This window comes from Kitasatospora sp. NPDC002522, from assembly GCF_053595195.1.
In genome coordinates, this window is record NZ_JBSFXE010000019.1 from 1 (window position 1) to 115,343 (window position 115,343).

90 protein-coding genes, 1 tRNA gene, 2 rRNA genes and 1 pseudogene (1 of these 94 running past the window's edge) are annotated in these 115,343 nt (G+C 73.3%); 44 read left to right on the forward strand and 50 right to left on the reverse strand.

The genetic code is table 11. The features are described from left to right. The 8 genes from ACWD4U_RS17930 to ACWD4U_RS17965 all read left to right on the forward strand — a co-directional run. A 23S ribosomal RNA gene (locus ACWD4U_RS17930) occupies positions 1-93 on the forward strand; the annotation flags it as partial. 78 nt (positions 94-171) lie between these two features. After that, positions 172-288: ribosomal RNA gene (gene rrf / locus ACWD4U_RS17935) — 5S ribosomal RNA — on the forward strand. Positions 289-466: 178 nt separating this feature from the next. Continuing rightward, positions 467-3,712, forward strand: coding sequence for an ABC transporter permease (locus tag ACWD4U_RS17940; RefSeq protein ID WP_363452894.1), 3,246 nt, complete (start codon positions 467-469; stop codon positions 3,710-3,712). Continuing rightward, positions 3,709-4,677 (forward strand): hypothetical protein, encoded by a 969-nt coding sequence (locus ACWD4U_RS17945; protein ID WP_363452892.1) that lies wholly within the window; start codon positions 3,709-3,711, stop codon positions 4,675-4,677. Before ACWD4U_RS17940 ends, ACWD4U_RS17945 begins: the two co-directional genes overlap by 4 nt. Then, positions 4,599-6,650, forward strand: coding sequence for an FtsX-like permease family protein (locus tag ACWD4U_RS17950; protein WP_363452890.1), 2,052 nt, complete (start codon positions 4,599-4,601; stop codon positions 6,648-6,650). Before ACWD4U_RS17945 ends, ACWD4U_RS17950 begins: the two co-directional genes overlap by 79 nt. A gap of 136 nt (positions 6,651-6,786) precedes the next feature. Then, positions 6,787-8,985 carry an SF1B family DNA helicase RecD2 gene (recD2, locus tag ACWD4U_RS17955; RefSeq protein WP_363452888.1) on the forward strand — a complete coding sequence of 733 codons (2,199 nt, stop codon included), beginning with the start codon at positions 6,787-6,789 and terminating at the stop codon, positions 8,983-8,985. A gap of 225 nt (positions 8,986-9,210) precedes the next feature. Continuing rightward, a complete protein-coding gene (locus ACWD4U_RS17960) occupies positions 9,211-10,500 on the forward strand; it encodes a citrate synthase (protein WP_363452886.1) in 1,290 nt (429 codons plus the stop codon). Positions 10,501-10,954: 454 nt separating this feature from the next. Then, positions 10,955-11,674: an SDR family NAD(P)-dependent oxidoreductase gene (locus ACWD4U_RS17965; RefSeq protein ID WP_363452884.1), complete on the forward strand. Its 720-nt coding sequence runs from the start codon at positions 10,955-10,957 to the stop codon at positions 11,672-11,674. 7 nt (positions 11,675-11,681) lie between these two features. Here the strand turns inward: ACWD4U_RS17965 and ACWD4U_RS17970 are convergent, their stop codons facing one another. Together ACWD4U_RS17970 and ACWD4U_RS17975 are read right to left on the reverse strand one after the other, a co-directional pair. Further along, positions 11,682-13,961, reverse strand: coding sequence for a heavy metal translocating P-type ATPase (locus ACWD4U_RS17970; RefSeq protein WP_363452882.1), 2,280 nt, complete (start codon positions 13,959-13,961; stop codon positions 11,682-11,684). Positions 13,962-14,022: 61 nt separating this feature from the next. Beyond that, positions 14,023-14,241, reverse strand: coding sequence for a heavy-metal-associated domain-containing protein (locus tag ACWD4U_RS17975; protein WP_363452880.1), 219 nt, complete (start codon positions 14,239-14,241; stop codon positions 14,023-14,025). Positions 14,242-14,519: 278 nt separating this feature from the next. On the opposite strand from ACWD4U_RS17975, the gene ACWD4U_RS17980 reads away from it, so the two are divergent. Then, positions 14,520-15,692 carry a PP2C family protein-serine/threonine phosphatase gene (locus ACWD4U_RS17980; RefSeq protein WP_363452878.1) on the forward strand — a complete coding sequence of 391 codons (1,173 nt, stop codon included), beginning with the start codon at positions 14,520-14,522 and terminating at the stop codon, positions 15,690-15,692. A 75-nt stretch (positions 15,693-15,767) separates the two neighbouring features. Here the strand turns inward: ACWD4U_RS17980 and ACWD4U_RS17985 are convergent, their stop codons facing one another. Then, the gene (locus ACWD4U_RS17985) at positions 15,768-17,456 is read right to left on the reverse strand and encodes a bifunctional 3'-5' exonuclease/DNA polymerase (RefSeq protein WP_363452876.1); all 1,689 of its coding nucleotides are present in this window, start codon (positions 17,454-17,456) and stop codon (positions 15,768-15,770) included. A gap of 173 nt (positions 17,457-17,629) precedes the next feature. On the opposite strand from ACWD4U_RS17985, the gene ACWD4U_RS17990 reads away from it, so the two are divergent. Both ACWD4U_RS17990 and ACWD4U_RS17995 read left to right on the forward strand, forming a co-directional pair. Continuing rightward, entirely contained in the window at positions 17,630-18,109 is a 480-nt protein-coding gene (locus ACWD4U_RS17990) for a macro domain-containing protein (protein WP_363452874.1), read from the forward strand. A 151-nt stretch (positions 18,110-18,260) separates the two neighbouring features. Beyond that, positions 18,261-20,288: a M3 family metallopeptidase gene (locus ACWD4U_RS17995; protein ID WP_363452872.1), complete on the forward strand. Its 2,028-nt coding sequence runs from the start codon at positions 18,261-18,263 to the stop codon at positions 20,286-20,288. Positions 20,289-20,343: 55 nt separating this feature from the next. Here ACWD4U_RS17995 and ACWD4U_RS18000 read toward each other — a convergent pair whose 3' ends face one another. Both ACWD4U_RS18000 and ACWD4U_RS18005 read right to left on the reverse strand, forming a co-directional pair. Next, positions 20,344-21,849, reverse strand: a complete 1,506-nt coding sequence (locus ACWD4U_RS18000) for a glycoside hydrolase family 5 protein (RefSeq protein ID WP_363452870.1) — start codon at positions 21,847-21,849, stop codon at positions 20,344-20,346. A gap of 22 nt (positions 21,850-21,871) precedes the next feature. Further along, positions 21,872-22,486: a TetR family transcriptional regulator gene (locus ACWD4U_RS18005; protein ID WP_363452868.1), complete on the reverse strand. Its 615-nt coding sequence runs from the start codon at positions 22,484-22,486 to the stop codon at positions 21,872-21,874. A 146-nt stretch (positions 22,487-22,632) separates the two neighbouring features. On the opposite strand from ACWD4U_RS18005, the gene ACWD4U_RS18010 reads away from it, so the two are divergent. Next, entirely contained in the window at positions 22,633-23,850 is a 1,218-nt protein-coding gene (locus ACWD4U_RS18010; protein WP_363452866.1) for an acyl-CoA dehydrogenase family protein, read from the forward strand. Between the two features lie 67 nt (positions 23,851-23,917). On the opposite strand, the gene ACWD4U_RS18015 is transcribed toward ACWD4U_RS18010, so the two are convergent. From ACWD4U_RS18015 to ACWD4U_RS18025, 3 genes are all read right to left on the reverse strand, one after another. Next, positions 23,918-24,508 (reverse strand): hypothetical protein, encoded by a 591-nt coding sequence (locus ACWD4U_RS18015; RefSeq protein ID WP_363452864.1) that lies wholly within the window; start codon positions 24,506-24,508, stop codon positions 23,918-23,920. Positions 24,509-24,669: 161 nt separating this feature from the next. Then, entirely contained in the window at positions 24,670-25,512 is an 843-nt protein-coding gene (locus tag ACWD4U_RS18020; RefSeq protein WP_363452862.1) for an enoyl-CoA hydratase/isomerase family protein, read from the reverse strand. A gap of 69 nt (positions 25,513-25,581) precedes the next feature. Continuing rightward, positions 25,582-26,178 (reverse strand): GNAT family N-acetyltransferase, encoded by a 597-nt coding sequence (locus ACWD4U_RS18025; protein WP_363452860.1) that lies wholly within the window; start codon positions 26,176-26,178, stop codon positions 25,582-25,584. A gap of 52 nt (positions 26,179-26,230) precedes the next feature. On the opposite strand from ACWD4U_RS18025, the gene ACWD4U_RS18030 reads away from it, so the two are divergent. Then, on the forward strand, positions 26,231-26,842 hold the full coding sequence (locus ACWD4U_RS18030; RefSeq protein WP_363452858.1) for a TetR/AcrR family transcriptional regulator: 612 nt from the start codon (positions 26,231-26,233) through the stop codon (positions 26,840-26,842). Positions 26,843-27,001: 159 nt separating this feature from the next. Here the strand turns inward: ACWD4U_RS18030 and ACWD4U_RS18035 are convergent. Continuing rightward, positions 27,002-27,074 (reverse strand) — tRNA-Arg (locus ACWD4U_RS18035). 649 nt (positions 27,075-27,723) lie between these two features. Here ACWD4U_RS18035 and ACWD4U_RS18040 point away from each other — a divergent pair. The 5 genes from ACWD4U_RS18040 to ACWD4U_RS18060 all read left to right on the forward strand — a co-directional run bounded on the left by ACWD4U_RS18040 (position 27,724) and on the right by ACWD4U_RS18060 (position 33,186). Continuing rightward, the gene (locus ACWD4U_RS18040) at positions 27,724-28,263 is read left to right on the forward strand and encodes a single-stranded DNA-binding protein (RefSeq protein ID WP_363452856.1); all 540 of its coding nucleotides are present in this window, start codon (positions 27,724-27,726) and stop codon (positions 28,261-28,263) included. A gap of 273 nt (positions 28,264-28,536) precedes the next feature. Continuing rightward, positions 28,537-29,961: a Cys-Gln thioester bond-forming surface protein gene (locus tag ACWD4U_RS18045; protein WP_363452854.1), complete on the forward strand. Its 1,425-nt coding sequence runs from the start codon at positions 28,537-28,539 to the stop codon at positions 29,959-29,961. A 213-nt stretch (positions 29,962-30,174) separates the two neighbouring features. After that, a complete protein-coding gene (gene ettA / locus ACWD4U_RS18050; RefSeq protein ID WP_363452852.1) occupies positions 30,175-31,839 on the forward strand; it encodes an energy-dependent translational throttle protein EttA in 1,665 nt (554 codons plus the stop codon). 113 nt (positions 31,840-31,952) lie between these two features. Then, positions 31,953-32,396, forward strand: coding sequence for an acyl-CoA thioesterase (locus ACWD4U_RS18055; protein ID WP_363452850.1), 444 nt, complete (start codon positions 31,953-31,955; stop codon positions 32,394-32,396). 97 nt (positions 32,397-32,493) lie between these two features. Continuing rightward, positions 32,494-33,186 carry a hypothetical protein gene (locus ACWD4U_RS18060; protein WP_363452848.1) on the forward strand — a complete coding sequence of 231 codons (693 nt, stop codon included), beginning with the start codon at positions 32,494-32,496 and terminating at the stop codon, positions 33,184-33,186. 74 nt (positions 33,187-33,260) lie between these two features. Here the strand turns inward: ACWD4U_RS18060 and ACWD4U_RS18065 are convergent, their stop codons facing one another. The 10 genes from ACWD4U_RS18065 to ACWD4U_RS18110 all read right to left on the reverse strand — a co-directional run bounded on the left by ACWD4U_RS18065 (position 33,261) and on the right by ACWD4U_RS18110 (position 45,974). Further along, positions 33,261-33,665: a globin gene (locus ACWD4U_RS18065; RefSeq protein ID WP_363452846.1), complete on the reverse strand. Its 405-nt coding sequence runs from the start codon at positions 33,663-33,665 to the stop codon at positions 33,261-33,263. An 89-nt stretch (positions 33,666-33,754) separates the two neighbouring features. Continuing rightward, on the reverse strand, positions 33,755-34,888 hold the full coding sequence (locus ACWD4U_RS18070; RefSeq protein WP_363452844.1) for an ABC transporter permease: 1,134 nt from the start codon (positions 34,886-34,888) through the stop codon (positions 33,755-33,757). Further along, positions 34,885-35,802 carry an ABC transporter ATP-binding protein gene (locus tag ACWD4U_RS18075; RefSeq protein WP_363452842.1) on the reverse strand — a complete coding sequence of 306 codons (918 nt, stop codon included), beginning with the start codon at positions 35,800-35,802 and terminating at the stop codon, positions 34,885-34,887. Before ACWD4U_RS18075 ends, ACWD4U_RS18070 begins: the two co-directional genes overlap by 4 nt. A gap of 154 nt (positions 35,803-35,956) precedes the next feature. Beyond that, positions 35,957-37,150 carry an FHA domain-containing protein gene (locus ACWD4U_RS18080; protein ID WP_363452840.1) on the reverse strand — a complete coding sequence of 398 codons (1,194 nt, stop codon included), beginning with the start codon at positions 37,148-37,150 and terminating at the stop codon, positions 35,957-35,959. Between the two features lie 109 nt (positions 37,151-37,259). Then, on the reverse strand, positions 37,260-38,594 hold the full coding sequence (locus ACWD4U_RS18085) for a vWA domain-containing protein (protein ID WP_363452838.1): 1,335 nt from the start codon (positions 38,592-38,594) through the stop codon (positions 37,260-37,262). 32 nt (positions 38,595-38,626) lie between these two features. Continuing rightward, positions 38,627-39,754, reverse strand: a complete 1,128-nt coding sequence (locus ACWD4U_RS18090; protein ID WP_363452836.1) for a PP2C family serine/threonine-protein phosphatase — start codon at positions 39,752-39,754, stop codon at positions 38,627-38,629. A 3-nt stretch (positions 39,755-39,757) separates the two neighbouring features. After that, on the reverse strand, positions 39,758-42,172 hold the full coding sequence (locus ACWD4U_RS18095; RefSeq protein WP_363452834.1) for a serine/threonine-protein kinase: 2,415 nt from the start codon (positions 42,170-42,172) through the stop codon (positions 39,758-39,760). Next, the gene (locus ACWD4U_RS18100) at positions 42,165-43,514 is read right to left on the reverse strand and encodes a hypothetical protein (protein WP_363452832.1); all 1,350 of its coding nucleotides are present in this window, start codon (positions 43,512-43,514) and stop codon (positions 42,165-42,167) included. Before ACWD4U_RS18100 ends, ACWD4U_RS18095 begins: the two co-directional genes overlap by 8 nt. Positions 43,515-43,665: 151 nt before the next feature. After that, complete coding sequence (locus ACWD4U_RS18105; RefSeq protein WP_363452830.1) at positions 43,666-44,595, reverse strand: glutamate ABC transporter substrate-binding protein; 930 nt, start codon at positions 44,593-44,595, stop codon at positions 43,666-43,668. A 26-nt stretch (positions 44,596-44,621) separates the two neighbouring features. Further along, positions 44,622-45,974 (reverse strand): hypothetical protein, encoded by a 1,353-nt coding sequence (locus ACWD4U_RS18110; RefSeq protein ID WP_363452828.1) that lies wholly within the window; start codon positions 45,972-45,974, stop codon positions 44,622-44,624. Positions 45,975-46,207: 233 nt separating this feature from the next. Between ACWD4U_RS18110 and ACWD4U_RS18115 the strand changes: the two genes are divergently transcribed. Beyond that, positions 46,208-46,780 carry a nucleosidase gene (locus ACWD4U_RS18115; RefSeq protein WP_363452826.1) on the forward strand — a complete coding sequence of 191 codons (573 nt, stop codon included), beginning with the start codon at positions 46,208-46,210 and terminating at the stop codon, positions 46,778-46,780. A gap of 67 nt (positions 46,781-46,847) precedes the next feature. Here ACWD4U_RS18115 and ACWD4U_RS18120 read toward each other — a convergent pair whose 3' ends face one another. Next, positions 46,848-47,312, reverse strand: coding sequence for a hypothetical protein (locus ACWD4U_RS18120; RefSeq protein ID WP_363452824.1), 465 nt, complete (start codon positions 47,310-47,312; stop codon positions 46,848-46,850). A 374-nt stretch (positions 47,313-47,686) separates the two neighbouring features. On the opposite strand from ACWD4U_RS18120, the gene ACWD4U_RS18125 reads away from it, so the two are divergent. The 3 genes from ACWD4U_RS18125 (at position 47,687) to ACWD4U_RS18135 (ending at position 49,415) form a co-directional block, all read left to right on the forward strand. Beyond that, positions 47,687-48,415: a MarR family transcriptional regulator gene (locus tag ACWD4U_RS18125; protein ID WP_363452822.1), complete on the forward strand. Its 729-nt coding sequence runs from the start codon at positions 47,687-47,689 to the stop codon at positions 48,413-48,415. 134 nt (positions 48,416-48,549) lie between these two features. Then, on the forward strand, positions 48,550-48,981 hold the full coding sequence (locus ACWD4U_RS18130) for a roadblock/LC7 domain-containing protein (protein WP_363452820.1): 432 nt from the start codon (positions 48,550-48,552) through the stop codon (positions 48,979-48,981). After that, the gene (locus ACWD4U_RS18135; protein ID WP_449787224.1) at positions 48,978-49,415 is read left to right on the forward strand and encodes a hypothetical protein; all 438 of its coding nucleotides are present in this window, start codon (positions 48,978-48,980) and stop codon (positions 49,413-49,415) included. Before ACWD4U_RS18130 ends, ACWD4U_RS18135 begins: the two co-directional genes overlap by 4 nt. Positions 49,416-49,510: 95 nt before the next feature. Here ACWD4U_RS18135 and ACWD4U_RS18140 read toward each other — a convergent pair whose 3' ends face one another. The 7 genes from ACWD4U_RS18140 to ACWD4U_RS18170 form a co-directional block, all read right to left on the reverse strand. Next, on the reverse strand, positions 49,511-50,536 hold the full coding sequence (locus ACWD4U_RS18140) for an N-acetylglucosamine kinase (protein ID WP_363452818.1): 1,026 nt from the start codon (positions 50,534-50,536) through the stop codon (positions 49,511-49,513). 59 nt (positions 50,537-50,595) lie between these two features. Beyond that, on the reverse strand, positions 50,596-51,885 hold the full coding sequence (locus ACWD4U_RS18145; protein WP_363452816.1) for a 6-phospho-beta-glucosidase: 1,290 nt from the start codon (positions 51,883-51,885) through the stop codon (positions 50,596-50,598). Continuing rightward, positions 51,885-52,784 carry a carbohydrate ABC transporter permease gene (locus ACWD4U_RS18150; protein ID WP_363452814.1) on the reverse strand — a complete coding sequence of 300 codons (900 nt, stop codon included), beginning with the start codon at positions 52,782-52,784 and terminating at the stop codon, positions 51,885-51,887. The genes ACWD4U_RS18145 and ACWD4U_RS18150 overlap by 1 nt, the downstream gene beginning before the upstream one ends. 6 nt (positions 52,785-52,790) lie before the next feature. Next, entirely contained in the window at positions 52,791-53,747 is a 957-nt protein-coding gene (locus tag ACWD4U_RS18155; protein ID WP_363452812.1) for a carbohydrate ABC transporter permease, read from the reverse strand. Between the two features lie 10 nt (positions 53,748-53,757). Continuing rightward, the gene (locus tag ACWD4U_RS18160; RefSeq protein WP_363452909.1) at positions 53,758-55,101 is read right to left on the reverse strand and encodes an extracellular solute-binding protein; all 1,344 of its coding nucleotides are present in this window, start codon (positions 55,099-55,101) and stop codon (positions 53,758-53,760) included. Positions 55,102-55,203: 102 nt separating this feature from the next. Next, the gene (locus tag ACWD4U_RS18165) at positions 55,204-56,394 is read right to left on the reverse strand and encodes an ROK family transcriptional regulator (RefSeq protein WP_363452810.1); all 1,191 of its coding nucleotides are present in this window, start codon (positions 56,392-56,394) and stop codon (positions 55,204-55,206) included. Between the two features lie 153 nt (positions 56,395-56,547). Continuing rightward, positions 56,548-57,621, reverse strand: a complete 1,074-nt coding sequence (locus tag ACWD4U_RS18170; protein WP_363452808.1) for a mechanosensitive ion channel family protein — start codon at positions 57,619-57,621, stop codon at positions 56,548-56,550. 288 nt (positions 57,622-57,909) lie between these two features. Between ACWD4U_RS18170 and ACWD4U_RS18175 the strand changes: the two genes are divergently transcribed. Then, a complete protein-coding gene (locus ACWD4U_RS18175) occupies positions 57,910-58,527 on the forward strand; it encodes an HNH endonuclease (protein WP_363452806.1) in 618 nt (205 codons plus the stop codon). A gap of 109 nt (positions 58,528-58,636) precedes the next feature. Here ACWD4U_RS18175 and ACWD4U_RS18180 read toward each other — a convergent pair whose 3' ends face one another. Then, on the reverse strand, positions 58,637-62,458 hold the full coding sequence (locus ACWD4U_RS18180) for a beta-N-acetylglucosaminidase domain-containing protein (protein ID WP_449787225.1): 3,822 nt from the start codon (positions 62,456-62,458) through the stop codon (positions 58,637-58,639). Between the two features lie 371 nt (positions 62,459-62,829). On the opposite strand from ACWD4U_RS18180, the gene malQ reads away from it, so the two are divergent. Further along, positions 62,830-64,998 carry a 4-alpha-glucanotransferase gene (gene malQ / locus ACWD4U_RS18185; protein ID WP_449787226.1) on the forward strand — a complete coding sequence of 723 codons (2,169 nt, stop codon included), beginning with the start codon at positions 62,830-62,832 and terminating at the stop codon, positions 64,996-64,998. A 21-nt stretch (positions 64,999-65,019) separates the two neighbouring features. After that, entirely contained in the window at positions 65,020-65,241 is a 222-nt protein-coding gene (locus ACWD4U_RS18190) for a hypothetical protein (RefSeq protein WP_363452802.1), read from the forward strand. A gap of 212 nt (positions 65,242-65,453) precedes the next feature. On the opposite strand, the gene ACWD4U_RS18195 is transcribed toward ACWD4U_RS18190, so the two are convergent. Genes ACWD4U_RS18195 through ACWD4U_RS18205 form a run of 3 tightly spaced genes read right to left on the reverse strand, consistent with a single transcriptional unit; the run spans position 65,454 to position 68,054 of the window. Then, positions 65,454-66,182: an FAD:protein FMN transferase gene (locus tag ACWD4U_RS18195; RefSeq protein ID WP_363452905.1), complete on the reverse strand. Its 729-nt coding sequence runs from the start codon at positions 66,180-66,182 to the stop codon at positions 65,454-65,456. A 32-nt stretch (positions 66,183-66,214) separates the two neighbouring features. Next, positions 66,215-66,685 (reverse strand): FMN-binding protein, encoded by a 471-nt coding sequence (locus ACWD4U_RS18200; protein WP_363452800.1) that lies wholly within the window; start codon positions 66,683-66,685, stop codon positions 66,215-66,217. Positions 66,686-66,698: 13 nt separating this feature from the next. Next, a complete protein-coding gene (locus ACWD4U_RS18205; RefSeq protein WP_363452798.1) occupies positions 66,699-68,054 on the reverse strand; it encodes a ferredoxin reductase family protein in 1,356 nt (451 codons plus the stop codon). Positions 68,055-68,235: 181 nt separating this feature from the next. Here ACWD4U_RS18205 and ACWD4U_RS18210 point away from each other — a divergent pair, with 181 nt between their 5' ends. Both ACWD4U_RS18210 and ACWD4U_RS18215 read left to right on the forward strand, forming a co-directional pair. Next, entirely contained in the window at positions 68,236-68,937 is a 702-nt protein-coding gene (locus ACWD4U_RS18210; RefSeq protein ID WP_363452796.1) for a response regulator transcription factor, read from the forward strand. Then, positions 68,934-70,460, forward strand: a complete 1,527-nt coding sequence (locus ACWD4U_RS18215) for a sensor histidine kinase (RefSeq protein WP_363452794.1) — start codon at positions 68,934-68,936, stop codon at positions 70,458-70,460. Before ACWD4U_RS18210 ends, ACWD4U_RS18215 begins: the two co-directional genes overlap by 4 nt. 123 nt (positions 70,461-70,583) lie before the next feature. Here the strand turns inward: ACWD4U_RS18215 and pepN are convergent, their stop codons facing one another. Continuing rightward, positions 70,584-73,157 (reverse strand): aminopeptidase N, encoded by a 2,574-nt coding sequence (gene pepN, locus ACWD4U_RS18220; RefSeq protein WP_363452792.1) that lies wholly within the window; start codon positions 73,155-73,157, stop codon positions 70,584-70,586. Between the two features lie 167 nt (positions 73,158-73,324). On the opposite strand from pepN, the gene ACWD4U_RS18225 reads away from it, so the two are divergent. From ACWD4U_RS18225 to ACWD4U_RS18255, 7 genes are all read left to right on the forward strand, one after another. Further along, a complete protein-coding gene (locus ACWD4U_RS18225; protein WP_363452790.1) occupies positions 73,325-74,494 on the forward strand; it encodes an ROK family transcriptional regulator in 1,170 nt (389 codons plus the stop codon). A 179-nt stretch (positions 74,495-74,673) separates the two neighbouring features. Further along, on the forward strand, positions 74,674-75,768 hold the full coding sequence (locus ACWD4U_RS18230; RefSeq protein ID WP_363452788.1) for a sugar ABC transporter substrate-binding protein: 1,095 nt from the start codon (positions 74,674-74,676) through the stop codon (positions 75,766-75,768). A gap of 155 nt (positions 75,769-75,923) precedes the next feature. Continuing rightward, positions 75,924-76,712: an ATP-binding cassette domain-containing protein gene (locus ACWD4U_RS18235; RefSeq protein ID WP_363452786.1), complete on the forward strand. Its 789-nt coding sequence runs from the start codon at positions 75,924-75,926 to the stop codon at positions 76,710-76,712. Next, on the forward strand, positions 76,709-77,977 hold the full coding sequence (locus ACWD4U_RS18240) for a sugar ABC transporter permease (RefSeq protein WP_363452784.1): 1,269 nt from the start codon (positions 76,709-76,711) through the stop codon (positions 77,975-77,977). The genes ACWD4U_RS18235 and ACWD4U_RS18240 overlap by 4 nt, the downstream gene beginning before the upstream one ends. Before the next feature lie 206 nt (positions 77,978-78,183). After that, on the forward strand, positions 78,184-80,085 hold the full coding sequence (dxs, locus tag ACWD4U_RS18245) for a 1-deoxy-D-xylulose-5-phosphate synthase (protein WP_363452782.1): 1,902 nt from the start codon (positions 78,184-78,186) through the stop codon (positions 80,083-80,085). Between the two features lie 134 nt (positions 80,086-80,219). Next, positions 80,220-81,737: an ArnT family glycosyltransferase gene (locus ACWD4U_RS18250; RefSeq protein ID WP_363452780.1), complete on the forward strand. Its 1,518-nt coding sequence runs from the start codon at positions 80,220-80,222 to the stop codon at positions 81,735-81,737. A gap of 136 nt (positions 81,738-81,873) precedes the next feature. Then, a complete protein-coding gene (locus tag ACWD4U_RS18255) occupies positions 81,874-83,151 on the forward strand; it encodes an alpha/beta hydrolase family protein (protein WP_363452778.1) in 1,278 nt (425 codons plus the stop codon). A gap of 73 nt (positions 83,152-83,224) precedes the next feature. Here the strand turns inward: ACWD4U_RS18255 and ACWD4U_RS18260 are convergent, their stop codons facing one another. From ACWD4U_RS18260 to ACWD4U_RS18280, 5 genes are all read right to left on the reverse strand, one after another. Next, entirely contained in the window at positions 83,225-85,351 is a 2,127-nt protein-coding gene (locus tag ACWD4U_RS18260; protein WP_363452776.1) for a 3-hydroxyacyl-CoA dehydrogenase NAD-binding domain-containing protein, read from the reverse strand. A 2-nt stretch (positions 85,352-85,353) separates the two neighbouring features. Beyond that, positions 85,354-86,571, reverse strand: a complete 1,218-nt coding sequence (locus tag ACWD4U_RS18265) for a thiolase family protein (protein WP_363452774.1) — start codon at positions 86,569-86,571, stop codon at positions 85,354-85,356. Positions 86,572-86,751: 180 nt separating this feature from the next. Then, positions 86,752-87,987, reverse strand: coding sequence for a ribonuclease D (locus tag ACWD4U_RS18270; protein WP_363452772.1), 1,236 nt, complete (start codon positions 87,985-87,987; stop codon positions 86,752-86,754). 221 nt (positions 87,988-88,208) lie between these two features. Further along, the gene (locus ACWD4U_RS18275) at positions 88,209-88,934 is read right to left on the reverse strand and encodes a response regulator transcription factor (protein WP_363452770.1); all 726 of its coding nucleotides are present in this window, start codon (positions 88,932-88,934) and stop codon (positions 88,209-88,211) included. 357 nt (positions 88,935-89,291) lie between these two features. After that, positions 89,292-89,939: a DUF3000 domain-containing protein gene (locus ACWD4U_RS18280; RefSeq protein WP_363452768.1), complete on the reverse strand. Its 648-nt coding sequence runs from the start codon at positions 89,937-89,939 to the stop codon at positions 89,292-89,294. A gap of 205 nt (positions 89,940-90,144) precedes the next feature. On the opposite strand from ACWD4U_RS18280, the gene hemE reads away from it, so the two are divergent. After that, positions 90,145-91,236 (forward strand): uroporphyrinogen decarboxylase, encoded by a 1,092-nt coding sequence (gene hemE, locus ACWD4U_RS18285; RefSeq protein ID WP_449787227.1) that lies wholly within the window; start codon positions 90,145-90,147, stop codon positions 91,234-91,236. 206 nt (positions 91,237-91,442) lie between these two features. Here hemE and ACWD4U_RS18290 read toward each other — a convergent pair whose 3' ends face one another. Next, complete coding sequence (locus ACWD4U_RS18290) at positions 91,443-92,420, reverse strand: DUF4349 domain-containing protein (RefSeq protein ID WP_363452764.1); 978 nt, start codon at positions 92,418-92,420, stop codon at positions 91,443-91,445. A gap of 205 nt (positions 92,421-92,625) precedes the next feature. Here ACWD4U_RS18290 and hemG point away from each other — a divergent pair, with 205 nt between their 5' ends. After that, on the forward strand, positions 92,626-94,044 hold the full coding sequence (gene hemG / locus ACWD4U_RS18295; protein ID WP_363452762.1) for a protoporphyrinogen oxidase: 1,419 nt from the start codon (positions 92,626-92,628) through the stop codon (positions 94,042-94,044). Continuing rightward, positions 94,041-94,751 (forward strand): hydrogen peroxide-dependent heme synthase, encoded by a 711-nt coding sequence (gene hemQ, locus ACWD4U_RS18300; protein ID WP_363452760.1) that lies wholly within the window; start codon positions 94,041-94,043, stop codon positions 94,749-94,751. The genes hemG and hemQ overlap by 4 nt, the downstream gene beginning before the upstream one ends. Positions 94,752-94,921: 170 nt before the next feature. Here hemQ and ACWD4U_RS18305 read toward each other — a convergent pair whose 3' ends face one another. From ACWD4U_RS18305 to ACWD4U_RS18315, 3 genes and pseudogenes are all read right to left on the reverse strand, one after another. Then, positions 94,922-95,683 (reverse strand): TIGR04222 domain-containing membrane protein, encoded by a 762-nt coding sequence (locus ACWD4U_RS18305; RefSeq protein ID WP_363452758.1) that lies wholly within the window; start codon positions 95,681-95,683, stop codon positions 94,922-94,924. Between the two features lie 80 nt (positions 95,684-95,763). Continuing rightward, positions 95,764-96,819, reverse strand: a complete 1,056-nt coding sequence (locus ACWD4U_RS18310; RefSeq protein WP_363452756.1) for a TIGR04222 domain-containing membrane protein — start codon at positions 96,817-96,819, stop codon at positions 95,764-95,766. A 55-nt stretch (positions 96,820-96,874) separates the two neighbouring features. Then, positions 96,875-98,153: pseudogene (locus ACWD4U_RS18315) on the reverse strand (DUF692 domain-containing protein). A gap of 215 nt (positions 98,154-98,368) precedes the next feature. Between ACWD4U_RS18315 and ACWD4U_RS18320 the strand changes: the two are divergent. Then, positions 98,369-99,280 (forward strand): GNAT family N-acetyltransferase, encoded by a 912-nt coding sequence (locus ACWD4U_RS18320; protein ID WP_363452754.1) that lies wholly within the window; start codon positions 98,369-98,371, stop codon positions 99,278-99,280. A gap of 40 nt (positions 99,281-99,320) precedes the next feature. Here the strand turns inward: ACWD4U_RS18320 and ACWD4U_RS18325 are convergent, their stop codons facing one another. Further along, positions 99,321-99,905 carry a PadR family transcriptional regulator gene (locus ACWD4U_RS18325; protein WP_363452752.1) on the reverse strand — a complete coding sequence of 195 codons (585 nt, stop codon included), beginning with the start codon at positions 99,903-99,905 and terminating at the stop codon, positions 99,321-99,323. A 74-nt stretch (positions 99,906-99,979) separates the two neighbouring features. Between ACWD4U_RS18325 and ACWD4U_RS18330 the strand changes: the two genes are divergently transcribed. Further along, entirely contained in the window at positions 99,980-101,167 is a 1,188-nt protein-coding gene (locus tag ACWD4U_RS18330) for an FAD-dependent oxidoreductase (protein ID WP_363452750.1), read from the forward strand. A gap of 32 nt (positions 101,168-101,199) precedes the next feature. Here ACWD4U_RS18330 and ACWD4U_RS18335 read toward each other — a convergent pair whose 3' ends face one another. The 6 genes from ACWD4U_RS18335 to ACWD4U_RS18360 form a co-directional block, all read right to left on the reverse strand. Further along, a complete protein-coding gene (locus ACWD4U_RS18335) occupies positions 101,200-102,036 on the reverse strand; it encodes a methyltransferase domain-containing protein (RefSeq protein WP_449787228.1) in 837 nt (278 codons plus the stop codon). A gap of 16 nt (positions 102,037-102,052) precedes the next feature. After that, positions 102,053-104,134, reverse strand: coding sequence for a restriction endonuclease (locus ACWD4U_RS18340; RefSeq protein ID WP_363452748.1), 2,082 nt, complete (start codon positions 104,132-104,134; stop codon positions 102,053-102,055). Positions 104,135-104,246: 112 nt separating this feature from the next. After that, positions 104,247-104,651: a peptide-methionine (R)-S-oxide reductase MsrB gene (msrB, locus tag ACWD4U_RS18345; RefSeq protein WP_363452746.1), complete on the reverse strand. Its 405-nt coding sequence runs from the start codon at positions 104,649-104,651 to the stop codon at positions 104,247-104,249. Between the two features lie 25 nt (positions 104,652-104,676). After that, positions 104,677-106,083 carry a UDP-N-acetylmuramate--L-alanine ligase gene (gene murC, locus ACWD4U_RS18350; protein WP_363452744.1) on the reverse strand — a complete coding sequence of 469 codons (1,407 nt, stop codon included), beginning with the start codon at positions 106,081-106,083 and terminating at the stop codon, positions 104,677-104,679. A 109-nt stretch (positions 106,084-106,192) separates the two neighbouring features. Further along, positions 106,193-106,657, reverse strand: coding sequence for an indole-3-glycerol phosphate synthase (locus tag ACWD4U_RS18355; protein ID WP_363452742.1), 465 nt, complete (start codon positions 106,655-106,657; stop codon positions 106,193-106,195). Between the two features lie 103 nt (positions 106,658-106,760). Continuing rightward, complete coding sequence (locus ACWD4U_RS18360) at positions 106,761-107,537, reverse strand: pyrimidine reductase family protein (protein ID WP_363452740.1); 777 nt, start codon at positions 107,535-107,537, stop codon at positions 106,761-106,763. Between the two features lie 102 nt (positions 107,538-107,639). Between ACWD4U_RS18360 and zapE the strand changes: the two genes are divergently transcribed. From zapE to ACWD4U_RS18380, 4 genes are all read left to right on the forward strand, one after another. After that, complete coding sequence (gene zapE, locus ACWD4U_RS18365) at positions 107,640-108,689, forward strand: cell division protein ZapE (protein ID WP_363452738.1); 1,050 nt, start codon at positions 107,640-107,642, stop codon at positions 108,687-108,689. 57 nt (positions 108,690-108,746) lie between these two features. Beyond that, positions 108,747-110,837 (forward strand): excinuclease ABC subunit UvrB, encoded by a 2,091-nt coding sequence (gene uvrB, locus ACWD4U_RS18370; RefSeq protein WP_363452736.1) that lies wholly within the window; start codon positions 108,747-108,749, stop codon positions 110,835-110,837. Positions 110,838-110,998: 161 nt separating this feature from the next. Continuing rightward, positions 110,999-111,580 (forward strand): TerD family protein, encoded by a 582-nt coding sequence (locus ACWD4U_RS18375; protein ID WP_363452734.1) that lies wholly within the window; start codon positions 110,999-111,001, stop codon positions 111,578-111,580. Between the two features lie 243 nt (positions 111,581-111,823). After that, positions 111,824-112,804 (forward strand): TerC family protein, encoded by a 981-nt coding sequence (locus tag ACWD4U_RS18380; RefSeq protein WP_363452732.1) that lies wholly within the window; start codon positions 111,824-111,826, stop codon positions 112,802-112,804. A gap of 52 nt (positions 112,805-112,856) precedes the next feature. Here the strand turns inward: ACWD4U_RS18380 and ACWD4U_RS18385 are convergent, their stop codons facing one another. Together ACWD4U_RS18385 and ACWD4U_RS18390 are read right to left on the reverse strand one after the other, a co-directional pair. Continuing rightward, a complete protein-coding gene (locus ACWD4U_RS18385; RefSeq protein WP_363452730.1) occupies positions 112,857-113,510 on the reverse strand; it encodes an MBL fold metallo-hydrolase in 654 nt (217 codons plus the stop codon). Positions 113,511-113,562: 52 nt separating this feature from the next. After that, on the reverse strand, positions 113,563-114,315 hold the full coding sequence (locus tag ACWD4U_RS18390) for a maleylpyruvate isomerase family mycothiol-dependent enzyme (protein ID WP_363452728.1): 753 nt from the start codon (positions 114,313-114,315) through the stop codon (positions 113,563-113,565). Positions 114,316-114,551: 236 nt separating this feature from the next. Here ACWD4U_RS18390 and uvrA point away from each other — a divergent pair, with 236 nt between their 5' ends. Further along, a protein-coding gene (uvrA, locus tag ACWD4U_RS18395; protein WP_363452726.1) for an excinuclease ABC subunit UvrA crosses the window boundary here: on the forward strand, positions 114,552-115,343 show its beginning. Its footprint extends 2,085 nt past the window's final position; the window shows 792 of its 2,877 coding nt (coding positions 1-792); it begins with the start codon at positions 114,552-114,554; the stop codon falls past the right edge of the window.

Genomic DNA, 115,343 nt, shown 5'->3' on the forward strand with positions numbered 1-115,343 from the left:
GGCTCCCAGTAGACGACTGGGTTGATAGGCCGGGTATGGAAGCCCTGTGAGGGGTGGAGTTGACCGGTACTAATAGGCCGAGGGCTTGTCCTCAGTTGCTCGCGTCCACTGTGTTGTTCTGAAACAACGACCCCCATCGATACGGGTGGGTGGCGGATGGTTTCATAGTGTTTCGGTGGTCATAGCGTGAGGGAAACGCCCGGTTACATTCCGAACCCGGAAGCTAAGCCTCATAGCGCCGATGGTACTGCAGGGGGGACCCTGTGGGAGAGTAGGACGCCGCCGAACTCCTTTTGAGAAAGGGCCCCAGCCATTTGGCTGGGGCCCTTTCTGCGTTGTGCCGCTTGTCTTCGGTGCCGGCCGGCGGGCAGACTCTCCGATCACTGATTGGTCCAGACCACCTGGTGAACGGGGGCACGGAGTGCGGCGGGCGGGGCGGTACGGGGTGGTGTTGGGGGCGGCCTCGGTGACGGTGTTGGTGGCGGTGGCGGTGCTGGCCGCGCTGACGGCGTTGACGGGGAGTTCGGTGGCGCAGGGGATGCGGCACCGGTTGGCGGGGGATCCGCGGGTGTCGGTGTCGGTGCAGGGGCGGTACGCGGAGGGGGCGGACGTCCGGTCGGATGCGGCGGTGCGGGGGGCGTTGCACCGGGCGTTGCCGGGGATGCCGGCGCGGATCGAGGCGGTGTTGCACGGGTCGGTGCCGTTCGAGGTGGGTGTTCCGGCGGTGGCGGGGGCGGCGGCGGAGTCGTTGAAGGTGGTGCCGCTGGGGGTGGGGGAGCCCGGGCGGTTCGCGGAGTTGGTGCGGGGGGCGTGGCCGATGGGGGCGGACCAGGTGGCGGTGTCGGAGACGGTGGCGCGGCGGTTGGGGGTGGTGCCGGGTGGGGTGGTGCCGGTGGCGTTGCCGACCGGTGTGGTGTGGCGGGTGACGGTGAGTGGGGTGTACCGGCCGGCGGTGGGGGCGGAGCCGTGGTGGCGGGCGTGGGGGAGTGGGGCGGCGTTGGGGTCGCCGGAAAGGTTGTTGGTGGCGGCGCCGGAGTTGTTGCGGGGGCAGCCGGTGATGCGGGATCAGGTGGTGGCGCAGTGGACGGCGTTGCCGGATCCGGGGCGGTTGCGGCCGGAGGGGGTGGGGCTGCTGCGGGACCGGGTGGAGCGGTTGACGGGGGGTGACGCGGTACGGGCGGTGTTCCGGGGGGCGGAGCCGTCGATGGAGGGGGTTCGGGCGTCGAGTGACCTGCCGGTGGTGCTGGACGGGTTGCGGGCGCCGATGCTGGTGGCGCGGTCGGGGATGTTGGTGCCGGTGACGATGTTGGCGGTGCTGTCGGCGGTGACGATGATGCTGACGGCGCGTCAACTGGCCGATCTGCGGCGGGCGGAGCTGGCGCTGCAGTTGGCCAGGGGGGCCGGTCGGTGGCGGTTGGTCCGGGCAGCAGTGGTGGAGTGGGCGCTGTGTACGGTGCCGGCGGCGTTGCTGGGGGTGTGGGCGGCGGGGCCGTTGCTGGGGGTGCTGGGGTGGCTGGGGCTGCCGGTCGAGGGGGCCGCGGCTGAGGCGGCCGGGCCGGCGGCGTGGGCGGTGGCGGGGGTGGCGTTGGTGCTGCACGGGTGTGCGGCGGTGCTGCCGGTGGTGTGGACGGCGGACGGGGGCGAGCGGGAGGGTTCCTCGCGTTCGGCGCGGCGGTCGGCGGTGCAGCGGGCCGGGGCGGACCTGGTGCCGGTCGTCGCAGCGGTCCTGGCGTACCTGCAACTGCGGCGCTACCAGGGGTTGTTGTCGCCGGCGTCGGGTGCGGCGGGGTTCGATCCGGTGCTGGTGGCGGCGCCGGTGGTGATGACGGTGGCGGCGGCGTTGCTGTTGTTGCGGTTGCTGCCGCCGCTGGGGCGGGGGTTGGAGGCGTTGGCGCGGCGGGGCCGGGGGTTGGTGGCGCCGCTGAGCGGGTGGCAGGTGAGCCGGGGGCGGGCCGGGCAGGCGGCGCCGGTGTTGCTGATGGCGTTGGCGCTGGCGGTGGGGGCGTTGACCACGGCGGCGATCGCGGGGGAGGGGCCGAGCGATCGGGACCGGGCGGCGTTCGAGGTGGGTGCGGACCTGCGCGTGTCGGGTGGTGAACTGCCTGGCGGGGTGCGGCGGTCGGCGTTGACGGCGGTGCCGGGGGTGGCGGCGCTGACACCGGTGGCGGTGGACCGGGGGCAGGTGCAGGGCGTCCAGGTCGAGGTGTCGGGAGTGAACACCGCGGCGGTGCAGTCGGTGGCGACAGCGGGGCGGATGGCGTCGGGGGCGCGGGTGCACGCGGTGCCGGCGGTCCGGTCGGATCTCGAACGGGGCTCGCTGGCGGCGCAGTTGGCTCAGCTGCGGGAGGGCACTCCGGTGCACGGGGTGGCGGTGTCGGGGCGGCCGGGGGAGGTCCGGGTGCGGGCGACGTTGGCGGCGGCGGATGCGGTGGGGCCGGTGTGGCTGGCTGCGCGGGTGGAGGACGCGGACGGTCTGGCGGTGGAGGTGCAGGCGCCGTTGCCGGCGGACGGCGTGGAGCACGCGGTGGTGTTGCCGTTGGCGGCGGGGGAGTTGAGCTATCCGCTGCAGGTCACGGGGTTGGCGTTGCGGAGTGATCCGAAGGGGTGGCCGCGGGCGACGTTCACCCTGTCGGTGGCGGCGATCGAGGGGTCGGTGCGTCCGGTCGGGTCGGTGTGGGCGGATGTGACGGCGGGGCCGGGCGGGGTGGTCGGTCTGGGGTGTCCGGGTCGGGGTGAGGACGGGGCGGGGCGGCGGTCGTCGGCGGGGGTGTGCGAGCTGCGGCAGTCGGCGGGCGGGGTGTTGTCGGCGGTGGTGCGCGGGGGTGATCCGTTCGCGGGGGAGGGGACGGCGGGGGTGTCGTTCGGGTTGCTGCCGGCGGGGTCGCCGAAGCGGGTGGCGGGGGTGCCGGTGGCGGGCCGGGCGGTGCCGGCCCTGGTGAACAGCGCGTTCCTGCGGGAGACGGGCTTCCAGGTGGGCCGCGAGGTGCGGCTGATGGAGGGTCAGGACGACCGGTACGGGCTGCGGATCGTCGGGTTGCTGCCGGAGGTGCCGGGGGCGGCGGATCGGGAGGTGCCGCGGGCGCTGGTGGATCTGCCGGCGCTGGCGGCGACCAGGGCGGGGCTGGGGCTCGCGCCGTTGGCGGACGACCACTGGCTGGTGGCGGCGGATTCGGCGGCGGGTGCGGTGGCGGCGGAGCGGGCGATCGGGGCGGATCCGCGGCTGGGCCGGGTGGAGAGTGCGCGGGCGCGGGCGGCCGAGTTGGCGGCGGATCCGTTCCGGGCGGGGCGGCGCAGCGCGTTGGTGTTGTCGCTGGCGTTGTCTCCGGTGTTCGCGGTGGCCGGGTTCACGGTGCACGCGGTGGGGTCGGCGCGGGCGCGGCGGCGGGAGTTCGCGGTGCTGCGTGCGCTGGGGGTGCGGCGGCGGCAGTTGGCGGGGGTGCTGCGGTTGGAGCAGTTGGCGGTGGTGGGGTTCTCGGTGCTGGCAGGCGGGTTGCTGGGGGTGGCGTTGGCAGCCGTGGTGCTGCCGTTGATCGTGGTGGACGGGGGCGGGCAGGCGGTGTTCCCGGCGTTGCGGCTGACGGTGGGGTGGGGGTGGACGGCGCTGGTGGTGCTGGTGACCGGGCTGGGGGTCGGGGCGGTGGTGCTGGTGCTGTCGCGGGTGTTGGCGCGGGTGGACCTGGCGCGTGAGCTGCGGGCGGGGGAGAGCGGATGAGCGGGAGGTTCGGCGGGTTCGGCGGCTGGGTGCTCGCGGTGCGGGAGGCGCGGACGGGCTGGCCGGTGCCGGTGGTGCTGGGGGTGCTGTCGGCGGTGCTGGCGGTGGTGTCGCTGCTGTGGCCGCCGGTGTACGACGGGCTGGCCACCCGGGAGTTGGACCGGCGGCTGCAACTGGCCCAGGCGGACGGGCCGTTGGTGACGGCGCGGGCGACGCTGTACGGGCCGCGGGACCGGGAGGGGCAGTCGGCGGCGCCGAGGTTCGGCTCGTTGGACGAGGACCTGAGCCGGGTCGGCGAGGGGATGCGGCAGGGGTCGTCGGGGGAGTTGGCGCGGACCCTGGTGCGGGTGTCGGGCTGGGCGCAGAGCGAGGGCCTGGAGCTGGACGGCGCGGGGGTGGCCCGGCCGCGGGGCAATCCGGGGGTGGTGTCGCTGGTGTACGCGCAGGACGCCGCGGACCGGGTGCGCTGGGTGGCGGGCCGGGCTCCGGCGCTGCCGGGCGGGGACCCGCGGCGGGCGCCGCTGGAACTGGCGGTGTCCCGGCCGGTGTCGGAACGCTTCCAGCTGCGGGTGGGTCAGGAGTTGCAGCTGGCGCAGGGGACGGTGGACACCGGGGCGGTGCTGGTCGGGGTGTTCGAGCCGCTGGCCGGCTCGGACGATCTGTGGCGGGAACTGCCGTTGCTGAACGCTCCGTTGGAGGCGGCGACGCCGAACGGTTTCGTGCTGTACGGGCAGGCGCTGGTGGCTCCGGCCGGTCTGGAGGCGTTGGAGGCGCGGGGTTCGCTGTCACTGTCGGCGAGTTGGGTGTTCGGCACCGCGCAGCAGCCGTGGGGGACCGGCGGCACCGCCCGGGGGTGCGTGAACTGTCCTCCGGGGCGCGGGCGTTCGTGGCGGACGCACCCGCGCGGCTGTGCGGCCCGGTGCAGGATTCCTCGCTGGGCTGTTCGGCGGGGCAGCGGGCGGTGACGCCGCCGGCGGTGCAGCAGCGGCTGGCGGAGCTGGTCGACCGGTTCGCGGAGCAGCGGGCCAGGACGGTGTCGTTGCAGTCCTTCGCGCTGGCCGGACTGCTGGCGATCGGGGTGTGCACGGCGGTGGCGGCGGCCCGGCTCGGGGCGCGGCGCAGGGAGGCCGCGCTGGGGCTCCAGCGGGCCCGTGGCGCGGCGGAGTGGGCGCTGGCGGCGGCCCGGCTGGCGGAGGCCGTTCCGGCGGTCCTGGCGGGCCTCCTGGCGGGCTGGGTGGTGGCGGAGCGGCTGGCCGGGGAGCGGGCGACGGGTGCGTGGTGGCCGGCGTTGACGGCGGGCGTGCTGGTGGCGTCCGCGCCGGCGGTGGCGGTGTGGTGGCAGGGCCGGGCGGTGCGGCGGGCAGGGCGGGAGCCGGTGCGGCGGCGGGGTCTGCGGTGGGTGGCCGGGGCGTCCGGGTTCGCCGGGCGGGTGGCGTGGGAGGGGGCGGTGCTGGTGGTGGCCGCGGCCGGGGTGCTGGTGCTGCGGTTGCGCGGCGCGGTGCCGTCGGGGACCGCGGCGGTTGCTGATCCGGATCCGCAACTGGCGCTGGTTCCGGTGCTGTTGGGGTTGGCGGCGGTGGTCGTGGTGCTGCGGGTGTATCCCCTGCCGCTACGGGTGCTGACCCGGTGGGCGGGGCGGCGGCGCGGTCCGGTGGCCCTGGTCGGGTTGGCGCAGGCCGGTCGGCGTTCGGGGGCGGCGGCGACCGCGCTGCTGGTGCTGGTACCCGCGCTGGCCTGTGCGGTGTTCGGGGCGCTGGTCTCCGGCACGGTGCAGCACGGGCGGCTGGCGGCGGCCGAGTGGCGCACCGGTGGTGACGCGGTGGTCCTCGGTCCGGCCCAACGGTCGCTGCCGGTGGACGAGTTGGCGAAGGTGCCGGGCGCCGGCGGGGTGCTGACGGTGCGCGGCGCGGTGGCCTCGCTGACCTCGGACGAGGACGGCGCGGTGGTGAAGCGGGCCGGGCTGGTCGGAGTCGACCCGGTGGCCTTGGCGAAGCTGGAGCCGGGGTCGGCGGTGGCCGCCGCACTGACCGGTGCGGGCCTCGCGGCACCGCTCGGCGAGGGCGCCGAACTGCCCGCGCTGGCCGATCCGTTGACGGCGGCGCGGTTCCCGGACGGCTCGTTCGACGCGGACGCCGGGTCGAGCCGGTTCCGGGTGCGGATCGTGGGCGTGCTGCCGACGGGCGCCGCCCGGGACCGGGCGCTCGGGCCGGTGCTCGGGGACCAGGGGGACGGCCCGTTGCTGGTCTTCGGTGGGCCGGGCGCGGAGCGGTTGCCGAAGCAGACCGGGCAGCGGCACGCGGCGGTGCTCTTCGCCGAGCCGGGGCGGGCCGGGTCGGTGGCGGGGGCGGAGCGGATCGACCTGCGGCGGCTGCGGGAGGTGGTGGCGGCCTCGGTCGCGACGGCCGGGGCGGGCAGTGCGGGGGCGGCCGGCGGCGCGGTGCTGCGCGGTGCGCCGGTCGAGGTCCGGGACCTGGCCGGGGAGTTGCGGATCTCCGCGGGCGACGGGCTGGTGGCGGCGCTGCAGTTGGCGTTCCGGGGCGCGGCCGGGGTGGGGCTGGTGCTGGGGCTGGTGGCGGTGGTGCTGGAGCTGCTGCTGAGCGCGGGCGAACGGGGGCGGATGCTGGCGTACCTGCGGACGCTGGGTCTGGGGCCGCGGGCCGCGGCGGGCGTCCAACTGGTGCAGTTGCTGCCGGTGATGGCGGCGGCGGTGCTCGGCGGGACGGCGCTGGGCATGGGGCTGCCGTGGCTGCTCGGACCGGCGCTGGAGCTGCGGGCGTTCACCGGCGGGCCGGGCGCGCCGGCGCTGTCGCCCGACTGGGCGTCGCTCGTGGTGGCGGCGGTGGTGCTGCTGGTGGTGGTGCCGGGGGCCGCGGCGGTCGAGGGCCTGGTGGGGCGGGGGCGGGTGCCGCAGGTGCTTCGCCTGGGGGAGGGGGCGTAGTGATCCCGCGGTGGTGCGACGGGGTCGTGCGCGGGGGGCGTGCGAGGGGGAGTCGACCGGCCCGGTGAGTGGTGTCGGTGGGCGGGGGTACGGTCGGGGCGTCAGGGGTGTGGTGGCTAGGTCGTGAGGTGTCCCGGTGCAGCTGGCGCAGGTGGAGGGTGTGCTGGAGCGGATCACCTATGCCAATGAGCAGACCGGGTACACCGTGGCCCGGGTGGATACCGGTCGGGGTGCCCACGACCTGCTGACCGTGGTGGGGGCGCTGCTGGGGGCGCAGCCGGGGGAGAGCCTGCGGATGTTCGGGCGGTGGGGCTCGCATCCGCAGTACGGGCGGCAGTTCACGGTGGAGAACTACACGACGGTGCTGCCGGCCACCGTGCAGGGGATCCAGCGGTACCTGGGGTCGGGGCTGATCAAGGGGATCGGGCCGCGGTTCGCGGAGCGGATCGTGGAGCGCTTCGGGGTGGAGACCCTGGAGGTGATCGAGCACGAGCCTGGGCGGCTGATCGAGGTGCCCGGGCTGGGGCCGAAGCGGACCAAGAAGATCGCGGCGGCGTGGGAGGAGCAGAAGTCCATCAAGGAGGTGATGGTCTTCCTGCAGGGCGTGGGGGTGTCGACCTCGCTGGCGGTGCGGATCTTCAAGGAGTACGGCGACGGTTCGATCGGGGTGGTGAAGAACCAGCCGTACCGGTTGGCCTCGGACGTGTGGGGCATCGGCTTCCTGACCGCGGACCGGATCGCGCAGGCGGTGGGCATCCCGCACGACTCGCCGGAGCGGGTGAAGGCGGGCCTGCAGTACGCGCTGTCGCAGAGCAGCGACCAGGGGCACTGCTACCTGCCGGAGGAGCGGCTGATCGCGGACGGGGTGAAGCTGCTGCAGGTGGACGTCGGGCTGGTGATCGACTGCCTGGCGGAGCTGGTGGCCGCGGAGGGCCTGGTGCGGGAGCGGCTGCCGGGCGCGGAGGGCCAGGAGATCACGGCGGTGTACCTGGTGCCGTTCCACCGGGCGGAGCTCTCGCTGGCCAACCAGCTGCTGCGGCTGCTGCGCGCGGACGGCGACCGGATGCCGGGGTTCCGGGACGTCGACTGGACGGCGGCGCTGGGCTGGCTCGCGCAGCGGACGGGCGCCCGACTCGCCCCGGAGCAGGAGCAGTCGGTGCGGCTCGCGCTGACCGAGAAGGTGGCGGTGCTGACCGGCGGGCCGGGCTGCGGCAAGTCGTTCACGGTGAAGTCGATCGTGACGCTGGCGCTGGCCAAGCGGGCGAAGGTGGTGCTGGCCGCGCCGACCGGGCGGGCGGCGAAGCGGCTGGCGGAGCTGACCGGGGCGGAGGCGTCCACGGTGCACCGGCTGCTGGAGCTGAAACCGGGCGGGGACGCCGCGTACGACCGGGACCGGCCGCTGGACGCCGACCTGGTGGTGGTCGACGAGGCGTCGATGCTCGACCTGATCCTGGCGAACAAGCTGGTCAAGGCGGTCGCGCCGGGCGCGCACCTGCTGTTCGTCGGGGACGTGGACCAGTTGCCGTCGGTGGGTGCCGGCGAGGTGCTGCGGGACATGCTGTCGGCGGGCAGCCCGGTGCCGTCGGTGCGGCTGACCCGGATCTTCCGGCAGGCCCAGCAGTCCGGGGTGGTGACCAACGCGCACCGGATCAACGAGGGCCTGCCGCCGCTCACCGAGGGCCTGCCGGACTTCTTCCTGTTCGCCGAGGACGACGCCGAGCGGGCGGCCGGCGTGACGGTGGACGTGGTGGCGCGCCGCATCCCGCAGCGCTTCGGCCTGGACGCCCGCCGCGACGTCCAGGTGCTGGCCCCGATGCACCGCGGCCCGGCCGGCGCGGGCGCGCTGAACACGCTGCTCCAGGCGGCCGTCACCCCGGCCCGGGACGGCCTGCCCGAGCGGCGGTTCGGCGGGCGGACGTTCCGGGTCGGCGACAAGGTCACCCAGATCCGCAACAACTACGAGAAGGGCGCCAACGGCGTCTTCAACGGCACGGTCGGGGTGGTGACCGCGCTGAGCGTGGACGACCAGCGGCTGACGGTGGTCACCGACGAGGACGAGGAGATCGGCTACGACTTCGACGAGCTCGACGAGTTGGCGCACGCCTACGCGGTGACCATCCACCGTTCGCAGGGCAGCGAGTACCCGGCGGTGGTGATTCCCGTCACGACCTCGGCGTGGACCATGCTGCAGCGCAACCTGCTGTACACGGCGGTGACCCGGGCGAAGAAGCTGGTGGTCCTGGTGGGTTCACGCAAGGCCATCGCCCAGGCGGTGCGGGCCGTCAGCGCCGGTCGGCGGCACTCCGCGCTCGACCACAGGTTGGCTACCGGCTGACGATCAGGGGGTACGGTACGTTCAGAGGTTGTCTTGACGTGAAGAGATTTAGGGCGGAACCTGGTCTGTGCCGATCTTGTCCGGTTCACACCGGCATCGGCAGGAGAGTTTGTAGGTCCCGGTCCTTTCCGGGGCCACCCCGGGTGCGCCGCCGTCCTTCGGGTGGGGGATCGTTGAGACAGTCAGGGCAGTCGGAAGAGGATCCATACCGTCGGTGAGGAAGACGTGAGCGACAAATCGGTAGTACTGCGGTACCAGGACGGCGAGTACGAGTACCCCGTCGTCGAGAGCACTGCGGGCAACGCCGGCTTCGACATCTCGAAGCTGCTCCCGCAGACCGGCCTGGTCACCCTGGACAACGGCTTCGGCAACACCGCCGCCAACAAGTCCGCGATCACCTTCATTGACGGTGACGCCGGCATCCTGCGGTACCGCGGCTACCCGATCGAGCAGCTGGCCGCCGAGGCCAACTTCATCGAGACGGCCTACCTGCTGATCAACGGCGAGCTCCCGAACGCGGACCAGCTGGCCGAGTTCAACACCGAGATCACCCAGCACACCCTGCTGCACGAGGACGTCAAGCGCTTCTACCAGGGCTTCCCCCGGGACGCGCACCCGATGGCGATGCTGTCCTCGGTGGTCGGCGGGCTCGCCACGTTCTACCCGGAGAGCCACAACCCGTTCGACGCGGCGCAGCGCCACCTGTCGACGGTCCGGCTGCTGGCGAAGCTGCCGACCATCGCGGCGTACGCGTACAAGAAGGCGATGGGCCAGCCCTTCGTCTACCCGCGCAACGACCTCGGCTACGTCGAGAACTTCCTGCGGATGACCTTCGCGGTGCCGGCCGAGGACTACGAGCTCAACCCGGTCGTGGTCAACGCGCTGGACAAGCTGCTCATCCTGCACGCCGACCACGAGCAGAACTGCTCCACCTCGACGGTGCGCCTGGTCGGCTCCAGCCACGCCAACCTGTTCGCCTCGATCTCGGCGGGCATCTCGGCGCTGTGGGGCCCGCTGCACGGCGGCGCCAACCAGGCCGTGCTGGAGATGCTGGAGCAGATCCAGAAGGACGGCGGCGACGTCGACGCGTTCATCCGCAAGGTGAAGAACCGCGAGGACGGCGTGAAGCTCATGGGCTTCGGTCACCGCGTCTACAAGGCCTTCGACCCGCGCGCCGCGCAGGTCAAGGTGCTCGCCCACGAGGTGCTGGAGCAGCTCGGCAAGGACGACGCGCTGCTGGACATCGCGCTCAAGCTGGAGGAGCACGCGCTCAAGGACGACTTCTTCGTCTCGCGCAAGCTCTACCCGAACGTGGACTTCTACACCGGCCTGATCTACCGGGCCATGGGCTTCCCGACCAGCATGTTCACCGTGCTGTTCGCGCTCGGCCGGCTGCCCGGCTGGATCGCCCACTGGCACGAGATGATCAAGGACCCGACCAGCCGCATCGGCCGTCCGCGCCAGGTCTACACCGGCATCGAGATCCGCGACTACGTGCCGCTCGACGCGCGCTGACGCAGGCTCATGGGCCCGGTTCCGCCTCCCGCACGAGGGGTGGGGCCGGGCCCCTTCGCGTGCGCGGGAGTGGGTGGCGCACGACGCCCGGGACGGTCCTCGGGTGGAAACGGCCGCTCAAAGCGTTCCCAGGATCCGCGTCCCGTCCCGGCGTCGTGCGCGAGGACCGTCGACGAGTCGACGGCCATCCGGGGCCCGCCGGAGCCCCGCTCTACAAAAGGTAAGACGTGTCAGGGGGCGCAAAGTTACGTCGACGGGGTGTGAGTTGGCTCTCTCCACGCTCCGTGTGCACCCGCACACCGGGCGGCCGCCGCCACATACCACACCCCGTCGGGGCGGGGCGTGGTCACCCACCCCGCAGTCATCGCAACCCAGCGTGATAGGAATCGTGGCAATCCGGTACGGACCGCCTGCCTTCCGCTGCGCGGTGAACGGTCAGGGAGGGAGCGCGCAGATGGCCAGGAACGTCGTCGTCACCGGTGGTGGCACCGGCATCGGGTTGGAGGTGGCCCGGCGCTTCACCGAGGCCGGCGAGCGGGTGGTGATCGTCGGCCGCCGTCGCGCCGTGCTGGAGGAGGCCGCCGCCGAGCTCGGCCCGAACGTGATCCCGCTGGTCTGCGACCTGGCCGACCCGGACGCCGTGGAGGCCGCCCTGGACGGCCTGCCCGCCCGGGTCGACGTGCTGGTCAACAACGCCGGCAGCCGGGAGACCGTGATCGGCGCCGGCCCGCACGCCGTGCTGGCCCGCTGGCGCGGCGACTTCGAGCGCAACGTGCTGACCGCGGTGCTGCTCACGGAGTCGATCCGCGACCGGCTCACCCCCGGCTCCGGCCGGGTCGTCACCGTCTCCTCGATCGCCGCGCTGCGCGGCGCCGGCTCGTACGGGGCGGCGAAGGCCTCGCTGCACGCCTGGAACCACTTCCTGGCCGCCCAGCTCGGCCCGTCCGGGATCACCGCCAACATCGTCGCCCCCGGCACCGTCTCCGGCACCGAGTTCTTCGGCCCGCGCCTGGACGACGCCGAGGTCTCCCGCCGCGCCGGGCGGACCCTGCTCGGCCGGATCGGCGAGTCCGGCGAGGTCGCCGCCGCCGTCTACTTCCTGGCCTCCGCGGACGCCGGATTCATCACCGGCGAGATCCTGCACTGCAACGGCGGCGAGCTGCTGGGCCGCTGACGGCCCGTCAGGCCGACTGTCGGCTTGCCTGGAAGCTCCGCAGCCGCAGGCTGTTGGTGACCACGAAGACCGAGGAGAAGGCCATCGCCGCCCCGGCGACCACCGGGTTCAGCAGTCCGGCCGCGGCCAGCGGGATCGCCGCCACGTTGTAGGCGAAGGCCCAGAACAGGTTGCCCTTGATGGTGCCGAGGGTGCGGCGGGAGAGCCGGATGGCGTCGGCGGCGGAGCGCAGGTCGCCGCGGACCAGGGTCAGGTCCGCGGCCTCGATCGCGGCGTCGGTGCCGGTGCCGATCGCCAGCCCGAGGTCCGCCTGGGCGAGCGCGGCCGCGTCGTTGACGCCGTCGCCGACCATGGCCACGGTGCGGCCCTCCTGCTGGAGACGGCGGACGGTGGCGACCTTGTCCTCGGGCAGCACCTCGGCGATCACGTCCTGCGCCGGGATGCCGACCTCGGCCGCGACGGATTCGGCGACCAGACGGTTGTCGCCGGTCAGCAGCACCGGACGCAGTCCGAGGGCGCGCAGCTCGGCGATCGCGTCGGCGCTGCTGGGCTTGACCGCGTCGGCGACCTCCAGGACGGCGCGGGCCCGGCCGTCCCAGCCGACCGCGATGGCGGTGTGCCCGGCGCGCTCGGCGGTGGCCTTGGCCTCGGCGAGCGCGGGTGGCAGGTGCTGGGCCCAGTCGGCGAGCAGGGCCTCGCGTCCGGCGACCACCGCGTGGCCGTCGACGACGCCCTGGACGCCGAGGCCGGGCACGTTGGCGAAGTCCTCGACGGCGGGCAGCTCGCCGAGCCGTTCGGCGGCGGCGGTGGCGACGGCCTGGGCGATCGGGTGCTCGGAGGCGTGCTCCAGCGCGCCGGCCAGGCGCAGCGCCTCGTCCTCGGAGGTGCCGTCGGCGGTGTGGACGGCGGTCAGGGCCATCCGGCCGGTGGTGACGGTGCCGGTCTTGTCGAGGAGGACGGTGTCGGCCTTGCGGGTGTTCTCCAGCACCTCGGGGCCCTTGATCAGGATGCCGAGCTGGGCGCCGCGGCCGGTGCCGACCAGCAGCGCGGTCGGGGTGGCCAGGCCGAGGGCGCACGGGCAGGCGATGATCAGCACCGCGACGGCGGCGGTGAACGCCTCGGTGGGGCTTCCGGAGGCCAGCAGCCAGCCGACCAGGGTGCCGAGCGCGATCAGGATGACCACCGGGACGAAGACGGCGGAGATCCGGTCGGCGAGGCGCTGGGCGGCGGCCTTGCCGTTCTGCGCGTCCTCGACCAGCTTGGCCATCCGGGCGAGCTGGGTGTCCGCGCCGACCCGGGTGGCCTCGACCACCAGCCGGCCGCCCGCGTTCACGGTGGCACCGGTGACGGCGTCGCCGACGCCGACCTCGATCGGGACGGACTCGCCGGTGAGCATCGAGGCGTCGACCGCGGAGCCGCCCTCGACCACGGTGCCGTCGGTGGCGATCTTCTCGCCGGGGCGGACCACGAAGCGGGTGCCGACGGTGAGCTGCGCGACCGGGATCCGCACCTCGCGGCCGGCCTGAAGGACCATCACGTCCTTGGCGCCGAGGTCGAGCAGGGCGTGCAGGGCGGCGCCGGCCCGGCGCTTGGAGCGGGCCTCCAGCCAGCGGCCGAGCAGGATCAGGGTGGTGACGGCGGCGGCCGTCTCCAGGTACAGGGTGGAGGAGGCGTCGGCGCCGCCGACGGTGAAGCTGAAGCCGTGCCGCATGCCGGGCATGCCGGCGTGCCCCCAGAACAACGCCCACACCGACCAGCCGAAGGCGGCCAGCGTGCCGAGCGAGACCAGGGTGTCCATGGTGGCGGTGCCGTGCCGGAGGTTGGTCCAGGCGGCCTTGTGGAACGGCCACCCGCCGTACACCACGACCGGGCCGGTCAGTGCGAAGGCCAGCCACTGCCAGTTGTCGAACTGCAGCGCCGGGACCATCGACAGCAGCACCACCGGCAGGCTGAGCGCGGCGCTGATCAGCAGCCGTTCGCGCAGCGGATCGGGCGCGGGCCCGGTCTCGGTCCCGGCGGAGGGTTCCGGTGCGGTGGCGGGCGGCGGGGGGAGTTCGGCGGTGTAGCCGGTCCGCTCCACGGTGGCGATCAGGTCCGCGACGCTGGTGCCGGGGCCGAAGTCCACCCGGGCCTTCTCGGTCGCGAAGTTGACGCTCGCCTCGACGCCGTCCATCCGGTTGAGCTTCTTCTCGATCCGGGCGGCGCAGGAGGCGCAGGTCATCCCGCCGATCGACAGTTCGATGCGGTCGCGCGACCCGGCGGGGGCGGCGGAGTCGGTGGTGGTCATCAGCTCGTCAGCTCCTCGTGTGACCGGGGCGGGGGCGGCGCGGCCGTCCCCGCCCCGCTGCTCAGACGGTCCGGCCGACCAGCGCGTAGCCGGCCTCGTCCACCGCGGCGGCGATCTGCTCGTCGCTCAGCGGGGCCTCGGCGGAGACCGTGACGGTGCCGGCCGCGGAGTCGGCGGCGACCTGGGTGACGCCCGGGAGGGCGGAGACCTCGGCGCTGATCGCCTTCTCGCAGTGGCCGCAGCTCATCCCGCTGACGGTGTAGGTGACGGTGCTGGACATGGGACCTCCAGGGACGGCCGCGCGGATCGGCTCCGCGCCTCACTGATGACAACACCATACCCCCTGGGGGTATTCCGTTCCGAGTCGGGTGACGGATCCGGTGTGCCGACGTGCTGCCTGTACACCGAGCGTAGTCGCCGGGCGGCCGGGACCGGCGGCGGCGGGCGGGTGCGTCAGGGTGCCGTCGGCGGCGGGCGGGTGCGTCAGGGTGCCGTCGGTGGCGACGGGCGCGTCCGTCCACAGCGCGGAGGGCGCGAGAGGTCCGATATGTTCGAAAGATGCCCCTGCGACGCCGCTACGGGACCTCCGCGTCCAGCCCGGGCGGACTGCCGCCCGCCAGGCGGCAGAGCGCGCTGCTCGCCGCCGACCTGCAGGACCTCTCGCTGCTGCGCCGCGCCGCGCCGGCGCTGGTGGCGATCGCCGTCGTCGGCCTCGCCGACTACCTGTCCGGGCAGGACCGCTACCTCGCCCCGCTGATGGTGGTGGTCCCCTCCATCGCCGGACTGACCCTCAGACCGCGCGAACTCCTGACGGTCTGCTTCCTCGGCTTCCTCGTCCTGCTCGGCCTCAGCCGCTACGACCAGGTCGCCACCTTCGGCGACAACCGCTTCCTGTACGGCGCGCTGGTCAGCTACGTGGCGCTCACCGCGTTCAGCGCCTGGGTCGCCGAGCTGCGGATGCGACGAGCCGCGGCCTTCGCGGCCGTCAGCTCGGTCGCGGAGGCCGCCCAGCGCGCGCTGCTGCGCCAACCCGAGCCGACCGTGGGGCCGCTGCGCCTGGCCGTGCGGTACGTCTCGGCGGCCGACTCGGCGCGGATCGGCGGCGACCTGTACTCCGTGCTGGACACCCCGCACGGCACCCGGGTGCTGGTCGGCGACGTCCGCGGCAAGGGCCTCGGCGCGGTGCAGACCGCCGCCGTGGTGCTCGGCGCGTTCCGGGAGGCCGCCTACGACGAGGCGAAGCTGCCGGCCGTGGCCGCCCGGATCGAGGCCAGCGTGCGGCGGCACGTCCCGGACGGCGAGTTCACCACCGCGCTGTTCGCCGGCTTCGGCCCGCCCGGCTCGGTCGAACTGCTGCACCTCGGCCACGTCCCGCCGATCCGGGTCGGCGCGGACGGCACCGCCGATGTCCTGGAACCCGCCGACCCGTGGCTGCCGCTCGGCCTCGGCCACCTCGCCGCAGGTGAGCCCGCCGGGGTTCCGGTCCCGTTCGGCGAGCGGGACGTCCTGGTGCTGTGCACCGACGGCGTGATCGAGGCGCGCGGCCGGGTCGACGGGACGTTCTACCCCCTGGCGGAGCGCGTCGGGCCGCTGGTCCGCGACGGCTGGCGCTCGCTCGCCGAGCTGGACGCCGCCGTCGGACGCCTCTACGCGGACCTGCTGGCGCACACCGGCGGCGAGCTCGGCGACGACGCGCTGCTGCTGCTGGTCAGCCGGCCGGCCGCGGGGTGACGGCCCGTCGGGCGCGCTGGTGTCGCCGGGCCGGGGGATGGGCCGGTCCGGCGACGGGGTGAGCCTACCCGGCGGTCACTTCGCGTCGCCGTAGCACTCCACCACGGCGGTGGTGAGCGGGAAGCGGACCGGGGTGTCGCCGAACACCAGCCGGCGGGCCTCCTCGCCGGCCTCCGCGACCGCCCGGGCCACCTCGTCGGCGAGGTCGGCGGGGGTGTGCACCATCACCTCGTCGTGCTGGAAGAAGACCAGGTGCGGACGGTCCTCGCCGGAGCGCAGCGTGGCGAGCCGGCGGCGCAGCGCGGCGAGCAGGGCGAGCGCCCAGTCGGCGCCGCTGGCCTGGATGACGAAGTTGCGGGTGAACCGGCCGCGGGCGCGGGCCGAGCGGCCGCCCGCCTCGCCGGACTCGGGCGTTTCGGTGAGGTCCAGCCAGTCGGCGGTCGGCGGCGGGCAGGCCCGGCCGAGCCGGGAGGCGACCACGCCGCCGTCCTCGCCGGTGCGGGCCGCGGCCTCGACGTAGCCCATGGCGGTGGGGTAGCGGCGGCGCAGGGTGTTCAGCAGCGGGCCGATGCCGCCGCCGGTCTGGCCGTACATCGCGCCGAGCAGGCCCAGCTTGGCCTTGTCCCGGTCGCCCTGGAAGGCGCTGGCGGCGAGCGCCTCGTACAGGTCGCCGCCGTCGGCGGTGCGGGCCAGGCCGGTGTCGCCGGAGAGCGCGGCGAGCACCCGCGGCTCCAGTTGTGCGGCGTCCGCGACGACCAGCAGCCAGCCCGGGTCGGCGACCACCGCGCGGCGCAGGATCCGCGGGATCTGCAGCGCGCCGCCGCCGCGGCTGGCCCACCGGCCGGACACCACGCCGCCGACCACGTACTCCGGGCGGAACCGGCCGCCGCGCGCCCAGGCGGCCTGCCAGGCCCAGCCGTGCGCGGCGTACAGCCGGGACAGCTCCTTGTAACGGACCATCAGCCCGGCCGCCGGATGGTCGACGGCCTTCAGCTCCCAGGAGCGGGTGGAGGCGAGGTGGATGCCCTGGTCGGCGAAGGCCTTCAGCACCTGGCCGTGCGAGTCCGGGTTGAACGGCCGCCCGCCGAGCGCCTGCTGGAGTTCCACGGCGAGGTCGGCGAGCTTGCGCGGCTGGGTGCCGGGGATCGCCGGGCGGGGGCCGAGCAGGTCGGTGAGCAGCGCGTCGTGCACGTCCGCGCGCCAGGGCAGGCCGTCGTGCGCCATCTCGCAGGCCAGCAGTGCGCCCGCCGACTCGGCGGCGACCAGCACCCGGAACCGGGAACGGGCGGCCGGGTCGGCGATCGCCTCGATCCGGCGCAGCTGGTCCGCGTGCACCGCCACCGTCGCCGCCAGCGGGTCGGCGCCGGGCGGGAGTTGGAGGCGGTCGGGGGCGAACAGGCCGTCCTCGTCGGGCAGCGCGCCCTCCGGCAGGTCGGCCGGCACCGGGAGGCCGCGCAGCCGGGACCAGGCCGCGCCCAGCGAGCGCGGCGCACCCCAGCGGCCCTCGTGGCCGAGCAGCAGCGCCTCGGTCAGCCGCAGGTCGTGGCAGCGGGCGAGGCGTTCCGGCAGTTTCCCGAGCAGCGGCCCGTACGCGGTGTCGGCGGTGGGCCACACCCAGCGCGGGGCGTGCGCCGCCTCGATCGCCGCGACCGCCTCGGCGAGGCGCGGTGCGTGCTCGGGCGCGCCGGCCGGGGCGCCGTCCTCGGCGAGCGGCTGCAGCCGACCGCCCGCACCGTGCGGGTCGGGCACCAGGGCGTAGCGCACGGGCGGTCTCCTCTCGGGGTCGGTCCGATGATGACGGGCGGTGGACCTGTCGACGGTAGCGGGTGGCACCGACAGCTCCGTGCGAGGCGGATTCGAACGGCGCGGCGCGGACCAGGTGTGATGGTCGGAAAACCGTTCGATGGGTGTCGGTGCGGGCTGCGAGCATGCTCGGCATGGGGGAAGCGATCACCTACGTCCGCGGCGACGCCACGGCGCCGCAGGGCAAGGGCGTGCGGATCATCGCGCACGTCTGCAACGACCTCGGCGGCTGGGGCAAGGGCTTCGTGCTCGCGGTGTCCCGGCGCTGGCCCGAGCCGGAGGCGGCGTACCGGCGCTGGCACCGGGAGCGGGCGGGCAACGACTTCGGGCTGGGCGCGGTGCAGTTGGTGCAGGTCGACCGGTACCTGTGGGTGGCGAACATGGTCGGGCAGCGCGGGATCAGGACCGCCCGGTCGACCGGTGTGCCGGTGCGCTACGAGGCGATCGACACCGCGCTGGCCGCCCTCGGCGGGCACGCGCGGCGGCTCGGCGCGTCCGTGCACATGCCGCGGATCGGCTGCGGCCTGGCCGGCGGCCGGTGGGAGCGGATCGAGCCGCTGGTGGACGCCCGGCTGGCCGCGCGGGGCGTGCCGGTGACGGTGTACGACCGGTGAGGGCGGCGGCAGCCCCCGCCCGGCGGGTGGGCCGCGTCGAGGAGTGCGCGGGCCGGAGAAGTCGACAGGTCGGTACGACGATCTGACGGTATGACAGTGCGCTCGCGTGACAGTGTTCCGCCAGGGCCCGGGGAGCCGTAGGGTCGGCGGAATGAGCGACAACCCCTTCTTCTCGTCCAGCACCCTGGTGTACGAGCTGCCGCCCTTCTCCGAGATCCGGGAAGAGCACTACCGGCCCGCGTTCGAGCGCGGGATGGCCGACCAACTCGCGGAGGCGGCCGCGATCGCCGCCGACCCGGAGCCGCCGAGCTTCGACAACACCGTGGTGGCGCTGGAACGTTCGGGTGCGGTGCTGCGCCGGGTGTCCGCGGTCTTCTTCAACCAGGACTCCTCCGACACCACCCCGGCGGTCCAGGAGCTGGACGCGGAGATCAGCCCGAAGCTGGCCGCGCACGCCGATGCGATCCACCTCGACCCGGCGCTGTTCGCCCGCCTCGACGCGCTGCACCGGGTCCGTCACGAGCTCGGCCTGGACCCGGAGTCGCTGCGCCTGCTGGAGCGCCGGCACACCGCCTTCGTCCGGGCCGGCGCCCGGCTGGACGCCGGGGGACAGGCCCGGCTGCGCCAGATCAACGGCCAACTCGCCGCCGACGCCGCCGCGTTCCGCCGGAACACGCACGAGGCGTCGCTCGCCGGGGCGGTCGCGGTGGACCGCGCCGAGGCGCTCGACGGCCTGAACGCCAGCGCCGTCGCCGCCGCCGCGGAGAACGCCCGCAGCCTCGGCCGGGACGGGCAGTGGGTGCTCAGCCTGAAGAACTTCTCCAACCAGAGCGAACTCGCCGAACTCACCGACCGCGCGCTGCGCGAGCGCCTGCTCACCGCCTCGCTCGAACGCGGCCTGACCGACAACGGCCCGCTCGCCGCCCGGATGGCCGCGCTGCGCGCCGAACGCGCCCGGCTGCTCGGCTACCCCAGCCACGCCGCGTACGTGGTCGCCGACGAGACCGCCGGCACCGTCGAGGCCGTCACCGCGATGCTGCACCGCCTGGTCACCCCCGCCGTCGCCAACGCCGAGCGCGAGGCCGCCGATCTGGCCGCCGCCGCGAGCGCCGACGGCGTCGTCGAACTCGCCGCGCACGACTGGGCGTTCTACGCCGAGAAGGTCCGGGCCGAGCGCTACGAGATCGACACCGCGGCGCTGCGCCCGTACTTCGAGCTGGAGCGGGTGCTGCACGACGGCGTCTTCTTCGCGGCCGGCCTGGCCTACGGGCTGACCTTCACCGAGCGCCCCGACCTGACGGCGTACCACCCCGACGCCCGGGTGTTCGAGGTGTTCGACGGGGACGGCGCACCGGTCGGGCTGTTCATCGGCGACTTCTTCGCCCGGGAGTCCAAGCGCGGCGGCGCCTGGATGAACGAGCTGGTCTCGCAGTCCCGGCTGACCGGCAGCCGGCCCGTGGTGGTCAACAACCTCAACATCGCGCACCCGGCGCCCGGCGAGCCCGCGCTGCTCAGCTGGGACGAGGTGCGCACGCTCTTCCACGAGTTCGGGCACGCGCTGCACGGCCTCTTCTCCGACGTGCAGTACCCGACGTTCGCCGGGACCGAGGTGCCGCGGGACTTCGTCGAGTTCCCGTCGCAGGTCAACGAGATGTGGATGGTCCGCCCCGAGGTGCTGGCCAACTACGCCCGCCACCACCTGACCGGGGAGCCGCTGCCCGCCGAACTGGTCGACCGGATGCTCGCCGCCGAGAACTACGGGCAGGGCTTCCGGACCGTGGAGTACCTGGCGGCCGCGCTGCTGGACTGGGCCTGGCACTCGCTGCCGGCCGACGCCGAGCCGGTGGCGGACGCGGCGGAGTTCGAGCGGCTCGCGCTGGAGACGGCGGGCGTCGCGGTCGCGGCGGTGCCGCCGCGCTACCGCACCGGGTACTTCAACCACGTCTTCTCGAACGGCTACAGCGCCGGGTACTACGCGTACATCTGGTCCGAGGTGCTGGACGCCGAGACGGTGGAGTGGTTCCACGGCAACGGGCGGTCGGCGCGGGAGAGCGGCGACCTGTTCCGCGCGGAGCTGCTGTCGCGCGGCGGGAGCCGGGACGCGATGGAGTGCGTGCGGGCGGTGCTGGGGCGGGAGCCGGAGATCGGGCCGCTGCTGGTGCGGCGCGGGTTGAGCTGACGGTCCGTCCGGCGCGGGGACCCCGAAGGGGAGTGCCCGCGCCGGAGGCGCCTGCTCAGGTGGTCGCGAACGCCACCGTCGTCTCCGGGCTGTGCGGGGGGAGGAGGAAGCGCAGGTGGCCCGGGGTCGATTCGGTCCGGGTGGGGTGTGCTCCGGTGATGGTGGCGGTCGTGCCGGCCGGGAGGGCGAGTTCGGTCCAGCCGCCGGTGCGGGCGGGCCGGAAGCGGAGGGTGCCGGGGGCCGAGGGGAGCGGCGTGCCGGCCAGGGCGGGGGCGTACGGGGCGAAGGCGGGGCCGTCGCCGGGGGCGGGGCGGCCGTCGGGGGTGAGCGCGCAGTAGCCGCCGTTGCCGCGGCACCAGTACCACATGGTCCAGCCGGCGGCGAAGTCTCCCATGGCGGCGACCTGGCGGCGCAGCAGCTCCGCGTTGCCGGGGGTGGCGGCGCTGGGCGGGCCGAACTCGCCGACCAGGACCGGGAGGCGGTTCGCCCGGGGGTAGGCGGTGATCGCGGCGGTGTAGGCCTCGATGAAGCCGCCGTCGGGGTTCCAGTCCTGACCGGCCTCGACGGCGGTGTCGTAGAAGTGCGGGGCGTAGCCGATCCGGTCCGGGCCGGGCCGGGGGTCGGTGAAGGCGGGCAGGCTGGTGGGGACGCCCTGGCCGACCAGGACGGTGGGCTCGACGAACAGCCAGGCGTCGCGGTCGACCTCGCGGACGGCGCTGATCAGCCGGCGGTACATCCCGGCGAGCCGACCCTGTTCGAGCGCGGCGGAGGCGGCGGCGAGCACGGCCGGGTCGGCGGGGTCGCCGTCCACCGGGCCGAACGGCTCGTTGAACAGGTCGTAGCCCAGCAGGGCGCGGTGGCCGCGCAGTTCGCGGGCGACGGTGGTGTAGAAGGCCGCCTGTTCGCGGCGCAGGTCGGCGTCGTCGTAGAGGTGGCGGAAGGCCGCCTGGACGGCGGGTTGGAAGTAGCCGGCGAACCAGTCGTCCGGGTCGGGGACGAACGGCAGGCCGTCGTCGCGGGTGGCCCAGTCGGGGACACCGCGGTCGCCGCCGCCGAAGTGCGGGCCGTAGACGTCCTGGTGGAAGTCGACGACGGCGTACAGGTGGGAGCGCTCGGCCCAGTCCAACAGCTTTTCGACGCGGGCGAGTTCGGCCCGGTCGTAGTGGCCGCGGGCGGGTTCCAGGCGGGTCCAGGAGACCGCGATGCGGACCAGGCCGAAGCCCTGGGCGGCGACCTCGCGCAGGTCGGACTCGGTGGTCTCGGCGTACTTGTCCAGGTTGAAGCCGCGCAGGTCGAGGATCCGGCCGTGGGCGTCGGTGAAGCGGGTCCGGCCGTCGGGCAGCGTGGTGGCGGAGACCTGCCGCGCGTCGAGGGTCCGGGGACCGGTCGGCGGGGCGGCGGGGCGGCGGAGACGGTGCCGAGGACGGCGGCGGCGGTGAGCAGCAGGGCGGCGGCGGAGCGGCGGACGCGCACGGGGGCACCTCGCGACGGTGGGGGTGGGGGGCGGTGCGCCGATCCTGCCCCAGCCGCCCGGGGCGCACAAGAGGTGAGCAGTACTCATGTTCCAGTCGTCGTGGGCGGGCTCATGCCTCCGGGACGGTGGGGGCCGCCATCTGCGGGAGGTCGGCCGCGGCGGCGAGCCGGCCCCACAGCAGGTCGGCGAGGGTCTGCACCATCCGGGCGCGCGGGCAGGGCCGGCTCTCCAGCCACCAGTCGCCGGCCGCCAGCACCATGCCGGTGATCGAGCGCCCCCACGCCTCGGAGACCAGAGCGCTCTCCGCGCCCAGGTCGACCTGCTGCTGGATCGCCCGGGTGATCTCCTCGGCGATCTGCCGCAGCGCCGGCGCCAGCGCGTTGCCCGCGCCGGACGGGTCGCCGGGTTCGGGGTGGGTGAGCAGCCGGTACACCTGCGGCCGGGACTCGATCGCGGCCAGGTAGACGTCCAGGACGTGCTCCACCCGGTCGCGGCGCTCCAGCGGCTCGTTCAGCGCCGCCCGCACCGCGGCCAGCAGACCGCCGGTGTGACGCTCCGTCAGGGCGCCGATCAGCCCGTTCCGGTCGCCGAAGTGCCGGTAGAGGATCGGCTTGGTGATGCCGGCCTCGGCGGCGATCGCGTTCATGCTGGCGCCGGGGCCCTCGCGCTGGATGACCCGGTCGGCGGCGTTCAGCAGCTGCTCGCGGCGGGGCTCTGTCGTCATGCGCTGCTCCTCGTGCGTGGCGGGGCCGTGATGGGACGTTGACACCGGTTACCTATCGGTAGCAGACTCCGCTCCATGTTACCGGAGGTAACAGCGCAGTGGCGCGGACGCTCCGGCCCGCATCCCCGTCTCCTGGAGGCCAGCTCATGACCACCTTCTCGCTCGACCCGGGGCCGGACCAGCTCGCCGTACGCGACTGGCTGCACGGTTTCGCCCGCGACGTGATCCGCCCGGCCGCCGCCGAGTGGGACGAGCGCGAGGAGACCCCCTGGCCGATCATCCAGGAGGCCGCCAAGCTGGGCATCTACTCGCTGGAGTTCTACGCCCAGCAGTTCTTCGACCCGTCCGGCGTCGGCATCCCGATCGCCATGGAGGAGCTGTTCTGGGGCGACGCCGGCATCGGCCTGGCGATCACCGGCACCACCCTGGCCGCCGTCGCGGTGCTGGCCAACGGCACCGACGAGCAGATCGGCACCTGGGCGCCGCAGATGTTCGGCACCCCCGACGACGTCAAGGTCGCCGCGTTCTGCTCCTCCGAGCCGGACGCCGGCTCCGACGTCTCCGCGCTGCGCACCCGCGCCGTCTACGACCAGGCCAAGGACGAGTGGGTGATCAACGGCACCAAGACCTGGGCCACCAACGGCGGCATCGCGCACGTCCACGTGGTGGTCGCCACCGTCGACCCCGAGCTGGGCTCCCGCGGCCAGGCCTCGTTCCTGATCCCGCCGGGTACCAAGGGCCTGAGCCAGGGTCAGAAGTTCAAGAAGCACGGCATCCGCGCCTCGCACACCGCCGAGGTGGTGCTGGAGGACGTCCGGATCCCCGGCCACTGCCTGCTCGGCGGCAAGGAGAAGCTCGACGCCCGCCTGGCCCGGGCCCGCGAGGGCGCCAAGGGCGGCGGCAAGAACGCCGCGATGGCCACCTTCGAGGCCTCCCGTCCGGCGGTCGGCGCGCAGGCCATCGGCATCGCCCGGGCCGCGTACGAGGTCGCGCTGGACTACGCCAAGACCCGGGTCCAGTTCGGCAAGCCGATCATCGAGAACCAGGGCGTGGCCTTCCAGCTCGCCGACATGAAGACCCGGATCGACGCCGCCCGGCTGCTGGTCTGGCGGGCCTCCTGGATGGCCGTCAACAACCAGCCGTTCACCAGCGCCGAGGGCTCGATGTCCAAGCTGTACGCCGGTGAGACCGCCAAGTTCGTCACCGCGCAGGCGATGCAGATCCTCGGCGGCAACGGCTTCACCCGCGAGTACCCGGTGGAGCGGATGCACCGCGACAGCGCGATCTACACCGTCTTCGAGGGCACCAGCGAGATCCAGCGGCTGGTGATCGCCCGCGCGATCTCGGGGGCGCCGATCCGCTGACGCGCCGTCAGCGCGGGGCTGGTCAGCGAGCCGCCGGTCAGTGGGCGGCCAGTCAGCGTGCGACCGGTCAGCGGGCGGCCCAGAAGGTCAGCCCGGCGGTGGCGGCTCCCACCAGTGCACCGACCACCGTCTGGGCCCGGGTGTGGTCCCGCAGCACCACGCGGGACCACCCCACCAGCACCACGCCCGGCAGCAGGAGCAGCCACCACGGGCCGAGCGCGATCGCGGTGCAGACGATCGCGCCGCAGACCACCGCGGTGTGCACGGATACCTTCCACCACACCGTGATCACCATGATCGGCACCAGCGAGGCGAACATCGCCAGCACCATCGCCGTCATGTCGGCCGGGGCGTCCAGCCACAGCATCGCCAGCAGGCTGACCAGCACCGAGCCCATGATGAACGGGATCACGACCAGCCGGCGCCGGCGCTGCCCGATGTGCCGGTCCTCCCAGGCGCCCCGGCGCATCCCGTTGCGGATGAACCAGGTCGGTATCACCGCGGCGAACAGCGCCGCGAACGCCGCCCAGCCCAGCCCCTGCCAGCCGTAGCGGACCACGCCGATCAGCGGCAGCACCGCGATGATCACGTTCTTCGGCTCCACGCCGTCGGTCACCCGGCGGGCCCAGGCGGTCTCGGCGGTGGGGGCGGTGGTCATGCGGCTCCTTCGGCGGGCGGAACTCTGCTGGGACGACCGGTCGGACGGTGATCCGATCCGATCACCCGGAATTCTGCGGCATCGCCGGGGGCGGACGTTCGTTGGGGCCCGGACGAACGTCGATCGGGCCGTCGATCGTCCGGGTTGTCGCAGCTCGAGAGTCAGAACTCCGGGTCGCGCCGTTCCAGGAACGCCGCCAGGCCCTCGTGGGCGTCGGGGGCCAGCCGGGACTTGCGCTCCCACGGGGCGACCGCCTCCGCCGCCAGCTCCGGCGGACCCGCCAGCGCCGCCTTCACCGCGCCGATGGTCTGCGGCGAGCGCTGGGTCAGCGTCCGGGCGAACTCCCGTGCGCGGGCGACGAGCTGATCGCCGGGCAGCACCTCGTCCACCAGCCCGTACCGCTCGGCCTGCGCGGCCGGCACCAGCGCGCCGGAGAACAGCAGGTACTTGGCGCGGGCCGGTCCGACCAGCCGGGCCAGCCGGACCGTCGGCACCGCCGGGTAGACCACGCCCAGCTTGGCCGGGGTGATGCCGAGCCGGGCGTCCTCGGCGGCGAAGCGCAGGTCGCAGGCGACCGCCAGCTGGCAGCCGCCGCCCACGCAGGAGCCCTCGATCACCGCGATGGTCGGCCGCGGGAACGCCGCCAACGCCTCCTCGGCCGCCACGTTCCGCGCGTGGTACGCGTCCGCGCCCGCCGGGTCGGCGTACACCTCGGCGAGTTCGGTGATGTCCGCGCCCGCCGAGAAGGTGCCCGCGGCGCCGGTCAGCAGCAGGGCCCGGACGTCCTCGCGCGCCGCGAGAGCGGCCAGCACGTCCGGCAGCGCCTGCCACATCGCGGCGGTCACCGCGTTGCGCCGGTGCGGCCGGTCCAGCACCAGCGTCGCCACCCGGTCCGCGCCGACCAGGCAGCGCAGACCCTCGGTGCCGACCGGCAGTTCGACGTCGGCGGACCGGTCCCCGGGGTGCTGCCGGGAGGGGTCTGCGGGGCTGGGCGCCTCGGCCATCGGGACTCCGTGAGCTCGGTCGGACAGGCCGTCAGCCTTCCACAGCGCGGCGGCCGGGCACCATGTGATCTACGCCAAGCCGCCGTTGCCGACCGCGTTCTCGTGGCTCGTGCGGGAGTCGCGGGTGGCGCGCCACTCCGGGGCGAGCAGCGACCAGATCTCCATGTCGCGGCGGCGGCCCAGGTGTTCGGTGTACTCGCGCAGGGTGCCCTCCAGGGTCATGCCGACCCGCTGGGCGACCGCGCGGCTGCGCAGGTTCTCGGCGGTGTTCCACCATTCGGCGCGGTGCAGGCCCCGCTCGACCAGCGCGTAGTCCAGCAGGTGGCGCACCGCGGCGGTGATCAGCCCGCGGCCCTCGGCGGCCGGCTCGGTCCACACCCCGATCTCGCAGACGCCGCTGCCCGCGTCGAAGCTGACGAACATCACCCCGCCGACCAGCGTGCCCTCCAGCCAGATCCCGTACAGCCGGCCGCTGTCGGCGCTCTGCTTGTCGGCGAACTTCTGCAGGGTGGCCCGGGCCGACTCGAGGTCGGTGGACCGGGTGGCCCAGGGGATCCACGGGTCGGTGTTCGCCCGGGCCCGGTCCATGTGCTCCAGGAACTCGGTCGCCTGCCACGGCTCCAGCGGGCGGAGCTCGGCGTCCTGGGTGAGCGCAACGGCATACATGAGTGCCCCCTTCGACGTACATAACAAACGTTTGGAAGGTACCCTAGCGCCCATGACGCCAGCCCGTGGAGACCATGAAGCCCGCCGCCGGGACGTCTCCGAAGCGGTCTGGCGGGTGCTCGCCGCCCGCGGCTTCGGCGGACTTACCCTGCGCGCGGTGGCCGCCGAACTCGACGCCTCCACCGGCCTGCTCACCCACTACTTCCCCAACAAGCGCGCCCTGGTCGCCCACGCGTTGGACGTCCTCGACCGGCAGCACGCGGACCGGGACCGCCCCGCCACCGCGGAGGTCGGCCCCGCGCAGGGCCTCGCCATGCTGCGCGCCGTGCTGCTCGACATCCTGCCGCTGGACGCGGAGAGCGCCGCGGGCAACCGGATCTGGGTCGGCTCCTGGGACCCCGCGCTCGCCGACCCCGGGCTCACCGCCGACCACGCCGAGCGCTACCGGCGGGCCCGCCGGCGGATGACCGCGCTGTGCGAACAGGCGCAGTCCCTCGGCGAGCTCCCCGCCACCCGCAACGCCGCCGACCTGGCCGCCGAGGCCCAGTCCTTCGCGCTCGGCCTCGTCGTGCAGGCCCTGTTCGCCCCCGCCGACTTCCCGCCGGAGCGCCAACGCGCCCTGCTGGACGCCTTCCTGGCGGACCTGGCCGCGGGCGCGCGGTAGCGGCGTCGCCGGTCGGCGGCCGCATGGGTCGGCAGCAACGTGGGGCGGTGGCCGTGTGGCGGGGGTTCGTAGCGGGGGTGCGGTGTCACGGTCGCGCGTGCAGTGCCGCGAGCGGGGTGCGGGGTCGCGGTGGGGGTGTGGACCGCGGGCGGGCGTGTGCGCCCCCAGCAGGATTCGAACCTGCGACCTACCGCTTAGAAGGCGGGTGCTCTATCCGCTGAGCTATGGGGGCCGGGTGTGACGTCGGCCCGCTTGCCGGGCCTGGGCCGGGACGGGATGTTCCGGGACAGGATACGGGTGTTCAGTTCCGCCACCTGGACTTCGAAGGCCGGACCGCGGTGTGTCGACCTCCGTGGGGCGGTCCGATAATCGCAGGTAGTGGGCTGGTGCGCAGCGCTCTGTGGGGTCCTGGAGCCGGACGTTGTGCAGTCGTTACGGGGCTGTCGCCCCACCCGTTATGGATTCGACGCGGACAATCCCCCGCGGTGCGCGGCGGGTGGGGGCGGGATTCGGGGTTCCTTCGGTCGGATGACCTGGACCTGACGGCCCGACGGGCACTCGTTCGGGGTTTCGCGGGTGGCCGCGGAGTGTCATCGCGGTGTGCGCCCGGCTTCCGGCGGACGGCTGCGCGGCGGGCGGCACGCCTCCTGGCGTGCGAGTTCGTTGTCGTGGACACGTCGTCAGGGTGATCGGATTCGGACGGAAATCGTCCCGCATTCACTCCTGCGAGTTACCCGGCTTTTCCACAGGCCGGAGTTGTCCACAGGCCCGGAGAAGTGGCTGGCTCGAATTCCTGCTCCGCCGGAGGATCTTCCCGCGGCGGGAATTCCGCCGGCGTTATCGGTGACCGGCGGTGTGTGGCCGGAGAACGGAGAGTCGCAATGAGCGAGGCCCTGGTGACGATGGTCGGCAATGCCGCGTCGAACGTGACCTACCGCGAGACCCCGGCGGGTGTCCCGGTCGCCAACTTCCGCCTGGCGGCGACCGAGCGCCGCTTCGACAAGGAGCGCGGCGACTGGGCGGACGGCGAGACGACCTGGGTGACGGTGGTGGCGTGGCGCTGGCTGGCGGTGAACCTGGTGAGTTCGGTGAGCAAGGGCGATCCGCTGGTGGTGAGCGGGCGGTTGAGGGTGCGTGAGTGGGGTGAGGAGGGAAGTCGGCGGACTGAGGTGGAGATCGACGCCAGATCGGTGGGGCACGACCTGGCCCGTGGGACGTCGATGTTCCGGCGGGCGGTGGAGGCGAAGCCGGTCCTGGTGCAGGAGGCGGTGCCGGAGTGGATCGTCGCGGCGGTGGAGGCGCGCCGCACGGCGCAGGCCGGTGTCGGGGCGTCAACCGGCCCCGGTGCGGCGGGCGGTGGCGGCGCGGCGGGTGCCGCCGGGGCGGGAGGTTCGGATGTGACCCGGGAGGTTCTCAACTGACGGATTCCGGGCACTTCCTGGGCCGGGGAGTGCAATCCTGATTGCCGCGGGCGGTGCGCGGTGACTTTATGTCGACTCATCAACTCGCCTTCATGATCCGCTCCTTGATAACGAAACAGCTACGAAATCGTCCTGATTTGCTACGGGCGGCTAGTGGCGGGATCGCGTCAATAGGATGCGTCTGGTCCACACACGTGCAGCGGTGCCACAGGGGGTGCCGCTTTGCAGGGGCGGGCTGCCCTCTCGGCAGCCGTCCGCCCGAAGGGATCGCACATGTTCCACAAGCAGGGGCGGGCCGTCTCCCGCATTGTTGCTGTCATGCTCGCGTCCGGCTTGGCCGTCGGTTCCGGTCTCCTCACAGCCGGTACGGCGGCCGCGGCTGACGGCACGTCGGGCGTCACGGCCGCGAAGCTGCAGGGCGGCATCCGCTACGGCGAGAAGGTCGAGCACGAGGTCCGCCCCGGCCGCTGGCTGCCCGTCACCGCCGGGCAGTTCACCCTCGGGGTGGTGGGCAGCGACGCCACGCTGCAGGTCTACTGCATCGACCTGCTCAACGACACGCTCAAGGACGCGACCTACCACGAGACCGACTGGGCCTCCACGTCGCTCTCGCAGCCGGAGAAGGTCAAGGCGAAGGCCGGCCCGAAGATCCAGTGGATCCTCGAGCACTCCTTCCCGAACCTCGACGAGGCCGCGCTGTCCAAGGCGTCCGGCATCCCCGGTCTGACCAAGGACGACGCCGCCGCGGCGACCCAGATCGCGATCTGGCACTTCTCCGACCCGAACGTGCCGGTCAAGCAGAGCGACGACCACGCGTCGGCCAAGAAGCTCACCGACTGGCTGATCGCCCAGGCCGAGGCCAACGGCGGCGCCGCCGAGCCGAAGCCCAGCCTCGCCCTCAACCCGGCCTCGGTGGCGGGCAAGAGCGGTGAGCTGGTCGGCCCGATCACCGTCACCACCGGTGGCGGCGCCGCGGACGTCGCGGTCGCGCTCGACAAGAACGGCGCCGACGCCGGCGTCACCCTGGTCGACAAGAACGGCGCCGCGGTGAAGACCGCGCACAACGGCGACCAGCTGTTCGCCAAGGTCCCGGCCGGCGCCGCGGCCGGCACCGCCACGGTCAACGCCAGCGCCGAGTCCACCGTCGGCATCGGCCGCGCCTTCGTCGGCGACGACAACGGCAAGCACAGCCAGACGCTGATCCTGGCCGGCAGCGAGAAGGTCAAGGTCGACGCCCTCGCCACCGTGGCCTGGGCGCCCAAGGGCCCGATCCCGGCCGCCACCGCCAAGGTCGACTGCGCCCAGGGCGCGGTCATCATCACCGCCACCAACAAGGGTGACCAGGACTGGACCTTCACCGTCGGCGGCAAGACCGTCACCGTGAAGCCGGGCGGCACCCAGGACGTCGTCCTGCCCGTCGCCGAGGACCAGAAGTACGACTTCACCATCAACGGCCCCGGCAAGTTCAGCCAGACCTTCTCGGGCGTGCTGAACTGCAAGACCGACAGCCAGACCCTGCCGCCGGCCACCCCGAGCGCCTCCACCCCGTCGCCGAGCCCGACCGGCCCGCAGCTGGCCTCCACCGGTGGCGGCATGGGCACCGGCATCACCGCCGCCGTAGCCGGCGCGCTGGTGATCGCCGGCGGTGCCGCGGTCTACGGCCTGCGTCGCCGCGGCCGCCACAGCCGCAGCTCCTGAACGGTGCGCTGAACCTCCCCGGCAGCCCGCCGGGGAGGGCGCGGCCCCGCCTCCGCACTCCGGAGGCGGGGCCGTTCGCATGACAGGGACGGCGCAGCCCCGTCCCGCCGGTCCGCCGCTGCGCCCGATGCGGGCGTTAGGGGCGGACTACGCCTTACGGCACAATGGAAGGCTGCAAGCCGATTACTCACGACGACGCCGGAGCGATCTCACGTGGCGGAATACATCTACACCATGCGCAAGGTGCGCAAGGCACACGGCGACAAGGTCATCCTTGACGACGTGACGCTCAGCTTCCTCCCCGGGGCGAAGATCGGCGTCGTCGGCCCCAACGGCGCCGGTAAGTCGACCGTGCTGCGGATGATGGCGGGGCTGGACCAGCCCTCCAACGGCGACGCCTTCCTCTCGCCGGGCTTCACCGTCGGCATGCTCCAGCAGGAGCCGCCGCTGGACGAGTCCAAGACGGTCCTGGAGAACGTCCAGGACGGCGTCAAGGAGACCAAGGCCAAGCTCGACCGGTTCAACGAGATCGCCGAGCTGATGGCGACCGACTACTCGGACGCGCTGCTGGACGAGATGGGCAAGCTCCAGGAGGACCTGGACCACGCCAACGCGTGGGACATGGACGCCCAGCTGGAGCAGGCGATGGACGCGCTGGGCTGCCCGCCCGGCGACTGGCCGGTCACCAAGCTCTCCGGTGGCGAGCGCCGCCGCGTCGCGCTGTGCAAGCTGCTGCTGGAGCAGCCCGACCTGCTGCTGCTCGACGAGCCCACCAACCACCTCGACGCCGAGTCGGTGAACTGGCTGGAGCAGCACCTCGAGAAGTACCCCGGAACCGTCGTCGCGGTCACCCACGACCGGTACTTCCTGGACAACGTCGCCCAGTGGATCCTGGAGCTCGACCGCGGCCGCGCCTACCCGTACGAGGGCAACTACTCCACCTACCTGGAGACCAAGCAGACCCGTCTGAAGGTCGAGGGCCAGAAGGACGCCAAGCGCGCCAAGCGGCTCAAGGAAGAGCTGGAGTGGGTCCGCTCCAACGCCAAGGGCCGCCAGGCCAAGTCCAAGGCCCGCCTCGCCCGTTACGAGGAGATGGCGGCCGAGGCCGACAAGATGCGGAAGCTGGACTTCGAGGAGATCCAGATCCCGCCGGGCCCGCGTCTGGGCAGCGTCGTCATCGAGGTCGAGAAGCTCAACAAGGCCTTCGGCGAGAAGGTGCTGATCGAGGACCTCAGCTTCACCCTGCCGCGCAACGGCATCGTCGGCATCATCGGCCCGAACGGTGCCGGCAAGACCACGCTGTTCAAGATGCTGCAGGACCTGGAGACGCCGGACAGCGGCTCGGTCAAGGTCGGCGAGACCGTCAAGATCAGCTACGTCGACCAGACCCGCTCCAACATCGACCCGAAGAAGACCCTGTGGGAGGTCGTCTCCGACGGCCTGGACTGGATCAACGTCGGCCAGGTCGAGATGCCGTCGCGGGCGTACGTCTCCGCGTTCGGCTTCAAGGGCCCGGACCAGCAGAAGCCGGCCGGCGTGCTCTCCGGCGGTGAGCGCAACCGCCTCAACCTGGCGCTCACCCTCAAGCAGGGCGGCAACCTGCTGCTCCTCGACGAGCCGACCAACGACCTCGACGTCGAGACCCTGTCCTCGCTGGAGAACGCGCTGCTGGAGTTCCCCGGCTGCGCCGTGGTCATCTCCCACGACCGCTGGTTCCTGGACCGGGTGGCCACCCACATCCTCGCCTACGAGGGCGAGAGCAAGTGGTTCTGGTTCGAGGGCAACTTCGAGTCCTACGAGAAGAACAAGATCGAGCGCCTGGGCGCCGATGCGGCCCGTCCGCACCGCGCGACCTACAAGAAGCTGACCCGCGGCTGAGACGCCGACGGCAAGCACCGGCCCGGTCGGCCGCCCCCTCGGCGGACGGCCGGGCCGTGGCCCGTAAGCTACGTAGTTACTTACGGGTAATCTGATTTGCGAGGAGAACACCCGTGGCCCGCCACATCTACGCCTGCCCCCTGCGGTGGTCCGACATGGACGCCTTCGGCCACGTCAACAACGTGGTCTTCCTCCGCTACCTGGAGGAGGCCCGGATCGACTTCATGTTCACCCAGGCCGCCGAGGCCGGGGCCGGGGAGTTCGCGGGCGGCTCGGTGGTGGCCCGTCACGAGATCGACTACAAGCGCCCGCTGGTGCACCGCCCGTACCCGGTGACCATCGAGACCTGGGTGACGAAGATCGGCGGCGCCTCGCTGACCGTCTCCTACGAGATCAAGGACGTCGACGAGGACGGCCGGGAGACGGTCTACGTCACCGCCTCCACCGTGGTCGTCCCCTACAACCTCGCCGAGGGCCGGCCGCGCCGGATCAGCCCGGTGGAGCGGGAGTTCCTCAGCCGCTTCCTGGACGAGCAGCCGGCCGGCGTCGCCGCCTGACGGCACGACGGCACGACGGCACGACGGCCCGCAGCGCCTGAACGACGCCTGAACGACGACGCCCGAACGACGCTTCACGAAACGAGCTGAGCCCCCGGTGACCGCGCAGCCCCGCCTCGACCTCGCCGACGCCGGCGAGGCGGCCGACCTGGCCGCCTTCCTCGGGCGGCTGCTCCGCCTCGACCGGGCCGCCGCGGTCCGGCTGCAGGCGGTGCCCGGCACGGACGGCGCGGGCGTGCTCGCGGTGTTCGGACGGCTGCCGCTGGGCACCTCCGGGGTGCTCGCGGTGCGCACCGCCCGGCTGGCGGGCCTGGAGCACCCGGCCGACGCCACCGTCTCCGCCGGGCAGTTGCTGGAGTCGGTGGACGAGGCGATGGGCGCGGTCCGCGTCCCCGCGCCGGTCACCGGCCCGGCCTGGGCCGGGATGCTGCCCCCGCGCTCCGGCTGGCAGCTGCTCGCGGAACCGCCCGTCGACGCCGTGATGCCCGAAGTGCTGGCCGCGGTACGGGAGTTCAAGGAGCGCACCGAGCAGGTCCCGGAGCACCACCGCGGTCGGCAGGTGCTGGACGGCATCGCCGACGAGATCTGGTCCCGGCCGCTCGGCGCGGTCGCCGAACTTCCGCTGCGGGCCGCCCACGCCGCCTACGTGATCGGCTTCCTGCGCCCCGGCGCCCCGCTCACCGTGCACCGGGCGGGTGGCTGGCTGCGGCTGAACGCCCCGGCCGGTTCGATCGCGCTGCGCACCGCCGCCGCCCCCGGCGCGGGTCTCGGGCTCAGCCCGCTGCGCTGACGGCCCAGCTGGTGCGCTGACGGCCTGGCCGTCGCACCGGAGGGCCGACTCCGCAGCCCCGTGGAGGGTGTCGCTCAGCCCGCCGTGTTGATCATCGAGGCGGCGGCGTACGTCAGGTAGTCCCACAGCTGGCGCTCGGCGTCGGCCGGGAGGTCGAGCTGGTCGAGCGCGGCGCGCATGTGCCGCAGCCAGGCGTCGTGCGCGGCCCGGTCGACCTGGAACGGGGCGTGGCGCATCCGCAGGCGGGGGTGGCCGCGGTGGTCGCTGTAGGTGCGGGGGCCGCCCCAGTACTGCATCAGGAAGAGGGCGAAGCGCTCCTCGGCGGGGCCGAGGTCCTCCTCGGGGTACATCGGGCGCAGCAACTCGTCCTGGGCGACGCCTTGGTAGAACAGGTGGACCAGCCTGCGGAACGTGGCCTCGCCGCCGACCTGGTCGTAGAAGGTCTCCTCTTGTGCGGTGTCGCGCCCGGTGTCAGTCACCCGTCCATGGTCGCAGACGCCGACGGGGGCCGTACACCGGGACTTTCGGTGTACGACCCCCGTCGGAGCCGCGCCGGGCGGGGCGACGGTTACGCGTCGTCCCAGTTGAAGAACCGCCAGGCGATGACGCAGAGCACCGCGGTGAAGGCGAGCAGGACGCCCATGCCGGGGAGCACGTCGGCGATGCCGCCGCCCTGGCTGAGCACCGACTTGGCCGGGTTGATCAGGTAGCGCAGCGGCAGCGCCTTGGAGACGTTCTGCAGCCAGCTCGGCGCGAAGTCGAGCGGGATGAACGCGCCGCCGAGGAAGGACATCGGCAGGATGATCAGCTGGTTCATGCCGTTCGCCGCCTCCTCGCTCTTCGCCACGGCGCCGGTGACCAGGCCGATCGACATGAACGCCAGGGTGGCGCAGACGACCAGCGGGACCACCAGCCACCAGTTGCCGGTGAGCTTCAGGCCGAAGTACGGCATCCGCGCGATGACCAGGAACAGCGCGGTCTGGGCGAGCGCGACCAGCACGCTGACCAGCACCCGGGCGCCGACCACGGTGCCCGCCGAGATCGGGGCCAGCCGCAGGCGGCGCAGCACCCGCTTCTTGCGCCAGCTCACCAGGGTGAACGAGGCGCCGTAGACCGCGCCCATCGAGATGGCGTAGCCGAGCAGGCCGGGGGTGAGGTACTGGATCGGCTTGGTCGAGTCGTCCTCGACCTTGGTGGAGTCCAGGGTGAAGGCCGGGGTGGTGTGCGCGGCCTCCTGGTTGGCGGTCTGCACCAGGGCGTTCATCAGGCCCTGCACGGTGCCGGCCTTGACCTGGTCGGCCTGGCTGAAGCGGAGCACCAGCTTGCCGCCGGGGCCCTCGGTGACCAGGCCGTCGAGCTCGCCCTTGCGGACCTTGGCGAGCGCGTCGTCCTCGTTGGCGAAGGAGGTGATCTCCAGGGCGCTGAGCGGGCCGTCCTTCTGGTCCTTGACGGCGTCCAGCAGCTGGACCTTGCCGACCTCGGCGACCTTCACGTGCGAGGTGCCGCCGCCCTTGTAGAGGACGCCGAACAGCAGCAGGAACATCACCGGCAGGGCCAGCGTGAAGAACATCGCGCCACGGTCGCGCAGGAAGCCGACCAGCATCACCCGGGAGAGGCCGACGAAGGCGTTGCCGCGCTCCTGGCCGCCCGGCTCGGGCGCGGGTTCGGGGGTGCGGGCGGGGGCGGTGGTGGTGGCGGTCATGCCCGGTACTCCCGTCCGGTCAGCTGGAGGAAGACGTCCTCCAGGGTGGCGCCGCGGACCTCCAGGCCGCGCAGCGCGCCCTGTTCGGCGAGGACCGAGAGCACCGGCGCGGGCGCGTCCGTGGACAGCGCCAGGGTGATCCCGTCGTCCTCCAGGTTGGTGTACACCGACCCGGCGGCGGCGAGCAGTTCACGCGCCCGGTCGACCGGGAGCTGCCCGGACTCGACGCTGATCCGGACGGTGTCGTCGATCTCGCGCACCAGCGCGGCCGGCGCGCCGGTCTTCAGCACCTTGCCGTGGTCCATCACCGAGACGCGGTCGCAGAGGATCTCCGCCTCGTCCAGGTAGTGGGTGGTGAGCACGACGGTGCGGCCCTCGCCGTTGATGTCGCGCAGCAGGTCCCAGAGGTTGCGGCGGGCCTGCGGGTCGAGGCCGGTGGTCGGCTCGTCCAGGAAGACCAGCTCCGGGTCGTGCACCAGGGCGCAGGCGATGGACAGTCGCTGCGCCTGGCCGCCGGACATCTTGTCGGTGAGCACCGCCGCCGACTCGGTCAGGCCGACCCGCTCCAGCATGGTGTCGGCGCGCTTGGGGCCGATGCCGTAGAAGGAGGCGAAGGTGCGGATGGTCTCGCGGGCGGTCAGCTTGTTGAAGAACGCCGACGCCTGGAACTGCACGCCGATGCGCGGCAGCAGCTTGGTGTTGCGCGGCCACGGCGCCATGCCGAGCAGCTCGATCCGGCCCTCGTCGGCCTCCCGGATGCCCTCCAGGATCTCCAGCGTGGTGGTCTTGCCGGCCCCGTTCGGCCCGAGCAGGCCGTAGAACTCGCCAGTCCTGACGGAGAGTGACACTCCGTCGACGGCCTGGACATCCCCGTACCGCTTCCGGATCCCGTCAGCGGTTATTGCTTCAGTCATGGAGCGAAGCGTAGGGGTTCCCGGTCTGGTGGCGAGCAAATTTGTGCGAATTTTGGGGAAGCGGTGGCGGGCGGGCGCACCACGGCCCCACGGCGGTCGCCGAACCGGCGGGCCGTGAGGCCGTGGTGACGCTGCGTCAGCGGATGACGGGCCGTCAGGCGCGGTGGATCGTGATGGTGGTCCAGGCGCCGATGTGGATCCGGTCGCCGTCGTTCAGCGGGATCGCGGTGTGCGGGGGCAGGGTGTCCGGGCTGCCGTTGAGGGTGGTCCCGTTGGTGGAGTCCTGGTCGACCAGCACCCAGCTGCCGTCCGGCTGTTCGGCGAGCATGGCGTGCTGGTGCGAGGCGCCCGGGTCCTCCGGGGAGACCGACAGGTCGATCTCCGGCACGGTGCCGCGGTTCTGGCTGCGTCGGCCGATCCGCAGCTGGCCGCGGCCGGTGAGCGGGATCCGGCGCTCCGGGGTGTACGGCGGGAAGAACAGCCCGGCCGCCTCCGGCCCGCTGCGGGTCATCATGTCGGTGAAGTACTCGCGGTCGGCGGCCACCACGGCGACCCAGCTGGTGCGCTGCGGCGGGGCCGGCGGCTGCCCGGGCGCGCCGGGGCCGGGCTGGCCGGGCGGGGCGAGCCGGAACGAGGTGCCGAAGTCCTCGCCGCCGGGCTGCGGCGGCGCGCTCGGCTCGGCGTACACCGGGCCGGTGCGCTCGTAGTCGCCGTCCGGGAAGGCGGCGGAGCCGGGCTTCTCGAAGGACGGCGCGCCCGGGTAGCCGGGCGGCGGCGGGGGAGCGGCCGGGCCGGGCCCGGCCGGCCGGTAGCCGCCGGGCTCGTAGCCCGCCGGCTGCTCGTACCCGGGCCGCTCGTAGGACGGCTGCTCGTACGAGGGCTTCTCGTACGAGGGCTTCTCGTACGGGGGCGCGGCGGGCGGGGCGGCCGGCGGCGCGGCGGCGGACGGCGGGAAGGCGTAGCCGGGCGGCTGCTGGCCGGGCGGGGGCGCCGTCGGCGGGCGGGCGGTGGAGGTGGCGAGGTTGAAGTCGTAGCCGCACTCCTCGCAGTACCGGCCGGTCTGCGGGGTGCGGCAGATCGGGCAGGTGACCAGGCCCGCGGTGGCGGAGGGCGGGGGAGCGCCGAACGGGCCGGGGGCGTTGCCGCCCGCGGTGGAGCCGGGGCCGGTGGGCGTGCCGGCCGGCGGGGTGGCCGGGCGGCGGGGTTCGAAGTAGCCGCCGCCGGTGCTCGGCGGCGGGTTGCCGGGCCCGCCGCTCGGGTACCCGCCGCCGGGGTACGGCGGCGCGGCGGGTGCCTCGGGGGCGGCGGCCGGGCGGCCGGGGATGGGCAGCCCGGGCGGCGGCGACATCGGGAAGCCGCAGTAGTCGCACCAGTCCTCTGCCTGTGACTCGTGTCCCCTAGGGCAGATCGGCATCAAATCCCCATTCCAGCGGGTCGGATCCGGCAGGGTGTCCGGCTCACTTCTTCACGCGCACGGTCTTGGTCGATCGGGTCTCGAGAGTCATCGAGTCGGCCGCGCTCACGTTCTTACGGAACCGAACGGTACCCTCCCCGGCGTCGACCACGTCGACCACCTTCTGCAGCAGCTTGAGGGTGCCGTCGTTCCCGCTCGCGTGCGCGAGCCGAACGGCCTTGCCCAGCTTGGCCGTTGCCCGGTCGACGTCGCCGGCCCGGTGCGCCTCCATGCCTTCGCGGACGGCGTCGGCGAGTTCGGCCTGGCCGGTGTAGTGGGCGACCTGCGGGCTGATCCGGGTGGAGGAGGCCAGGTCGTCGGTCCACACGGCGCGGACCAGGCCCTGGCCGAGCACTTCGGCGCCGCCGTCGGGCAGCGGCAGCACCAGGCTGATCCGGGCGGCGAGCATCACGTTGCCGACCGCGGAGGCCGGGACCTCGACGCAGACGTGGTAGTCGCGGGACTCGTCGCCCCAGGAGCCGGTCGGGTAGTCCCCGGCCCGCGGACCGGCCTCGGCCCGGCGCTCGGTGAGGTCCTCGACGTCCGGGGCGACCTGCTTGACGTACTTCACCCGGGCGTTGGCGGGGGTCCACACCCGCAGCGCCACGTCGGCGACCTGCTTGCCCATGGCGGTGGTCATCATGTCCCGGAAGTCGTCGGCCAGGCCGGAGGACTCGGCGACGATGTCGACGGTGCCAAGCAGCGCGGAGGAGACCTTGCGCAGCTCGGCGACCTCCCAGTCGGTGCCGACGCCGCGGCAGTCGGCGGTGAAGACGCCGGCCGCCGCGTCCAGGGCGCGCTGCAGCTCGGCGGGCTTCTCGTGCTCGTTGCGGCCGTCGGTGAGCAGGATGGCGTGCCGGATCGGCGAGCCGGGCTGGGCGGTGAGCAGCTGGCGGGCCTTGGTGATCCAGGTGCCGATCGCGGTGCCGCCGTTGGGGGAGAGCTTGCGCAGGGCGTCCTTGGCGTGCTGCCGGGAGAGGTCGCCGGCCACCGCCATCGCACCGTTGCCGGGGTAGACGTCGACGGCCTCGTGGGTGCCGGCCACCACGGCGAAGGAGACACCGTCGCGCAGCGTGTCGATCGCGGCGGCGGTGGCCTCCCGGGCGTGCCGGATCTTGGTGGCCGGGTACTGCATGGAGCCGGAGCAGTCGACCACGATCACCACGGCGGCCCCGGGGCCGGGGTCGGCGGTGGCCAACGGGCGTCCGCCGGAGGTGCCGCCGCCGGTCGCGGTGACGGTGACGATCGCGTTGACCTCCCGCGAGCCCTCGGCGAGGTACTCGTTCTGGAAGACGTCCACGTCGAACCGGGGCGCGGCGGGCTTGGACAGCGAGGCCATGCGGAGTTCTCCTGTCGGAGGGTCGAGAGGAATCAGGGGGCTGCCGCGCCGGCCACCGGCAGGTTCGGCACGGTGGCGTCGTGGCCGCCCCCGGCGGGGCGCGGCAGCGGCAGGTCGAGCAGGGTCGCGTCGTGGTCGTGGTCGTGCTGGTGGCCGGCGGGCCGCGGGTCGATCGGCAGCACCGCGACGGTGATGTTGTCGTGCCCGCCCGCGCCGACCGCGAACTGCACCAGGGCCTGTGCGGCGGCCAGCGGCGCGGTGCGGGCGTCGGCGCGGACCCGGCCGGCCAGGTCGGTGGCGGCCTCGGCGTAGTTCCACAGGCCGTCGGTGCAGATCAGCAGGACGCCGGGGACGTGCGGGGTGAAGCTGACGGTGTGCGGGTCGAGGTCCTCGGCGTCCGCGCCGAGCCAGCCGGTGATGGCGTGGGCGCGCGCGTCGGCGTACGCCTCGGCCTCGTTCATCAGTCCGGCGGAGACCATCCGGGCCGCCCAGGAGTCGTCCTCGGTGAGCCGGTACGGCTCGGCGGCCTCCCGGTCGTCGGGGACCCAGTAGGCGCGGGTGTCGCCGACCCAGCCGATGGTGATCAGGCCGTCGGCGCTGATCGCCGAGACGTAGGTGCAGGCGGGCGAGTTGATCCGCCAGTCGGGCTCCCGGGTGCCGTCGTGGGCGAGCGCCGTGACGGCGCGGTTGGCGACGCCGATCGCCTCGCGCATCGCCTCGCCGGCCTCGCGGCCGGCCTCCAGGGCGGCCAGCAGCGACTCGGCGGCGGCGTCCACCGCCGTGGCGGACGCCTCGTCGGGCCGGTCCGAGGAGGAGACGCCGTCGCAGACCACGGCGACCACGGCGGGGCTGCCGTCGGGGCGGGCGGTGGCGGCGACGGTGAACGCGTCCTCGTTGCGGTGGTGCCGCAGGCCGCGGTCGGAGACCGCCGCGACGCCGGTCAACTCGCGTTCCTGGTGGTCGCGTTCACGCGGCAGGGCGTGTCCGCAGTCCTGGCACCAGCCGTCGTCGAGGTTGGCGGAGCCGCAGTGCGCGCACGAGGGCACCACCGGCAGGTCCCGGACGGTCGGCGGGCCGGACAGGTCGGCTCCGCACCCGCCGCAGAAGGCGTCCTCCGGGTCAAGCGGTTCGGTACAGCTCGGGCACACGGTCTGCGGCATCGTTCACACCCACGTCCGGGGGCGGGCCTTGTTGGCCCGTTCCACCCACTCGATCCTCGATTCGGCCCGGTCGGACAACCGCGCCAACACTCGGTAGGAGTGTTCCAGGGCGAGCCGTAGTTCCCGCTCCGCGGCGGGATGTCCGAGGACGGTGAGCGTGGCGGGCTTGCCGGCGGCTCCGGCGAGCACCCAGGCCAGCGCCGAGTCGAGCACCTCGACGGCGAGTTCCTCGCGCCGCCGGGCGTCCAGCGTGAGCGCCGCCAGCTGGGCCGAGCAGTCGGCGAGTTCGGTGCCGAGCGGCTCGGTGGCGGGCCGTCCGCGCAGCCGGGCGCGGACCGCGCCGACCCGGGCCGCGGTGTAGTGCGTGGAGGACTCCGGGACGGCCTCCAGCGCGGCGACCGCGCCGGGCCGGTCGGCGAGCAGGATCCGCACCCGGGCCAGGCCGAACGCGGCGCTGACGTAGGACCGGTCGGTGGCGCCGACCAGCCGGTAGAACTCGGTGGCGTCCTCGTGGTTGCCGAGCAGCTCGGCGCAGAGCGCGAGCGCCAGCTTGGGCGCGGCCTCGCCGGGGAAGGCGTCGTAGACCGCGTCGAAGGCGTCCGCGCCGGCCTCGGGCCGGCCCGCGGCCACCGCCGCCAGGCCGCGGTACCACACCACCCGCCAGTCGCCGGGGTGTTCGGACTCCAGGGTGTCCAGGGTCTGCGCGACCGCGTCGGCGTCGGCGAGCTCCAGGTGGGCGCGGAGCGCGCGCAGCCGCAGTTCCACCGAGTCCGCGCCGGCCGCCTGGAGGGCCGTCAGCGCCTCGCCGGGCGCGGTGGCGAGCAGCGTGGCGAGGAACCCGGCGTTCGGGTCGGCCGGGTCGACCCGCGGCACCGGCAGCGCCAGCGCGGCGGCCGCTGCCGGGAGGGCGCCCTCGGCGCCCTCGGTCTCGACCACCCGCAGCTCGGGCCCGAACAGCGTGGACAGCGCGGGCCGGGGCCGGCCGTCCTGCAGGCTGAGCACCTCGCGCAGCACGCCGGTGAGCTGGGCGGCCATCTCCTCGGCGGAGGCGAAGCGGCGCGCCGGGTCGGGGTCGGTGGCGCGCACCAGGAAGCGGTAGAAGGACTCGTAGCGGGCGAACACCTCGACCTGCTCGGGTCCGGGCAGCTCGTGCTGCCACCGGTCCGCGTAGCCCTGGAAGTCGAAGGTCATGACCGCCAGGGTGCGGGCCACCGTGTACAGGTCGGAGGAGGCGCTCGGACCGTCGGTGGCGATCTCCGGGGCCTGGTAGCCGACGGTGCCGTAGATCGCCCCGTCGTCGTCGAGCCGGCGGACCGCGCCCATGTCGATGATCTTCAGGGTGTCGTCCGACTGGATCACGTTGTCCAGCTTGAAGTCGCAGTACACCAGCCCGCGCGAGTGCAGGTAGCCGAGCGCGGGCAGCGCCTCCAGGGCGTACGCGATGGCCTGCTCGACCGGCAGCGGGTCGCGCCGTCCGTCCGGGGTGCGCCGGTCGTTGGCGATGTCCTTGAGCGACTTGCCGCCGACGTACTCCATGACGATGTAGCCGTCGGTGTTGCCGGTGCGGGCGTCGGGGTGCTCGACGAAGTTGATGATCCGCACGATGTTCGGGTGGTCGACCTCGGCCAGGAAGCGGCGCTCGGCGATGGCCACCGCCAGCGCGTCCTCGTCGCCGGTGTCGAGCAGGCCCTTGAGCACCACCCAGCGGTCGGAGACCCGGCGGTCGACCGCCAGGTAGATCCAGCCCAGGCCGCCGTGCGCCAGGCAGCCCATCACCTCGTACTGGCCGCCGACCAGGTCGCCGCGGACCAGCTTCGGGGTGAAGGAGTACGCGGTGCCGCACTTGGTGCAGAAGCCGTCCGGGCGGCCCGGGCGGCCGTCCTTCTCGCGGCCCACCGGCTGGTCGCAGCGGGAGCAGAAGCGCTTGCGCTCCGGCACCTCCGGGTCGGCCAGCACCGCCTCGGACGGGTCGCGGGTCGGCACCGGGGCGATCGCCACCAGGCCGGCGCCGAGGTTGCCGCGGCGCACCGTGGACGGGGTGCCCCGGGAGCTGCGCACCGACACCGAACGGCCGCTGCCGGTCCGGGCGGAGCGGTGCGACCGGGACCGGCCGGACATCGTGCGCACCGAACCGGAGCGCTGGGTGGAGCCGCTGCGCGCGGAGGTCACCGGCGCGGCGGCGGCCTCCGCGGCCAGGCCGCACTCGTCGCAGTAGCCGTCCGCGTCGATGGTGCCGCCGCAGCCGTCCCGTCCGCACGCCGACCCCGGCCCGGGGGCCTGCCGCTGCGCCGGAACCGACGCCCCGTCAGGTGCCTTGCCGGACCCCGCCTGCGGCTCCGGGGCCAGCCCGCACTCGTCGCAGTACCCGTCCGGGTCGATCTCCCTGCCGCACTCCGGGCGGGTGCACGCCTCAGCCATCGGACTCCTCCCCCTGGCGTCTGTCCTGTATGCCCTGCGCGGGCTGCCGCTCCGGGCTGCGCAGCGCCTGCTGGAACCGGCCCACCGCCTCGGCGGCGGCCCGCAGGTCGCACGGCGCGCTCCACAGCAGCCAACGCGCCTTCTCGAAACGCTCGACCACTTCCGGGTCCTCGGCCAGGCCGAGCCGGGCGGCCATCGCCTTGTACGCCTCCAGCCGGCCGCGCAGTTCGGCCCGCACCGCGAGCGGCTGGGCGACCTCGGTCAGCGCGTGCCGGGCCCGGGCGAGCTCCTTGGCGGCGGCGTCCTCCAGCGCGTCCAGCAGTGGGCCGAGCCGGTGCCACTGCCCGGTCCGCTGGTAGTCCACCGCCTGCCCGATCGCCTCGCGCAGCGCGGACGGCGGACCGGGCACCGCGGGCACCTCGGTGGCGGCGATCTTCGCCAGCACCTCGCCGCGGGCCCGGCGCGCCTCGGCCAGCGTCAGGTCGGCCCGCTGGAGCAGGTCGGCGACCTGCTGCAGCCGTTCGTGCGACTCGTCGCGCAGCCGCAGCAGCCCCTCCAACTCGACCCGGACGTCGTCCAGTCGGCGGCCCGCCCGGTCGAAGCCCGCGGTGTCCACCGCCCCGGCGGGCGAGGCCCCGACCGCGGACTCCTCGGCCCGGCCGCGCTGCGAGGGCACCCGGGCGGGGCGCCACAGCGCCAGCGGGTCGGACACCACCTGGGCCCGCAGCACCGTCAACTCCTGCGCCAGCTCGGCGAGGTCGTCGGCCAGCGGGTGCGCGCCGGGCCGTACCCCGACCGACACGGCGAGCATCTGCACCCGGCCGAGCTCGGCCAGCAGCAGGTCGATCCGGGCGGGCAGCGCCGTCCAGACCGCGTCGACCGGGCCGACCACCTCCAGCACCACCGCGTACCAGCCGTTCATCCGCTCCAGCAGCTCGGCCAGGGTGACCCGCTCGACCAGCCGGGCCGGACTGCCCAACTGGCCCGCGGCCTCCGGGAGCTGGCCGCCGGAGACGGTCACCGCGCGGCCGGACAGCAGCTCGCTCAGCTCGGCGAGTTCCGCCGAGCCCGGCCGGGCGCGCCGGGAGCGCACCGCGCGGGCCGAGGCCAGCGCCTCCGCGTAGCGGTCGAACAGCGCCCACAGCAGCGCCACTCCGCCCTCGGCCACCGCCCAGCGCTCGCGGGTGCGACCGGTCAGCTCGGCGCCGTCCAGCAGCCGCCGGCCCGGGTGGTCCTGCAGCGCCAGCAGCGCCGCCTCCACCGCGTCGCGCTCGGCGCCCAGCCGGGCGAGTGCACGGTCGATCTCCTCACGGCTCATCACCGGGCGGGTCGTTCCGGCCATCGCGGTTCCTCCTCTCGGCCAGGGTCAGGTGACGGATCGTCGTCGGCGGGCCGGATGACGGCCCGTCGGCGGCCAGTCTCCCGGACGGGCCCGGCGGAGCGGACGGCGGTCCCCGTTCTTGACGGGTTTTCACCGTCCGCGCCGCGCACGGTCACGGCAGGTAGGGATCCGGTGACGCTCCCATGCTGTCCTTCAGCCAGGTGTCGTAGCTGGCCCGCCAGCCGCCGCCGGAGCGCCAGTCGACCAGCACCTGGTTGACCCAGGCGATCAGGTCGGTGTCGGCCTGGTTCATCGCCACGCCCATGTAGGCCGGCTGGAACGGCTCGCCGGCCAGCTCCACCTGCGGGTCCTGGGCGACCTGCGCGGCGGCCAGCGAGCTGTCCGACAGCGTGCTGTCGATCTCGCCGAGCTGCATCAGCACCAGGCAGTCCAGCTGGTTGTCGACCAGCCGGACCTGGGCCGCGCCGCGCGGGTTGGCCTTCAGCTCGGCGTCCGAGGAGGAGTTCAGCGCCGCGCAGACCCGCTTGCCCTTCAGCGCCTCGTCGACGCTCTTCACGTGCGCGGACTTCGGCGCGACCACCCGCTGCGAGGTGCGGAAGTACGGCGTGGAGAAGGCGACGTCCTTCTTCCGGTCGCAGGTGATGGTCATCGCACGGGTGATCACGTCGACCTCGCCGTTCTTCACCGCGTCGATCCGGTGGGCGGTGGAGATGGTCTTCAGGAGCACCTTCGACGGGTCGCCGAGCACCGACTTCGCGATGGCGTGTGCCAAGTCGATGTCGAAGCCCTCGATCCGGCCGGTCTGCGGGTTGCGGAACCCCCAGTGGTAGGCGCTCTGGTCGACGCCGACCACCAGCACGCCGCGTTCGCGGATCTTGCGGATCTTCGCGCCGACGTCCTGCCGCGGCGGCAGCGACGCCGCCAGGTCGCAGCCGTCCGCCATCGGCGCCAGCTGCGGTGCCGCCTCCACCCGCACCCCGCCCACGCCGGCCGAGCTGCCGGTGCCGAGCACCCCGCCGCCGACCGCGCCCGCCGCCAGCACCACCGCGGCCAGCAGGGCCCGGGAGTTCGCCTTGCGCATCCTGCTCGTCCCCCTCGTCGCTCTCGTCACCGGTACTCGGCCAGTCGGCGGCCGATGCCCCGCACCGCCGCGGTCGCGGCCACCGCGGCCAGCACCCCGGCCGCCGCGGCCTGCACCACCAGCAGGTCGTCCAGTCCGCCCGCCGCGCCGCGGAACGAGGCCTGCTCGACCTGCGCGGCCCGCGCCCACTGCTCGTCGGCCGCCCGGTAGGCGCTGTCCGCGGTGTCGGCGTTGCCGGGCTTCAGGGTCAGCTGCACCGCGGCGTCGTAGTCGCCCGCCGCGTCCTGCGTGGCGGCGTTCTTGTGCAGGTCCAGCCACTGCCCGTACCAGCGGTCGGCGTCGGCCAGCGGCTTCTTCGTGCCCTCGTCCGCGGCCATCGAGAGCCGGGACTCCGAGCCGGGGATCCGTGGGGAGTCGGCGAGCTTCTTGGTCAGTTCGTCCCAGCGCTGCGTGTACTTGTCGGTGGCGCCGCGGGAGACCAGGTTGAGGGTTTCCGCGGTGTGCGCCTGCAGGGCCGCGATCCGGACCCTGTCGAGGTCGTCGAGGCGGTCCACGCCCCGGTACCGGCTGTCGTGCAGGTAGCCGTTGACCGCCAGCGTGCCGACGCCGAGCCAGCCGAACGCGAGCAGCATCGCCACCGAGGCCGCCACCAGGCCGGGGTTGAACACCCGGTTGGTGCGCCGGAACAGCACCCGCTGGTACCGGGCCAGCGCGGCCAGCGCCAGCAGGCCGGACAGCAGCGCCAGCCACGGCACCGCCCCGGCGGTGCGGTAGTCCGCGTCCAGCTGCGCCGACTCGGCGTCGACCAGCTTCTGCGCGTTCGGCAGCATGGTGTTCTGCATCAGGTCGGAGGCGTACCGCAGGTAGGCGCCGCCGAGCGGCAGGCCCTGCCGGCTGATCGCCCGGGCGGTCTCCACCAGGCCCGCGTAGCGCGGAAGTTGACCGTTCAGCTCGGTCAGCCACTGCTGCGCGGAGGCCGACGACCCGCTGCGCGCGGCGGCCTGCGAGAGCAGCCGCGAGGCGGTCGCCAGGTCGTCCTGGTAGCGCTTGCGGACCTCGGGCGTCTCGTCCCCGGCGAGCAGGAAGCCCGCCGCGGCGGTGGCGTCCGCGTCCGCCAGCGAGCGGTAGATCTCCGCCGCGTCCTGGTTGAGCGGGCCGCTGCGCGTCACCACCTGCCCGGCCGCCGCGGACCGGGTCGCGGACTGCCAGACCGCCGAGACGCCGAACAGCAGCGCCAGCAGCGCCAGGACGGCGCTCGCCGTCCGCAGCCGCCCCGGCGGGGTGGCCGCGGCGCGGCGTACCCGCCCGAGCGCGCCGCCCCCCGGCCGCACGGCCGCCGCCGTGCCCCCCTGTGCCTCGATCACCGCCGGTGTCGCCACCGTCCACCTTCCCTGGGCCGTCGTCCCCCCGTACCCGCAGTATGTCTGCCGGGTCCGACCATCACACGCGAGTTCTCCGGGAGTTGGGCTTCCGGAGACCGCTTCGTGCTCGACTTACGGTGGTGTCCTCTTACCTGGTGCTCTCGTGGTGCCGTTCGCTCGGTGGTGTCCTCGCGACCGGTGCGACGCTCCCGCGCCGCCGTGCGGTTCCCGCCGTTTGTAAGCTGGCGGTCATGCGCCTGATCGGAACCGTCGCCCCCGACCGCCCGTTGCTCGTCCTCGCGCTCCCTGAGGAGGCGGCGCACCTGGACCTGGGGCTGCCGGTGCTGCTCACCGGCATGGGCAAGGTCAACGCGGCCGCCGCGCTGGCGACCGTCCTCGGCCGGGGCGAGCGGCCCGCCGAGGTCGTCAACCTGGGCACCGCCGGCACCCTGCGGCCCGGGCTGGCCGGCACCCACGAGATCGGCCGGGTGCTCCAGCACGACCTCGACGCCGAGCTGCTCGAAGGGCTGGTCGGCCGCCCGATGGACGGCCCGATCGACCTCGCCGCGGACGGCCCGACCCTCGCCACCGGCGACCTGTTCGTCTCCGCCGAGGAGGCCCGCGCCCGCCTCGCCCGCACCGCCGACCTGGTCGACATGGAGGGCTACGCGATCGCCACCGTCGCGCGCCGGGCCGGCCTGCCGGTCCGGCTGGTCAAGCACGTCAGCGACGAGGCCGGCGAGGACGCCCACCGCAGCTGGCGGGAGTCGGTGGACGACTGCGCCCGGCTGCTCGCCGACTGGGCCCGCGACCACCTGAAGTGACGCCGGGTCCGCGAGGGCCGCACGTGCCGGACGGCCGCCCGCGGGCGGCCGTCCGGGTGACGCGGGGTCAGGCCTGCGGGGCCTGCGCCGGGTCGACCGGCTGGGCCTGGCCGGGGACGATCGCGCCGCCGGTCAGCGCCGGGACGAAGACGTCCAGCTCGTTGCGCCAGTAGCGGCCGATGTTCAGGCGGGTCGGCTTCTGCTCGCCCGGGAACTGGAAGCGCAGCGAGCTCCAGATGGTGTTCCGGCGGACGTCGCTGACCAGGGTGCGGGCCTGCTCGATCGGGATGACGTGCACGAGCTCCTTGGGCCGGTTGCTCATCCGCGCGGCGCGGTGCACCACGACGACCCGCTCGGTCAGGGTGACGAAGTAGTACTTGACGAAGAGCTGGCCGATCAGGCCGAGCTCGTTCATCAGCCACGGGCTCGGGCCCGTGATGGTGTGGAAGGTCACCACCGGGCGGTCGTTCGGCTCGATCGCGGCGATCGCCGCGGCGACCTGCTCCTGCATGGTGGACTTGAGGATCGCCATCTGGCGTCGGCTCCCGGTCTCCAGGCGCACGCCCCCGTTCGGACGCGCTGTGAGCGCGGGACACTAGCGGTACCGCGGCACGCCGTTCAACGGACAGAACGGGCATCTGACGCAGTGGGGCCGGATGTTCACCCAACCGATATCAGCCACGTGTTTGGGTGCGCACGGTGCCAGGTTCGAGCGGAAATCGTTGTCGAGCGGGCGGATTCGACCACCTTCTTGCGTCAATCACCTTTTATGACAGGTGACTTGACGGTGCGTCAGGACGGTCACTTGGATGAGTGAACAGCCCGCCGCGCACGGTCATTCGGCATATGCCACCGTGCGGTCGCGCGCCTCGCCCCTCCCCACCGCTGACCGGAATCGGCAGGCCCTTGACCGGACTCGAGTCACTCGAACAGCACCGCGCGCCGACCGGCGCCGGGTCGATCCACCTGCTCGGGGAGCCGGGCGCGGTCTTCCACCTCGCCCGCGGCCGGATCCTCGGGGTCGAGAGCTTCGGCGCCCCCGGCGTCGACACGCTGCTGCTGCGCACCGGCCGCACCGCCGAACTCCTCGGCCCCGCCGGGCTCCAGGCGGTCTGCCTGAGCGCGCTGCACGACGCCGCCTTCGCGACCGCGGCCGGCCGGGTCACCGCCACCCGCTGGGAGCCGCGCGACCCCGACGACCTGCCCTGGCCGTGCGCCTACGCCGAGGTCGAACCGTACGAGGTGGTCACCGAGGCCCGCCGCCGGCTGGCCGCGCTGGCCGGCCTGCGGGCGCCCGTCTCACCCGACGGTGACCGGGTGGTCAGCACCCTCACCCCCTGGGAGGCCGCCCGCCACCCGGTCGCCGGCCAGCGCGAGCTGCTGCGGCACGCGGACGGCGCCACCACCGCCCGCGACCTCGCCTTCATCCTCGGCCGCGGCCTCTACCAGGTGACCGTGGAGCTCTCCCGGCTGCGCGAACAGGGCCTCGTCGTCATCGCCTCCACCACCACCCGCGCCCGGCTCTACACCTCGCTGGAACCGCGCCGCCCCGACCAGCACGCCGCCCTGCCGCCCGCGCCGCCGCCGACCACCGCCGGGCAACTGCCCCGCCGCCGACCGCCGCGCCCCGCCTGACCGGCGACCGCGCCGCCGCGCCGACCACACCGCCGCGCCCCGCCTGACCGGCGACCGCGCCGACCACCCCCGCCTGCCCGCCCGTCCCGGCCGTGGGCACCCGCACACCCGCACGACCGAAGGAGCCCTCCCTCGTGCCCCGAGAAGCACTTCGCACCGAACTCCAGCTGCTGCGCCACGCGCTGCCCGGCGTCACCGACAGCGCGATCGCCGCCGTGGACGGCTTCGTGGTCGCCGCCGACACCGGCCCCGACGCCGAGCCCGCCCTGCTGTCGGCGATGGCCGCCGCCACGCTCAGCCTGGCCCGGCGCACCGCGGAGGTCACCGGCCGCGGCGAGCTCGGCCACGTGCTCACCGACTGCGCCGACGGGCGCCTGGTGGTCTACGCGATCCAGAGCACCGCGCTGCTGCTGGTCGTCGGGGACCGCCGCCTCGATCTGGACCGCCTCAACCGGCAGGCGGCCATCACCGTGAACCGGGTCGGCGCGCAGATGCGCGGCCAGGTCCACGGCTTCGCCACCGACAGCACCGCCACCACCGACCCGAAGGGGAGCCCCGTCCGATGAGCCCTCAGCACGGCAGCATGTCCGAGCGCACCGCCGCCCTCGTCAAACACCTGCGCGAGGACGTGCCCGAGTGCCTCGCCGCCGGAATCATCGACATGTCCACCGGCATGCTGCTCAACGTCGAGACGGTGGACTCGCACCCCAGCGAGGTGCTCGACCTGCTGGCGGCGGCGACCCTGGACCTGTTCCAGGGCCGCAACGTCGTCATGATCGAGAACATCTTCAAGGAACGCCGGGGCGTGGTCTCCGACCGGCACTACTTCCAGGAGATCCTGGTCAACAGCGACAACCTGGCCCACCTCTTCCTGCGGATCGGTCAGGAGAGCGGCGGCGAGCAGGAGATGGTCGCCGTGGTGGTGTGCCGCAAGTCCGTCAACGTCGGCATGCTGCTCGCCCAGACCCGACGGGTCGTCAAGGAGCACGGCCGGATCTGACGGCGGGCCGGAGCGGGGAATGCCGCCGGCGGAGCAGGCGAGGTGTGCGGTGCCTCGGGTGCTCCGCCGGCGGCGGCCTCGGGGGTGGCGGGCCGTCAGGCGGCCACCGGGTGATGGGTGGGGTAGGCGTCGCGGAGGCGGCGCTGGGTGGGGAGGTCGGCGCCGAGGTGGTCGAGCCCGAGCAGGGCGGCGCCGAGGACCGGCGGGGCGATGACCACGCGGGGTTCGGCGAGCGGGGCGGTCGCGGCCAGGCGCGCGGTCACGTTGTCGAGCAGCAGCGGGTGACGGGCGGCGAGGACGCCGCCGCCGAGCACCACCGGAACGGGCTGCTCCAGCAGGCCGAGCCGGGTCAGCGCGACGGTGGCGAAGCGGACGATCTCGTCGGCCTGACGGTCGATCACCTCCAGCGCGATCGGGTCCCCGGCCTCGCCGGCGGCGAACAGCACGTGCGAGACCTCGTGCAGCCGGGCCGGGTCGAGCTGGCCGAGGTGCATGGCCTCGGCGACGGCGTTGGCCCCGGCCAGGCCGAAGTGGGCGCCGATCATGGCGGAGAGCAGGGTCGGCTCGCCGCGGCCGTCCTCGGCCCGGGCGGCGAGCCACATCGCCTCGGTGGCGAGTCCGGCGCCGCCGCCCCAGTCGCCGGTGAGCGAGCCGAGGGCGGGCCAGCGCGCGGTGCGGCCGTCGGGGCGCAGGCCGACGCAGTTGATGCCGGCGCCGCAGACCACCGCGACGCCCAGCGGGCCGTCGGTGCCGGCCCGCAGCAGGCCGAAGGTGTCGTTGGCGACGTGGGTGCTGGTGGCCCAGCCGTGGGCGGCGAGCGCGGTCTGGAGCTGCTTCTCCTCGATCGGGAGGTCGGCGTTGGCCAGGCAGGCGCTGAGGTGGCTGGTGAGCGGCGCGGCGCCGGGCCGGGCGTCGAGCCCGGCCTGCTCGGCGATCGAGGCGACCAGTGGGGCGAACGCGGCGACCGCGTGCTCGGGGCTGGTCCGCTGCGGCTGGAAGCCGCCGCCGCGGGCCGAGCCGAGCACCCGGCCGTCGGCGCTGACCAGCGCGATGTCGGTCTTGCTGTTGCCGGCGTCGATGGCGAGGACGCCGGGCTGCTGTTCGGACTGCTGGTGGCTCATTCGGCCGGTCCCCCCACGGTGGAGCCTGGTTGTGGCGCGGTGATGCTGGGTCATGTGGTTCATGCCCAGGCGAGGTGGTCGCGGTTGTGCGCGATCAGCCGGTCGGTGAGCTGCTCGGCGAGTTCGAGCTGGCCGACCAGCGGGTGGGCGAGCAGCGCGTCGAACACCCGGTCGCGGCCGCCGCGCAGGGCGGCGTCGAGGGCGAGCTGCTCGTACGCGGTGACGCCCGCGATCAGGCCGGCGTACAGCGGCTCGACCGGGCGCTGCGGCAGCGGGCGCACCCCGTTCGCGTCGACCTCGGCGGGGACCTCGATGACGGCGTCGTCGGGCAGGAAGGGCAGCACGCCGTCGTTGCGGGTGTTGACCACCTGGACGGTGGTGCGGCCGTCGGTGCCGAGCAGCGAGGCGATCAGCTGGACGGCGGCCTCGGAGTAGAACGCGCCGCCGCGCTTGCCCAGCAACTCGGGCTTGGTGTCCAGGGTCGGGTCGGCGTACATCTCCAGCAGCTGCCGCTCGATCGCGGCGACCTCGGCGGCCCGGGAGCCCTTGACCTTGAGCTCCTCCACCACCACGTCGTGCTGGTAGAAGTAGCGCAGGTAGTAGGAGGGCACGACGCCGAGCCGACGGACCACCGGGAGCGGCAGGTGCAGGTCGGCGGCGATCTCCTCGCCGTGCGCGGCGAGCAGCTCGGGCAGCACCTCGCGGCCGGTGGCGGCGCCGGGGGCGTCGAGCAGGGTGACGCCGCGCTCCCAGGTGAGGTGGTTCAGGCCGACGTGGTCGAGGCGGACCAGCTCCGGGTCGACGCCGAGGTGGGCGGCGAACTTGCGCTGGAAGCCGATCGCCACGTTGCACAGGCCGACGGCCTTGTGGCCGGCGGTCTGCAGGGCGCGGGTGACGATGCCGACCGGGTTGGTGAAGTCGACGATCCACGCGTCCGGGTTGGCGCGGCGGACCTGCTCGGCGATGTCCAGCACCACCGGGACGGTGCGCAGCGCCTTGGCGAGGCCGCCGGCGCCGGTGGTCTCCTGGCCGACGCAGCCGCACTCCAGCGGCCAGGTCTCGTCCTGGTTGCGGGCGGCCTGCCCGCCGACCCGCAGCTGCAGCAGGACGGCGTCGACGCCCTGCACGCCCGCGGTGACGTCGGTGGCGGTGCTGACGGTGGCCGGGTGTCCCTGCTTGGCGAAGATCCGGCGGGCGAGTCCGGCGATCAGCTCCAGGCGGTCCACCGCCGGGTCGATCAGCACCAGTTCGCCGATCGGCAGGGTGTCGCGCAGCCGTGCGAAGCCGTCGATCAGCTCCGGCGTGTACGTGGAACCGCCGCCGACGATTGCCAACTTGAGTGCGGACATCAGCCCTTGACCCCTGTCAGTGTGACGCCCTCGATGAAGGCGCGTTGTGCGAAGAAGAACAGAACGATCACCGGTGCCATCACCAGCAGGGTGGCTGCCATGGTGAGGTTCCAGTTGGTGTGGTGGGCGCCCTTGAAGGACTCCAGGCCGTAGCTGAGGGTCCAGGCGCCCGGGTTCTCGCTGGAGTAGATCTGCGGGCCGAAGTAGTCGTTCCAGCAGTAGAAGAACTGGAACAGCGCGACCGCGGCGATGGCCGGCTTGGCCATCGGCAGGACCACCCGCAGCAGGGTGCGCAGTTCGCCGCAGCCGTCGATCCGGGCGGCCTCCATGTACTCCTTGGGGATGGTCAGGAGGAACTGGCGCAGCAGGAAGATCGTGAAGGCGTCGCCGAACGCCATCGGGATGATCAGCGGCCACAGCGAACCGGTCAGGTGCAGCTGCTTGGCCCAGAACAGGTACATCGGGATGACGGTGACCTGCGGCGGCAGCATCATCATCGACACCACGGCCATCAGCGCCAGGTTGCGGCCGCGGAAGCGGAACTTGGCCAGCGCGTACGCCACCGGGAGGCTGGAGACGATGGTCAGCAGGGTGCCGGCGCCCGCGTACAGCAGGGTGTTGCGCCACCAGGTGAGGAAGCCGGGGGTGCTCCAGACCTTCCCGAAGTTCGACCACTGCCACTGGTGCGGCCACATGTCGGAGGTGAGCGCCTGCTGGTCGGTCATCACCGAGGTGAGGAAGACGAAGACGAACGGCAGCAGGAAGAACAGCGCGGCGGCGATGGCCAGCGAGTGCACCGCCACCCAGTTGAGCAGTTCGCGGCGGCGGGCGGTGCGGGCGGCGGCGGAGGAGACGGTTCCGGCGCCCTTGCGCGGGAGTGCGGAGGAGGCGAGGGTCACGGGGGCTCAGTCCTCCGTCATGAAGCCGGACTTGCGCCGCAGCAGGATCGAGGTGAAGGCCATCGAGATGGCGAACAGGATGACGGCGACGACGCAGGCCGAGCCGGTGTCGAAGCGCTGGAAGCCGAGGTTGTAGACCATCTGCGGCAGCGTCCAGGTGGAGCCGTGCGGGTAGCCGGGCTCGAACTGCTGGCCGGAGCCGCCGATCACGCCGGAGGCGACCTTCCCGGCGACGATCGCCTGGGTGTAGTACTGCATGGTCTGGATCACGCCGGTGACGACGGCGAACATGACGATCGGCGAGATGCTCGGCAGGGTGACGTAGCGGAAGCGCTGGAACGGTCCGGCGCCGTCGAGTTCGGCGGCCTCGTACTGCTCGGTCGGGACGTCCAGCAGCGCCGCCATGAAGATCACCATCAGGTCGCCGATGCCCCACATCGCCAGCAGGGTCAGGGCGGGCTTGGACCATGACGGGTCGGTGAACCAGCCGGGCTGCGGCAGGCCGAACTCGCCCAGCAGGTGGTTGACCGGCCCGGTGCCCGGGTTGAGCAGGAAGGCGAAGGCCATCGTGGCGGCCACCGGCGGGGCCAGGTACGGCAGGTAGAAGGCGGTGCGGAAGAAGCCCGCGCCGGACTTCACCTTGGTGATCAGCAGTCCGATGCCGAGGCCGAACACCACCCGCAGGGTGACCATCACGACCACCAGCCACAGGGTGTTGCCCAGGCCCTTCCAGAAGAACGGGTACTTGGTGAAGACGTAGTCCCAGTTCTTCAGCCCGGTGAAGGTCGGCGGCGCGAAGCCGTCGTACTTCATGAAGGAGAAGTAGACCGTCGACACCAGCGGGTACAGGAAGAAGACGCAGAACCCGATCAGCCAGGGCGACAGGAAGGCCAGGGTGCGGGCCCGCTCCCGCCGGCGCTTGCTGCGAAGCGCCGGCGGGACGGTGGAGCTCAGAAGTGCCATGGTGCGCCGGTCACTTCGCCTGGTTGACGGCGTCGTCGATCTCCTTGGCGGTGGCCGCGAGGCCCGCCTTGAGATCGGTCTGCTTGCCGGACTCGACGTCGTAGCTCAGGTTCTGCAGGGACACCTGGTACGCACCGCCGTTGATGCTCGCCGGGGTGGTCGAGGAGTTCGGGTTCTTCGCGATGTCGATGAACGTCCTGAAGTTGGCGTCGGCGTCCAGCTTCGGCGAGTTGAGCGCGGCGACGGTGGACGGCACGTTGTGGATCGCGTTGGCGAAGGAGACCACCGCGTCGGTGTCGGTGGTCAGGTACTTGACCAGCTCCCAGGCCGCGCTCTGCTTCTTCGAGCCGTTGGCGACGCCGACGATGGTGCCGGTCTGGTAGCCGCGGCCGTAGGTGGCGGCCTGGTCGTCCGGCACCGGGAACGGCGCGGTGGCCCACTCGAAGGCCGGCTTGTCGTCGGCCAGCGAGGCGGTGCGCCACTCGCCGTCCAGGCTCATCGCCACCTGGCCGGTGGTGAACGGGTTCTTGGCGCTGAACTCGTCGCCGAAGCCGGTGCGGAACTTCTCCAGCTTGTCGAAGCCGCCGAGCTTGTCGACCATCGACTTCTGCCAGGTCAGCGCGGCCGTCACGGTCGGGTCGCCGGCGATGTTCGACTTGCCGTCGGCGCCGAAGTAGCCGGTGCCGTACTGGCCGAGGTAGTGCGCTATGGCGGTCTCGTAGCCGTGGTAGTTCGGCATGAAGCCGAGCTGCTTGTACGAGTCGCCGTCGGCGACGGTGAGCTTCTGCGCGTCCTCGGCGAACTCGCTGAAGGTCTTCGGAGGGGCGGTGATGCCGGCCGCCGCGAAGGCGGTCTTGTTGTAGTACAGGCCGTAGGCGTCGCCGAGCAGCGGCAGCGAGCACTGGTTGCCCTGGTACTGGCTGTACTTGAGCATCGCGGCGGGGAAGGTCTTGGCCGCGTCGATGCCGTCCTTCTTGAGCATCGGGCCCAGGTCCGCCCAGACGTGCGAGGAGCAGAACTTGCCGACGTTGTCGGTGGTGAACGAGGACACCACGTCCGGCGCGTCCGGGCCGCCGGCACGCAGCGCCTGCTCGCTCTTGTCGTCGGCGATGTTGCCGACCACCTTGACGTGGATGTTCGGGTGGGCCTTCTCGAACGCGGCGATGTTGTCGTTGATCGCCTTCACCTCGTTGTCCTGGCTCCAGCCGTGCCAGAAGGTGATGGTGACGTCCTTGCCGGCCGCCGAACCGTCGTCGCCGCCACCGGAGTTGGTGCCGGTGCAGGCGGTGGCCAGCAGGCCCAGACAGGCCAGGGTGGTGACGGCGGCGAGCGGGCGGCGCGATCTGCGGGTGATGTCCACGGGAAGGCTCTCCTTGCGAGGGTTCGGGGCCGCCGGGTATGGCCCGGCGGCTCCGGTGCGGGGGATGGGGGCGAGCGTTGTGGTGCGGACCGAGGGTCAATGGGTGCTGAACAGGGTGTCCCGGGCGGTGGCGAGGGCGCGTTGCAGCGCACCGGTCAGGACGGGGGAGCCGGGGACGGTGGACTGCCGCACCTCCGGCCGGGGGATCGAGATCCGGCCCAGGGCCTCCTGGACCAGTTCCCGCAGGCGCTCTCCGCCGGCGGTCGGGGTGCCGCCGGAGAGCACCAGCAGTTCGGGGTCGACCACCGAGGTGATCACCGCCAGCCCGACCGCCAGCCGTTCGGCCAGCTCGGCCAGGAAGGCCTCACCCTGCGGGGCGTCCAGGGCGGCGGCCACCGCCTCGGTCGCGGTGGCGCCGCCCAGTCCGTGCTTGCGGGCGAGCGCCAGCACGGCCGGTTCGCCGGCCAGGTCCTGGAAACCGCCGGAGTCCTTGCGGCGCGGGTCGCCGGAGACCGGGGCGCCGGGCACCGGCATGTAGCCGACCTCGCCCGCGCCGCCGGTGAAGCCGCGGTGCAGTCGTCCGGCGATCACGATCGCCGCACCGATGCCCTCCTCGGCCCACAGCAGCACGAAGTCCTCGCAGCCCCGGGCGGCGCCGTCGGCCTGCTCGGCCACCGCGGCCAGGTTGACGTCGTTCTCGATCGACACCGGCGCGCCGATCGCCTCGGTCAGCTCCGCCACCAGTCGCGGCGAGTGCCAGCCGGGCAGGTGCGAGGCGTACCGGAGCTTGCCGCTGACCGGGTCGAGCGCGCCGCCGATGCCGATCACCACGTCGCTCAGGCCGTCCGGGTCGACCTGCGCCCGGCGGGCGGTCTCGGCGACCGCGGCGGCGACCCGCTCGACGGTGCCGGCAGCCGGCCAGCCCTTGGTGGAGACACGGTGCTCGGCCAGCGTGACGCCGGTGATGTCGGCGACCGCGATCCGGATCGAGGTGCTGGTGACGTCCAGTCCCGCGACGTGTCCGGCGGCCGGGTTGACCTGGTACAGCTGCGCGTTCGGCCCGGGGCCGCCGGCCGTGGTGCCGACCGGGATCACCAGGCCGGCCGCCTCCAGGCGGGCCAGCAGCTGGGACGCGGTGGGCTTGGACAGCCCGGTGAGGCTGCCGATCTGGGTGCGGGAGAGCGGACCGTTGGCGAGCAGCAGCTCCAGCGCGGCCCGGTCGTTGATCGCGCGCAGCAGGCTGGGGGTGCCCGCCAGGGGAGCGCGGGGGGTCTTCTGGGTGGTCACAGCCCGATCCTCCTCTCCGTACGGTGTCGCGGCCAACTGTTAGGAAAGTTTCCAATCGTCGGATCGTGATGTCAACGGGCGGATGCCGACTCGTTACCGGGAAAAACGGAGAACCCCGCACGGGGCGGGGTTCTCCGGGGGCCTGCGGGGGCGTTACTCGCCGAGTTGGACCGGGATCGGCTTGGTCGCCAGCGAGCGCAGCGAGGCCGGGTCGGACAGGGCCGACGGGGGCAGCATCTCGGGGGCGGCGGGCTGTGCGGGCGCCGCCGCGGCGGCCTCCTCCTTGAGCTTCACCCCGGCCACGTCGAACGCGGCCTTCAGGCGCAACCGCAGCGCCCGGGCCACCTGCGGCGCCGAGCCCGGCGCGCAGCGCGCCTCGACCCGCAGGTGCACCGAGTCCACCGCCACCGACTCCACGCCCAGCACCTTGACCCGGCCCCACACCAGCTCGTCGTAGGGGGCCTCCTTGGCCAGCTGCTCGGCGGTCTCCGCGATCAGCGCCTCGATCCGCTCCAGGTCCTCCTTGTAGCCCACCTGGACGTCCACCGCGGCGGTCGCCCAGCCCTGGCTCATGTTGGCGATCCGCTTCACCTCGCCGTTGCGGATGTACCAGATCTCACCGTTCGCGCCGCGCAGCTTGGTCACCCGCAGGCCGACCTCCAGCACCGTGCCGGTGGCCACCCCGGTGTCGATCTCGTCGCCGACGCCGTACTGGTCCTCCATGATCATGAAGACCCCGGAGAGGAAGTCGGTGACCAGGTTGCGGGCGCCGAAGCCGATCGCCACGCCGGCCACGCCGGCGCTGGCCAGCAGCGGCGCGAGGTCCACGCCCAGCACCGACAGCGCCATCAGCGCGGCGGTGCCCAGGATGGTGAACGAGGAGACCGAGCGCAGCACCGAGCCGATCGCCTCGGACCGCTGCTGGCGGCGCTCGGTGTTGACCACGCCGCTGTTGGCGAGCAGTCCGCCGAGCATCCCGTGGTCGGTCTCCGGCTCGGCCGGCCGGCCCATCCGCTCGACCAGCTTGTCGATCACCTTGCGGACCACCGCGCGGAGCACCAGTGCCAGCAGCAGCACGAAGACGATCCGCAGGCCGTTCACCAGCCAGCCCTGCCAGTTGTCGTCCAGCCAGCCGGCCGCCTGCCGGGTGGTGTCGGTCACCTCGGCGGCGCTGGTGGGCAGCGAGAAGGTCGGCGGCGCGGTGCTGGGGGTGGTATCGGCGAGCATCGACCCACTGTATCGAGCGCCGTCACCCGGCCGGAGGGGGCGTCAGACCGCTTCCGGCCACTGTCTGCGGCCCCATCCGCACCGTACGTGCAGGACGGCCCCGAGCTGGGCATACCGGCTATGACGGAACGCACACGATCACCACACGCGCGCGGCCCGTTCACGGAGAAATGGTGGCGTCGAACGACGACGTAAGGCGACACTGAGGGAGATCGCGCCCCGCACAGGGCGCGTTCGCCCCGCTCGACTCGGCGCGAGCCACGCGCCGCAGGCGTCCAAGGAGGCCCCGTGCCGCATGTCCTTGTCCTCAACGCGTCGTACGAGCCACTCGGAGTCGTCTCGATGCGACGCGCCCTCATCCTCGTTCTCAGTCACAAGGCGATCGCCCTGGAGGATGCGGGTACCACTCTGCACAGCGCCACCAGCGCCGTTCCGGCGCCTTCCGTCGTCAAACTGACCCGATTCGTACGGGTCCCCTACCGAGGCCCCGTGCCGCTCACCCGGCGCGCGCTGTTCGCCCGAGACCACGGGCGGTGCGTGTACTGCGGGGCCGCAGCCACCAGTGTCGACCACGTCATCCCGCGCAGTCGGGGCGGCCAGCACCGGTGGGACAACGTGGTGGCGGCCTGTCGCCGCTGCAACCACACCAAGGCCGACCGGCACCTCGCCGACCTCGGCTGGCGGATGAAGCGCCCCCCGGCCGCCCCCAGCGGCCTGGCCTGGCGGGTCATCGGCACCGGGATCAAGGATCCGCGCTGGCGGCCCTACCTGGAGCCGTACGGCGGCCTCGACCAGTTCCGGGACTTCGAGCACCACGACCATACCGACCTGCCGAGCGCGCTCCCGGCCCCGGTCCGCACCCATCCCGTCCGCCGCGGCGAGCAGCACGCTCCGCTCTCCGCCTGATCAGACAAGGGCCTGCCCGACAAACACTCGGTACGCCTCATGGGCCGCCGGCGCCCCCCGCAACGGGGAGTGTCGGCGGCCCGCCGTGTGCGGGGCACCGGCCGTGCGGCTACGGGGCGCCGACGGCGTACAGCTCCACGCCGGACAGCGAGTAGCCGTACCGGGTGGCCCGGCTGACGCCCTGGACGCGCAGGTACTGGGTGCCCGGGGCGTCGAAGCGCAGGGTCTCGGTGCCGCCCTGGCCGTTCTCGACCACCGCGACGGGGGTCCACACCAGGCCGTCGGGGGAGGTCTCCACCCGGTAGGCGCTGGCGTACGCGTCCTGCCAGTGCAGCACCGCCGAGCCGAGGCGCACCGGCTGCGGCAGCCGCAGCTGCACCCAGGCGTCGTCCCGGGCGGGCGCGGTCCACGCGGTCCGCGGGTCGTTGTCGGCGACCGCCCGGGCGGGCGTCTTCGCGCTGTCGTCGCCGGAGGAGGTGGCGGTCGCGGACGGCGCCAGGTCGGGGCCGCCGGTCGGCGGGACCACGTGCACCTGCAGCACCTGGCGCACCGTCAGCCCGCCCGCGGTGAACACCAGCGGCACCTGGTAGGTGCCGGACGGCGTGTCGGCGGCCGCGGTGACCAGCACCGGGGCGCCCACCTTCCCGCCGCGCGGCACGCTCACCGCCGGGACCGGAGCCACCGTCAGACCCCTGGCCACCAGCGGGACCTCGGCCTTCAGCTCGCCGGTCAGCCCGTCCGGGCGGCCGGACTCGACGGTCGCCCGGGTCTGCGCCGGGGCGGGCGCGCCCGCGACCACGTCCAGGGTGGCGTCGGCCAGCGTCATCCGGGCGGCCGGCAGGTCCGCGTACCAGGGGATCACCTGGTTGACCACCGGTGCCTCGCTGCCCGGCTGCCAGACCAGCCGGATCGCCTCCACCGGCTGCCCGTTCGCCCGCAGCTCGTTGTAGCCGGGCCGGACCGGGCCGAGGTCCACCCACGTGCCGTCCGGGCGGCGCACCTGGGCGATCGCCTCGGCGCGCACGGTCGGGTCGGTGAGCACGGTCAGCCGGTCCAGCGGGCGGGCCGCGCCGAGCTCCACGGTGAGCGGCTCGTCGCCCGGCGCGGGCGGGGCGGCCGCCCGGAACGCCGAGTCCGGGTCGCCGTTCAGCACCGCCTGCGCGGAGGAGCCCGGCGCGGCGGGCGGACCGCTGACCGCGGCGGCCGTGGCGTCCGGCGCGGCCGCCGTGAACTCCCGCACCGCGACGGCGGTCTGCTGCGCACCGGTGACGCGCAGCCGTACCGCCTTGGCCACCGCGCCCGCCGGGGCGGTCACCGTCACCGCGCGCTGCTCGTGCACCTTGGCCAGCTGCTGCCAGCCGCCGGAGCCGCTGAAGTACTCCAGCACCCCGTCGTGCAGGTAGTCGTCGGCCGCCGACCCGGCGTCCGGGCCGTCGCCCCAGGACCCCATCAGCACCGTCACGGTGCCCAGCGGCTTCGGGGTGCCCAGGTCCAGGCCGAAGCTGTCACCGACCTGCGGCATGGACGAGGACCAGTAGAAGGTGTCCGCGGCGCCGTCGGTCATCAGGGTCGGCACGTGGTCGTGCGCGGTGCCCAGGGTGGTGGTCGGGGCGGCCGCGCCGACGATGCCCGACCAGGTGTCGGCGGCCTTCTCCGCCCGGTCCAGGAACGGGTCCAGCACGCCCTTGCCGACCGTCACCGGGTTGGCCGCCAGCACCTGGCGCTGCCGGCCCAGCTCCAGCCGGGCCTGCCAGGCCGCGGTGCCGTCGCCGCCGCGCTGCGCGAGGAGCATGTCCACCGCCGCCCGGCCCGCCGAGCCGTACGCCGACAGCCGGTCCAGCCACGGCGCCGCGTCCGCGGCCACCGGGTCGCCCGCCAGCGTGGCCGGCGCGTCCGTCATCACCGCGAACGCGTCCCGCAGCGGCTGCGCCGCCTCGCGCAGCTTCACCGGATCGGCGGACGCCCCCGAGGTCGGCTCCAGCGCCGCCCAGAACCGCTCCAGCAGCGGCGCCAGGTACGCCGACTCCTTGCCGCCCAGCGGCGAGGACGCGCTGTTGCCCGCGAGCGCGGCCAGCGCCGCCTGCTGCGCCGGGCCGCCGCTGAGCGCGTGCAGCGCCGCCGCCAGCGAACTCTCCGGCTGGTAGCCCTCCGGCTGCCAGCCGAAGTCCGCGGCGGTGGCCAGCGGGATCCGCGAGGCCACCGGCTGGCTCATCGCCGAGGTCAGCAGCATCGCCGAGTGCTGCGCCACCGCGGCGTCCCGCCCGCCGTAGCCGCCGAGGAACAGCCGGTCGGGCGCCGAGTCGTTCACCGGGTAGTTGTCCAAGGTCACCAGTGGGCGGCTGAACAGCGCGGCGGTGTCGGCGAGTTGATCGCCCGTCACCTGCTTCGGGATCACCGCGCCGCCGCTCCACACCACCTGCACGCCGCTCGGCAGCGCCGCGGCCAGCGCCGACCGGTACGGCGTCGCGCCCTGCTTCTGGTACTCCGTCGGCACCACCGACAGCGGCGGCAGCTCCGGGTGCCCCGCCAGCAGCCGCTGCTGCACCGCTGCGACCAGCCCCGCCTGCGCCTTCGCCGCCGCCACCGGACCGGTGCCGAACTTCCGCTTGTCGCCGCCGCAGTGCCACTCGTCGTAGCTGACGTCCAGGAACTCCAGCTGGAACGCCCGGAACCCGAGCTGCCGCAGGCCCTCCAGCTTCGCCACCAGGGCGTCCACGTCCTTGCCCGAGGAGAAGCAGAACGACTGCCCCGGGTCGATCGCGTACCCCAGCGTCACGTGGTTCGCCCGGGCCCGCGCCGCCAGCGCCGCCAACTCCCGCTGCCGCTCCTCCGGGTACGCCTCGCGCCAGCGCTGGGTGCGGTACGGGTCGCCGCCCGGCGCGTACAGGAAGAAGTTCTGCTTGGTGCGGCCCAGGAAGTCGACCTCCGCCAGCCGCTGCGCCGCGCTCCACGGCGCGCCGTAGAACGACTCCGCGGTGCCGCGCACCGGCGCCCCGCTCGGCCAGTCCCGCACCAGCACCCCGGGGAAGCCCCGGTCGCCCTCCGCGCCCTGGCCCTGGCCCGGTCCGACCGGCGCCAGCAACTGCCGCAGGCTCTGCGCCGCGTAGAACGTGCCCGCGCCGTCCACCCCGGCCAGCACCACGGCGCCGTACTGCCCGCCGGCCGGCGCCGGGAGCTGACCCGCCGTCAGCAGGTAGCCGCCCGGCGGCAGCCCGTCGAGTCCCGGCACCTCGGTGTCCGGCAGCCCGGCCGCCTGCACCAGCAGCCGCAGCGCCCGGTCGGTCGGACCGCCCGCGCCCTCGCGCGGACCGCCGACGTACACCACCAGCTCGCCCGCGGCGGGCTGCTCCGGCGCCTCCGGGGCGGTGACCACGTCGGTCGCGCCCGCCGCCGTGAGCAGCGCCCGGACGGCGTCCACGGCCGGGCCGTCGGCGCCGTCCGCCAGCACCACGGTGACCCGGTGCGGGACGTTCACCGGCTTGCCGGCGGTGCGCAACTGCTGCGGACGCGGGAAGAGCCGGGGCTCGGTCAGCGAGCCCAGCGGGGCCGGTGCCGGCGCGTCCTGGGGGTCGTTCACGCCCGCCGAGACCGCGCGCAGATCGCCGGCGCCCGGCTCCGCCGCGTACCCCGGCGCGGAGACCAGCAGCCCGCCGACCACGGCCGCCGCCGACAGCGTCGCCGCCAGCTTCAGGGTGCTGCTCCGGCGTCCCGAGCGGCGCTCCGCCCGCACCGACGCCAGCAGCGGCGGCGTGCCCTTGAAGTCCGCGATGAAGCGGTCCGCCGCGCGCGGTGCTATCTGACGGGCCGTCCGGGCGGCCGTCCGCCGCGCCGCCAGCGCCGCGGGGTGGGACAACACCTCGCGCAGCGCCGTACTCTGCTCCATCTGCTGCCGCAGCCGACGCCCCGCAACCACCGACACCCGCGCCTGCACCGGAGCCTCCTCGCCGCCCGAAACGCCCAGCTCACCGGCCCCCCGCCAGCCCAGCCCAGCCCCCCTGCGCCACCCGGCGCGCCCAGCCCACCAGCTACCCGCGTCCCTGTCAACGCCCCTGACAGGTATGCCCGATATGGCCCGATAACCCCACCGCACCCCGTCGGCCCCCGGTCGACTCCCCGCCCCGCCGCGTTCACCCTCGTCACACCGCCCCCACCTGTCGTCCGGCGGGCCCGCCGGCAACGCGGCGGCGCGGCGTTCACCCGTATCGGGGCGCGGGTGGGCCGTGTCGGTCGGGGTCGGGGGGTGGTGGCGCGGGTAGGACTGTGGCTGTTGGCGTTTGGGCGTCTGAGGACGGAGTGCGCTGGGTGGCCGCATACCTTGACCGGGAGCAGGCGGGGGTCGAGCTGGTGCCGGCGGAGGACAATCCGCCGGCCGCGCCGGAGTTGGTGGCGCTGGCGCACGCGTACGGGGTGGACACCGCGTACGACGCGGGGGCCGGGCCGGTGCAGGTCGGGGCGGACACCCTGGTCGCGGTGCTCGGGGCGCTCGGGGTCGAGGCGGGCACGCCGGAGCTGGCCGCGCAGGCCCTGGAGCGGCACCGCGCGCAGATCGCCGAGCGGCTGCTGCCCCCGACCGTGGTGGCCTGGCAGGGACGCCGCACCGCGCTCGACCTGCCGGCCGACGCCGAGGTGCGGCTGGAGCTGGAGGACGGCGGCGTCTGGGAGCTGACGGAGGGCCACGAGCACGCGCACTGGCTGCCGGAGGACCTGCCGCTCGGCCGACACACGCTGCACGCGCGGGCGGGGGAGCGCGCGGCCCGGGCCACGGTGATCGTCGCCCCGCCGCGCATCCCCGAACCGCAGCAGCGCAGTTGGGGCTTCCTGGCGCAGCTGTACTCGGTGCTCAGCGACCACTCCTGGGGCATGGGCGACCTCGCCGATCTGGCCGAACTCGCCCAGTGGGCGGGCGCCGAGCACGGCGCGGGCTTCCTGCAGATCAACCCGCTGCACGCCGGCCTGCCCGGCGTCCCCTCCGACCCCTCGCCCTACCGCCCCTCCTCGCGCCGCTTCGCCGACCCGGTGCACCTGCGGATCGAGGCCGTCCCGGAGTACACCCGGCACGAGGACGCCCACGATCTCGCCCGCCGCGCACGGCAGTTGCGGGAGGAGGTGCTGGCGCACGACGGCCTGATCGACCGCGACTCGGTCTGGTCGCTGAAGCGCCAGGCACTCGACCTGCTGCACACCGTGCCGCGCGGCGCCGGACGGGAGGCCGCGTACCGGGCGTTCGTCCGGCGCGAGGGCGAGTGGCTGGAGCGGTACGCCACCTGGTGCGCGCTGGCGGAGGAGCACGGCAGCGGCTGGCACTCCTGGCCGAAGGGCCTGCGGCACCCCACCAACCCCCAGGTCGCGGCGGCCAAGGCCGAGTTGGCGGACCGGATCGAGTTCCACCGCTGGCTGGCCTGGCTGGTCGACGAGCAACTGCACGCCGCGCAGCGCGCCGCCGAGGACGCCGGGATGCCGATCGGCCTGATCCACGACCTCGCGGTGGGCGTCCACCCCGACGGCGCCGACGCCTGGGCCCTGCAGGACGTCCTCGCGGGCGGCATCTCCACCGGCGCCCCGCCGGACGCCTTCAACGCACACGGCCAGGACTGGGGCCTGCCCCCCTGGCGCCCCGACGCGCTCGCCGAGGCCGGTTACGCCCCGTACGCCGAACTGCTGCGCGGCGCCGCCCGGCACGCCGGAGCGATCCGGATCGACCACGTGATGGGCCTGTTCCGACTCTGGTGGGTGCCGCAGGGCGCCCGCCCCACCCAGGGCACCTACGTGCGCTACGACGCCGAGGCGATGCTGGCCGTCCTCGCGCTGGAGGCGCACCGGGCCGGTACCGCGGTGATCGGCGAGGACCTCGGCACGGTGGAGCCCGGCGTCCGCGAGCGGCTCGCCGAACACGGGATCATGGGCACCTCGGTGCTCTGGTTCGAACGGGACTGGCACGCGGGCGGCGCCATTCTCCCGCCCGAGCGCTGGCGGGCCGGATGCCTCGCCACCCTGACCACCCACGACCTGCCCAGCACCGCCGCCCGACTCAGCGGCGAACACGTCGAGCTGCGCCACCACCTCGGCCTGCTGGCCCGCCCGCTGGCCGAGGAACAGGCCGCGGCGGACCGCGAACTCACCGACTGGCAAGAGGAGTTGACCAGGCTCGGGCTGCTCGCCGAGGGCGAGAAGACCACGCCGGAGGCGCTGTACGCCTTCCTGCTGGCCACGCCCGCGAAGCTGGTCGGCGTGTGGCTGCCCGACACGGTCGGCGACCCGCGACCGCAGAACCTGCCCGGCACGTGGGACCAGTACCCGAACTGGCGCCTCCCCGTCGCCGACTCCACCGGCACCCCGCGCACCCTCGACCAGGTGGCCGCATCCCCCGGCGCCGCCGCCATCGCCGCGACGCTGGCCCCGCTGGCCGCCCCCGCGGACGACCCGTCAGCGGGACACGCCGGAAGGCGCACCCCGCTGAGCGATGCGGGGTAGGGGGCCGGTACCTTGGGGAACGTGGACAAGAGGAACGCAATGCGCGCCGGTGCGGTCACCGCGACGGCCACGCTGATGATGGTGATGACGTCGCCCGCGATGGCACTGACGCGCGACGACGGCGACGACCCGGGCACCAGCCTGAGCGTCGGCGCGACCCTGGGGCTGTTCGTTTTCCTGCCGATCTTCGCCTTCCTGGTGATCGCGGGCCTGTGCATGCTTCCGGGCAGCAAGAAGAAGTAGCAGCGCACCCAGAGCCAGTTGCAACACCCAGGGCTCTGGGGGTACCTCCCGGCCCCCCTTGGGGCTGGGGGCGGAACTGCGAGGCGAGTGGCGGTGCGGTCTTGACTGGGCTGTAGGTCTTTGGAGACGTCCATGCGGCTTGACCTGACAGCGCCCTGTGAGACCAGCCGTCACGCGCCCCCGCCGTTCCCCGGGCCCCTTGTGAGCTTCGCTCACCCGGGCCCCTGGGGGTTTACCCCCTCGCGGAAGTGAGCCAGGCCCGGGGTCTGTTCGCGGGTGCCGTCCGGGTGGACGGCCAGGGCGGCGAGGGCGTGGTGGTGGGCCCAGGTGAGGCCGGCGGGGGAGCCCATGGCGAATGCGGCGGTGGTGTGGGCGTCGGTACGGGCCAGGTGGCGGCCGACCAGGGTGAGTGAGGCGTAGCCGGTCGTGGGGCGGCCGGTGTGCGGGTCGTGGATGTGGGCGCCGCGTTCGGCGGTGCCGGAGGTGGCGACCGCGAGGTCGTGGCCGGTGAGGACGCAGAGGACGGTGCCGGGGCGGTGGGGGTCGGCGATGCCGATCCGCCAGGGGCCGCCGGCGGTCTGGACGTCGCCGCCGCCGCTGACGCAGTGGTGGGTGGAACCGGCGGCGCGCAGGGCCCGGGAGGCCTCCTCGATGGCCCAGCCCTTGACCCAGCCGCTGGGGTCGAGCCGGCCGCCGGGGTGCGCGGTGAAGTAGCCGTCGGTCTCGGCGGCGAGCGCGTCGCACTGCGCGAGCACCTCGGCGACCTCGGGGTCGCACTCCGTCAGGGAGAGTTCGCCGCGGCCGAGTCGGCTGATCGCGCTGTCCGGCCGGTACGGGGAGAAGACCTCGTCGATGTGGTGCAGGCGGGCGACGATCCGGCGCAGGGCGTCGGCGGTGGCGGGGCCGGGGTCGCGGACGGTGAAGGAGAAGACCGTCCCCATCACGTGCTCGACGTGGCCGAGCGGGGCGGCGGTCACTTGGCCGCCTGGTCGAGGGCGCTCTGCAGCGAGCGGGTGTAGCCCTCGCTGGTGTAGGTGGCGCCGCTGACCACGTCGATGCTCGCGTTCTGCGCGGCGATCGCCTCCTGGTTGAGGACCGGGATGGCGTAGCTGTTGATCTCCTGGTCGCGGCGGTCTCGGGTGGGGTACTGGATGACGTCGATCTTGCTGATGGTGCTGCCGGACAGGGTGAGCTTCACCTGGACCGGGCCGTAGCGGGTGTTGATCGCCGTGCCGGTGACGGTCCGTGAGGAGCCGGTGGTGGACGGCGTGGTGGACGGCGCGGCGCTGGTGTGCGAGGCGTCCTGCGGTTGGCCGGCGCTGCCGGAGCCGGTGCCGGACACGGAGGAGATGGCGGCGGTGGTCGCGGCGTCGTGCGGCTTCAGGGAGAGCAGCAGGACCACCCCGGCGGCGGTGGCGGACGCGGTGATGACGGCTCGGCGCATGGCGGCGGGGCTCCTAGAGGGCGAAGGACTCGTGGTGGATGCGGGAGCGCCGCACCCCGGCGGCGCGCAGCGCGCGGACGGCCTCCGTGCTGAAGGCCTCGGGGCCGCACAGGTAGACCTCGTGGTCGGCCAGGTCCGGTACCAGCCGGGTGAGGGCGGTGCGCAGGTCGCCGACCCGGGCGCGCGGGCCGAGCAGCTCGTGGACGGTGCCGCCGCGGTGCGCGGCGACCTCGGCCAGCTCCTGCCGGAACAGCACGTCCCGCGGGTGGGTGGCCCGTTGGACGAGCGTCAGCCTGCCGGGCAGCGTCTCGAACAGCGCGCGCAGCGGGGTGACGCCGACGCCGGCGCCGAGCAGCAGCACCTTGCGCTGGTGCTGCCGGCGGGCGGTGAACGCCCCGTACGGGCCCTCGGCGCGGACCCGGGTGCCGGGGGTGAGCGCGGCGACGGCGGCGCTGTGCCCGCCCAGGTCCTTGACGGTGAAGCGCAGGAAGTGCGGGTGCGGCGGCGCGGAGAGCGAGTACGGGTTGGCGGCCCAGCGCAGCTGCGGGGTGAGGAACTGCAGCCGGAAGAACTGGCCGGGCTCGGCGCGCAAGTCGGCGAGGTGACGGCCGGTCAGGAAGACGGACACCACGCCGGGGCCCTCGGTGCGCACCTCGGCGATCCGCAGCCCGTGCCGGCGGTCGCGCAGCCACGGCTGGAGCAGCCGGTACCAGGCGAGGACGGCGCCGGTGCCGAAGTACAGCAGGTACCAGCCGGCCCGGGCGGGGCCGTCGCCGAGGTCCGCGCCGGTGGCCAGCTGGTGCCCGAAGCCGAGGGCGACCGCGAGGTAGGTGGCCAGGTGCAGGTAGTACCAGGCCTCGTAGCTCAGCCGGCGGCGGGCGGCGCGGGCCGAGACCGCCCCGGTGCCGAGGATCAGCAGGGTGGCCAGGGACGCCTTGAGCATCTCCGGGAAGTGGAGGACGATCTCCACGCCCTCGGCCCACACGCCCTGGCCGCTGGTCAGCGCGTAGCCCCAGATCACGGTCAGCACGTGCACGGTGATCAGCGAGACCAGGTAGCGGCCGCCGAAGGCGTGCCAGCGCGCCAACCGGTCGGCGCCGACCTCGCGTTCCAGCAGCGGGATCCGGGCCATCAGCAGGAGCAGGACGGGCGCGGTGTACCCGGCCAGCAGTCCGGTGATCCGTCCCGCGCCGGTGAGCCAGTCGGCGGCGCCGGCGACGCGTGGGGTGCCGGTCCACCAGAGCGCGAGGACGCCGAGCGCGCCGACCGCGATCAGCGCGAGCGCGCCGTGCCGGACGGCGTCCGGCGGTAGGGCGCGGCGGTGCGCGGCCCGCCGGTCGGCGCGGGTCGGGGTGGTGAGTGCGGTCAACGGGGCCTCCTTGCTGCTCCAGGTGGCCACGGTGGCACCGCAAGCTCTCAGTTCCCTCTGAAAAGTGCGGCCCGCAGACCCTCCCGCGGGGGCGTTCGGGCAGGTCGGAGGCGCTGGAGCAGGCAGATCAGCGGTCCGATGATCTCACCGCTTTCTCATCGGGCGGAGCCAGAATGGACGGATGCAAACGCCCTGGCGGGTCCTGGTGGTCGACGACGAGCCCGACCTGGTAGAGGTGGTCTGCGGCGCCCTGCGCTACGAGGGCTGGGAGGTCCGCGGCGCCACCGACGGCCTGGAGGCGGTCGCCGTCGCCGCCGACTGGCACCCGCACGCCATGGTGATCGACGTGATGCTGCCCGACTTCGACGGGCTGGAGGTGCTCCGCCGGGTGCACACCGCCGACCCCGAGGTCCGGGTGCTCTTCCTCACCGCCCGCGACGCCGTCGAGGACCGGATCGCCGGCATCACCGCCGGCGGCGACGACTACGTCACCAAGCCGTTCAGCCTCGGTGAGGTGGTCGCCCGGCTGCGCGGACTGCTCCGCCGGGCCCACCCCGCCCCCGCCGGGCCGGACGCCCCGGGCACCCTCGTCCTCGGCGACCTGCGACTCGACCCGCAGGCCCGCGAGACCACCCGCGGCGGCGTGCCGATCGACCTCAGCCCCACCGAGTTCGCGCTCCTCCGCCACCTGCTGGAGCACCCCCGCCAGGTGCTCAGCAAGGCGCAGATCCTGGACGCGGTCTGGTCCTACGACTTCGGCGGCCAGGCCCACGTGGTCGAGCTCTACATCAGCTACCTGCGCCGCAAGGTCGACGCCGGCCGGCACCCGATGATCCACACCGTCCGCGGCGCCGGCTACGTGATCAAGGCGCCGACGCCGTGAGGCGCCCGACGCTCCGTCCGCGCACCCTGCGGGCCCGGCTGGTCGCCGGGGTGCTGGTGCTGCTCGCCGTGATCTGCTGCGGCATCGGCGTCGCCACCTGCGAGGCGCTGCGGCACTTCCTGGTCGACCGCCTCGACCAGCAGCTCGCCGCCGGCGGCGGCCGCTACGCCGCCAGCCTGGAGCACCCCGGCCAGAAGAGCGGCAGCGACACCCGCGCCCAGTCCCCCGGCACCTTCGGCGCCCGGCTGGCGGACGGCGCCGTCACCCACGCCGCCGTGGTCGGCGGCATCCCGCCCGGCGACGACGACCCCGTCCAGCTCGTCCACGGCGCGGCGGACGCCACCGTCCCGCTCACCGACGCCGACCAGCGGGCCCTGCGCGGCCTCCCGGTCGGCGGCCGCCCCCACGACCTCGACCTCTCCGCGCTCGGCCACTACCGCGCCGTCGCGGTGGCCGGCCACGACCAGGACGTCCTGGTCACCGGGCTGCCCCTGCACCCCGTCGACGAGACCGTCCAACGCCTGCTCGCCATCGAACTCGTGGTCTTCGCGGCCGCCCTCGCCGCCGCCGCGGCCGTCGGCACCCTCGGGGCCCGGATCGCCCTGCGCCCGCTCGACCGGGTGGTCGCCACCGCCGAACGGGTCTCCGCCCTCCCGCTCGCCAGTGGCACCGTCGACCTCGCCGAACGCGTCCCCGACGCCGACCCCGGCACCGAGGTCGGCCGGGTCGGCGCCGCGCTCAACCGGATGCTCGGCCACGTCGGCGACGCCCTGACCCGCCGTCAGGCCGTCGAGGACCGGCTGCGCGACTTCGCCGCCGACGCCAGCCACGAACTGCGCAACCCGGTCGCCGCGGTCCGCGGCCACGCCGAACTCGCCCTGCGCCACCCCGGCCCGGTGCCCGACGAGGTCCGCCACTCGCTGGAGCGCATCACCGCCGAATCCGTGCGGATGGGCGACCTCGTCGACGACCTGCTGCTGCTCGCCCGGCTGGACGCCGGCCGCCCGCTGGCCCTCCAGGACGTCGACCTGACCCGGATCGCGCTCGACTGCACCGCCGACGCGAGGGCTGCCGCCCCCGACCACCGCTGGCTGCTGGAACTCCCCGAACACCCCGTCACCGTCCCCGGCGACCCCCACCGCCTGGCGCAGGTCGTCGCCAACCTGCTGGCCAACGCCCGCGCCCACACCCCCACGGGCACCGAGGTGACACTCCGTCTGGAGCCCCGTCCCGCCGACGTCCTGCTCACCGTCACCGACGACGGCCCCGGCATCCCACCCGCCCTGGCCCCCCACGTCTTCGACCGCTTCACCCGAGGCGACCGCGCCCGCACCCGCCGCACCGGCTCCACCGGCCTCGGCCTCGCCATCGTCCGAGCCGTCGTCCACGCCCACGGCGGAACCGTGGAACTGTCGAACACCCCGGGTCTCACACAGTTCAGGGTGACACTTTTAGGGGCCCGGGGAACGGCGGGGGCGCGTGGCGGCCGGTCTCACAGGGCGCTGCGAGGTCAAGACGCATAGACGTCTCCAAGACCTACAGCCGACCTAAGACCGCACCGCCACTCGCCTCGCAGTTCCGCCCCCAGCCCCTAGGGGGGCCGGGAGGTACCCCCAGAGCCCCCCTAGGTGGTTGCAACTGCCCCTTTAGCGGTCCGCGCTCTGCGCGCGCAGCGCCCGCTCGACGCCCGCGCGGGCCTCGATCACCTGGCGGCGGAGGGCCGGGGCCGGGTCCGCGGTGGTGAGCCAGGCGTCGGTGGTGTCGAGGGTGGCCTGGGAGACCGCGTACGCGGGGTAGAGGCCGACGATGATCTGCTGGGAGATCTCGTGGCTGCGCGACTCCCACACGCCCTTGACCGCCGCGAAGTACTTCTCGATGTACGGCGCCAGCAGCTCTCGCTGGTCGGGCTGCTGGAAGCCGGCGATGACGGCCTCCTGCACGTAGTTGGTGAGGGTGTCGGACTCGACCACGGACGCCCAGGCCTCGGCCTTGGCCTCGGCGGTCGGGCGGGCGGCGCGGCAGGTCGCGGCGTGCTCCTGCCCGGACGACGTGTTGTCGCGCTCCAGCTCGGCGGCGATCGCGGCGTCGTCCGCCCGACCGGTGGCGACCAGTCGGGTGAGCAGGGTCCAGCGCAGCTCGGTGTCGACGGCGAGGCCGTCGATGACCGCGGTGCCGTCCAACAGGCCGGCCAGCAGGTCGAGCTGAGCGTCCGTCCGGGCGGCGCCGGCCAGCGTGCGGGTCCAGGCGAGCTGGTGGTCGCTGCCGGGGGTGGCCGCGGCCAGCGCGGTCTCGGCGGCGGCGGCCCAGCGCTGCAGGCCCTCCTCGCGCCACGCCGGGTCGGCGTACAGCTCGAGGGCGAGCTTGACCTGGCGCTGCACGGACTGGACCACGCCGATGTCGCTCTCCCGGGTGAGACCGGAGAGGGCGAGCGCGAGGTAGTCGCGGGTGGCGAGTTCGCCGTCGCGGGTCATGTCCCAGGCGGAGGCCCAGCACAGCGCGCGGGGGAGCGAGTCGGCGAAGTCGCCGAGGTGCTCGGTGACCTGGGCCAGCGAGGCGTCGTCGAGACGGACCTTGGCGTAGGACAGGTCGTCGTCGTTGAGCAGCAGCACCGCGGGGCGCTGACGGCCGGTCAGCTGCGGGACCTCGGTGCGCTCGCCGTCGACGTCCAGCTCGATCCGGTCGGTGCGCACCAGCGCGCCGTCGACCAGCTCGTACAGGCCGATGGCGATGCGGTGCGGGCGCAGCACGGCCTCGCCGCGGGCGCCGGCCGGGAGGGCGGGGGCCTCCTGCAGGACGGCGAAGGAGGTGATGACGCCGTCGGCGTCCACCTCGAGCGCCGGGCGGAGGATGTTGATGCCGGCGGTCTCCAGCCAGGCCTTGGACCAGGTCTTCAGGTCGCGGCCGCTGGCCTGCTCGAGGGCGCCGAGCAGGTCGCTGAGGCGGGTGTTGCCCCAGGCGTGGCGCTTGAAGTAGCCGCGCACGCCCTCGAAGAAGGCGTCCTGGCCGACGTAGGCCACCAACTGCTTGAGCACCGAGGCGCCCTTGGCGTAGGTGATGCCGTCGAAGTTGACCTGGACGTCCTCCAGGTCGTTGATCTCCGCCATGATCGGGTGGGTGGACGGCAGCTGGTCCTGCCGGTAGGCCCAGGTCTTCATCTGGTTGGCGAAGGTGGTCCAGGAGTGCGGCCACTTGGAGCCGGGGGCCTCGGCCTGGCAGACGACCTCGGCGAAGGTGGCGAAGGACTCGTTCAGCCAGAGGTCGTTCCACCACTCCATGGTGACCAGGTCGCCGAACCACATGTGGGCGAGCTCGTGCAGGATGGTGGCGGCGCGCATCTCGTAGGAGGCGTCGGTGACCTTGGACCGGAAGACGTACTGGTCGCGCAGGGTGACGGCACCCGCGTTCTCCATCGCGCCGGCGTTGAACTCCGGGACGAAGAGCTGGTCGTACTTGGCGAACGGGTAGTCGTAGTCGAACTTCTCCTGGAAGTAGGAGAAGCCCTGCTTGGTGACCTCGAAGATCGCCTCGGCGTCCAGGAACTCGCGCAGCGAGGGGCGGCAGTAGATGCCCAGCGGCACCACCTGCTCGCTGTCGTCGTGCTCGTTGTACTCGTCGAAGACGCCGACGTAGGGGCCGGCCACCAGCGCGGTGATGTAGGTGGACATCCGCGGGGTGGGCTCGAAGGCCCACACCTGGGCGTCGCCCTCGCCGGACGGCTTCGGGGTCGGGGAGTTGGAGACCACGACCCAGCCGGTGGGGGCGGTGACGGTGAAGGTGAAGGCGGCCTTCAGGTCGGGCTGCTCGAAGTTGGCGAACACCCGGCGGGCGTCCGGGACCTCGAACTGGGTGTAGAGGTAGGTCTCGCCGTCGACCGGGTCGACGAAGCGGTGCAGGCCCTCACCGGTGTTGGTGTAGGCGCAGTCCGCGACCACCCGCAGCTCGTTGTCGGCGGCCAGCCCGGGCAGCGCGATGCGGCTGTCGGCGAAGTTCTCCAGCGGGAGGGCGCGGCCGTTGAGCACGATCTCGGAGACGCTCGGGGCGACCAGGTCGATGAAGGTCGAGGCCCCGGGCTCGGTGGCGGTGAAGCGGACCACGGTGGTGGACCGGAAGGTTCCGCCCTCACGCGCAGAGCTCAGGTCGAGCTCGATGTCGTACGCGTCCACGTGCAGGAGCGCGGCCCGGGTGCGGGCCTCCTCACGGGTCAAGTTGGTGCCAGGCACTCGCAGGACTCCTTCGTCAGGCTCGGATACCGGGCATCCTCCCACGCGCGTAACGATCCGTGTTCGTGCTTGACTCGCCCTCCGAGCAGTGACGGAGCATAGAGTTCAGAAGTTGAAGCTGAACTTTGGACACTGCCGCAACGGCGCGGCTTCTCGGAGGGTGGAACATGTCGACGGACACACCGGGATCGCAGTCCTCGCTGCACCGGGCGAACCTCGAGCGGGTGCTGCGGGCCGTGCGGATGGCCGGATCGCTCACCCAGGCGGAGATCGCCCGCGGCACGGGCCTGTCGGCCGCGACGGTGTCCAACATCGTCCGGGAGCTCAAGGAATCCGGGACCGTGGTGGTCGCCGACACCTCCTCCGGCGGGCGGCGGGCGCGCAGCGTCTCGCTCAGCGGGGACGCCGGGATCGTGGTGGGCGTCGACTTCGGCCACACCCACCTGCGGGTCGCGGTCGGCAACCTGGCGCACCGGGTGCTGGCCGAGGAGAGCGAGCCGCTGGACGTCGACGTCTCGGCCCAGCAGGGCTTCGACCGCGCCGAGCGGATGGTGGAGCGGCTGCTGGAGCAGGCCGGGTTCCGGCCGGACAAGGTGATCGGGGTGGGCCTGGGCGTGCCCGGCCCGATCGACGTGGAGACCGGGGCGCTCGGCTCCACCGCGATCCTGCCCGGCTGGACCGGGGTGATGCCGCGTCAGGAGCTGTCCCAGCGGCTCGGGATGCCGGTGCACGTGGACAACGACGCCAACCTGGGCGCGCTCGGCGAGCTGGTCTGGGGCGCCGGCCGGGGCCTGGGGGACCTGGCGTACATCAAGGTGGCCAGCGGCGTCGGCTCCGGACTGGTGATCAACAACCAGATCTACCGGGGCCCCGGCGGCACCGCCGGCGAGATCGGGCACATCACGCTGGACGAGGCCGGTCCGGTCTGCCGCTGCGGCAACCGCGGCTGCCTGGAGACCTTCGTCGGTTCGCGCTACCTGCTCAACCTCTTGAACGCCAACCACCCCGGCGACCTCACCCTGAGCAGGGTCGTCCAACTGGCCCAGCAGGGCGACCTGGGCTGCCGCCGGGTGATCGCCGACGCGGGCCGCCAGATCGGCATGGGCGTGGCCACCCTCTGCAATCTGCTCAACCCGCGCCGGGTGATCCTCGGCGGAGACCTCGCCGAGGCCGGTGAGCTGGTGCTTTCCCCGATCCGGGACTCCGTGGCGCGGTACGCGATCCCCAGCGCCGCCCGGCAGTTGTCGGTCGTTCCCGGCACGCTCGGTGGCCGCGCGGAGGTGCTCGGCGCGCTCGCCCTGGTGATGAGCGAGATGGGTGAGACGGGCGTCCTGTGAGGCGTGCCCGAACGGTACTTCTACCCCGTCTGATCTCGGGTAAGCCTTCAGGAAGATAACGAAAGGGTCTGAATCCAGGGCCCTCCGGTTTTACTTATTGACGACAAGCTTGGTGACGGGGTTGACTCCTGCCCACCTCGCCGCGATGTTGCGGCTCTGTCAGGGAGGCACCCCCCACCATGAACGCAATGATGCGTCGCGTCGTCATCGGTACCGCCGCCGTCTCGATGGCTCTCACCATGGCCGCCTGTGGCAAGGCCGGCGATGACAAGAAGGGCGACGCGGCTTCGGGCAACAACAAGTCGATCGGCCTGCTGCTCCCGGAGAACGCGTCCTCGACCCGTTACGAGTCCTTCGACAAGCCGTTCATCGAGGCCAAGGTCAAGGCCCTGTGCGCCGACTGCAAGGTCGAGTACAGCAACGCCGAGGGTTCCGCCGCGAAGCAGAAGCAGCAGTTCGACACCCTGATCGCGCAGGGCGTCAAGGTGATCATCCTGGACGCGTTCGACGCCAAGTCCACCCAGTCCTGGGTGAAGGAGGCCGCCGACAAGGGCGTCAAGGTCATCGCGTACGACCGCCTGGCCACCGGCCCGGTCTCCGCCTACGTCTCGTTCGACAACGAGAAGGTCGGCGAGCTCCAGGGCCAGGCCCTGGTCGACGCCCTCGGCGCCAAGGCCGCGGACGCCAACATCATCATGATCAACGGCGACGAGGCGGACCCGAACGCCGGCAAGTTCAAGTCCGGCGCCCACAAGGTCCTGGACAGCAAGGTCAAGAAGGTCGTCTACGAGCAGAGCGGTGAGTGGAAGCCCACCGTCGCGGGCCAGAAGGTCGGCGCCGCCATCACCCAGCTCGGCAAGGACGGCTTCCAGGCCGTCTACTCCGCCAACGACGGCATGGCGGCCGCGATCATCACCCAGCTGAAGTCGCAGGGCATCAACGTCCCGGTCGGCGGCCAGGACGCCGGTCTGGACGCGATCCAGCGCCTCGTCTCGGGCGACCAGGCTTACACCATCTACAAGGCGTACAAGCCGCTGGCCGACGCGGCCGGCGAACTGGCCGTCAACCTGCTGCAGGGCAAGGACGTCAAGGCCGTCGCCTCGTCGACCATCGACAGCGACACCGACAAGGGCATCCCGGCCAAGCTGCTGGACCCGAAGGTCGTCACCAAGGCGAACATCAAGGACACCGTGATCGCCGACGGTCTCTACAAGGCGGCGGACATCTGCACCGCCGACTTCGCCGCCGCCTGCACCGCGGCCGGCATCCAGTAACACCCCGCGGGCGGGGGCCGACTGACCGGCAGTCGGCCCCCGCCCACCGGCGCGGAGCAGCCGCGCGCGCTTCTTTTCGCACTACCCCCGCGTACCCGGCCCGGTACGCGGGTCGGCCGTGCCGGGATGTCAGGACCGGCACGGAACACAAGGAGATGGTTCACGTGACAGGCGCACCCGTACTGGCGTTGCGCGGGGTCTCCAAGCGCTTCGGCGCCGTCCAGGCGCTCACCGACGTGCAGTTGGAGGTTCACGCGGGCGAGGTCGTCGCCCTGGTCGGCGACAACGGCGCCGGAAAGTCCACCCTGGTCAAGACCATCGCGGGCGTCCACCCGATCGACGAGGGCGTCATCGAGTGGGAGGGCAAGGCGGTCTCCATCGGTCGCCCGCACGACGCCCAGTCGCTCGGCATCGCCACCGTCTACCAGGACCTCGCGCTCTGCGACAACCTCGACGTGGTCGGCAACCTCTTCCTCGGCCGCGAGCTCAAGCGCTTCGGCACCCTGGACGAGGTCGCGATGGAGAAGCGCGCCCGCGAGCTCCTCGACACCCTGTCGATCCGCATCCCCAGTGTCCGCATCCCGATCGCCTCGCTCTCCGGCGGTCAGCGCCAGGTCGTCGCGATCGCCCGCGCCCTGGTCGGCGACCCGAAGATCGTGATCCTGGACGAGCCCACCGCGGCGCTCGGCGTGGAGCAGACCGCCCAGGTCCTCGACCTGGTCGAGCGGCTCCGCCAGCGCGGCCTCGGCGTGATCCTGATCAGCCACAACATGGCCGACGTCAAGGCCGTCGCGGACACCGTCGCGGTGCTCCGCCTGGGCCGCAACAACGGCAGCTTCGAGGTGGCCACCACCTCGCACGAGGAGATCATCTCCGCCATCACCGGCGCCACCGACAACGCGGTGACACGTCGTCAGGCCCGAATCGCGGAGGAAGCGAAGTGAGCACCGAGAACCCCACCACCACCCCTGCAGCCCCGGCGGCCCCGGCCGTCGACCCGCGGCTGCTGGTCCGCAAGGACGGCCTGGCCGGCTACGTCGACGAGTTCCGGCGCAAGATCCGCAGCGGCGAGCTCGGCTCGCTGCCGGTGGTCGTCGGCCTGGTGCTGATCGCGATCATCTTCCAGTGGAAGACCGGCTCGTTCCTCAACGCCGACAACCTCACCAACATCACCAAGTGGATCGCCGGCCCCGGCCTGATCGCCACCGGCATCGTCTTCGTGCTGCTGCTCGGTGAGATCGACCTCTCGCTCGGCTCGATAGCCGGCGTCACCGCCGCGATCTCCTCGGTGCTGGCGGTCCGTCAGGGTGTCAACGAGTGGATCGCGGTGCTGATCGGCATCCTCGCCGCGGTCGCCATGGGCGCCGTGCACGGCTTCTTCTTCTCCAAGATCGGCGTGCCCGCGCTGCTGGTCACCCTGGCCGGCATGCTCGCCTGGAGCGGCCTGCAGGACTTCACCATCGGCAAGCTCGGCACCGTCAACAACCTGAACGACGGCGTCATCGCCAACCTGGACACCTACTTCCTCGGTGACGGCGACGTCATCTGGTCCTGGCTGTTCGCCATCGGCACCATCGCGCTGTTCGCCTCCGGCCAGCTGCTCGACGCCCGCCGCCGCGCCACGGCCGGGCTGCCCGCCCGCCCGTACAGCGAGATCGCGCTGCGCACCGGCGCCATCGCGGTCGTCGCGCTGGTCGTCGCCTACATGCTCAACCAGGACCGCGGCCTGCCGCTGCCGCTGGTGATCTTCGTCGGCATCGTCGCGATCGCGGACTTCGTGCTGCGCCGCACCTCCTACGGCCGGCAGATCTTCGCGGTCGGCGGCGGCATCGAGGCGGCCCGCCGCTCCGGCATCAACGTCGCTTGGGTGCGCACCTCGGTGTACATGATCTCGGCCGGCCTGGCCGGCTTCGGCGGTCTGTTCATCGCCTCCCAGCAGGGCTCCGCGGACAAGGCCCTCGGCGGCGGCAACGTGCTGATGAGCGCCATCGCGGCGGCCGTCATCGGCGGCACCAGCCTGTTCGGCGGCCGCGGCAAGACCTGGTCGGCGCTGCTCGGCATCCTGGTCCTGCAGTCCATCACCACCGGCCTGGACATGGTCCACGCCCAGCAGGCCATCCAGTACATGATCACCGGCGCGGTGCTGCTCGCCGCGGTGGTCCTGGACTCGGTCTCCCGCCGCACCCAGAAGTCCTCCGGACGCGGCTGACCGTCCAACCCCCGGAACCGCGCGACCGCTTCGCCCCGTATATACAGGGGCCGGTCGCGCGGTTCGCCGTTTTCCCGGTCGCGGACACCCGAAGTGCTGGACACGGTTGCCCGCCGCACTACGCACGGGTAATGGACATTAGACTCACACGGGGCGTACGCCCTCCGGGCCCGTGAGGGCGCGAGAACTTGAACGAGGAGGAACGGGTGGCCCTGCTGACCCGCATTCGGGGACCGCGCGATCTCGATCGGCTCACCCCTGCGCAGCTGTCGTCGCTCGCCGAGGAGATCCGCGGCTTCCTGGTGGAGGAGGTCTCCAAGACCGGCGGCCACCTCGGCCCCAACCTCGGCGTCGTCGAGCTGACCATCGCGATGCACCGGGTGTTCGACTCCCCGCGCGACCGCATCCTCTTCGACACCGGCCACCAGTCGTACGTCCACAAGCTGCTCACCGGCCGTCAGGACTTCTCGCGGCTCAAGATGAAGGGCGGCCTGTCCGGCTACCCCTCGCGCGCCGAGTCCGAGCACGACGTGATCGAGAACTCGCACGCCTCCACCGTGCTCGGCTACGCCGACGGCCTGGCCAAGGCCAACAAGGTCCAGGGCCACAAGGACCGCCCGGTGGTCGCGGTGATCGGCGACGGCGCGCTCACCGGCGGCATGGCCTGGGAGGCGCTGAACAACATCGCCGACGGCAAGGACCTGCCGATCGTCATCGTGGTCAACGACAACGAGCGGTCCTACTCGCCGACCATCGGCGGCCTCGCCAACCACCTCTCCACGCTGCGCACCACCCAGGGCTACGAGCGCTTCCTGTCCTGGGGCAAGGACGCGCTGCAGCGCACCCCCGTGGTCGGCCAGGCGATGTTCGACACCCTGCACGGCGCCAAGAAGGGCCTCAAGGACTTCATCGCCCCGCAGGGCATGTTCGAGGACCTCGGCCTCAAGTACATCGGCCCGATCGACGGCCACGACCTGCAGGCCCTGGAGTCCGCCTTCACCAAGGCGCGCGGCTTCGGCGGCCCGGTCATCGTGCACTGCATCACCGAGAAGGGCCGCGGCTACCACGCCGCGGAGAACAACGACGAGGACCGCTTCCACGCGGTCGGCGTGATCCACCCCGACACCGGCCTGCCGGTGAAGACCTCCGGCAAGGACTGGACCTCGGTCTTCGGCGAGGAGATGGTCGCGCTCGGCCGCGAGCGCCGCGACATCGTCGCCATCACCGCCGCCATGCTGCACCCGGTCGGCCTCGCCCCGTTCGCCAAGGCCTACCCCGACCGGATCTTCGACGTCGGCATCGCCGAGCAGCACGCCGCGGTCAGCGCCGCCGGCCTGGCCACCAACGGCCTGCACCCGGTGGTCGCGGTCTACGCGACCTTCCTCAACCGGGCCTTCGACCAGGTCCTGATGGACGTCGCCCTGCACAAGCTCGGCGTCACCTTCGTGCTCGACCGGGCCGGCGTCACCGGCACCGACGGCGCCTCGCACAACGGCATGTGGGACATGTCGATCCTGCAGGTCGTCCCCGGCCTGCGGCTGGCCGCCCCGCGCGACGCCGAGCAGGTCCGCCTGCAGCTGCGCGAGGCCGTCGAGGTCACCGACGCGCCCACCGTGGTCCGCTACTCGAAGGGCAGCGTCGGCCCGTCCGTCCCCGCGGTCGGCACCGTCGGCGGCATGGACGTGCTGCGGGAGAACACCGAGCGCTCCGACGACGACGCGGCCGACGTGCTGATCGTCTCGGTCGGCGCGATGGCCCCGACCTGCCTCGCGGTCGCCGACCTGCTCGCCGAGCAGGGCATCACCACCACCGTCGTCGACCCCCGCTGGGTCAAGCCGGTCGACCCCGTGCTCCCCGGCCTCGCCGCCCAGCACCGACTGGTCGTCACCGTCGAGGACAACGGCCGGGCCGGCGGCGTCGGCTCCGCCATCGCCCAGGCGCTGCGCGACGCCGACGTGGACGTCCCGCTGCGGGACTTCGGCATCCCGCAGGAGTTCCTCGACCACGCCTCGCGCGGCGAGATCCTCGACGAGATCGGGCTCACCGCGCCCGCGATCGCCGCGAAGGTCGAGGCGCTGATCCGCACCCGGGCACTCGCCGGGCGCTGACCCCGGTCCTCGTTCGGCGGCGCACCGCGCGGGCCACTCCAACGGCTCCGCGCGGTGCGCCCATTGTCTTACCGTCACACTCTTTCGTGGACCGGCGATGCCTCCCGCTGTTCACGCCCGGTAGGTTGTCATCCGTGTCCCTCACCATCACGAGCCGCCTGAGTGCCCTCGCCGACCGCGTTCCCCAGCGCGTCCGCACCGGGTACTGGACCAGACTGGTCCCGCTGCTCGCGGTGCTGGCCACCCTGACCCACCTGCCGTCCTTCCTGCGCCCCGTGTGGAGCCCCGACGAGGGCTACCTCGCCACCCAGGCCCGGATGCTCGCCGACGGCGGCGTCCTCTACGACACCGTCGTCGACCGCAAACCCCCGCTGCTGCCCTGGCTGTACGAAGCCTGCTTCGGGCTCTTCGGCTCCGTCTCGCTCTGGCCGCTGCGCACCCTCGCGATCTGCGCCCACCTGCTCACCGCCGTCCTGCTGGCCTCGCTTGCCCGCGGACGCTGGGGCGACCGGGCCGGGCGCTACGCCGGCATCCTCTACCTGCTGCTCTCCATCGGGCTCTCCCCCGAGGACACCCAGGCCGCCACCTTCGAAGTCTTCATGCTGCCCGCCATGGTCGCCGCCTTCCGCTACGCGGAGCGCCGCCGCTGGCTGGCCGCGGGCATCGCCGTCGCGATCTGCTCGCTCACCAAGCAGACGGGCGGCGCCGTGCTGCTCCCCGTGCTGTGGATGCTGCTCCAGGACGCCCGGCAGCGCGGCGTGCGGTGGCTGCCCGCCCTGGCCAAGATCGGCTTCGGCTTCGCGCTGCCGATAGCGCTGGTCGCGGTCATCCTCACCAAGCCCAAGGGCTTCCTGTTCTGGGTGGTCACCGGCTCCGGCGACTACGCCAGCCTCGGCTCCAACTGGCCGCAGATGCTCGGCCGGGCGCTCGGCAACTCGGCGATCCTGCTCGCCGCCGGGCTGGCCTTCCTGCTGCCCGTCGGCCGCCGCCTGTGGCTGCGCTACCGGCGTCGTCCGGTGCCCGACCGCGGCGAGGAGCACGGCTCCACCATCGACCTGTGGGTGTGGCTGGCCTCCTCCGTCCTCGCGGTCTCGGTCGGCTTCCACTTCTTCGGCCACTACTACCTCCAGCTGATGCCGCCGCTGGTCCTGCTCGGCGTCGGCGCGGTCTCCACCTCCGCCGTCCGCTGGAAACCCGTCGTGGTCTACTCGACCGCCGCCTGCACCTTCTTCTGGGGCCTCGCCGTCTTCTGGCCCGGCCAGAAACTCACCCAGACCACCGAGGTCGCCACCGCCGTCGCCGCCCAGACCACCCCCAAGGACACCGTCCTGGTCTGGGGCATGCACCCCGAGCTCTACTGGCTCGCCGACCGACGCCCCGTCACCCGCTACCTCACCGCCGGCTTCCTCACCAACTACAGCGGCGGCAAGGACGGCCAGAAGGTCGGCGAGCAGTACTCCGTCTCCGACGCCTGGCAGACCTTCGACCACGAGATCAGCACCAACGGCTTCCCCGAAGTCGTCGTCGACGACTCCGGCACCGCCCCCTACCAACCCGACCTCGTCCCCCGCATCGCCACCCTCCTCGACACCCACTACGAGGTCGTCGGCGTCACGGGCGACACGGTCATCTACCGCCTCAAGAAGAAGTAGCGCACCGGGCCCCGCGCCTCCGTACGGGTGTCATACCGCGGTATCAGGGGCGGGTTGGCTCCCCGGGGTGACGGCGGCGGCCGCCTCCGCCCGTACCGTGCTGACCGGTGGATCGGTCGGAACGAGGAGGGACCTCATGGGCGGGCGGGCGCGGGCCGGAACGGTGGCGGTGCTCCTGGCGGCGGCGATTGTGGGCCTGGGGGTGCCCGGCGCCTCGGCCGCACAGCCGGACGGCGGCGCCGGGGTGCACCGGGCGCGGGCATGGCTGCCGCAACCCACCGGCCCGTACCCGGTGGGGACCACCTCGCTGGCCGTCACGGACGCCCGCCGGGACGACCCCTGGCAGCCCGGGCGGCCGCGCGAGCTGATGATCGGCATCTGGTACCCGGCCGACCGCACGGCCCCGGCGGGGGGTCGGGCCCCCTACATGACGGACGCCGCCGGCGCCCACTTCGGCGGGCCGGACGGCGTCGGCCTGCTCAACTACGGCGTGTCGCCGGGCAGTACCGACTGGGCGGGCATCGCCACCCACGCCCGCCCGGACGCCCCGGTACGACCGGGCGGAGCGCGCCCGGTGGTGCTGTACTCGCCCGGACTCGGCGACCCGCGCAGCTGGGGGACCGCCCTGGTCGAGGACCTCGCCTCGCGCGGCTTCGTGGTGGTCACCGTCGACCACACCTACGACGCGTCCGAAGTCTCCTTCCCCGACGGCGGCCTGGCCGCCTCGGTGCTCCCCGGCATGCTCGGCCGGCCCGACCTGGACATCGGCGCCGTGCTGCGCAAGGCGCTGGCCGCCCGGGTCGCGGACACCCGCACCGTGCTCGACGAGCTCGCCCGCCTCGGCTCCCGACCCGGCCTGCCGGCCGGCCTGGCCGGCGCCCTCGACCTCGGCCGGGTCGGCATGGTCGGCCACTCGGCGGGCGGCTTCGCCGCGCTGCAGGCCATGCACGACGACCCGCGGATCACGGCCGGCGTCAACCTCGACGGCCAACTGCACTTCCCCGGCCCCGACGGCCACACCGGCGTCTTCCTGCCGAGCGTCGCCGAGGACGGCCTGGACCGGCCGTTCCTGCTGCTCGGCACCGGGGAGGACGACTCCGGCGACTACCACCGCCAGCCCGGCTGGGACGCGCTCTGGCGGCACAGCACCGGCTGGCACGCAGACTTCACGCTGACCGGCTCCCGGCACGGCTCGTACACCGACGCGGAGTCCCTGCTGCCGCAGCTCGCCCGCCAGGGTGCGCTCACCGCGGAGCAGCGCGCCGCGGACATCGGCGACATCCGGCCCGAGCGCGCGGAGGCGGCCACCCGCAGCTACGTCGCCGCCTTCTTCGACCGCTGGCTGCGCGGCCGCGACGACCACCTGCTGGACGGGCCGTCGCCGCGCTTCCCGGAGATGGTGTTCGCGCCCTGAGCCGGAAACGCCGCCGGGCGGCACCTCGTCCCGAAGGAGGAGTGCCGCCCGGCGGCGGTGGTGTGGCGGTGCGTCAGGCGGGGACCGAAGCCAGGCCGGGGGCCAGGAACTTCTTGCCGGTGACGCGCTCGGAGACGCCCTCGCGGTCGAGGTACGGGGTGATGCCGCCGAGGTGGAAGGGCCAGCCGGCGCCGGTGATCATGCACAGGTCGATGTCCTGCGCCTCGCCGACGACGCCCTCGTCGAGCATCAGGCCGATCTCCTGCGCGACGGCCTCCAGGGCGCGGGCGCGGACCTGGTCCTCCGTCAGGACGGAGTCGCCGAAGGAGAGGATGGCGAGGACCTCGGGGTCGAGGACCTGGGCGCCGTCCTGCCAGATGTAGAAGCCGCGCTTGCCGGCCTGGACGACCTTGGCGAGGTTCTCGGAGACGGTGAAGCGGTCGGGGAAGGCACCGTGCAGGGTCTCGGAGACGTGCAGGGCGATCGCCGGGCCGACCAGTTCGAGCAGCGCGATCGGGGACATCGGCAGGCCGAGCGGCTTCACCGCGGCCTCGACGGTCTCGAACGGGGTGCCCTCGTCGATGATGTTCTGGATCTCGCCCATGAAGCGGGTGAGGATGCGGTTGACCACGAACGCCGGGGCGTCCTTGGTGAGGACCGCGGTCTTCTTCAGCTTCTTGGCGACACCGAAGGCGGTGGCCAGCGAGGCGTCGTCGGTCTTCTCCGCGCGGACGATCTCCAGCAGCGGGAGGATCGCGACCGGGTTGAAGAAGTGGAAGCCGACCACGCGCTCCGGGTGCTGGAGCTTGGACGCCATCTCGGTGACGGACAGCGAGGAGGTGTTGGTGGCCAGGATGGTGGTCGGCGAGACCACCGCCTCCAGCTCCGCGAACACCTTCTGCTTGACGCCCATCTCCTCGAAGACGGCCTCGATCACGAAGTCGGCGTCACCGAAGGCGACGGCCTTGTCGAGGTGTCCGGAGACCAGGCCCTTGAGCTTGTTGGCCTTGTCCTTGCCGATCCGGCCCTTGCCGAGCAGCTTGTCGATCTCGCCGTGGACGTAGCCCACGCCCTTGTCGATGCGCTCCTGGTCGATGTCGGTGAGGACCACCGGCACCTCGAGGCGGCGGGCGAACAGCAGCGCCAGCTGGGAGGCCATCAGGCCGGCGCCGACCACGCCGACCTTGGTGACCGGGCGGGCCAGCGACTTGTCCGGCGCGCCGAACGGCTTCTTGGCCCGGCGCTGCACCAGGTTGAAGGCGTACAGGCCGCTGCGCAGCTCGCCGGTCATGATGAGGTCGGCCAGCGCCGCGTCCTCGGCGTCGAAGCCGGCCTGGACGTCCTGGTCCTTGACCTGCTGGATGATGTCGAGCGCCTTGTACGCGGCCGGAGCGGCCCCGTGCACCTTGGCGTCGGCGACCCAGCGGCCCCAGAGGACGGCGTCGTCCCAGGCCTTGCCGCGGTCGATCTCCTCGCGCTCGACGACGACCTCGCCCTTGAGGACCTTGGCGGCCCACAGGATCGACTGCTCCAGGAAGTCGGCCGGCTCGAAGATCGCGTCCGCGATGCCGAGCTCGAACACCTCCGCGCCCTTGAGCTGCTTGTTCTGCGCCATCGAGTTCTCGACGATGACCTTGACGGCCTTCGCCGGGCCGATCAGGTTCGGCAGCAGGGTGCAGCCGCCCCAGCCGGGCACCAGGCCGAGGAAGACCTCGGGCAGCGAGAACGCCGGGACGCCCGAGCTGACGGTGCGGTAGGTGGCGTGCAGGCCGACCTCGACGCCGCCGCCCATCGCCGCGCCGTTGTAGAACGCGAAGGTGGGGACGGGCAGCGCGGCGATCCGCTTGAAGACGTCGTGGCCGCCCTTGCCGATGGCCAGCGCGTCGGAGTGCTCCTTGAGCACCTCGACGCCCTTGAGGTCGGCGCCGACCGCGAAGATGAACGGCTTGCCGGTGATGGCGACCGCGACGACCTTGCCCTCGGCGGCCTCCGCCTCGACCTGGTCGAGGGCCTCGGAGAGCTTGGCCAGCGAGCCCGGGCCGAAGGTGGTCGGCTTGGTGTGGTCGAAGCCGTTGTCCAGGGTGATCAGCGCCAGCTTGCCGGCCTGCAGCGGCAGGTCCAGGTGACGCACGTGCGCGGTGGTGACGACCTCGCCGGGGAACAGTTCGGCGGCGCGCTTCAGCAGCTCAGTGGTGCTCATGGTCACTTACCACCCTCGAAGTGCGGGTTCTCCCAGATGACCGTGGCGCCCATGCCGAAACCGATGCACATGGAGGTCAGGCCGTAGCGGACGTCGGGGCGCTGCTCGAAGCGGCGGGCCAGCTGGTTCATCAGGCGCACGCCCGAGGAGGCCAGCGGGTGGCCGAACGCGATCGCGCCGCCGTACGGGTTGACCCGCTCGTCGTCGTCGGCGATGCCGAAGTGGTCCAGCATGGCCAGGACCTGGACGGCGAAGGCCTCGTTGATCTCGAAGGCCTGGATGTCGTCGATGGTCAGACCGGCCTTGGCCAGCGCCTTCTCGGTCGCCGGGACGGGGCCGATGCCCATCACCTCGGGCTCGACGCCGACGTAGGCGTACGAGACCAGGCGCATCTTGACCGGCAGGCCGAGCTCCTCGGCGACGTCCTCGGCCGCGAGCAGCGAGGCGGTGGCGCCGTCGTTCAGACCGGCCGCGTTGCCGGCGGTGATGTTGCCGTGCGGGCGGAACGGGGTCTTCAGACCGGCCAGCGACTCCATCGTGGTGCCCGGGCGCATCGGCTCGTCGGTGGTCGACAGGCCCCAGCCCGTCTCACCGGCGTCCGGGTTGGTGTTGCGCACCGCGATCGGCACCAGGTCCGGCTGGATGTCGCCGTTGGCGTACGCCTTGGCGGCCTTCTCCTGCGAGCGCACCGCGTACGCGTCGCAGCGCTCCTTGGTGATGTGCGGGAAGCGGTCGTGCAGGTTCTCCGCGGTCATGCCCATGAACAGTGCGGACTCGTCGACCAGCTTCTCCGAGACGAAGCGCGGGTTCGGGTCGACGCCCTCGCCCATCGGGTGGCGGCCCATGTGCTCGACGCCACCGGCGACGACGATGTCGTACGCGCCGAAGGCGATGCCGCCCGCGGTGGTGGTGACGGCGGTCATCGCGCCGGCGCACATCCGGTCGATCGCGTAGCCCGGGACGGACTTCGGCAGACCCGAGAGCAGCGCGGCGGTGCGGCCGATGGTCAGGCCCTGGTCGCCGATCTGCGTGGTCGCGGCGATGGCGACCTCGCCGATGCGCTCGACGGGCAGGTTCGGGTTGCGGCGCACGAGCTCGCGGATGCACTTGACGACCAGGTCGTCGGCGCGCGTCTCGTGGTAGATGCCCTTCGGGCCTGCCTTGCCGAACGGGGTGCGGACGCCGTCGACGAAGACGACGTCCCTCGCGGTACGAGGCACGGGGGCTCTCCTCCCAGGGGGACATGGCGATGTGCGCAGATGCGCGCGGCGCTGCTGCTGCTCCGCCAATCTACCCGTGAGTAACAACGGGGAGCAAGCACCGTGAGGGCCGTCACGTGCGCCGCGCCCGTCGCCCGGTCGGAGCCTGCCGCTCCGCGGGGTTCCCCGAGCCCCCGGCGGCTACTCGGCCGCAGCCTCGAACGCCTCGGCGAGGGCCGGGGCGACCAGCTCGGTCTGCCACGTGCGGGCTCCCATCGCGCGCAGCGCGGCGGCGATGGCGGGGGCGTCCGCGGGGGCGGGCGGTTCCCAGGAGACGCGGCGGACCAGGTCGGGGGTGATCAGGTTCTCCGCGGGCAGGTGGTGCTCCTCGGCGAGCGCGGTGACGGCGGCGCGGGCCCCGGTGAGGCGGGCGGCGGCGACCGGGTCCTTCTCGGCCCAGGCGCGCGGCGGCGGCGGGCCGTCGTGCGGGGCGGTGGCGGGCGGCAGCGTCGCCTCCGGCAACTCGCGGGCCCGCTCGATCGCGGCCAGCCACTGCTCCACCTGACGCCGGTTCACCCGCGGGCCGAAGCCCTGGACGGCGAGCAGCGCGGGGGCGCCGGCGGGCATCGCGAGCGCGGCGTTGACGATGGCGGCGTCGGGCAGCACGCGGCCGGGGGAGACGTCGCGTTCGCGGGCGATCCGGTCGCGGGTGAGCCAGAGTTCGCGGACGGCGGCGAGCTGGCGGCGGCGACGGACCTTGTGCAGCTGGGAGGTGCGGCGCCAGGGGTCGACCCGGGGGGCGGGGCGGGGCGCGTCGGCGAGCGCGGCGAACTCCTGGCGGGCCCAGTCGAGCTTGCCCTGGCCGTCGAGTTCGCGCTCCAGCGCGTCGCGCAGGTCGACCAGCACCTCGACGTCGAGGGCGGCGTAGCGCAGCCACGGCTCGGGCAGCGGGCGGGTGGACCAGTCGACCGCCGAGTGCTCCTTGGCGAGCGAGAGGCCGAGCACGCTCTCGGTCATCGGGCCGAGGCCGACCCGGGGGAAGCCGGCCAGCCGGCCGGCGAGTTCGGTGTCGAAGAGCAGCGACGGCTTCATGCCGACCTCGGCCAGGCACGGGAGGTCCTGGGTGGCGGCGTGCACCACCCACTCGGTGTCGGCGAGCGCGTCGTTCAGCTCGGAGAGGTCGGGGCAGGCGATCGGGTCGATCAGCGCCGTCCCGGCGCCCTCGCGGCGCAGCTGGATGAGGTACGCGCGCTGGCCGTAGCGGTACCCGGAGGCGCGTTCGGCGTCGACGGCGACCGGGCCGGTGCCGGAGCGGAAGGCGGCGACGGTCTCGGCGAGGGCGGCCTCGTCGGACACCACCGGTGGGAGCCCGTCCCGGGGTTCGAGCAGCGGAACCGGGGCGGTCTCTTCGGGGATGGCGGCTACGGCGTCGGTCACCCCCCAAGGGTACGTCGTTGCTCGCCGCCGGGAGTGTTGTCTGACTGGTCGGACCGCGTTCGGACATATGCCAGCTGTGGTTGGCGGGCCGTTTCCGGCCGTCCACGGGGTCGGGAGAGTCGCGCGCGGTGGCGGGCCGTTGACGGACCGTCAGCGAAGCGGATGCGACGGCGGCCCGGAGGAAACGTTCCTCCGGGCCGCCACCAGGGACGATGCGGGCGTCAGTGGATGATGCCGGTGCGCAGCGCCACCGCGACCATGCCGGCCCGGTCCCCGGTGCCGAGCTTGCGGGCGATCCGGGCCAGGTGGCTCTTCACGGTGAGCGCGGACAGGCCCATCGCCACGCCGATCGCCTTGTTGGACTGGCCCTCGGCGACCAGGCGGAGCACCTCGACCTCGCGGCCGGACAGCTCGCGGTAGGCGGAGGGCTGGGCGCCGGGGGCACCGGGCGCACCGGGGGCGGCGCCGGGCTGGCCGGGCGCGCCCTGGTGGTGGTGGCCGGGCATGCCGGGACGGCGCATCCGCCCGGCCAGGCCCGCCGCGCCGAGCGGCATGCCGGGACGGCCGGGCAGCGCCACGTTGGTGCGGGTCCCGGTCACCACGTAGCCCTTGACGCCGCCGGCCAGCGCGGAGCGGACCGCGCCGATGTCGTCCGCCGCGGACAGCGCCAGGCCGTTCGGCCAGCCCGCGGCGCGGGTCTCGGCCAGGATGGTCAGGCCGGAGCCGTCGGGGAGGTGGACGTCGGCGATGCAGATGTCGCGCGGGGTGGTGATCCGGGGGCGGGCCTCGGCGATCGAGGAGACCTCGATGACGTCGCGGACACCGAGCGCCCATAGGTGGCGGGTGACCGTGTTCCGGACCCGGGGATCAGCGATGACCACCATCGCGGTGGGCTTCGTCGGGCGGTAGGCGACCACGTTTGCGGGGTGCTCAAGAAGGACCGACACCGAGACCTCCTGCGGGGGAGTGGCGGACGGAACCCCGAGGGGGCGGTCGGAGTGTTCCGCGTGTGGAAAGGGTCACTGACACCTTCGGCATCAACCGTGCCCGGCTTTAGCGAGTGATCACGATCTGGTGAGTAACAATACGGACAAATCGCGCAGATGACCGGTACGACATGCCCGGAATTCGCACAGATTCGATCGGCATTTGCGCCACAACGATCGCAAGCGGGCGGGTAGTTGACTGGGAGCGCATACGAAGTCACACTCCGTCAGTCGTGCGGGTGGCGTGCCGCGCGGCGAACGGTGATGTCCCCCGGGGGTGTCGGCGGGCCCTGACGACGGGTCGGTGCGGAACGGGCCTCAGTGCGAGTTGCGCGGCCGGCGGCGGGCCGGCATCGGGACCACCCCGCCGAGCGAGCCGGACTCGGCCAACGGCGCGGCCGCGGTCGGCGGCAGCCCGGCGCAGACGCACAGCAGGTCGACCCAGGCCGCCAGGTGGCGATCGAACCGGCGGTCGGCCGGCGTCCAGGACGCCCGCAGCTCGATCTCGGTGGACGCGCCGCGCTCGGCCAGGCCGCCGAAGTACTGCGAGTGACACCGCGTCACCGTGCCGCTCGGCTCGGCGTACCCGGCGGAGTGCGCCTGCAGCGCGTCCAGCAGCCAGGTCCAGCCGACCTCGGAGAGCACCGGGTCGCCCGCCATCTCGGGTTCCAACTCGGCCCGGGACATGGTGACCACCCGGAAGTCGCCGCTCCACGCCTCCGGCGCGGACGGGTCGTGCAGCAGCACCAGGGTGCCGTCGGCGAGTTCCTCGCCGTCCACCTCGACGGTCGCCGAGAGGGCGACGGCGTACGGCGCCAGCCGACGGGGGGCGGGCTGCTGGGACAGCCGTACCTCGGGGCGCAGCCGCGCCCCGGTCAGCGCCTCGACCGCGTCGCGGAACTCGATCGGCGCCGACTCCCTGCCCGTTCCTCCACCCTGTGCGGATTGCCCGCCGACCGCTGCCATGTCCGGAAGCCTAGGTGGCCCGGGGCCGCAAGCCGAGCACTTTCGTCCCTCCGGCGTGCCGAAAATCGCGCAGGCCGCGACGGGTGCGGGGCGGAACCTGCCGGGGTGCCCGATTTGCCTCCCCGGTCCGCCTGTTCGACACCGGGCCGGATTCCGCCGGAGCGGCCGAGGTCCCCGCCCCACGGCCGTCGCCGCCCGTGCGAGGATGGCGCCCGTGAGTGAGAGCATCCCCGCAGCCCCGTCCGGTCAGCGGCCCCGCGGCGCCGCGTACGACTCCGTCTTCCTGCGCGCCGCCCGCCACGAGCCGGTGCCGCACACCCCGGTGTGGTTCATGCGCCAGGCCGGCCGCTCGCTCCCCGAGTACCTGAAGGTGCGCGAGGGCATCCCCATGCTCGAGTCCTGCATGCGGCCCGAGCTGGTCAAGGAGATCACCCTGCAGCCGGTGCGCCGGCACAAGGTGGACGCGGCGATCTTCTTCTCCGACATCGTCGTGCCGCTGAAGGCGGTCGGCATCGACGTCGACATCAAGGCCGGCGTCGGACCGGTGATCGCCGACCCGATCCGCACCCGCGCCGACCTCCAGCGGCTGCGCCCGCTGGAGCCCGACGACATGCCGTACATCACCGAGGCGGTCGGCCTGCTGGTCGCCGAGCTCGGCGCCACCCCGCTGATCGGCTTCGCCGGCGCCCCGTTCACGCTGGCCAGCTACCTGGTCGAGGGCGGCCCCTCGCGCTCGTACGAGAACACCAAGGCGATGATGTACGGCGAGCCCGAGCTGTGGGCCGAGCTGGTCGACCGCCTCGCGGACATCACCTCCGCCTTCCTGAAGATCCAGATCGAGGCGGGCGCCTCGGCGATCCAGCTCTTCGACTCCTGGGCGGGCGCGCTCGCCCCCGACGAGTACCGCCGCTCGGTGCTGCCCGCCAGCACCAAGGTGTTCGACGCGGTCGCGCCCTACCAGGTGCCGCGGATCCACTTCGGCGTGAACACCGGCGAACTGCTCGGCCTGATGGGCCAGGCCGGCGCCGACATCGTCGGCGTCGACTGGCGGGTCCCGCTGAACGTCGCCGCCGACCGGGTCGGCCCCGGCAAGGGACTCCAGGGCAACCTCGACCCCGCGGTCCTCTACGCCCCCACCCACGTGGTGGAGACCAAGGCCCGCGAGGTGCTGCACGCCGCCCAGGCGCTCGGCGGCAGCGGCCACATCTTCAACCTCGGGCACGGCGTGATGCCGACCATGGACCCCGACGCGCTGACCCGCCTGGTCGCCTTCGTCCACGAGGCCAGCGCCCGGTAGCCCCGGTCCCTAGGGCCTGTCTTCACACTCCCGTCTGCCCCACGCCGCTCCCCCAGCCCCAAGGGGGGCTGGGAGGTGCCCCCAAGCACGCACTCTCGCCGCACCGGGCGAAAGCCCAAGTACACCCAGTACGAGGACTTCCGCCCGGCACGCCGAGAGCAGGCACCAGACGACGCGGGGCTGCGACGGCAGTGTGAAGACAGGCCCTAGTCCTGCCGCTGCTCCGCAGCCTCGTCGGTCTCCGTGGCGTCCTCGGCCTCCGCGGTCTCCCCGGTCCACTCGGCCGGGGTGGGCCGCGGGCGGCCGGTGGAGTTCCGGCGCAGGCGGCGCCACAGCACCCAGCCGAGCGGGACCAGCACCAGCAGGAACGGCAGCAGGGCCGCAACGGCCATCAGCAGGGCACGCACCACCGAGACCAGGGCGTGCCAGCCGCCGCCGAGCGCATGGCCGACCGATCCCCAGAAGCCGCGCTCGGGCGCGGACTGCGGCTCCGCGGGGTGGTACTCCGTCACCAGGGTGAGCGTGACGGTGGACATCGAGGTGCGGGCGGACAGCTCCTGCTGCTGCCTCAGCAGCGACTCCAGGTCCGCCTCGCGCCGGGTCAACTCGCCCTCCAGCGACACCACTTCGGCGAGCGACTTGGCGTCCGCCATCAGCGCCCGCACCCGGTCGACGCTGGCGCGCATCGACTTCACCCGGCTGTCCACGTCGGCGACCTGCTGGGTCAGGTCCTCCGCCTGGCTGTCCAGGTCCAGCTGCTTGCCCAGCCCGCCGAGCGCGTCCAGCGTCCGCTGGTACGCCTCCGACGGCACCTTCAGCGTCAGCGCCGCCTGCTGGGCGTCCCCGGAACCGCCGCGCAGGTTGTCCGCGGCGACGAAGCCGCCCGCCTGGGTGACCAGGTCGACCGCCTTCCGGCGGGCCGGGTCCACCGCGTCCACCCGCACCGTCAGCTGCGCCCGGTAGGCGATCTGACGGTTCGTCGGCGCCACCGCCCCGGGCGCCGCGGACGCCGCCGTCCCGCCGCCCGGGGTGGCCGCGGCGGCCGGCTTGGCCGCGTCCCCGGCCGCTGCCGGGCCCGCCAGCGAGCGCTTGTCCGACATCGCGGAGGAGCTGTCCGACGACGCGCTGCAGCCCCCCACCAGCAGGACCGCCGCCACCGCGGCCGCGGCAGCGGCTCTGTTCACCCGTACTCCCATGGTGTCCCTCCCCGTTCACCCGGAACGGGCTCCGTGCCCGTCCCCTACGGGAGTTGGACGTGCCGACCGGCGGACCGGACCCGCCCGCCCGGTCCCGGCTCGATCACGCCGAGGCAACACCTCGGTCTCGGGCCGCTACCGCCGGCAGGCGGGCGATGCCGGTCAGCGGGGTAAAGACTGCGAGACTGCAGGCATGGCGAAACCCGAGATCGTGGTGATCGGCGGCGGCGTCGCGGGCCTGGCCGCGGCCGCCTTCCTCAGTGCCGAACCGGTGCGGGTGACCGTGCTGGAGGCGTCCGAACGCTTCGGCGGCAAGCTCCGCGGCGGCGAGGTCGGCGGGGTCCGGGTCGACCTCGGCGCCGAGTCGATGCTGGCCCGCCGCCCCGAAGCGGTCGAGCTGGCCGAACTGGTCGGCCTCGGCGACCGGCTGGAGCCGCCCACCACCGCCAAGGCGGCGATCTGGACCCGCGAGGGCCTGCGTCCGCTGCCCGGCGGCCAGTTGATGGGCGTCCCCGGCGACCTCGACGCGCTGCGCGCCTCCGGCGTCCTCACCCCCGAGGGCCTGGACCGCGCCGAACACGAGCAGCCCGCGGAGATCGGCGAGGACGCCACGGTCGGCGCGTACGTCGCGGCCCGGCTCGGCCGCGAGGTCGTCGACCGGCTGGTCGAACCGCTGCTCGGCGGGGTGTACGCCGGCCACGCCGACGACATCTCGATCCGCGCCGCCGTCCCGCAACTGCTCCGACTCGCCCAGCAGGGCGGCTCGTTGACCGAGGCGATCGGCAAGCTCAGCGCGGGCTCCACCGCCACCGGCCCGGTCTTCCAGGGCCTGCGGGGCGGCCTCGGCACCCTCCCCGACGCGATCGCCGCCTACTGCCGCGACCACGGCGTCGACCTGCGCACCGACCACCCCGTCGAGGAACTGCGCCGCACCCCCGACGGCTGGCGGATCGCCGGCGCCGGCCGCGAACTGCACGCCGACGCCGTGGTCCTGGCCGTCCCCGCCCCGCACGCCGCCCGGCTGCTCGGCGCCGACGCCCCCGCCGCGGCGGCCGAGCTCCGGCAGATCGAGTACGCCTCGATGGCCCTGGTCACCCTCGCCTTCCGGCGCGCCGACCTCGCCGACAGCCCGCTCACCGGCAGCGGCTTCCTGGTCCCCCCGGTCGACCGCCGCGCCATCAAGGCCTCCACCTTCTCCACCAACAAGTGGGGCTGGCTGGAGCGTTCCGCCCCCGACACCTTCCTGCTGCGCACCTCGCTCGGCCGCCACCGCGAGGACGCCGCGCTGGGACTCCCCGACCGGGAACTCGTCGACCGCTCGCTCGCCGACCTGCACACCGCCGTCGGCCTGCGCGCCACCCCGTACGACCACACCGTCACCCGCTGGACCGACGGACTCCCGCAGTACCCCGTCGGCCACCTCGACCGGGTCGACCGGATCCGCCGCCACCTCGCGGACCTCGGCCCGATCGCCGTCTGCGGCGCCGCCTACGACGGCGTCGGCATCCCCGCGGTGATCGCCGGCGCCCGCCGCGCCGCCGCCGAGACCGGCAGGACCAGCAAGACCCCGAGCACCGACACCCCCCGTACCGAAGGGACAATGGGCACATGACTGAGACCACTGAGCAGCCCGTGAAGAAGAAGGCCCGCGACCTCAACCAGGTGATCCGCTACACCATGTGGTCGGTGTTCAAGCTCAAGGGCGGCCTCCCCGAGGACCGCACCGCGCTGGCCGCCGAGGTGGACGACCTCTTCGAGCAGCTCAACGCCAAGGACGTCACCATCCGCGGCACCTACGACGTCTCCGGCCTGCGCGCCGACGCCGACCTGATGATCTGGTGGCACGCCGAGAACTCGGACGACCTCCAGGAGGCCTACAACCGCTTCCGCCGCACCGCCCTCGGTCGCCAGCTGGAGCCGGTCTGGTCGAACATGGCGCTGCACCGCCCCGCCGAGTTCAACAAGTCCCACATCCCGGCCTTCCTCGCCGACGAGCACCCCCGCGAGTACGTCTGCGTCTACCCCTTCGTCCGCTCCTACGAGTGGTACCTGCTCCCCGACGAGGAGCGCCGGGCGATGCTCGCCGAGCACGGCATGATGGCCCGCGGCTACCCCGACGTGCGCGCCAACACCGTCGCCTCCTTCGCCCTCGGCGACTACGAGTGGCTGCTGGCCTTCGAGGCCGACGAACTGCACCGCATCGTCGACCTGATGCGAGACCTGCGCCCCTCCCGCGCCCGCCTCCACGTCCGCGAGGAGGTCCCGTTCTTCACGGGCCGCCGCAAGCCTGTCGGCGACCTGATCGCGGGCCTGTACTAGGCCCTTCGGGCCCCTTCAGGGGCCCGGGAACGGCGGGGGCGTGTGGCGGCGAGGGCTCCGGGGCGCTGCGAGGTCCGGGCGCATGGAGGTCTCCGAGACGCACAGCCGGACCGAGACCGCCAGCCACTCGCCTCGCAGTTCCCCGAGCCCCTGGATAGTGCAACCTTGCGTCAGTCGCCGAGCGCAGCCCTGAGTCGAGGGTCCGTCACCGCGTCCGGGCCGCTGATGGCCACGGCGGTGAGGAGGTCGTGCTCGGTGTCCTCGGTGGTGCAGGTGTGCGGGACGGTGCGGAGGACGGCCTGGCCGGTGGGGGTGGCCCAGGCGGTGTAGGCGTGGACGTCGACGCGGGCCATCAGGAGCGTGCCGCCGGTGAGCACCAGCGGCAGCGCGAACCAGGCGACCGCGGCGCGGGCGGTGCCACCGTCGGGGGCGCTGAGCAGGACCGAGAGGACCAGCAGCGCGGCGGTGCCGAGCAGCGCGTAACGGACGTGACGGATCGCCAGCAGCGCGCGGTCGCGGACGATCGCGGGCGTGGCCAGCCCGGCGAGGGCGAGCCGGTCGGCGATGTCGTGGACGGTGGGGTCGACGGCCAGCGCGGACTTGAGTGCGGCGGTGCGGCACTGGCCCTCGGGGCCGATCGCGCTGATCAGGGCGCGTTCCAGGCGGCTGCGGCCCTGCGGGTCGACCACGGTGGTCCAGCCGGTGTGCGCGAGGTGCAGCCGGCCCCGGCCGGCCATCCGGACCAGGGCCAGTTCGACCACCCGGCCGGGGCCGCCGGCCAGGTAGGCGGTCTCGAAGAGGCCGATCCCGGTGGGTTCGGCGGGGACGGGCAGGTGCCCGGTGAGCGAGTCCGCGATCGCGGCGACCCGTACCAGCCGCAGGCAGGTCAGCACGGCGGCGGCACAGGACGGGATCAGGAGCAGCACCCACATGGGTTTTGTTCTAGTCCCGCCCCGTGCCGCAAAGGAACGAATCCCCGGTTCGCGATACCGAACTGTGACTCAGGAACCGTTCAGGAACCGCCGCCGCAGCTCGATCCGCCGCAGCTCGAGGACCCGCACGAACTGGACGACGACCCGCACGAGGACGACGACCCGCAGGAGCTGGACGACGACCCGCAGGAGCTGGACGACGACCCGCAGGAGCTGGACGAGGAGCCGCAGGAGGTCGAGGACGAGCCGCAGGAGCTGCTCGTCCCGCACCAGCTGCCGGGCGAGGAGTCGATCACCCCGACCGTCGTGTAGCCCTCGGTGTCGATTCCGGAGGAGTTCATCGTCCCGCCGGTGAGCCGCCCGCCGAGGGCTTCGCGCAGTGGCCGGAGCTCCTCCGCGGCGAGGGTGAGCGCGCCGCCGAGGGCGACGCCGCCGAGCAGCGCGGCGACGGCCGGGTCGAGGTCGTGCGGCCGCCAGGGGCCGCCGTCCTGGAGGAGTTGGAGCTGGCGTTCGCCGGCCGGGGTGATCCGGCGCTTCGCGGGGCGGCCGACGACCAGGTAGATCACGGTGACCACCAGCAGGGCGCCGAAGGCGAAGAACGGCGGTGTGGTGGCGTCCCGTTCGGCCAGTGGCAGGTCCAGCCAGCCGACCGTGGCGGCGATGCCGAGGCCGAGGGTGGCGAGCAGGGCGAGCAGCACGAGGCGGCGGGCCCGCCAGGCGGCGCGCAGGGCGGCCGGGTTGCGGAGCAGTCCGCGGGCGGCCAGCCGGTCGCCGATCTGCTGGATCGCCGGGGCCTTGACGAGCGAGACCCGCAGGACGGCGAGGTTGCGGCCGGCGCGACCGCCGGCGGCGGTGATCAGCGCGGCCTCGACCTCGTCGCGCGGGGCCGGGTCGGTGACCGTGACGCGGTGGGCGCGGGAGATCACCGCGCGGCCCTCGCGTTCCATCCGGACCAGTGCGGTGTCGACGACCCGGAGTGGGCCGCCGGCCAGGAAGGCCGCGTCCAGCAGCGGGAGTCCGCGTCCGGGCAGGCCCTGGACGTCGGTGACCCGGCGGCTGCGGGCCGCGGCGACCGCGGCGATCGCCACGGCCGCCGTGGTGAGGAGCAGAGCGATGACGAACTGGTGGTGCCACATACCCCCGTTGTCCTTTCGTGTGGTCCCGCGGCCGGCCGGGGCCGGCGCGGGACGGCTAGCCGTGCGTCCTGGCGGTGCGGCGGGGCAGCAGGCGGCTCCACCGGCTGCCGGAGGGGTGGAGCAGGCGGCGCAGTTCGGTGCGCCAGGGGGCGGCCGGGGCGTGGTCGAGGGCCCAGGCGGCGAACTGCCGGGCGTCGGCGCGGTAGCCGCCGGTGAGCGGGTGGGCGTGGGCGTAGCGGCGGAACAGCGGTGCGAACTCGGTGCCGAGCAGCTCCGGGAGTTCCGGCATCAGGTGGCCGACGGTCTCCCGGCGCTTGGCCAGCAGGCCGTCGGCCTGGATCCGCAGCTGCTCCGGGCGGAAGCCGGTCGGGGCCGGTCCGCCGACCGTCAGGGCGGTCAGCAGCTCGCCCTGACGGAGCGCCAGGCGCCTGCGGGCGGCGGCGAGTTCGGTGAGGGCGCGTTCGGCCTCGGCGCGGTCGCGGATCAGGTACTCGTCGCGTTCAGACATGGGCGGGTGCCTCCTCGGGCTGCCGGGCGGCCTGGTGGACCCGGCGGATGGCGTCGAGTTCGCCCGCGAGTTCGGCGGGCGGCGGGAACCGGTCGTCGCGCTCCAGCAGCACCCCGGGCGGGTCGACCCGCGCGCAGAGGGCGGCCAGCACGTCGAGCACCGGCGCGGTGACCGGGTGGGCGTGGGTGTCGTGCCAGACGCCGTCGCGTTCGATCCCGCCGGCGACGTGCACGTAGGCGAGCGCCTCCAGCGGCAGCCGGTCGAGTTCGGCGGTCGCGGCGACGCCCAGGTTGACCTGGTTGGTGTGCAGGTTGGCCACGTCGACCAGCAGCCGGACGCCGGTCCGCTCGACCAGCTCGGCGAGGAACTGGGCCTCCGTCAACTCGTCCTCGGGCCAGGCGAGATGGGCGGCGATGTTCTCCAGCGCGAGCGGCACCGGCAGCTCCTGCTGGGCGATCCGCACATTGGCGGCGACCACGCGCAGCGCGTCCCGGGTACGCGGCACCGGCAGCAGGTGCCCGGCCTCCAGCCCGCCGGCCCGGACGAACGCCAGGTGCTCGCTGACCAGCGGCGCGCCGACCGCCGCGGCGACCTCCGCGAGCCGGGCCAGCCGGGCCGGGTCGGGTTCGTCGGCGCCGCCGAGGCCGAGCGAGACGCCGTGCGGGACGACCGTCACGCCGCGCTCCAGCAGCAGCCGCAGCGAGGGCGGCAGGTGGCCGGCGCAGACGTTCTCCGCCACCACCTCGACCCAGTCCAGGCCGGGCAGCCGCTCGACCGCGGTGTCGATTTCGGTGCGCCAGCCGACGCCCACCCCGAGCCGGGGAATTGTTCCGAGATCCATTTCCGTCCCCCTTTCCCACGGGCCGACCGAACCGCCCCGTTCCCCCGATGACGAGGGTGTGTCCGCGGAGGCCCGGTGCCAAGCGGCGCACGGCAATCTCAGAGCTGAACTTGAGCTTTCACCGGGACTGAACTCGCGCCGCGGCGGTGGGGGGAAATTCAGCGGCGATCCGGCGAACGGCTGACTAACGTGACATGCCTATGACTTCGCAGCCGTTCAGCATCCGCCCGTTCCGACCCTCCGACGCCGAAGGCGCCGCCGACGCCTACCGGGCCGGCCGCCCGCACCTGGTCACCACCCCCGGGACCACCGCCTGGCAGGCCGGACTGCCGCACTTCCACGTCCTGGTCGCCGAGGTCGACGGCCGGGTGGCGGGCACCGCCAGGTTCGGCCCGGTGATCGAGAGCACCACCCCGGGCCAGGCCTTCCTGAACGTCACCGTGCTCCCCGAGCTCCGCGGCGCCGGCCTCGGCACCGCCCTGCTCACCGCCGCCGAGCGCGAACTCGCCGCCCAGGGCTGCACCGACGCGCACGGCTGGGCCGACGGCACCCCCGAGGCGCTCGGCTTCGCCGCCGCCCGCGGCTACCGGCGCGGCCGCCGCGCCCAGTTCTCCGCGCTCGACCTGACCCTCCCGCTGCGCCCCGTCCCGCCGGTCCCACCGGGTGTCGAACTGCGCACCGCCGCGGACTACCTGGACGACCCGTACCCCGTCTACCTGGTCGACATCGACGGCACCCGCGCCGAACCCGGCGACCTCGACCTCGACGACCAGAGCTACGACAGTTGGCTCACCGAGATCTGGCAGCGCCCCGACCTCGACTACGCCCTGACCACCGTCGCCCTGGTGGACGGCGAACCGGCCGCGTTCTCCGCGGCCCAGACCGACGGCCGAGGCGCCTACTGGTCCTCGTTCACCGCCACCCGCTCCGCCCACCGCGGCCGCGGCCTGGCCAAGCTCGCCAAGACCGACTCACTGCACCGCGCCCGCGCCCGGGGCCTCACCGCCGCCTACACCCAGAACGACGGCACCAACGCCCCGATGCTCGCCATCAACGACTGGCTGGGCTACCGCCAATGCGCCGAGGAGTGGAAGCACACCCGGTCGCTCTGACGGCTGGTAAGGCCGCCCTCCGGCGGCGGCCGTCGCTCCGTCAGGAACTGGCCGCCGCGAGGGCGGCGAGGGTCTCGAAGTCCCAACTCAGCGCGCCCGAGCGCAGATCGGTGAGGACGCCGTCGAGCCAGCCGAGTTCCGCCGCGAGCATCGCCCGGCGGTACTCGTCCTCCAGCATGGTGACCCGCGGCAGGGGGTACTGCTCGCCGACGGCTTCGAGGCGGGCCAGCGCCTCGCGGACCGTCTCCGCCCGCCTGGCCAGCACCTGCTCCGCCTCCTGCGGCAGCAGCATCATCGTGAACGACAGCGCCGCCGGGAACTCCGGGTACTCCGCCCTGGGCGCGGCGAGCATCTCCTGCAGCCACTCCCGGGTGGCCGCCCGCCCGGCGTCCGTCAGCTCGTAGACCGTCCGCTCCGGGTACTGCTGGTCGCGGCCGGTCTCGCGGACCGCGATCAACCCCGCTTCGAGCAGCCGGTCGATCGTCCGGTACAGGCTCGCCCGCTGGCTGACGTTGACGACCTGGTCCTTCCCCCACTGCTTGATCAGCCGCTGGATCCCGTACGGGTGCAGCGGCTGCAGGTGCAGCAGCGACAGGACGGTGAGCGCAAGGGGGGAACTCCGCATGGCGTGAGTCTAGTGCGCGCCGATCACGACCGAACTAGTTGACCTGAGACTAGTTTCATTGCAACTATCTACTCATGACGACAACGACGGGGAAGACCCCCATCCGCACCGCGATCGTCGTGGGCGGCGGCATCGCCGGCCCGGTCGCAGCGCTCGCGCTGCGCCGGGCCGGGATCGAGGCCACCGTCTACGAGTCCCACCGCGACACCGCCGACGGCGTCGGCGGGGCGCTCAGCGTCGCTCCCAACGGGCGCGCCGCGCTGGGCCTGGTCGGCCTGGACCGGGTCGGCGAGGCGATGAACGCGATCGTGCTGCAGAACCACCGCGGCCGTACGGTCGCCGAGTTCCGCCAGCCCATGCAGTTCAGCTGGCGGGCCGACCTCTACCGGCGCCTCTACGACCTGACCGCCGGCGCGGGCATCCCGGTGCACCACGGGCGGCAGCTGGTCGACGTTCAGGAGAGCCCCACCGGCATCCGCGCCGTCTTCGCCGACGGCGGCGTCAGCGCGGAGGCCGACGTCCTGGTCGGGGCGGACGGCATCCGGTCCGCCGTGCGCCGGCTGATCGACCCGGCCGCGCCGCAGCCCCGCTACTCCGGGATGCTCGGCTTCGGCGCGCGGGTCGAGGGCGCGACGCTGCCGCCCACCGGGGACCGGATGTACATGGCCTTCGGCAGCCGCGCCTTCCTCGGCTGGCAGTCCTTCCCGGACGGCAGCGGCGTCTGGTTCGTCAACCTGCCCCACCCGTACGCGGACGGGGACGAGATCCGGCGGACCCCCGAGGAGGAGTGGCTGCGCCGGCTGGCCGCCGCCTTCGAGGGGGACGACCTGCCCGCACTCCGACTGCTGGGGCTCACCGAGCCCGGACAGCTGATCCTCGCCGGGCCGATGGAGGACCTGCCGCACGTGCCGCGGTGGCACCGCGGCCGGATGGTGCTGGTCGGCGACTCCGCGCACGCCACCTCGCCCAGCTCCGGCCAGGGCGCGTCACTGGCCGCGGAGAGCGCCGTCGAAATCGCCCGCGCCCTCAGGGACCTGCCGTACCCTCAGGCCTTCGCCGCCTACGAGCGCGTCCGCCGCGCCCGCGTGGAGAAGGTCATCGCGGAGGGGCACCGCACCAACAGCGGCAAAGCCGCGGGTCCGGTCGGCCGGGTGGTCCGCGACGCGCTGCTCCCGCTCTTCGCCCGCCTGGAGACCCCGGCGCGCACCGCCTGGAAGTTCGACCACCGCATCGACTGGGACGCCCCGGTCCCGGCGCCGTAGCGGCGGGCGGGACGGACCCCGGCGCCCTGGACTCAGGCCCGGCCGGACGCCAGCACCGCCAGGGCGGGCAGACCGAGCAGGCCGTCCTCCGCGGCCCGGTCGGCCGCCAGCCGGTCGTAGGCGGACTTGATCCGGACGTACGTCTCGGGCGGCTGCCCGGTCACCACCAGGCCGATGTTGGCCACCCCGCCGGCCGGACCGGACCACCAGACCTCCGGATCGGTCCGATGCGTCCAGGCCACCTCGCCGCTGGCCACCCCGGCCCACCCCGTCTGCTCCAGCAGCCCGCGAAGGCCGTCGGCGGTCCGGGCGAAGGCCAACGGGGCGGGGTAGACCGGGCGTTGCACCCCGACCTCGTCCAGTGCCCGGTTGAACAGCGCCATCGCCTCGTTGCCGGTGTCGTGCCAGACCGTCACCGCGAGCCGGCCGCCCGGCCGGACCACCCGGCGCAGTTCGGTCAGCGCCGCCCACGGGTCCTCCACGTGGTTGACCACGAAGTTGGCCACCGCGGCGTCGAACGCGCCGTCCGCGAACGGGAAGTCCGGAAGCACCGCGTGCCGGACCTCCGCCCCCGGGGCGTTCGCGGCCGCCAGCGCCACCATGCTCGGCTCGGCGTCCACCGCGACCACCTCGGCGCCGCGGCGCAGCGCCGCCGCCGCGACGGTCCCCGGTCCGGTGCCGGCGTCCAGCACCCGCGTCCCGGCGCCCACCTCCGCCGCGTCCAGCAGCGCCTCGGCGGTCGCCCCGCACAGGGCCGCGAAGCTCCCCGCGTAGGCCTGCGCCGCACCCGCCCACATCCGCCGCTCGTGCGTGTCGAACTCCCCGGCCATGGTCCGCCCCTCCCCGTCGTCCAGCCCTTCGGTCGCCACCCTACGACCCGGTCGCCTACTCCACCTCGACCCCGTGCGCGCGGGCCAGCCCCGCCAGCCCGTCCGCGTAGCCCTGGCCGAGGGCGCGGAGCTTCCAGCCGTCGGCGGGGTGGCGGTACAGCTCGGCGATCAGCATGGCGGAGATCGCGGGGTCGGCGGGCGGGTGGAAGACCCAGCGGGTGGGGCCGGAGGAGAGGTGGACGGCGGGGTCGGTGAGGTCGGCGCAGGTGGCGGTGGTGTCGGCGTCCAGGTTGACCGCGAGGGCGATCCGGTGGACGGCGGCGGGGAGCCGGGCGGTGCGGACGGTCGCGGTGCGCTGCTCGGGGTCGAGGGTGACTGCGCCGCGCTCGGCGGTCGGCTGGTGGTAGAAGACGAAGTCGTCGTCGCCGCGGACCCGGCCGTCCGCGCCGAGCAGCAGCAGCGTGAGGTCGGCGTCGGCCCCGCCGGCCCGGAACTCCACCTGCAGGTCGGCGGCGGGCAGCGGCGCGTTCTGACCTGGCGTCAACTCGCGGGCGTCCAAAGCCCCGCGGTCGCGCGCCGGGCCGGACGGGGGCGCGGGCCGCTGAGCCGGAACCGCCGGACCCAGCCGCCCCGGCAGGCCGTGTTCGCGGAGCAGCGTGAGCAGCGTCGGCCCGTCCACCAGGGTGAGCGGGCGTCCCTCGGCGAACCTGCGGGAGCCCGGCCCGAAGCCGGAAGTGGTGACCAGGATGCCGCGGTTGGCGCCGTGGCTGCGCATGGTGGCGTCCAGGTCGCGGACGGCGGTGGGGGAGACGGTGTGCCGGTAGCGCTTGGCCTGGATGACGATCTTCCCGCCGGTGATCGGGTCCGGGTCCTCGGCGAGCACGTCCACGCCCTCGTCACCGCTGCGCGCGGTGGTACTGGTGCGGAAGCCGCGGCGGCGGAACAGCTCGGCGAGCAGTTCCTCGAACGCGATCGGGTCCATGGTGAACAGGTCCGGCCCGTCCTCGTCGACCGCGACCGGCGCCGGAGCGGCGACGGGCGCCACCGCCTCGGCCTTCTCCGGCCGCGCCGACAGCCGTCCGCCCAGGGCGTCGACCAGGCAGTCCACGGCCGCGACCCGGTCTAGCGCGACCCGGTCGAACGCGGCCCGCCCGGCCTCCACTGCCAGCAGGCAGCGCCGCACCTCCAGCCCGGTGGCCGGATCGACCGCGGTCACGGTGCCGTTGAGCGCGATCGACGCCACCAGCCCGCTCTCGTCGGCCCGGAAGAGTTCCGCCAGCACGCGCAGTGCGCACTGGGCCAGCACCTCCCGGTACAGCGACTTGCGTTCGGCGGCGGACCGGGCCACCTCCTGCTCGCGGTCGTCGGTCCGGACGTACCGGTAGCGGCCGACCGCCGGCACCGTCTCGTACGGCGGCAGCTCCCAGCCGACGGTCAGCCGGCGGGCGGCTCCGTCCCAGGAGACCTCGCCTTCGGTGGGGAAGCCGTCCGGCCAGTCCTCCCGCCAGTCCAGCACCGTCTCGAAGAGTTCGGTGACCGCGGCGGCCTCGCCGGACCCGACCCGCGCGGCGAGTTGCGCCGCCTGCGCGGACTGCCCGGCGACCAGCCGTCGGCGCTCGGCCGCCCAGGCGTCGAACTGGACGCGGTAGTCGGCGAGTTGACGTTGCCGCTGCTGCTCGGCGGCCCACGCGGCCTGCCAGTCGTGCTCGAACCGGGCCCGGGCCTGCGCCGCCTGCTCGTCCCAGTGCCGGCGGGCAGCCGGCTGGTAGGCCTGCGGGCCGGTCAACGGCGGCACCAGGTACCAGTTCTGATCGGGCATCGGCACCGGGGTACCCAGCGGGCCCGGGTCGAACGGCGGGATCGCGGCCGCGACGCCGCCCGCCAGGCCGCTCAGCGAGAACCCGGGCCCGGCCAGGCCGGTGGCCAGGACGCCGCGCAACTCGGTGACGCGCTGGTCGAGTTCGGCCGTGCGGCGGGCGGCGTCGGCGTCCCGCTGCTGCTGGTAGGCCTTCAGCGCCTCGCGCTCACCGCGGGCGGCGGCCCGCTGCGCCTCCCGCTGGGCCCGTTCGTACTCGCGCTGGCGCGCCGCCGCCTCCCGCCGCTGCGCCTCCGCGCGTTGGTGCTGCTCGTGCTGCACCTCCGCCAGTACCGACCACACCCCGGATGACCGCCGCCGCGCCACGCCCGCCCCACACCGTCCGACCGATCGAAAGATCATCAGTCTTTCACGGGGCGGGCGTCCGCGCGGTCTACTCGGCGGGCTTCAGCTTCAGCGAGATCGAGTTGATGCAGTACCTCTGGTCGGTGGGCGTGTCGTAGCCCTCGCCCTCGAAGACGTGCCCCAGGTGGCTGCCGCACTTCTTGCAGCGCACCTCGACCCGGCGCATGCCCAGGCTGGTGTCCTCCAGGTACTCCACCGAGTCACCGGCCAGCGGCGCGAAGTAGCTCGGCCACCCGCAGTGCGAGTCGAACTTGGTCTCGCTGCTGAACAGCTCCGCGCCGCACGCCCGGCAGCTGTACACCCCGACCGTCTTGGTGTCGGTGTACTCGCCGACGAACGGCCGCTCGGTGCCCGCCTCCCGGAGGACGTGGTACTCCTCGGGCGACAGCTCGGCGCGCCACTCGGCGTCGGACTTCTGGATCTCGTAGCTCACGGCACTCTCCCCGTGCAGGCGGGTTTCAGACAGCAGGTGCAACGTCGGCGAGCGCGGCCAGAATTTCCGGGCCCAGGTTGGTCACGTCGCCCGCGCCCATGGTCAGCACCAGGTCGCCGGGGCGGGCCAGCGAGGCCAGCACGGCCGGGGCGGCGGCGAAGTCGTGCTCGGCCCGCACCTCGGCGCCCGCGCGGCCGGCCGCGTCGATGATCAGCTCGCTGGTGACGCCGGGGATCGGGTCCTCGCGGGCCGGGTAGATGTCCAGCACCACGGAGGAGTCGGCCAGCGCCAGCGCCGCGCCCATCTCCTCGGCGAGCTGCTGGGTCCGGCTGAACAGGTGCGGCTGGAAGACCACCAGCACCCGGCCGGGGCCGGCCGCCTCGCGGATCGCCTCCAGGTCGGCGGCCATCTCGGTCGGGTGGTGCGCGTAGGAGTCGATCACCTGCACGCCCTGCGCCTCGCCCTTCAGCTGCAGCCGCCGCCGCACCCCGGTGTACGCGCCCAGCGCCTTGGCCAGACCGTCGGCCGGGACGCCCAGCGCGACGCCGGCGGCCAGCGCGGCCACCGCGTTGTGCGCGTAGTGCCGGCCGGGCACCGAGACGGTGAAGGTCAGCCGCTCGCCGCCGAGCTCGACGGTGACCTCGCTGGTCATCCCGCGCGGCGCGACCTCCAGCACCCGCACGTCGGCGTCCTCGGCGGCGCCGACCGTCACCACGTTCAGGCCCGCGCGCCCGGCCACCCGGCGGGTCAGCTCGCGGGCGCCCTCGTGGTCGGCGGAGACCACCAGCGTGCCGCCGGGGGTGATCCGGTGCACGAAGGTCTCGAAGGACTCGTAGATCTCGTCCATCGACGCGTAGTTGGCGTGGTGGTCGAGCTCCACGTTCAGCACGATCGCCACCTCGGGCGCGTACTTGTGGAAGCTGCGGTCGCTCTCGTCGGCCTCCGCGACGAAGATCTCGCCCGCCCCGTGGTGCGCGTTGGAGCCCGGCGCGTCCAGGTCGCCGCCGATCGCGTAGGAGGGCTCCAGGCCCAGCTCGCCCAGGCTGACCGCCAGCATCGAGGTGGTGGTGGTCTTGCCGTGGGTGCCCGCCACCGCCAGCGCCCGGCGGCCGCCCATCAGCGCGGCCAGCGCGTCCGAGCGGTGCACCACCGGGATGCCGCGCTCATGGGCCGCCACCAGCTCCGGGTTGTCCGCGCGGATCGCGCTGGAGACCACCACGCTGCTGGTGCCGGCCGGCAGGTGCTCGGCCGCGTGCCCGACGAACACCGTGGCGCCCAGCTCGCGCAGCGCCCGGACGGTCTCCGACTCCTTGGCGTCGCTGCCCGAGACGGTGGCGCCGCGCACCGCGAGGATCTTCGCCAGTCCGGACATGCCGGCGCCGCCGATGCCGATGAAGTGCGGGGCGTGCAGGTCGTGGGCGGCGTCGTTCAAGGCGTGCTCCGTACTGGCGGTGGGAGGCGGGTGGGGAGGGGGTCGTCCCGCCGTCCGGTGTGCGCGCACACCGAACGACGGGACGATTCTGCCCTAAAGGCGGGCGGGGTCAGGAGTCGCTGGCGAACAGCTTCAGCACCGGGACGCCGACCTCGTGCCGGGCCCGGGAGGCCCAGTCGCGGTGGAAGAACTCCTCCACGAAGTGCGGGGAGGTCAGCACCAGCACCTCGTCGGCCTTGTTCTCCTCGACCACCTCGCGCAGCCGGACCAGCGGGTGCTCCTCGACCACCTCGCCGACCGCCTCCGCGCCGGCCCGGTGCAGGTGCCGCAGGCTGTGCTCGAGCGATTCCCCCGCAAGAGTGGGGCCGTTGCCCACCTCGTCGTCGTGCTCGTGCACCGCCTTGTCCAGATGGCCGAGGGCCACGTCGTCCAGGGCGCGCAGCAACTCGTCCTGCTTGCCGCGCGGTTGCATCAGGACGACGAAGGAGACCTTCTCCTCGCCGTGCAGCGTGGTGACCAGCTCCACGTCGGCGTCGGAGAGCGCCTTTTCGATCATCAGTACGGTCTTGAACACGTGAGTCCCTTCGCTGGTGCGGGCCCCCGGGTCCGGTGTCCCTCATCCTTCCTTCATAGTGCCCGGAGGAAGGATTCCTCACGCTGCACACGCGCCACTTGGATCACGTGCGAGCCTGGTCGCGCGGGGACGGGTCCGGATCGGTCGGGCGCAGATAGCGGGTAAAGAGGAAACCTTTCTCCTCGATCAATGAGACCAGCCGCATCCGCTGCGCGTCGGGAATTTGCGGACCGTTCACAATCCTCGGTGAATCACCCGCGGTCACCAACGGCGCCACCGAGAGGCACAGTTCGTCCAGCAGCCCGGCCGCCGCGAGCTGGCCCAGCAGGTGCGGACCGCCCTCGGTGAGCTGCCGCCGCCAGCCACGCTCGGTGAGCGCCGCCACCGCCAGCGCGAGGTCCACCGAGCCGGTTCCCGCGGTGATCACCTCGGCGCGCCGGGCGGCCTGCGCGAGCCGGCCGGCGGGGGCGTCCTCGACGGTGACGACCACGGTGGGCACCAGCGGCTCGGTGAACAACGGCGCGTCCAGGTCGAGCCGCAGGCTGCGGGTGACCACCGCGATCACCGGGGCCGGCGCCTGCCCGGCCGCGGCCCGCCGCTCGGCGAAGTCCTTGCGGGCCCGCCCCGGCCGGTACCCCTCCGCGCGCACCGTCTCCGCGCCCACCAGCACCACGTCGCACAGCGCCCGCAGCACGCCGAAGATCCGCTTGTCGGCCTCGCTGGAGAGCCCCTCTGACAGTCCGTCAAGCCGCGCCGCCCCGTCCAGCGAGGTCACCATGTTGGCCCGCAGCCACGACCCCTGCTCCGGGTACGCGTACGCCTGGGCCAGCCACTCCAGCGAACCGGGGGTGCCGGGGGTCCGGCCGATCAGTTGCTCCATGGTTCGAGTCTGGCAGGAACCCGCCGTCCGGTCGGCCCCGGCGTGTGTCCTTGGACACCCGCCAGTCCCGGGCGTGTCCGGCCCGGCGTACCCTGTTGTCTCGTGTCTGCAGCTACTTCGGAATCCGACGTCCACACCGCGATAGCCCTGACCGAGCGGCGTCCGGTGGTACCGGCCGAGCGGCTGGTGGCCGAGATGGTGCCGCCGCCGCGGTTCGCGGACGTCAGCTTCGGGAGCTACCTGCCGGACCCGACGCAGCCCAGCCAGTACGAGGCCGTCCAGGTCCTGGAGTCCTTCGCCGCCGGGCTCAACCACGCCTCCGAGCCGCCCCGGCGCGGCTGGTTCCGCCGCTCCGCACCGGCGCCGAGCGGCCCCGCCGGGATCTACCTGGACGGCGGCTACGGCGTCGGCAAGACCCACCTGCTCGCCTCGCTCTGGCACGCCGTCCCCGGCCCGAAGGCCTTCGGCACCTTCGTCGAACTGACCAACCTGGTCGGCGCGCTCACCTTCCAGGGCGCGGTGCGCACCCTCAGCTCGCACCGCCTGCTCTGCATCGACGAGTTCGAGCTGGACGACCCGGGCGACACCGTGCTGGTCTCCACCCTGCTCGGCAAGCTGGTGGAGAACGGCGTCAAGCTCTGCGCCACCTCCAACACGCTGCCGGAGAAGCTCGGCGAGGGCCGGTTCGCCGCCGCCGACTTCATGCGCGAGATCCAGGGCCTGTCCGCGCACTTCCGCCCGGTCCGGATCGACGGCCAGGACTACCGCCACCGCGGCCTGCCCGACGCCCCGCCGCCGTACACCGACGCCGAGGTGACCGCCCGCGCCGCGGCCGCGCCGGGCGCCGCGCTGGCCGACTTCGACGCCCTGCTGGAGCACCTGAAGGAGGTCCACCCCAGCCGCTACGGCGCGCTGCTGGACGACGTCCAGGCGGTCTTCCTGCGCGGCGTGCACCAGGTCGACGACCAGTCCACCGCCCTGCGCCTGGTGGTGCTGGCCGACCGGATGTACGACCGCGAACTGCCGATCACCGCCTCCGGCGTCCCGTTCGACCGCGTCTTCACCGAGGAGATGCTCCGCGGCGGCTACCGCAAGAAGTACCTCCGCGCGGTCTCCCGCCTGGTCGCCCTGGCCCGCGACTCCGCGAACTAGCGGACGGAATCACGCCGGGCGCCGCCGAGTGTCGGTGGGCGGTCGTACCGTGGACTCGTGCGTCCCATCACGAGTATCGAGCGGTCCGTGGCGCCCTTCGAGGTCGTCAGTCCCTTCCAGCCCAATGGTGACCAGCCGGCGGCCATCGCCGAGCTGGAGCGCCGGATCCGCGCGGGGGAGAAGGACGTCGTCCTGCTCGGCGCGACCGGCACCGGCAAGTCGGCCACCACGGCGTGGATGATCGAGAAGCTGCAGCGGCCCACCCTGGTGATGGCCCCGAACAAGACGCTGGCCGCCCAGCTGGCCAACGAGTTCCGCGAGCTGCTGCCCAACAACGCGGTCGAGTACTTCGTCTCGTACTACGACTACTACCAGCCCGAGGCGTACGTCCCGCAGACCGACACCTACATCGAGAAGGACTCCTCGATCAACGAGGAGGTCGAGCGGCTGCGCCACTCCGCCACCAACAGCCTGCTGACCCGGCGCGACGTGATCGTGGTCGCCTCGGTCTCCTGCATCTACGGCCTCGGCACCCCGCAGGAGTACGTGGACCGGATGGTGCAGCTCAAGGTCGGCGAGGAGGTCGACCGGGACGCGCTGCTCCGCCGCTTCGTCGACATCCAGTACACCCGCAACGACCTGGCCTTCACCCGCGGCACCTTCCGGGTCCGCGGCGACACCATCGAGATCTTCCCGGTCTACGAGGAACTCGCCGTCCGGATCGAGATGTTCGGCGACGAGATCGAGGCGCTCTACACGCTGCACCCGCTGACCGGCGAGGTGATCAGCGAGGACGAGTCGATCTACGTCTTCCCCGCCTCGCACTACGTGGCCGGCCCGGAGCGGATGGAGCGCGCGGTGCGCGACATCGAGGCCGAGCTGGAGCAGACCCTGGCCCGGATGGAGAAGCAGGGCAAGCTACTGGAGGCCCAGCGGCTGCGCATGCGCACCACCTACGACATCGAGATGCTCCGCCAGATCGGCACCTGCTCCGGCGTGGAGAACTACTCGATGCACTTCGACGGCCGCTCGCCCGGCTCCCCGCCGAACACCCTGCTCGACTACTTCCCCGAGGACTTCCTGCTGGTCATCGACGAGTCGCACGTGACGGTCCCGCAGATCGGCGCGATGTACGAGGGCGACGCCTCGCGCAAGCGCACCCTGGTCGAGCACGGGTTCCGGCTGCCCTCGGCGATGGACAACCGCCCGCTGAAGTGGGAGGAGTTCCAGGAGCGGATCGGCCAGACCGTCTACCTCTCCGCCACCCCCGGCAAGTACGAACTCGCCCGCGGCGACGGCCAGGTGGAGCAGATCATCCGCCCCACCGGCCTGATCGACCCCGAGGTGGTCGTCAAGCCCACCGAGGGCCAGATCGACGACCTGGTGCACGAGATCCGGCAGCGGGTGGAGAAGGACGAGCGGGTCCTGGTCACCACGCTCACCAAGAAGATGGCCGAGGACCTCACCGACTACTTCCTCGGCCTCGACATCCGGGTCCGCTACCTGCACAGCGACGTCGACACGCTGCGCCGGATCGAGCTGCTGCGCGAACTGCGGGCCGGCGAGTACGACGTGCTGGTCGGCATCAACCTGCTCCGCGAGGGCCTCGACCTGCCCGAGGTCTCGCTGGTGGCGATCCTGGACGCCGACAAGGAGGGCTTCCTGCGCTCCGGCACCTCGCTGATCCAGACCATCGGCCGCGCCGCCCGTAACGTCTCCGGCCAGGTGCACATGTACGCCGACAAGATCACCCCGGCGATGGAGCTCGCGATCGACGAGACCAACCGCCGCCGGGCCGTCCAGCAGGCGTACAACGAGAAGCACGGCATCGACCCGCAGCCGCTGCGCAAGAAGATCGGCGACCTGCTCTCCACCATGTCCTCCGAGGACGTGGACACCCAGGAGCTGCTCGCCACCGGTTACCGCGCCCAGGGCAAGGGCAAGGCGCCGGTCCCCGCGCTGGGCATCGACCGCAAGCCCGCCAAGAGCCTGCCCGCGGCCGAACTCGCCTCGCTGATCCAGGACATGACGGACCGGATGCACTCCGCCGCGGCCGAGCTGCAGTTCGAGGTGGCGGCCCGGCTGCGCGACGAGGTCAAGGAGCTCAAGCGCGAGCTGCGCCAGATGCGGGAAGCCGGGATGGCCTGATCCGCCCGTCCGACTGTCGTGGTTCTGCCACAGACTCGCCGCCCCGCCCCCGGGGCGGCGGGCCCGGGGCGTAGGGTGTTCGCGGTCGGCGTCGGGGCAGACGCTTCGGGGGCGACCGTTCGGGGAGACACCGGGGGGACCCGGAGGAAGAGGTCGGAAGCGTGTCCGTGAATCTGGCCAAGGGTCAGAGCGTCAGCCTGATGAAGTCCACCGGCGAGACGCTGACGGTGGTCCGGATGGGCCTCGGATGGAAGTCCGCACCGGGCAAGCGCGGCCTGTTCAGCCGCCGCCCGAAGGAGATCGACCTGGACGCCTCCGCCCTGCTGTACGACGGCAAGGTGATGAGCGACGTGGTCTTCTTCTCGCACCTGCTCAGCAACGACGGTTCGGTCCGCCACACCGGCGACAACCTGGTCGGCGGGGCCGGCGCGGGCGGGGACGACGAGTCGATCATGGTCGACCTGTCGAAGGTGCCCGCCCGGGTCACCCAGATCGTCTTCACCGTCAGCTCGTACAGCGGCCAGAACTTCCTGGAGGTGCAGAACGCGCACTGCCGGCTGGTCGACGAGACCACCGGCCGGGAGCTGGCCCGCTACGAGCTCACCGGCGGCGGACCGCACACCGGCCAGATCATGGCCAAGGTGGTCCGGGACGGCGCGGGCTGGCAGATGACCGCGATCGGCGCCCCCGCCAGCGGCCGGACCTTCCGGGACATGCTGCCCTTCGTGGAGCCGTTCCTGTAGGCGACCCCTCCGGCCCTGGGCCCCGGGTAAAGGGCCGCCCTTTACCTTCTTTACCTTCCCTTGGTTCTTCTGTTAACCTCGACAGGAGCGGAGGGGAGTATTCCCCGTACAGCGACCCCGTCATCACGGGCGCCCATCGTGGCGTCCCGGGGCGCTGGCCGTACGGGCACTTTCGCGTGCCGTGCGGCGGAAGAGACCTCCGGCAGTGACGATGTTGTTCGCCTACCTGCCGGAGGAGCAGTAGTGGACGTTTCCGTGGGCCTTTGGACCGGCACCATCGCGGTGCTGGTCGCGTTGATCGCGGCCGATTTCTTCATCGGCGGCCGCAAGCCGCACGAGGTCTCCGTCAAGGAGGCCGGGATCTGGACCGCGGTCTGGATCGCGCTGGCCGGACTGTTCGGTGGATTCCTCTGGTGGTACGGCGGCGGGAAGCCGGCCGGCGAGTTCTTCGCCGGCTACGTCACCGAGAAGTCGCTCAGCGTCGACAACCTGTTCGTGTTCATCCTGATCATGGGCAAGTTCGCGGTGCCGAGGATCTACCAGCAGCGGGTGCTGATGTTCGGCGTGATCATCGCCCTGGTGCTGCGGGCGGTCTTCATCGCGGGCGGCGCGGCGCTGGTCGCCAGCTTCTCCTGGGTGTTTTACCTCTTCGGCGCGTTCCTGGTCTGGACGGCCTGGAAGCTGATCAAGGAGGCGCGGGCCGAGGAGGAGGACGAGGAGTTCGAGGAGAACCGCCTGCTCAAGGCGATCCAGCAGCGCGTCCCCTCCACCGACCGGTACCACGGCACCAAGCTCTTCATCCGGGAGAACGGCCGCCGGCTGGTCACCCCGATGCTGATCGTGATGCTGGCGATCGGCACCACCGACGTGCTGTTCGCGCTGGACTCGATCCCGGCCATCTTCGGTCTCACCCAGGACCCGTACATCGTCTTCACCGCCAACGCCTTCGCGCTGATGGGCCTGCGGCAGCTGTACTTCCTGATCGGCGGACTGCTGAAGAAGCTGGTCCACCTCTCGTACGGCCTGTCGGTGATCCTGGGCTTCATCGGGCTGAAGCTGATCCTGCACGCGCTGCACGAGAGCGGCGTGCACGTCCCCGAGATCAGCATCGCCTTCTCGCTGGCCTTCATCGGGCTGACCCTGGCGGTCACCACCGTCACCAGCCTGGTCGCCGCCCGCAAGCAGCGGGAGCAGGCCGAGGAGCCGGCGAGGATCGACGCCTGACGCACCGTGAGGGCCCCCGCCGGGTACGCCGCGGCGGGGGCCTCACGCGTCCTCACCAGCCGCGCTCGCGCCACTCCGGCAGGTGCGGGCGCTCGGCGCCCAGGGTGGTGTCGTTGCCGTGGCCGGGGTAGACCCAGGTCTCGTCCGGGAGGACGTCGAAGACCTTTTCGTTGACGTCCCGGAACAGCGAGTCGAAGGCGGCCGGGTCGCCCCAGGTGTTGCCCACCCCGCCGGGGAAGAGGCAGTCGCCGGTGAACAGGTGCGGGTGGCCCTGCGGGTCGTCGTAGACCAGCACGATCGCGCCCGGGGTGTGGCCCACCAGGTGGCGCACCGTCAGCTCGACGTGGCCGACCCGGAGCACCGAGCCGTCCTCCAGCGGGACGTCGGTCGGCACCTCGATGCCCTCGGCGTCGATCCGCCCGGCCGCGGTGCGCGCCCCGGTCGCGGCGACCACCTCGGCGAGCGCGCCCCAGTGGTCGTGGTGCCGGTGGGTGGTGACCACCACGGCCAGCCGCGGGCCGACCGTCTCCAGCAGCACCGGGGCGTCCGCCGCCGCGTCGATCAGCAGCTGCTCGTCGGTGGCCCGGCAGCGCAGCAGGTAGGCGTTGTTGTCGTACGGGCCGACCGCCACCTTGGTGATGATCAGGTGCGCCAGCTCGCGGACGTCCGGTGCCCCGCCGACCTTGACCGCTCCGTGGTACGTCATCGCGCCGCTCCTCGCTGCCGCTGGGCCAGGTGTGCAACTGCTGCCGTGGTCATCATCCCATCGGGGGGAGCTTCGGCAGCGCGCTGCGCGGGTCGACCAGGCCCTCGTCGCCGCGGTGCACCTGCAGACCGTCGCCGTTCGAACGGCCGGACAGCCAGCCGGTCAGCGCCCGAACCGGGCCCTCCACGGTGAGCTGCACGGCCTGCTCGCCGCCGAGCCGGCCCTCCAGCCCGGCGTCCTCGGCGACCAGCACGGTGCCCGGCAGTCCGTCGAGCGCGGCGAACCGGTCGGCCAGCCGCCGGAACTCGGCGGTGGCGAAGGACTCCGGCCAGTGCGCCGGGGTGTAGCCCGCGTTCAGGTCGACGTGGTGGTACTCAAGCTCCATCAGCCGCTTGTAGGGGATCTCCCAGGCGGGGAAGACGTAGCCGGTGCGGTGGGTGATCCGGGCCTGCCAGTGCTCGGGGGCGAGCAGCGCGCCGGCGTCCAGGAAGCGGCGCTGGCTCTCCTTGAGGTCGGCCAGCTGTTCCTCCAGCGGGCGGCCGGCGCCCGCCTCGATGTCGGCGTCCCGGGACTCCGGCGGGTCGTACTGCGGGATGTCCCGGCCGGTGCGGGCGCCGGTCAGCAGGTTGACCAGCGAGTCGGCGTTGCGGGCGAGGTGGGTGAGCACGTGGCCGCGGGTCCAGCCGGGCAGCGCGGACGGTTCGAACAGCGCCTCCGGCTTCAGCTCGGCGACGGTGTGCAGCAGCAGGTCGGTGCTCTCGACGGTGGCCCGCAGCCCCTCGGCGGCGGTCGTGGCGTCGGTCATCGGCGGTGCCTTTCGACGAGCGGTGGACCGGTTCCGGGCGGTTCCCGGTGGGGTGGGCCGTTGCCCGGGCCGGTTGTCAGTCGTTGACGCTACCGTCGAGTGCGGGTGCCGTTCACTCGTCCGGGTGGACCCGGCTGGACGAGCTCGATATTCGAACGAATGAGCTAGTAGGCTGGCTGCCGCATCCTGGAAGAAGCACACCTCTCATCTCGACCCGGAGAAAGGCGCCAGAAGCAGTGGCAGACCGCCTCGTCGTCCGTGGTGCACGCGAGCACAACCTCAAGAACGTCTCGCTCGACCTGCCCCGGGATTCCCTCATCGTCTTCACGGGCCTCTCCGGGTCCGGCAAGTCCTCGCTGGCCTTCGACACGATCTTCGCCGAGGGGCAGCGCCGGTACGTCGAGTCGCTCTCCTCGTACGCCCGCCAGTTCCTCGGGCAGATGGACAAGCCCGACGTGGACTTCATCGAGGGCCTCTCCCCGGCCGTCTCGATCGACCAGAAGTCCACCAACCGCAACCCGCGCTCCACCGTCGGCACCATCACCGAGGTGTACGACTACCTGCGCCTGCTGTTCTCCCGGATCGGCAAGCCGCACTGCCCGCACTGCGGGCGCCCGATCGCCCGGCAGTCGCCGCAGGCCATCGTGGACCGGGTGCTGGAGCTCGCCGAGGGCACCCGGTTCCAGGTGCTCAGCCCGGTGGTCCGCGAGCGCAAGGGCGAGTTCGTCGACCTCTTCGCCGACCTGCAGTCCAAGGGGTACGCGCGCGCCCGGGTGGACGGCCAGACCGTCCAGCTCACCGAGCCGCCCACGCTCAAGAAGCAGGAGAAGCACACCATCGAGGTGGTCATCGACCGCCTCACCGTGAAGGCGAGCGCCAAGCGCAGGCTCACCGACTCGGTGGAGACCGCGCTCAAGCTGGGCGGCGGCATGGTGGTGCTCGACTTCGTCGACCTCGCGGAGGACGACCCCGAGCGCGAGCGGATGTTCTCCGAGCACCTCTACTGCCCGTACGACGACGTCTCCTTC

Coding starts and splice junctions, on each gene's coding strand:
- ACWD4U_RS17945 (WP_363452892.1), top strand. CDS start 3,709: ATGAGCGGGAGGTTCGGCGGGTTCGGCGGCTGGGTGCTCGCGGTGCGG.
- ACWD4U_RS17965 (WP_363452884.1), top strand. CDS start 10,955: ATGGCCAGGAACGTCGTCGTCACCGGTGGTGGCACCGGCATCGGGTTG.
- ACWD4U_RS17970 (WP_363452882.1), bottom strand. CDS start 13,961: ATGACCACCACCGACTCCGCCGCCCCCGCCGGGTCGCGCGACCGCATC.
- ACWD4U_RS17975 (WP_363452880.1), bottom strand. CDS start 14,241: ATGTCCAGCACCGTCACCTACACCGTCAGCGGGATGAGCTGCGGCCAC.
- ACWD4U_RS17980 (WP_363452878.1), top strand. CDS start 14,520: ATGCCCCTGCGACGCCGCTACGGGACCTCCGCGTCCAGCCCGGGCGGA.
- ACWD4U_RS17990 (WP_363452874.1), top strand. CDS start 17,630: ATGGGGGAAGCGATCACCTACGTCCGCGGCGACGCCACGGCGCCGCAG.
- ACWD4U_RS17995 (WP_363452872.1), top strand. CDS start 18,261: ATGAGCGACAACCCCTTCTTCTCGTCCAGCACCCTGGTGTACGAGCTG.
- ACWD4U_RS18000 (WP_363452870.1), bottom strand. CDS start 21,849: ATGAGTACTGCTCACCTCTTGTGCGCCCCGGGCGGCTGGGGCAGGATC.
- ACWD4U_RS18005 (WP_363452868.1), bottom strand. CDS start 22,486: ATGACGACAGAGCCCCGCCGCGAGCAGCTGCTGAACGCCGCCGACCGG.
- ACWD4U_RS18010 (WP_363452866.1), top strand. CDS start 22,633: ATGACCACCTTCTCGCTCGACCCGGGGCCGGACCAGCTCGCCGTACGC.
- ACWD4U_RS18015 (WP_363452864.1), bottom strand. CDS start 24,508: ATGACCACCGCCCCCACCGCCGAGACCGCCTGGGCCCGCCGGGTGACC.
- ACWD4U_RS18020 (WP_363452862.1), bottom strand. CDS start 25,512: ATGGCCGAGGCGCCCAGCCCCGCAGACCCCTCCCGGCAGCACCCCGGG.
- ACWD4U_RS18025 (WP_363452860.1), bottom strand. CDS start 26,178: ATGTATGCCGTTGCGCTCACCCAGGACGCCGAGCTCCGCCCGCTGGAG.
- ACWD4U_RS18030 (WP_363452858.1), top strand. CDS start 26,231: ATGACGCCAGCCCGTGGAGACCATGAAGCCCGCCGCCGGGACGTCTCC.
- ACWD4U_RS18040 (WP_363452856.1), top strand. CDS start 27,724: ATGAGCGAGGCCCTGGTGACGATGGTCGGCAATGCCGCGTCGAACGTG.
- ACWD4U_RS18045 (WP_363452854.1), top strand. CDS start 28,537: ATGTTCCACAAGCAGGGGCGGGCCGTCTCCCGCATTGTTGCTGTCATG.
- ACWD4U_RS18070 (WP_363452844.1), bottom strand. CDS start 34,888: ATGACCGCCACCACCACCGCCCCCGCCCGCACCCCCGAACCCGCGCCC.
- ACWD4U_RS18075 (WP_363452842.1), bottom strand. CDS start 35,802: ATGACTGAAGCAATAACCGCTGACGGGATCCGGAAGCGGTACGGGGAT.
- ACWD4U_RS18080 (WP_363452840.1), bottom strand. CDS start 37,150: ATGTCGCCGCCGCCCGGGCTGCCCATCCCCGGCCGCCCGGCCGCCGCC.
- ACWD4U_RS18085 (WP_363452838.1), bottom strand. CDS start 38,594: ATGGCCTCGCTGTCCAAGCCCGCCGCGCCCCGGTTCGACGTGGACGTC.
- ACWD4U_RS18090 (WP_363452836.1), bottom strand. CDS start 39,754: ATGCCGCAGACCGTGTGCCCGAGCTGTACCGAACCGCTTGACCCGGAG.
- ACWD4U_RS18095 (WP_363452834.1), bottom strand. CDS start 42,172: ATGGCTGAGGCGTGCACCCGCCCGGAGTGCGGCAGGGAGATCGACCCG.
- ACWD4U_RS18100 (WP_363452832.1), bottom strand. CDS start 43,514: ATGGCCGGAACGACCCGCCCGGTGATGAGCCGTGAGGAGATCGACCGT.
- ACWD4U_RS18105 (WP_363452830.1), bottom strand. CDS start 44,595: ATGCGCAAGGCGAACTCCCGGGCCCTGCTGGCCGCGGTGGTGCTGGCG.
- ACWD4U_RS18115 (WP_363452826.1), top strand. CDS start 46,208: ATGCGCCTGATCGGAACCGTCGCCCCCGACCGCCCGTTGCTCGTCCTC.
- ACWD4U_RS18120 (WP_363452824.1), bottom strand. CDS start 47,312: ATGGCGATCCTCAAGTCCACCATGCAGGAGCAGGTCGCCGCGGCGATC.
- ACWD4U_RS18135 (WP_449787224.1), top strand. CDS start 48,978: ATGAGCCCTCAGCACGGCAGCATGTCCGAGCGCACCGCCGCCCTCGTC.
- ACWD4U_RS18140 (WP_363452818.1), bottom strand. CDS start 50,536: ATGAGCCACCAGCAGTCCGAACAGCAGCCCGGCGTCCTCGCCATCGAC.
- ACWD4U_RS18145 (WP_363452816.1), bottom strand. CDS start 51,885: ATGTCCGCACTCAAGTTGGCAATCGTCGGCGGCGGTTCCACGTACACG.
- ACWD4U_RS18155 (WP_363452812.1), bottom strand. CDS start 53,747: ATGGCACTTCTGAGCTCCACCGTCCCGCCGGCGCTTCGCAGCAAGCGC.
- ACWD4U_RS18170 (WP_363452808.1), bottom strand. CDS start 57,621: ATGCTCGCCGATACCACCCCCAGCACCGCGCCGCCGACCTTCTCGCTG.
- ACWD4U_RS18195 (WP_363452905.1), bottom strand. CDS start 66,182: ATGGGGACGGTCTTCTCCTTCACCGTCCGCGACCCCGGCCCCGCCACC.
- ACWD4U_RS18200 (WP_363452800.1), bottom strand. CDS start 66,685: ATGCGCCGAGCCGTCATCACCGCGTCCGCCACCGCCGCCGGGGTGGTC.
- ACWD4U_RS18210 (WP_363452796.1), top strand. CDS start 68,236: ATGCAAACGCCCTGGCGGGTCCTGGTGGTCGACGACGAGCCCGACCTG.
- ACWD4U_RS18225 (WP_363452790.1), top strand. CDS start 73,325: ATGTCGACGGACACACCGGGATCGCAGTCCTCGCTGCACCGGGCGAAC.
- ACWD4U_RS18230 (WP_363452788.1), top strand. CDS start 74,674: ATGAACGCAATGATGCGTCGCGTCGTCATCGGTACCGCCGCCGTCTCG.
- ACWD4U_RS18235 (WP_363452786.1), top strand. CDS start 75,924: ATGGTTCACGTGACAGGCGCACCCGTACTGGCGTTGCGCGGGGTCTCC.
- ACWD4U_RS18255 (WP_363452778.1), top strand. CDS start 81,874: ATGGGCGGGCGGGCGCGGGCCGGAACGGTGGCGGTGCTCCTGGCGGCG.
- ACWD4U_RS18260 (WP_363452776.1), bottom strand. CDS start 85,351: ATGAGCACCACTGAGCTGCTGAAGCGCGCCGCCGAACTGTTCCCCGGC.
- ACWD4U_RS18280 (WP_363452768.1), bottom strand. CDS start 89,939: ATGGCAGCGGTCGGCGGGCAATCCGCACAGGGTGGAGGAACGGGCAGG.
- hemE (WP_449787227.1), top strand. CDS start 90,145: ATGGCGCCCGTGAGTGAGAGCATCCCCGCAGCCCCGTCCGGTCAGCGG.
- hemG (WP_363452762.1), top strand. CDS start 92,626: ATGGCGAAACCCGAGATCGTGGTGATCGGCGGCGGCGTCGCGGGCCTG.
- hemQ (WP_363452760.1), top strand. CDS start 94,041: ATGACTGAGACCACTGAGCAGCCCGTGAAGAAGAAGGCCCGCGACCTC.
- ACWD4U_RS18305 (WP_363452758.1), bottom strand. CDS start 95,683: ATGTGGGTGCTGCTCCTGATCCCGTCCTGTGCCGCCGCCGTGCTGACC.
- ACWD4U_RS18310 (WP_363452756.1), bottom strand. CDS start 96,819: ATGTGGCACCACCAGTTCGTCATCGCTCTGCTCCTCACCACGGCGGCC.
- ACWD4U_RS18320 (WP_363452754.1), top strand. CDS start 98,369: ATGACTTCGCAGCCGTTCAGCATCCGCCCGTTCCGACCCTCCGACGCC.
- ACWD4U_RS18325 (WP_363452752.1), bottom strand. CDS start 99,905: ATGCGGAGTTCCCCCCTTGCGCTCACCGTCCTGTCGCTGCTGCACCTG.
- ACWD4U_RS18330 (WP_363452750.1), top strand. CDS start 99,980: ATGACGACAACGACGGGGAAGACCCCCATCCGCACCGCGATCGTCGTG.
- ACWD4U_RS18360 (WP_363452740.1), bottom strand. CDS start 107,537: ATGGAGCAACTGATCGGCCGGACCCCCGGCACCCCCGGTTCGCTGGAG.
- ACWD4U_RS18385 (WP_363452730.1), bottom strand. CDS start 113,510: ATGACGTACCACGGAGCGGTCAAGGTCGGCGGGGCACCGGACGTCCGC.
- ACWD4U_RS18390 (WP_363452728.1), bottom strand. CDS start 114,315: ATGACCGACGCCACGACCGCCGCCGAGGGGCTGCGGGCCACCGTCGAG.